At 60.9% G+C, this 115,343-nt stretch carries 106 protein-coding genes, 3 pseudogenes, 1 riboswitch and 1 other annotated feature (1 of these 111 running past the window's edge); of the genes and pseudogenes, 69 read left to right on the top strand and 40 right to left on the bottom strand.

Going from position 1 to position 115,343, the window contains the following annotated elements:
• The 3 genes from C6W55_RS07630 to C6W55_RS07620 form a co-directional block, all read left to right on the top strand.
• Positions 1 to 4,583, top strand: partial view of an InlB B-repeat-containing protein gene (locus tag C6W55_RS07630; protein ID WP_286892179.1) — the 3' portion only. 3,115 nt of this gene lie to the left of the window's left edge; only the last 4,583 of its 7,698 coding nucleotides appear in the window; the start codon falls outside the window, past its left edge; the stop codon is at positions 4,581 to 4,583.
• Positions 4,584 to 4,794: 211 nt separating this feature from the next.
• A complete protein-coding gene (locus C6W55_RS07625) occupies positions 4,795 to 8,586 on the top strand; it encodes a hypothetical protein (RefSeq protein WP_286892178.1) in 3,792 nt (1,263 codons plus the stop codon).
• 74 nt (positions 8,587 to 8,660) lie between these two features.
• A complete protein-coding gene (locus C6W55_RS07620) occupies positions 8,661 to 9,323 on the top strand; it encodes a hypothetical protein (protein ID WP_286892177.1) in 663 nt (220 codons plus the stop codon).
• Here C6W55_RS07620 and C6W55_RS07615 read toward each other — a convergent pair.
• From C6W55_RS07615 to C6W55_RS07605, 3 genes are all read right to left on the bottom strand, one after another.
• The gene (locus C6W55_RS07615) at positions 9,310 to 9,495 is read right to left on the bottom strand and encodes a hypothetical protein (RefSeq protein ID WP_286892176.1); all 186 of its coding nucleotides are present in this window, start codon (positions 9,493 to 9,495) and stop codon (positions 9,310 to 9,312) included. The two genes, C6W55_RS07620 and C6W55_RS07615, sit on opposite strands and share 14 nt — an antisense overlap.
• A 10-nt stretch (positions 9,496 to 9,505) precedes the next feature.
• Positions 9,506 to 10,474 carry a hypothetical protein gene (locus C6W55_RS07610; protein WP_286892175.1) on the bottom strand — a complete coding sequence of 323 codons (969 nt, stop codon included), beginning with the start codon at positions 10,472 to 10,474 and terminating at the stop codon, positions 9,506 to 9,508.
• Positions 10,475 to 10,622: 148 nt separating this feature from the next.
• The gene (locus tag C6W55_RS07605) at positions 10,623 to 11,066 is read right to left on the bottom strand and encodes an NUDIX domain-containing protein (RefSeq protein ID WP_286892174.1); all 444 of its coding nucleotides are present in this window, start codon (positions 11,064 to 11,066) and stop codon (positions 10,623 to 10,625) included.
• A gap of 155 nt (positions 11,067 to 11,221) precedes the next feature.
• Here C6W55_RS07605 and C6W55_RS07600 point away from each other — a divergent pair, with 155 nt between their 5' ends.
• Entirely contained in the window at positions 11,222 to 11,398 is a 177-nt protein-coding gene (locus C6W55_RS07600) for a hypothetical protein (RefSeq protein ID WP_286892173.1), read from the top strand.
• Positions 11,399 to 11,541: 143 nt separating this feature from the next.
• Here C6W55_RS07600 and C6W55_RS07595 read toward each other — a convergent pair whose 3' ends face one another.
• Complete coding sequence (locus C6W55_RS07595) at positions 11,542 to 12,285, bottom strand: class I SAM-dependent methyltransferase (RefSeq protein ID WP_286892171.1); 744 nt, start codon at positions 12,283 to 12,285, stop codon at positions 11,542 to 11,544.
• 455 nt (positions 12,286 to 12,740) lie between these two features.
• On the opposite strand from C6W55_RS07595, the gene C6W55_RS07590 reads away from it, so the two are divergent.
• From C6W55_RS07590 to C6W55_RS07520, 15 genes are all read left to right on the top strand, one after another.
• Positions 12,741 to 13,166 (top strand): MarR family winged helix-turn-helix transcriptional regulator, encoded by a 426-nt coding sequence (locus C6W55_RS07590; protein ID WP_286892169.1) that lies wholly within the window; start codon positions 12,741 to 12,743, stop codon positions 13,164 to 13,166.
• Positions 13,167 to 13,196: 30 nt separating this feature from the next.
• The gene (locus C6W55_RS07585) at positions 13,197 to 14,981 is read left to right on the top strand and encodes an ABC transporter ATP-binding protein (protein ID WP_286892167.1); all 1,785 of its coding nucleotides are present in this window, start codon (positions 13,197 to 13,199) and stop codon (positions 14,979 to 14,981) included.
• Complete coding sequence (locus tag C6W55_RS07580; RefSeq protein ID WP_483316353.1) at positions 14,965 to 16,818, top strand: ABC transporter ATP-binding protein; 1,854 nt, start codon at positions 14,965 to 14,967, stop codon at positions 16,816 to 16,818. The genes C6W55_RS07585 and C6W55_RS07580 overlap by 17 nt, the downstream gene beginning before the upstream one ends.
• Before the next feature lie 367 nt (positions 16,819 to 17,185).
• Positions 17,186 to 17,278, top strand: a riboswitch (cyclic di-GMP riboswitch).
• A gap of 134 nt (positions 17,279 to 17,412) precedes the next feature.
• Positions 17,413 to 19,554, top strand: coding sequence for a chemotaxis protein CheA (locus tag C6W55_RS07575; RefSeq protein ID WP_286892166.1), 2,142 nt, complete (start codon positions 17,413 to 17,415; stop codon positions 19,552 to 19,554).
• The gene (locus tag C6W55_RS07570; RefSeq protein WP_286892165.1) at positions 19,520 to 20,011 is read left to right on the top strand and encodes a chemotaxis protein CheW; all 492 of its coding nucleotides are present in this window, start codon (positions 19,520 to 19,522) and stop codon (positions 20,009 to 20,011) included. Before C6W55_RS07575 ends, C6W55_RS07570 begins: the two co-directional genes overlap by 35 nt.
• A 22-nt stretch (positions 20,012 to 20,033) precedes the next feature.
• Positions 20,034 to 21,722 (top strand): methyl-accepting chemotaxis protein, encoded by a 1,689-nt coding sequence (locus tag C6W55_RS07565; RefSeq protein ID WP_286892164.1) that lies wholly within the window; start codon positions 20,034 to 20,036, stop codon positions 21,720 to 21,722.
• A gap of 52 nt (positions 21,723 to 21,774) precedes the next feature.
• Positions 21,775 to 22,587, top strand: a complete 813-nt coding sequence (locus C6W55_RS07560) for a CheR family methyltransferase (RefSeq protein WP_286892163.1) — start codon at positions 21,775 to 21,777, stop codon at positions 22,585 to 22,587.
• 23 nt (positions 22,588 to 22,610) lie between these two features.
• The gene (locus tag C6W55_RS07555) at positions 22,611 to 23,663 is read left to right on the top strand and encodes a protein-glutamate methylesterase/protein-glutamine glutaminase (RefSeq protein ID WP_286892162.1); all 1,053 of its coding nucleotides are present in this window, start codon (positions 22,611 to 22,613) and stop codon (positions 23,661 to 23,663) included.
• 174 nt (positions 23,664 to 23,837) lie between these two features.
• Positions 23,838 to 24,608: an alpha-helical endospore appendage domain-containing protein gene (locus C6W55_RS07550; RefSeq protein WP_286892161.1), complete on the top strand. Its 771-nt coding sequence runs from the start codon at positions 23,838 to 23,840 to the stop codon at positions 24,606 to 24,608.
• A 43-nt stretch (positions 24,609 to 24,651) separates the two neighbouring features.
• On the top strand, positions 24,652 to 26,565 hold the full coding sequence (locus C6W55_RS07545) for a glycosyltransferase (RefSeq protein ID WP_286892160.1): 1,914 nt from the start codon (positions 24,652 to 24,654) through the stop codon (positions 26,563 to 26,565).
• Positions 26,566 to 26,679: 114 nt separating this feature from the next.
• Positions 26,680 to 26,988, top strand: a complete 309-nt coding sequence (locus C6W55_RS07540) for an alpha-helical endospore appendage domain-containing protein (RefSeq protein ID WP_286892159.1) — start codon at positions 26,680 to 26,682, stop codon at positions 26,986 to 26,988.
• Entirely contained in the window at positions 26,972 to 27,769 is a 798-nt protein-coding gene (locus tag C6W55_RS07535) for a hypothetical protein (RefSeq protein ID WP_286892158.1), read from the top strand. Before C6W55_RS07540 ends, C6W55_RS07535 begins: the two co-directional genes overlap by 17 nt.
• A gap of 159 nt (positions 27,770 to 27,928) precedes the next feature.
• On the top strand, positions 27,929 to 29,368 hold the full coding sequence (locus C6W55_RS07530; protein WP_286892157.1) for an exosporium glycoprotein BclB-related protein: 1,440 nt from the start codon (positions 27,929 to 27,931) through the stop codon (positions 29,366 to 29,368).
• 88 nt (positions 29,369 to 29,456) lie between these two features.
• Positions 29,457 to 30,596 carry a glycosyltransferase gene (locus C6W55_RS07525; protein WP_286892156.1) on the top strand — a complete coding sequence of 380 codons (1,140 nt, stop codon included), beginning with the start codon at positions 29,457 to 29,459 and terminating at the stop codon, positions 30,594 to 30,596.
• Complete coding sequence (locus C6W55_RS07520; RefSeq protein ID WP_286892155.1) at positions 30,559 to 31,662, top strand: glycosyltransferase; 1,104 nt, start codon at positions 30,559 to 30,561, stop codon at positions 31,660 to 31,662. Before C6W55_RS07525 ends, C6W55_RS07520 begins: the two co-directional genes overlap by 38 nt.
• 73 nt (positions 31,663 to 31,735) lie before the next feature.
• Here C6W55_RS07520 and C6W55_RS07515 read toward each other — a convergent pair whose 3' ends face one another.
• The 3 genes from C6W55_RS07515 to C6W55_RS07505 all read right to left on the bottom strand — a co-directional run bounded on the left by C6W55_RS07515 (position 31,736) and on the right by C6W55_RS07505 (position 33,688).
• Positions 31,736 to 32,098: a DUF3992 domain-containing protein gene (locus C6W55_RS07515; RefSeq protein ID WP_286892154.1), complete on the bottom strand. Its 363-nt coding sequence runs from the start codon at positions 32,096 to 32,098 to the stop codon at positions 31,736 to 31,738.
• A gap of 137 nt (positions 32,099 to 32,235) precedes the next feature.
• Complete coding sequence (locus C6W55_RS07510; protein WP_286892153.1) at positions 32,236 to 32,637, bottom strand: S-Ena type endospore appendage; 402 nt, start codon at positions 32,635 to 32,637, stop codon at positions 32,236 to 32,238.
• Positions 32,638 to 32,848: 211 nt separating this feature from the next.
• Positions 32,849 to 33,688 carry a hypothetical protein gene (locus C6W55_RS07505; RefSeq protein WP_286892152.1) on the bottom strand — a complete coding sequence of 280 codons (840 nt, stop codon included), beginning with the start codon at positions 33,686 to 33,688 and terminating at the stop codon, positions 32,849 to 32,851.
• Between the two features lie 214 nt (positions 33,689 to 33,902).
• Between C6W55_RS07505 and C6W55_RS07500 the strand changes: the two genes are divergently transcribed.
• Positions 33,903 to 38,069 (top strand): S-layer homology domain-containing protein, encoded by a 4,167-nt coding sequence (locus C6W55_RS07500; protein ID WP_286892151.1) that lies wholly within the window; start codon positions 33,903 to 33,905, stop codon positions 38,067 to 38,069.
• Positions 38,070 to 38,114: 45 nt separating this feature from the next.
• Here the strand turns inward: C6W55_RS07500 and C6W55_RS07495 are convergent, their stop codons facing one another.
• From C6W55_RS07495 to C6W55_RS07480, 4 genes are all read right to left on the bottom strand, one after another.
• Positions 38,115 to 38,831, bottom strand: a complete 717-nt coding sequence (locus C6W55_RS07495; protein ID WP_286892150.1) for a hypothetical protein — start codon at positions 38,829 to 38,831, stop codon at positions 38,115 to 38,117.
• Between the two features lie 233 nt (positions 38,832 to 39,064).
• Entirely contained in the window at positions 39,065 to 39,370 is a 306-nt protein-coding gene (locus C6W55_RS07490; RefSeq protein ID WP_286892149.1) for a helix-turn-helix domain-containing protein, read from the bottom strand.
• A 58-nt stretch (positions 39,371 to 39,428) separates the two neighbouring features.
• Positions 39,429 to 39,806, bottom strand: coding sequence for a hypothetical protein (locus tag C6W55_RS07485; RefSeq protein WP_286892148.1), 378 nt, complete (start codon positions 39,804 to 39,806; stop codon positions 39,429 to 39,431).
• Positions 39,807 to 39,822: 16 nt separating this feature from the next.
• Positions 39,823 to 40,065 (bottom strand): helix-turn-helix transcriptional regulator, encoded by a 243-nt coding sequence (locus tag C6W55_RS07480; protein ID WP_483316352.1) that lies wholly within the window; start codon positions 40,063 to 40,065, stop codon positions 39,823 to 39,825.
• Between the two features lie 162 nt (positions 40,066 to 40,227).
• On the opposite strand from C6W55_RS07480, the gene C6W55_RS07475 reads away from it, so the two are divergent.
• From C6W55_RS07475 to C6W55_RS07420, 12 genes and pseudogenes are all read left to right on the top strand, one after another.
• Positions 40,228 to 41,349: a response regulator gene (locus C6W55_RS07475; RefSeq protein WP_286892146.1), complete on the top strand. Its 1,122-nt coding sequence runs from the start codon at positions 40,228 to 40,230 to the stop codon at positions 41,347 to 41,349.
• Between the two features lie 7 nt (positions 41,350 to 41,356).
• A pseudogene (locus C6W55_RS07470) lies at positions 41,357 to 43,726 on the top strand (hybrid sensor histidine kinase/response regulator); the annotation flags it as partial.
• A 27-nt stretch (positions 43,727 to 43,753) separates the two neighbouring features.
• Positions 43,754 to 44,410: a sensor histidine kinase gene (locus C6W55_RS07465; RefSeq protein ID WP_286892228.1), complete on the top strand. Its 657-nt coding sequence runs from the start codon at positions 43,754 to 43,756 to the stop codon at positions 44,408 to 44,410.
• A 448-nt stretch (positions 44,411 to 44,858) separates the two neighbouring features.
• Positions 44,859 to 45,491: a glycoside hydrolase family 11 protein gene (locus tag C6W55_RS07460; protein ID WP_286892145.1), complete on the top strand. Its 633-nt coding sequence runs from the start codon at positions 44,859 to 44,861 to the stop codon at positions 45,489 to 45,491.
• Positions 45,492 to 45,621: 130 nt separating this feature from the next.
• Positions 45,622 to 46,461, top strand: coding sequence for a formylglycine-generating enzyme family protein (locus C6W55_RS07455; protein ID WP_483316355.1), 840 nt, complete (start codon positions 45,622 to 45,624; stop codon positions 46,459 to 46,461).
• Between the two features lie 25 nt (positions 46,462 to 46,486).
• A complete protein-coding gene (locus tag C6W55_RS07450; protein WP_286892143.1) occupies positions 46,487 to 47,122 on the top strand; it encodes a glycoside hydrolase family 11 protein in 636 nt (211 codons plus the stop codon).
• Positions 47,123 to 47,578: 456 nt separating this feature from the next.
• A complete protein-coding gene (locus tag C6W55_RS07445; RefSeq protein WP_286892142.1) occupies positions 47,579 to 48,322 on the top strand; it encodes an MFS transporter in 744 nt (247 codons plus the stop codon).
• Positions 48,323 to 48,376: 54 nt separating this feature from the next.
• Positions 48,377 to 48,763 carry an MFS transporter gene (locus C6W55_RS07440; RefSeq protein WP_286892141.1) on the top strand — a complete coding sequence of 129 codons (387 nt, stop codon included), beginning with the start codon at positions 48,377 to 48,379 and terminating at the stop codon, positions 48,761 to 48,763.
• A gap of 220 nt (positions 48,764 to 48,983) precedes the next feature.
• A complete protein-coding gene (locus tag C6W55_RS07435; protein WP_286892140.1) occupies positions 48,984 to 51,113 on the top strand; it encodes a sensor domain-containing protein in 2,130 nt (709 codons plus the stop codon).
• A gap of 171 nt (positions 51,114 to 51,284) precedes the next feature.
• Positions 51,285 to 51,854 carry a DUF4256 domain-containing protein gene (locus tag C6W55_RS07430; protein ID WP_286892139.1) on the top strand — a complete coding sequence of 190 codons (570 nt, stop codon included), beginning with the start codon at positions 51,285 to 51,287 and terminating at the stop codon, positions 51,852 to 51,854.
• Positions 51,855 to 51,960: 106 nt separating this feature from the next.
• Positions 51,961 to 52,656, top strand: coding sequence for an AzlC family ABC transporter permease (locus C6W55_RS07425; RefSeq protein ID WP_286892138.1), 696 nt, complete (start codon positions 51,961 to 51,963; stop codon positions 52,654 to 52,656).
• Positions 52,653 to 52,976 carry an AzlD domain-containing protein gene (locus C6W55_RS07420; RefSeq protein ID WP_286892137.1) on the top strand — a complete coding sequence of 108 codons (324 nt, stop codon included), beginning with the start codon at positions 52,653 to 52,655 and terminating at the stop codon, positions 52,974 to 52,976. Before C6W55_RS07425 ends, C6W55_RS07420 begins: the two co-directional genes overlap by 4 nt.
• A 91-nt stretch (positions 52,977 to 53,067) precedes the next feature.
• On the opposite strand, the gene C6W55_RS07415 is transcribed toward C6W55_RS07420, so the two are convergent.
• The 6 genes from C6W55_RS07415 to C6W55_RS07390 form a co-directional block, all read right to left on the bottom strand.
• Positions 53,068 to 53,511, bottom strand: a complete 444-nt coding sequence (locus C6W55_RS07415) for a MarR family winged helix-turn-helix transcriptional regulator (RefSeq protein ID WP_286892135.1) — start codon at positions 53,509 to 53,511, stop codon at positions 53,068 to 53,070.
• Positions 53,512 to 53,646: 135 nt separating this feature from the next.
• Positions 53,647 to 54,459 (bottom strand): alpha/beta fold hydrolase, encoded by an 813-nt coding sequence (locus C6W55_RS07410; protein WP_286892227.1) that lies wholly within the window; start codon positions 54,457 to 54,459, stop codon positions 53,647 to 53,649.
• 162 nt (positions 54,460 to 54,621) lie between these two features.
• The gene (locus C6W55_RS07405; protein ID WP_286892133.1) at positions 54,622 to 55,551 is read right to left on the bottom strand and encodes a MetQ/NlpA family ABC transporter substrate-binding protein; all 930 of its coding nucleotides are present in this window, start codon (positions 55,549 to 55,551) and stop codon (positions 54,622 to 54,624) included.
• 27 nt (positions 55,552 to 55,578) lie between these two features.
• Positions 55,579 to 56,247, bottom strand: coding sequence for a methionine ABC transporter permease (locus tag C6W55_RS07400; RefSeq protein ID WP_286892132.1), 669 nt, complete (start codon positions 56,245 to 56,247; stop codon positions 55,579 to 55,581).
• A complete protein-coding gene (locus tag C6W55_RS07395; protein WP_483316354.1) occupies positions 56,237 to 57,247 on the bottom strand; it encodes a methionine ABC transporter ATP-binding protein in 1,011 nt (336 codons plus the stop codon). Before C6W55_RS07395 ends, C6W55_RS07400 begins: the two co-directional genes overlap by 11 nt.
• A 200-nt stretch (positions 57,248 to 57,447) precedes the next feature.
• Entirely contained in the window at positions 57,448 to 58,353 is a 906-nt protein-coding gene (locus C6W55_RS07390; RefSeq protein WP_286892130.1) for an aldo/keto reductase, read from the bottom strand.
• Positions 58,354 to 58,681: 328 nt separating this feature from the next.
• On the opposite strand from C6W55_RS07390, the gene C6W55_RS07385 reads away from it, so the two are divergent.
• Together C6W55_RS07385 and C6W55_RS07380 are read left to right on the top strand one after the other, a co-directional pair.
• Positions 58,682 to 59,374 (top strand): response regulator transcription factor, encoded by a 693-nt coding sequence (locus C6W55_RS07385; RefSeq protein WP_286892129.1) that lies wholly within the window; start codon positions 58,682 to 58,684, stop codon positions 59,372 to 59,374.
• Positions 59,352 to 61,457, top strand: a complete 2,106-nt coding sequence (locus C6W55_RS07380; protein ID WP_286892128.1) for a sensor histidine kinase — start codon at positions 59,352 to 59,354, stop codon at positions 61,455 to 61,457. The genes C6W55_RS07385 and C6W55_RS07380 overlap by 23 nt, the downstream gene beginning before the upstream one ends.
• Before the next feature lie 98 nt (positions 61,458 to 61,555).
• Here the strand turns inward: C6W55_RS07380 and C6W55_RS07375 are convergent, their stop codons facing one another.
• The gene (locus tag C6W55_RS07375; protein ID WP_286892127.1) at positions 61,556 to 62,536 is read right to left on the bottom strand and encodes a glycoside hydrolase family 43 protein; all 981 of its coding nucleotides are present in this window, start codon (positions 62,534 to 62,536) and stop codon (positions 61,556 to 61,558) included.
• A 194-nt stretch (positions 62,537 to 62,730) separates the two neighbouring features.
• Here C6W55_RS07375 and C6W55_RS07370 point away from each other — a divergent pair, with 194 nt between their 5' ends.
• A complete protein-coding gene (locus C6W55_RS07370; RefSeq protein WP_286892126.1) occupies positions 62,731 to 63,075 on the top strand; it encodes a hypothetical protein in 345 nt (114 codons plus the stop codon).
• Here C6W55_RS07370 and C6W55_RS07365 read toward each other — a convergent pair.
• Positions 63,036 to 63,602, bottom strand: coding sequence for a hypothetical protein (locus tag C6W55_RS07365; RefSeq protein ID WP_286892125.1), 567 nt, complete (start codon positions 63,600 to 63,602; stop codon positions 63,036 to 63,038). The two genes, C6W55_RS07370 and C6W55_RS07365, sit on opposite strands and share 40 nt — an antisense overlap.
• Before the next feature lie 140 nt (positions 63,603 to 63,742).
• Between C6W55_RS07365 and C6W55_RS07360 the strand changes: the two genes are divergently transcribed.
• The 3 genes from C6W55_RS07360 to C6W55_RS07350 are packed head-to-tail and all read left to right on the top strand — an operon-like array spanning position 63,743 to position 66,908.
• Positions 63,743 to 64,108, top strand: coding sequence for a hypothetical protein (locus C6W55_RS07360; RefSeq protein ID WP_286892124.1), 366 nt, complete (start codon positions 63,743 to 63,745; stop codon positions 64,106 to 64,108).
• Positions 64,109 to 64,165: 57 nt separating this feature from the next.
• On the top strand, positions 64,166 to 64,492 hold the full coding sequence (locus C6W55_RS07355; protein WP_286892123.1) for a nucleoside triphosphate pyrophosphohydrolase: 327 nt from the start codon (positions 64,166 to 64,168) through the stop codon (positions 64,490 to 64,492).
• On the top strand, positions 64,476 to 66,908 hold the full coding sequence (locus C6W55_RS07350) for a DEAD/DEAH box helicase family protein (protein ID WP_286892122.1): 2,433 nt from the start codon (positions 64,476 to 64,478) through the stop codon (positions 66,906 to 66,908). The genes C6W55_RS07355 and C6W55_RS07350 overlap by 17 nt, the downstream gene beginning before the upstream one ends.
• A gap of 1 nt (position 66,909) precedes the next feature.
• Here the strand turns inward: C6W55_RS07350 and C6W55_RS07345 are convergent, their stop codons facing one another.
• Positions 66,910 to 67,314: a (deoxy)nucleoside triphosphate pyrophosphohydrolase gene (locus tag C6W55_RS07345; RefSeq protein ID WP_286892121.1), complete on the bottom strand. Its 405-nt coding sequence runs from the start codon at positions 67,312 to 67,314 to the stop codon at positions 66,910 to 66,912.
• Positions 67,315 to 67,387: 73 nt separating this feature from the next.
• A complete protein-coding gene (locus C6W55_RS07340) occupies positions 67,388 to 67,651 on the bottom strand; it encodes a hypothetical protein (RefSeq protein WP_213484695.1) in 264 nt (87 codons plus the stop codon).
• 180 nt (positions 67,652 to 67,831) lie between these two features.
• On the opposite strand from C6W55_RS07340, the gene C6W55_RS07335 reads away from it, so the two are divergent.
• Positions 67,832 to 68,515, top strand: coding sequence for an ATP-binding cassette domain-containing protein (locus C6W55_RS07335; RefSeq protein WP_015253770.1), 684 nt, complete (start codon positions 67,832 to 67,834; stop codon positions 68,513 to 68,515).
• A gap of 4 nt (positions 68,516 to 68,519) precedes the next feature.
• Positions 68,520 to 69,089 (top strand): hypothetical protein, encoded by a 570-nt coding sequence (locus C6W55_RS07330; protein WP_286892120.1) that lies wholly within the window; start codon positions 68,520 to 68,522, stop codon positions 69,087 to 69,089.
• A gap of 286 nt (positions 69,090 to 69,375) precedes the next feature.
• Here the strand turns inward: C6W55_RS07330 and C6W55_RS07325 are convergent, their stop codons facing one another.
• The 3 genes from C6W55_RS07325 to C6W55_RS07315 form a co-directional block, all read right to left on the bottom strand.
• Positions 69,376 to 69,834, bottom strand: a complete 459-nt coding sequence (locus tag C6W55_RS07325; protein WP_015253774.1) for a DinB family protein — start codon at positions 69,832 to 69,834, stop codon at positions 69,376 to 69,378.
• Between the two features lie 40 nt (positions 69,835 to 69,874).
• Positions 69,875 to 71,551, bottom strand: coding sequence for an NAD(P)H-hydrate dehydratase (locus C6W55_RS07320; RefSeq protein WP_286892119.1), 1,677 nt, complete (start codon positions 71,549 to 71,551; stop codon positions 69,875 to 69,877).
• 366 nt (positions 71,552 to 71,917) lie between these two features.
• The gene (locus C6W55_RS07315; protein WP_286892118.1) at positions 71,918 to 72,637 is read right to left on the bottom strand and encodes a type II toxin-antitoxin system Phd/YefM family antitoxin; all 720 of its coding nucleotides are present in this window, start codon (positions 72,635 to 72,637) and stop codon (positions 71,918 to 71,920) included.
• A 274-nt stretch (positions 72,638 to 72,911) separates the two neighbouring features.
• Here C6W55_RS07315 and htpG point away from each other — a divergent pair, with 274 nt between their 5' ends.
• The 5 genes from htpG to fliB all read left to right on the top strand — a co-directional run bounded on the left by htpG (position 72,912) and on the right by fliB (position 79,772).
• Positions 72,912 to 74,795, top strand: a complete 1,884-nt coding sequence (gene htpG / locus C6W55_RS07310; protein ID WP_286892117.1) for a molecular chaperone HtpG — start codon at positions 72,912 to 72,914, stop codon at positions 74,793 to 74,795.
• Positions 74,796 to 74,905: 110 nt separating this feature from the next.
• A complete protein-coding gene (locus tag C6W55_RS07305) occupies positions 74,906 to 75,871 on the top strand; it encodes a glycoside hydrolase family 113 (protein ID WP_015253778.1) in 966 nt (321 codons plus the stop codon).
• A 175-nt stretch (positions 75,872 to 76,046) separates the two neighbouring features.
• Positions 76,047 to 77,177, top strand: a complete 1,131-nt coding sequence (locus tag C6W55_RS07300; protein WP_286892116.1) for an MFS transporter — start codon at positions 76,047 to 76,049, stop codon at positions 77,175 to 77,177.
• 151 nt (positions 77,178 to 77,328) lie between these two features.
• Positions 77,329 to 78,549: an N-acetylmuramoyl-L-alanine amidase family protein gene (locus C6W55_RS07295; protein ID WP_286892115.1), complete on the top strand. Its 1,221-nt coding sequence runs from the start codon at positions 77,329 to 77,331 to the stop codon at positions 78,547 to 78,549.
• Positions 78,546 to 79,772: a flagellin lysine-N-methylase gene (gene fliB / locus C6W55_RS07290; RefSeq protein ID WP_286892114.1), complete on the top strand. Its 1,227-nt coding sequence runs from the start codon at positions 78,546 to 78,548 to the stop codon at positions 79,770 to 79,772. The genes C6W55_RS07295 and fliB overlap by 4 nt, the downstream gene beginning before the upstream one ends.
• A 75-nt stretch (positions 79,773 to 79,847) precedes the next feature.
• Here the strand turns inward: fliB and C6W55_RS07285 are convergent, their stop codons facing one another.
• The gene (locus tag C6W55_RS07285) at positions 79,848 to 82,301 is read right to left on the bottom strand and encodes a beta-propeller domain-containing protein (protein ID WP_286892113.1); all 2,454 of its coding nucleotides are present in this window, start codon (positions 82,299 to 82,301) and stop codon (positions 79,848 to 79,850) included.
• A 246-nt stretch (positions 82,302 to 82,547) separates the two neighbouring features.
• Here C6W55_RS07285 and C6W55_RS07280 point away from each other — a divergent pair, with 246 nt between their 5' ends.
• Both C6W55_RS07280 and C6W55_RS07275 read left to right on the top strand, forming a co-directional pair.
• A complete protein-coding gene (locus tag C6W55_RS07280) occupies positions 82,548 to 82,703 on the top strand; it encodes a hypothetical protein (RefSeq protein ID WP_157373517.1) in 156 nt (51 codons plus the stop codon).
• 157 nt (positions 82,704 to 82,860) lie between these two features.
• Entirely contained in the window at positions 82,861 to 83,424 is a 564-nt protein-coding gene (locus tag C6W55_RS07275; RefSeq protein ID WP_286892112.1) for a ribonuclease H-like YkuK family protein, read from the top strand.
• A 78-nt stretch (positions 83,425 to 83,502) separates the two neighbouring features.
• On the opposite strand, the gene C6W55_RS07270 is transcribed toward C6W55_RS07275, so the two are convergent.
• The 3 genes from C6W55_RS07270 to C6W55_RS07260 form a co-directional block, all read right to left on the bottom strand.
• Positions 83,503 to 83,844: a hypothetical protein gene (locus tag C6W55_RS07270; RefSeq protein ID WP_286892110.1), complete on the bottom strand. Its 342-nt coding sequence runs from the start codon at positions 83,842 to 83,844 to the stop codon at positions 83,503 to 83,505.
• A gap of 105 nt (positions 83,845 to 83,949) precedes the next feature.
• Positions 83,950 to 84,426 (bottom strand): bactofilin family protein, encoded by a 477-nt coding sequence (locus C6W55_RS07265; RefSeq protein ID WP_286892109.1) that lies wholly within the window; start codon positions 84,424 to 84,426, stop codon positions 83,950 to 83,952.
• The gene (locus C6W55_RS07260) at positions 84,426 to 85,454 is read right to left on the bottom strand and encodes a M23 family metallopeptidase (RefSeq protein ID WP_286892107.1); all 1,029 of its coding nucleotides are present in this window, start codon (positions 85,452 to 85,454) and stop codon (positions 84,426 to 84,428) included. Before C6W55_RS07260 ends, C6W55_RS07265 begins: the two co-directional genes overlap by 1 nt.
• A 226-nt stretch (positions 85,455 to 85,680) precedes the next feature.
• Between C6W55_RS07260 and C6W55_RS07255 the strand changes: the two genes are divergently transcribed.
• Both C6W55_RS07255 and C6W55_RS07250 read left to right on the top strand, forming a co-directional pair.
• Positions 85,681 to 86,577: an aldo/keto reductase gene (locus C6W55_RS07255; RefSeq protein ID WP_213486662.1), complete on the top strand. Its 897-nt coding sequence runs from the start codon at positions 85,681 to 85,683 to the stop codon at positions 86,575 to 86,577.
• Between the two features lie 158 nt (positions 86,578 to 86,735).
• A complete protein-coding gene (locus C6W55_RS07250; protein WP_286892106.1) occupies positions 86,736 to 87,434 on the top strand; it encodes a 3D domain-containing protein in 699 nt (232 codons plus the stop codon).
• Here C6W55_RS07250 and C6W55_RS07245 read toward each other — a convergent pair.
• Entirely contained in the window at positions 87,422 to 88,096 is a 675-nt protein-coding gene (locus C6W55_RS07245) for a polysaccharide deacetylase family protein (RefSeq protein WP_286892105.1), read from the bottom strand. The two genes, C6W55_RS07250 and C6W55_RS07245, sit on opposite strands and share 13 nt — an antisense overlap.
• A gap of 322 nt (positions 88,097 to 88,418) precedes the next feature.
• Positions 88,419 to 89,678, bottom strand: coding sequence for a methyl-accepting chemotaxis protein (locus tag C6W55_RS07240; protein WP_015253790.1), 1,260 nt, complete (start codon positions 89,676 to 89,678; stop codon positions 88,419 to 88,421).
• Positions 89,679 to 89,883: 205 nt separating this feature from the next.
• Between C6W55_RS07240 and C6W55_RS07235 the strand changes: the two genes are divergently transcribed.
• A complete protein-coding gene (locus tag C6W55_RS07235) occupies positions 89,884 to 90,288 on the top strand; it encodes an O-methyltransferase (protein ID WP_286892103.1) in 405 nt (134 codons plus the stop codon).
• A gap of 103 nt (positions 90,289 to 90,391) precedes the next feature.
• Here the strand turns inward: C6W55_RS07235 and C6W55_RS07230 are convergent, their stop codons facing one another.
• Positions 90,392 to 90,616: an alpha/beta-type small acid-soluble spore protein gene (locus C6W55_RS07230; RefSeq protein WP_015253792.1), complete on the bottom strand. Its 225-nt coding sequence runs from the start codon at positions 90,614 to 90,616 to the stop codon at positions 90,392 to 90,394.
• A gap of 78 nt (positions 90,617 to 90,694) precedes the next feature.
• Positions 90,695 to 91,105 (bottom strand): hypothetical protein, encoded by a 411-nt coding sequence (locus C6W55_RS07225; protein WP_286892101.1) that lies wholly within the window; start codon positions 91,103 to 91,105, stop codon positions 90,695 to 90,697.
• 145 nt (positions 91,106 to 91,250) lie between these two features.
• Positions 91,251 to 91,491 (top strand) — a binding site (T-box leader).
• 40 nt (positions 91,492 to 91,531) lie between these two features.
• Here C6W55_RS07225 and trpS point away from each other — a divergent pair.
• Positions 91,532 to 92,518 carry a tryptophan--tRNA ligase gene (gene trpS, locus C6W55_RS07220; RefSeq protein WP_015253794.1) on the top strand — a complete coding sequence of 329 codons (987 nt, stop codon included), beginning with the start codon at positions 91,532 to 91,534 and terminating at the stop codon, positions 92,516 to 92,518.
• A gap of 54 nt (positions 92,519 to 92,572) precedes the next feature.
• On the opposite strand, the gene C6W55_RS07215 is transcribed toward trpS, so the two are convergent.
• Complete coding sequence (locus C6W55_RS07215; RefSeq protein ID WP_015253795.1) at positions 92,573 to 92,743, bottom strand: DUF5325 family protein; 171 nt, start codon at positions 92,741 to 92,743, stop codon at positions 92,573 to 92,575.
• A 127-nt stretch (positions 92,744 to 92,870) separates the two neighbouring features.
• Here C6W55_RS07215 and C6W55_RS07210 point away from each other — a divergent pair, with 127 nt between their 5' ends.
• Both C6W55_RS07210 and C6W55_RS07205 read left to right on the top strand, forming a co-directional pair.
• Entirely contained in the window at positions 92,871 to 93,095 is a 225-nt protein-coding gene (locus C6W55_RS07210; protein ID WP_015253796.1) for an alpha/beta-type small acid-soluble spore protein, read from the top strand.
• Positions 93,096 to 93,223: 128 nt separating this feature from the next.
• Entirely contained in the window at positions 93,224 to 93,493 is a 270-nt protein-coding gene (locus tag C6W55_RS07205; protein WP_015253797.1) for a hypothetical protein, read from the top strand.
• On the opposite strand, the gene gerQ is transcribed toward C6W55_RS07205, so the two are convergent.
• Together gerQ and C6W55_RS07195 are read right to left on the bottom strand one after the other, a co-directional pair.
• Positions 93,466 to 94,077: a spore coat protein GerQ gene (gene gerQ, locus C6W55_RS07200; protein ID WP_015253798.1), complete on the bottom strand. Its 612-nt coding sequence runs from the start codon at positions 94,075 to 94,077 to the stop codon at positions 93,466 to 93,468. The two genes, C6W55_RS07205 and gerQ, sit on opposite strands and share 28 nt — an antisense overlap.
• 27 nt (positions 94,078 to 94,104) lie before the next feature.
• Positions 94,105 to 94,527, bottom strand: a complete 423-nt coding sequence (locus C6W55_RS07195) for a cell wall hydrolase (RefSeq protein WP_041854149.1) — start codon at positions 94,525 to 94,527, stop codon at positions 94,105 to 94,107.
• A gap of 240 nt (positions 94,528 to 94,767) precedes the next feature.
• On the opposite strand from C6W55_RS07195, the gene cyoE reads away from it, so the two are divergent.
• The 3 genes from cyoE (at position 94,768) to C6W55_RS07180 (ending at position 97,271) form a co-directional block, all read left to right on the top strand.
• Entirely contained in the window at positions 94,768 to 95,640 is an 873-nt protein-coding gene (cyoE, locus tag C6W55_RS07190) for a heme o synthase (protein WP_015253800.1), read from the top strand.
• Between the two features lie 24 nt (positions 95,641 to 95,664).
• The gene (locus C6W55_RS07185) at positions 95,665 to 96,273 is read left to right on the top strand and encodes an SCO family protein (protein ID WP_015253801.1); all 609 of its coding nucleotides are present in this window, start codon (positions 95,665 to 95,667) and stop codon (positions 96,271 to 96,273) included.
• Between the two features lie 74 nt (positions 96,274 to 96,347).
• The gene (locus tag C6W55_RS07180) at positions 96,348 to 97,271 is read left to right on the top strand and encodes an AEC family transporter (protein WP_286892099.1); all 924 of its coding nucleotides are present in this window, start codon (positions 96,348 to 96,350) and stop codon (positions 97,269 to 97,271) included.
• 13 nt (positions 97,272 to 97,284) lie between these two features.
• Here C6W55_RS07180 and C6W55_RS07175 read toward each other — a convergent pair whose 3' ends face one another.
• The 3 genes and pseudogenes from C6W55_RS07175 to C6W55_RS07165 all read right to left on the bottom strand — a co-directional run.
• Positions 97,285 to 97,542 (bottom strand): DUF6194 family protein, encoded by a 258-nt coding sequence (locus tag C6W55_RS07175; RefSeq protein ID WP_052835824.1) that lies wholly within the window; start codon positions 97,540 to 97,542, stop codon positions 97,285 to 97,287.
• A gap of 255 nt (positions 97,543 to 97,797) precedes the next feature.
• Positions 97,798 to 98,127, bottom strand: coding sequence for an EamA family transporter (locus C6W55_RS07170; protein ID WP_232427743.1), 330 nt, complete (start codon positions 98,125 to 98,127; stop codon positions 97,798 to 97,800).
• A gap of 146 nt (positions 98,128 to 98,273) precedes the next feature.
• Positions 98,274 to 98,405: pseudogene (locus C6W55_RS07165) on the bottom strand (EamA family transporter); the annotation flags it as partial.
• A 256-nt stretch (positions 98,406 to 98,661) separates the two neighbouring features.
• On the opposite strand from C6W55_RS07165, the pseudogene C6W55_RS18075 reads away from it, so the two are divergent.
• The 3 genes and pseudogenes from C6W55_RS18075 to C6W55_RS18065 form a co-directional block, all read left to right on the top strand.
• Positions 98,662 to 98,772: pseudogene (locus C6W55_RS18075) on the top strand (hypothetical protein); the annotation flags it as partial.
• A 37-nt stretch (positions 98,773 to 98,809) separates the two neighbouring features.
• Entirely contained in the window at positions 98,810 to 99,427 is a 618-nt protein-coding gene (locus tag C6W55_RS18070) for an aminotransferase-like domain-containing protein (protein ID WP_353682020.1), read from the top strand.
• 1 nt (position 99,428) lies between these two features.
• Entirely contained in the window at positions 99,429 to 99,803 is a 375-nt protein-coding gene (locus C6W55_RS18065) for an aminotransferase class I/II-fold pyridoxal phosphate-dependent enzyme (RefSeq protein WP_353682017.1), read from the top strand.
• Between the two features lie 14 nt (positions 99,804 to 99,817).
• Here C6W55_RS18065 and C6W55_RS07155 read toward each other — a convergent pair whose 3' ends face one another.
• Complete coding sequence (locus C6W55_RS07155; protein ID WP_015253803.1) at positions 99,818 to 100,189, bottom strand: ribonuclease M5; 372 nt, start codon at positions 100,187 to 100,189, stop codon at positions 99,818 to 99,820.
• Positions 100,190 to 100,257: 68 nt separating this feature from the next.
• Positions 100,258 to 101,511, bottom strand: coding sequence for an MFS transporter (locus C6W55_RS07150; protein WP_015253804.1), 1,254 nt, complete (start codon positions 101,509 to 101,511; stop codon positions 100,258 to 100,260).
• A 607-nt stretch (positions 101,512 to 102,118) separates the two neighbouring features.
• On the opposite strand from C6W55_RS07150, the gene C6W55_RS07145 reads away from it, so the two are divergent.
• From C6W55_RS07145 to C6W55_RS07100, 10 genes are all read left to right on the top strand, one after another.
• Entirely contained in the window at positions 102,119 to 102,592 is a 474-nt protein-coding gene (locus C6W55_RS07145; protein WP_015253805.1) for a hypothetical protein, read from the top strand.
• A 24-nt stretch (positions 102,593 to 102,616) separates the two neighbouring features.
• A complete protein-coding gene (locus tag C6W55_RS07140; RefSeq protein WP_286892225.1) occupies positions 102,617 to 103,771 on the top strand; it encodes a transglutaminase domain-containing protein in 1,155 nt (384 codons plus the stop codon).
• A gap of 73 nt (positions 103,772 to 103,844) precedes the next feature.
• Complete coding sequence (locus tag C6W55_RS07135) at positions 103,845 to 106,436, top strand: peptidoglycan D,D-transpeptidase FtsI family protein (protein ID WP_353682014.1); 2,592 nt, start codon at positions 103,845 to 103,847, stop codon at positions 106,434 to 106,436.
• Positions 106,437 to 106,462: 26 nt separating this feature from the next.
• Positions 106,463 to 107,473, top strand: a complete 1,011-nt coding sequence (locus tag C6W55_RS07130; protein WP_015253808.1) for a substrate-binding domain-containing protein — start codon at positions 106,463 to 106,465, stop codon at positions 107,471 to 107,473.
• A 27-nt stretch (positions 107,474 to 107,500) separates the two neighbouring features.
• On the top strand, positions 107,501 to 109,360 hold the full coding sequence (locus C6W55_RS07125) for a cache domain-containing sensor histidine kinase (RefSeq protein WP_286892097.1): 1,860 nt from the start codon (positions 107,501 to 107,503) through the stop codon (positions 109,358 to 109,360).
• Complete coding sequence (locus C6W55_RS07120; RefSeq protein WP_286892095.1) at positions 109,357 to 110,583, top strand: response regulator; 1,227 nt, start codon at positions 109,357 to 109,359, stop codon at positions 110,581 to 110,583. The genes C6W55_RS07125 and C6W55_RS07120 overlap by 4 nt, the downstream gene beginning before the upstream one ends.
• 173 nt (positions 110,584 to 110,756) lie before the next feature.
• Positions 110,757 to 111,845: a multiple monosaccharide ABC transporter substrate-binding protein gene (chvE, locus tag C6W55_RS07115; protein ID WP_286892093.1), complete on the top strand. Its 1,089-nt coding sequence runs from the start codon at positions 110,757 to 110,759 to the stop codon at positions 111,843 to 111,845.
• Between the two features lie 103 nt (positions 111,846 to 111,948).
• Positions 111,949 to 113,499 (top strand): multiple monosaccharide ABC transporter ATP-binding protein, encoded by a 1,551-nt coding sequence (gene mmsA / locus C6W55_RS07110; RefSeq protein ID WP_015253812.1) that lies wholly within the window; start codon positions 111,949 to 111,951, stop codon positions 113,497 to 113,499.
• Positions 113,483 to 114,646: a multiple monosaccharide ABC transporter permease gene (gene mmsB / locus C6W55_RS07105; protein WP_015253813.1), complete on the top strand. Its 1,164-nt coding sequence runs from the start codon at positions 113,483 to 113,485 to the stop codon at positions 114,644 to 114,646. The genes mmsA and mmsB overlap by 17 nt, the downstream gene beginning before the upstream one ends.
• A gap of 384 nt (positions 114,647 to 115,030) precedes the next feature.
• Positions 115,031 to 115,343: UPF0236 family transposase-like protein (locus tag C6W55_RS07100; RefSeq protein ID WP_286892092.1), on the top strand; the 313-nt coding region annotated here is incomplete at its 3' end.

The following is a 115,343-nucleotide window of genomic DNA, read 5'->3' as shown; positions in this document are numbered from 1 at the left end:
ACACGCATTATGTGGATACGATATTCGGCGAAGTGCCTTACTGGTATTGCATCGACGATTATGTCGTCTCGGCCAGAGTCGATGCCTTCACTTACACCTATATCGATGTCCATGCGGAGATTTCGACGGTCGAGGCCGGCGACCTGGCCGATGTGCTGCTCAACTATGCTGACGCAGTAACCATGGGCAAAGCGGGGCAAGTCCTGAGCATTGCCAATGAGCTCCAGGCACTCATTGACGGTGTGGAGGATACCGAAATCGACTCGGAGAAACTGCGGGAACGCTACCGCGAAATGCTCGAGAACGAGACGGAATGGGTGACGATCCTCAAGAAGCAGCTTTTTGAGGCAAGCTTCAAAGTGCTCGGCGGGATCATTGAAGTGCAGCTCAGCGCAGATTTTGTCATCAGCGCCAATATGAACCTGACAGTCGGCGTGCAGTTTGACTACAGGACGGCAAGACGCTATTCGGCCACCATCTATTTGTGGGGAAGCCGGGACTCGCGCACGGATTCGGTCAGCCTGCCGGGCGATGAGGACTACAGTTTCAAGTTCTATGTCCTGGGTACGCTCGGATTGCGCGCGGGCGTGCAACTGGAGCTGAAAGCCGGACTCTTCAGCGTCGACATCAACAGCATCGGGATGGCTGCGGAGCCCGGAGCGTACGTGCAACTGTGGGGCTACTTCTATTATGAGGTGGAACGGGCAAGCGGGCAGAAGCAGACCCGGTCGTCCGGCGTCCTGTTCCTGGAGTTCGGCATGTATGCGGAAGTCAAGCTGGGAGCTGCATTGCTGGACTTCTCGGCCGAATTGCCGTTATTTGAGGACACATGGCCGCTGCTTACGGCGGGGGATGAGAACAGTGTGCTGGATTTCGCCTATGCACAGGATGAAGCGGGCGCATTCAACATGACCGGATCGGTTCAATCCGTCCCCATCCCGGGCTCGCTGCTGACGATGCTGGAGTTCAATGTGAAAAGCGGCGAAGAGACGAAGGTATGGTTCGACAAGGGTTGGTTCGACATCCAGGTGGACGATCCGAACTTCCGGATCAACCGCAACACGCTCGCCGTCGAGGTGGTGGACCCGAGCGTTCCGGTTTCCGAAGGGAATCTGGTCATCACCTGGATAGGCACGCCGCTTGTCTTCTCGAGCGAGCCGATTCAGCGCACAATCCCGATCCTCTGGCTCGCCCGGCAAGGGGACTACGTTCTGCAGCTTCATCCGCAGAACGGCGGGATGACCGCGGTGCACGCGCTGGCGTACAGAGCTCCGGTCTCGGTGACCGAACCGGTCCGTGCGGGCTATACCTTCGCCGGATGGTATACGGAACCTGACGGCGGTGAGGAAGTGACCGTTCCGGACACGATGCCGGCCGAGGATTTGACGCTGTACGCGCACTGGACGGCGAATCCGGATACGCCGTACACCGTTCAACATTACCTGGTTGATCCGAACAGGCGGGACGCATCCGTCCTGGACCATACGGAGACCCGATATGGCACGACGGATACGGAAATCCGGTTCACGTCGACGAAGTACGAGAATGACGATTACGGTCCGGCCTCGGTAAGCGGCATATCGATCAAGGGCGACGGCTCGACGGTCGTCAAGCTCGAATATTACCCGGCAAGCTTCACCATGACCTTTGATTGGGGTTATGCGGGGGCACCGAGAAGCTCCATCACGGAACCGTTCGGCAAAAATATTGCGAGCCGCATCCCGACTCCGACGCGGTCAGGGTATACGTTCGCCGGCTGGTCGCCGGAAGTGCCGGGCACAATGCCGAAGGACGATGTCACGTATACCGCGCAATGGACCGCCAATGAGGACACGCCATACCAGGTGGTGTACCTGCAGCAAAATATCGGAGGCAGCACCTATACGGCGGTGGATAAAGAATGGCATCGCGGCAAATCGGGCGATCCGGTGGACCTCACCAACGAAACGCCCAGAGACTATGCGGGCTTTACGTTCGATCCCGCAAGCTCCAGGTTGACTGCGAACATCGCAGGCGACGGGTCGACGGAACTGAAGCTGTACTACAAACGCAACACATACAAGTTGATCGTCCATTACAACGTTCCCGGCATGACGGACGTTGACCGCGATACGCCGTACGGCGCGTCGCTTCAGCAATATCTCGGCACGCCGGAACGGACGGGCTACACGTTCACCGGATGGTCGAATACGCCGCCGACGGTCATGCCGGATGAAGATGTCGAAATCACCGCACAGTGGCAGCTGAACGAATACACGGTGACCTTCGACACGAACGACGGCGGAGAAGTGCCGGAACAGTCTGTCGGCTATGACGGCAAGGTGCAGGAGCCGGCACCGCCGACGAAGAATGGATATGCGTTCGGCGGCTGGTATACGGACAGCAACCTGCAGACGAAATACAATTTCAACACACCGGTAACGAGAGATCTTGTGCTGTATGCAAAGTGGCTGAATCGCTATACGGTAACCTTCATGAGCGAAGGCAGCTCGCTTTCGGTCCAGACCGTGACGGAGGGTGAATACGCACAAGAGCCGGAAGAGCCGACGAAGGATGGTTATGTGTTCGGCGGCTGGCACAAGGACGCTGAACTGCAAGAACCGTTCAACTTCGCAACCGAAGAAGTGATCGGCGATCTGACGCTCTATGCGAAGTGGACGGAGGAAGTCGTAAGCAACTATACAGTCGGCTTCCGGACCGACGGCGGAACCGGGATCGATGATCAAACTGTCAGGGAGAATGGCTTGGTGTCGCGACCGGCCAACCCGGTGAAGGAACACTATACATTCGAAGGCTGGTACACGAACAGCAGTTTCCAGGGAGATCCTTATAACTTCAGCACGCCGGTCACAAGTAACTTCACGCTGTACGCGAAATGGTCAATCGAACAGTTTACGGTGACGTTCGTTACCAGTGTTGGAACCGTTAATCCTGTACAGGTGAACTACAACAGCGCGGTTCAAGAGCCTGCCGTACCCGCGTCGGAAGATTACGCCTTCGAAGCCTGGTATACGGACAGCAGCTATGCGAACCTGTACAACTTCGACACGCCGGTGACGGGAGATGTGACGCTGTATGCGAAATGGGTGCAGCAATTCACGGTCACGTTCGTGACGAACAGCAGCTCGACGGTTGCTCCGCAGAAGGTGAAGTTCGGGTCTGCGGCGGCAAGACCGGATCCCGCGCCCGTGAAGGACGGGTATATCCTGGCCGGCTGGTATACCGACAGCAGTCTGGACGATGTCTATCGCTATGAATTCACCGAAGCGGTCACGCAAGCGATCACCTTGTATGCGAAATGGACGCTGAACAGCTACACGGTCACGTTCATCAGCAACGGATCAACGGTGGACAGCCAGGTGGTGGCCCCCGGCGGCACAGCCGCAATGCCGAGATCGCCGGTCTGGAACGGCTATACGTTCGAGGGCTGGTATCTCGATCCGGCCGATGAGCAAGCGTTCGACTTTGCAACTGCGGTGACGGGAGATCTTGTGCTGCAAGCGAAGTGGAGCATGTCGCCATGGGAGTACGTCAGCGACCCGTTCTATTTGAATCCATACGGGGAGTATAATTATTTCTCGTACTTTGAGCTGGCACTTGACCAGCAGGGCACGCTCTATACGGGATACCTCGAGACGCCCTACAGTTACGTCAAGACATTTACCGGCGGCATGTGGGAGAATGTCGGAGACCTTACGCCGGATTCCATCGGCAACTATACGCATATTGATTTCACGCTGGGTCCGGACGGTACGCCTTACATCGCTTACTATACGGGCGACCCGTGGGATCCAGAGGATATGCAGTGGGTCTATATAGCCGCTTACGACAAAGCGAGCAACACCTGGACCAGCGAGCCGATCTATAACAAATTTATGCCGAGCAGTTACGGCAGCATCGCGGTGGACAGTCAGAACACGCCGTATCTCGTCCTGTCCGACTATCCGTATGATGATTTCATGACCGTGCACAAGAAAGTCGGCGGCGTCTCGGTGAAGTTGACCGACGGAGAACCGTTCGGGAAGTCGGATTACAACACCATCCCGAACATCGTGATCGGTCCCGGCGACATCCCGTATGTGCTTTATGTGCCGGAGGGCGCTCAAACGGTCAATGTGTTGAAATACGGAGGAAGCGGCTGGGAGACGGTCGGCAGCCCGATTCAGGCAACGGAGCGCATCCTGTACGCCGACTTCGCTTTCGATCCGGGCAACAACCGTTTCTATGCGGCCTATGTGGACGGCTCGAATATTTACCTTAAGTTCTTCAATGAATTCAGCGGCGAATGGGAGTCTGTCGGCACACCCATCCAGTCTCGGATCGATTGGCTGGTCTCCGGCATCGACCTGGCCATTGACAACGCCGGCGTTCCTTACATCGCGTATCATGATGGAACAAGAGGCGATCGGGCTACCGTGGTGAAATACACCGGCACATGGAATTACGTCGGCAATCCCGGATTGTCCAACGGAAAGATAAACGGCGTCAACCTTGCGATCGATCCGGCGACGAATGACGTCTACATTATCTATGTGGAAGCGACGGATCAGAGAAGCCTCGTCGTGAAAAAGTTCAGTTCGTAAAGCACAAGCGGCATGTAGCGGCAGCCTGCTCCCCGGAGCGGGCTGTTTGCCGTTTGGTGGGCAATAAAGAAGTTGCGGGTGACACTTCCAGGGCATGGCGATGTCCCGGAAGTGTTTATCTTGCACAGAACTTTGGTCGCATTGTTGCGAGGGTTCCGGCATGATGATTTTTTTGTAATCCACACCACCAAAAACGAGACCGGGCGCTGTGATGGCCGCCGGCAACATTGCCGACGACTTCGCAAGTCCGACGAACGTCCGGATGACGTTCAAGAAGAATGTCTTCAGCGTGGACTTGCGGGATGCGGCTTACTATCCCTACGATGAGTCCTTCTATGCCGCTGGCGACGGAGGGACGATGCTGGTCTCGGATGATGGCGTGGATTGGCAAGAGGTCACCAATGCCGACATCGCGGCGAGCGAGAACGTCATGTTTAAGGACATGTACAGCACGAATGACCTGATTGCGGTTGTCGGGGTCGACGAGAATACCGGCAGCAACTATGTGTTCCTGAAGCATGAAGGCGACGCGTTTGAACGGATTGAGCTGACGACGAGCGCAGTCCCTTACAGCCACCAGGTTAAGGCCGTTGCGATTTCGGACAGAACGATCTTTGTTACGACCGACACGCCGATCTATTATTACTCCTATGACGCCGGGGCAACCTGGGGCAGCGACGTCATCCACTCCGAAAGCACGGGTTCGAGCGCCATCGGGGTGGACGGGGACGGCAACATGGTCGTGTTCAACAACGGGCCCAGCAGTGTGTATGTGAGAGGCTTTGCATATGACCCTGGCGCGGGAAGCTGGAACAAAATGAATGTCAGCTCCGGCAGGTACGTGAGCAGCGAAGCCAAAGGGGTTTACCGCGAGGGCAGCAAATGGGTCGCTTACTACGGCAATGACAGCGCTGGCCAGATGTTGGAGTATACGGGCACGGCTTTCGAAACGACAACAACGGGCTACATAATTGAATCCGTATTTGTCGACGGCTCGTCTCCCAAGATCATGGTCGGCTGGACGAAGACGGCCGGAGCCGAGCAAATGATCATTCGCTCCGCGGACGATCCGGCAACCAATCCGCTGTATGAGCTGGGGAACGCCAACAAGGAAGCCTTCGTCGACTATGGACGATTGTACGGTGTTGCCGGCGGCGAAACGGACGGCAGCATGGTCTATGTTGCGGTCGGCTCGGGCGGCACGATCCTGAGAAGCACGGACGGCGCGGTTTTCGAACATGTGGAACAAGTTGTCGATACGAGCGCGGGCAGCAAGGTGAAACATATCGCATCCGGCAAGAACGGACATGCCGCCGTGATCACCGAAGACAATCGCCTCTATTATTCGATTGACGGCGGCCAAACCTGGACGTTCAAGCCCCAGGTCGGCATCGCGGGCGAAGTCGGCGGCATGCTGTTCTACGACGATAACGGCGATGATGTGCTCTACATCCTGACGAACGATCTGACCATGAACCTGGCGTATGCCCAGAAGGTGGAGTTCCCGGATGATTACGCGGGAGCCGTTATCCTGAACCCCTTCAGAGGAAAGGGCATCTCGACGAACCAATACGGCGCGGTGTTCTACGGCAACGACCCCTCGCCGACTGCTTACAATGCCGTGAAAATTTACAGCTACAAGTCGTCGGGACCGGGATCGCACAATGAATTCAACATTGTCCCGTCTTCGTTCAACGCGGCGTCTGTCAGGGGCGACTTCCAGCTCCTGCTGGATATTGAGGCGGACGGATCGGAGAAATACGCGTTCATCTCGAACAACCTTTACCTTGTATCGATGAACGATATCACCGATCTCAACAATCGTGCTTACAAAATCTACGACGTAAACGTAAACGGCAGCCTTGGAACCGACTACCATCCCTACATCGCATTGGCGGAAGGCAACGAACGTCAAGTCCTGATGAATGCCGGCGGTGAAGTGCGTGTATTCCGCGACGTTATCAAAGGTTCCGGCTACCAGTACCGGGATGAGCTGATCTACACGGGCAAGGTCAAGGGCGATTTGGCCGGCGCTCAGAGCGAAGTTGAGAAAGTGGTCTTCGCTAGCGGGGTTTTCGTCGCGCTGACCGGGGACGGCAATGTCTACACCTCGTACGACGGCATCCACTGGACCCTCAGGCTGGTCGTGTCCTGGCCGGATATCGCGGATATGTCCGCGACGGGGAACAGCCTGCTGTTCCTGAGGCAAACGGGGGACATCCAGAAGGTCAGGCTGTCCTATGATCCGTACGCCGCGGGCACGGTGGTCAAGTATCCGGAAATGATCGTCCACAAGCCGGATCGACCGACCGAAACGAGCGGATGGTTTGTTGATCTGGAGCCGGGTCAAAAAATCGTCCAGGTGGACCTGAACCAGGACGTTGATCCGACGGTTGTCGATGTCGGCATCGAATGGTATATCAAAGCATCGGACGACAGCACGTGGGCGCCGATTGCAGATATGACAGACGAATATGAGCTCGATCTGGCGGATCTCGATGCGGGACTCCATGATATCCGCGTAGAAGTGACCTACCGCGATGCGAGCAAAACGGATCAGCCGGAGAATACCCGGGTCGAAGCGTTCCGTTACGGCATCCGGAAGTCCATCGTGGATGTAACCGCCACGTACTCGGCTACGGAGTTCGAGATAGAAGAAGGCGGGCCGGCTTATCCGATCACCGTGACGATCAAGAATACGGGAGAAAAGCCGATCAACGGACTTTCGATCACAGCGAGCGACACGAGCATTCTCAATGTCGTCTCGAACTTCCCGTCGACCCTGAATGTGAACAGCGAGGTCACGGCGTATATCCAGCCGAAGTCTGGGCTTGCGAAAGGCACCCATACCGCGGTCGTCATGATCAGCGATACAGACGGAAAAATCTCGAAGTACCAGATCATCACGGTCAATGTAGCGAACGATCAACTGGATGCCAGTGTCGACAAGACCAGTCTGACGCTGCCGCACAATGCCGGGTTCCAAGACGCAAAGGTTGAGTTGACGCTGGAGAATACCGGCAACCGTACGCTGTATCCATCTGTCACCCTGTCTGACAATGCGAACTTTGAATTGTCCGGCGTTCCGGCAACCCTTCTGCCGGGAGTGAGCGTAACAGCGTACATTATTCCGACTGTCCGGCTGCAGCCTGACACGGTCTATCATTACACCGTCACGGTGAACTCCGATGCGGGAACGTTCACCGAAGATATCTCGATCGAAGTGGAAGCCGAACCGCAGTATGATTTGAAACTTGTCGAGCAGCGAAACGATGTGAAGCTCGCGGAAGGCTACACAAATGCGTCCGACGGCGAACTGCGCTTCTTGATCGAAAATTATTATGACCAATCCAATAAATCAATCGGTGATATCTCTCCCTTTTTCTACACCAGCACTTCATGGACAGCCGGGGATAGTTTGACTTATTATTCAACCGTTTATGGTCAAAAAGAATGGTGGTTCAAAGTAACGGGACAAAACAGAAGCGTCGATATTGAAACTGTTCCTTATGGTCCGGAGACAGACACGTATCTTGAACTTTACGATGCCAATTTAAGACTGCTTAGGTATGATGATGACAGCGGCGGTGGCAATTATTCGCGAATTAGTTCATATTATATGGGAAGCGGAACTTACTATATCAAGGTTCGAAGCTACAATGGTACCAGTCCGGTTTATTGCGGCATTTATCTTTCCGCGGCAACTCCGCAAACGATTACGACGCTCGGTTATCCCAATGGCGGAACTTCATACAATTACTTTATTACGGGTGATGGCCGGCCAACAAGCTTTGAAACTTTGCCTTACGGTACATTAACTGACACGGTGTTGGAGTTATACAATTCAAACGGTCAATTGATAGCATCTGATGATGACTATGGGACAGGAGCTTATTCTCTTATCTCCAAAGTTGTGCTGAACCCCGGTCAAGTCTATCGATTGCACGTTCGGAACTATTACGTGAACAGCCCTGTTTATTGTCAGGTTATTATGATAAGATAACGGGGAGGGAACATGCCAAGTATTTTTGGTATGTTCCCTTTTTCCACAAGTTTTAACGAGAGATGGGAATGTTCATGAATAATACTTTGAAAGCGGCATTGATTGTTTTGATAATGGCAATGGCAATGATTTCCGCCTGCGGTCAGAAAAGAGCCGGGGAGATCGCCATGGACCGGCCGGATTATGACAAGGAAACGCCTTCGACGGCCCAAGAACCGCCGGTAAACGTTGAGGAGTCTCCAACGAAAGCGGATGAATCGCTGGCAACGCAACCGCCGTTTGTTGTGCCCGAAGGATATCAAATGGTGGAGGCGAACGCATTTACAGTTGCCGTTCCGGTCGACTGGCGTATTGAGAAGGGTTATTTCCAAGACTTTTTCTATTTCCTGCTGAACGACAAGAAAATCGGGGAGACCGAGATACTGGGTTGGTTCGATGCCGAAACATGGAAAGATTTTAAACCCAATCATTCGGAGCAGACGGATTTTCGGCAACGCGATGATTTGTTGGCAATTCAGAACGGAGAAGTCCATCTTTACAGCATCCGGTTGATTCATACGAAACCGGCCGCGGAACTGGACCCGGATTGGCGGTACGACGAAACACGCTGGTATGTGACGGTTAAGGAAAGCGGCCTCTCATACGGCTTTCTTTTCAGCAGCGAGGATGTAGCGGAAAGTGTAATGGAAACCATCCTGTCGTCTTTTCGGCTGAACGGAGCAATCAACGGGTTTTAATCTTTCGCATTACGGCCAACGCGCCGGAGATCCAGGGTTCGGTCAGCGGGTTCGCAATGGCGTGCTCGGCGATTCTGACGCCGATCCTGTTCGTGCCGATTGATTGGTGGCGGTTGTAGAAAGCGCCGGGCGAATGCCCGACGCTGTTTGATTTGATTACCACCGCCGGCACGCGGTCCGGATTACTCCACTTTCGTCATGCCGGTCAGCGCTTCTTTCCAGGGATATACGGTCCCTTCCCCCGGACCTTCGGGTTGGCCGGCCTTGACTTCAAAGTCAAGCGAGAAACGATCGAGCTCGGCGCGCTCGTCTTTTTTGATCCAATTCCTTTCATCCGAGAGAAAAACCTGAGCAGTATAATCATCATCACCGGACTTTCGGTAGAGACGCAGATTGCCCTTGATTTCTAAAACGGCATCCGCCGGCGTAAACGATTCGTCCGCGGGGATGTCCCCGTTGGGCTTCAGCGACACCGTGGCCGTTATATCCGTTATGGCGATTTGGGGGATGAATCTCCCGTCCATGTAATCGCCCAATGCGCCCACAGCGCCGGACAAATTCAGGTCGGGGATCGTCACTTCGATCCGTTGGCGGTTGTCGAACGCGTAGCCGACCCAGGTGCCCGGAAGCTTCGCGAACACTTCCGCCGCCAGCTTCTTGTAATCGTCGGGCAGCGGTTCATAGAATTCAGCCGATCCGCCGCCGTCCGGATTTTCAGCCTGATTCCCGTCCCCGGCGTCTTTGTCCGAAGACCCCTTCCGGCCCGCGCCGCCTTCCCTTGCGAACGTCACAATCACTTCTCCATAATCCCACTCCATCCGATCCCCGTTGATCACGTAATCGACCATCGTGTCCGGCGCGCCGTTTCCCGTACGCATCCGGAGCTTGCCTTTTTCCGGGAAATCGTATTCGATGCTGATGCCGTTCGCATGGGCGAGGCCTTTCTTCATGAACTCGATGGCGGAACCGATCGGGAAATTGACTTTGACGGACTGTTCGCGTATCCGCTGTTGAAAATAATTGCTTGTCTGTACTTTGTCCCGCACTTCCACAATGACCCAGCGGCCCAAAATTTCGTTGTTGCCGGATTTGGAGCAGGCGGCAATGACCGTTGCGGCAAGCAGCAAAATCAGCACAGCGATTTTTTTCAAGATGATTCCTCCGAATGAATGATTTCGATAGAAGGGTGTTAATGTGTAGCGTATTCAATCCTGCCTGCCGTGACAAGGTTTTTCCATGTCATAATTGGATGGAACAGGATAATCTGGAAGCGAAGTCGGCACTGGGAGAGATGCGTTTTTATTTCACGATGACCTTGCCGGTCCGCCGGTACGCCTTCAAATCCTCGATCGTCTCGATGTAGAGCGCAGGGACGTCCTCCGGCAGATCGTCCGGATCGAAGAACGCGGCATCGACGGTTTCGGGCGTCTGGCGGACAAGTTCGCCCGACCTCCGGGTCACGGCGAAGACGAACGCGAGCATCTGAGAGTCGCAGCCCCACGACCGGTAGGAGTACCGCTCCGGATCGGAATAGACCGCGACGAGCTCCGCCTCCTCGACTTCGAGACCGGTCTCTTCCCGCATCTCCCGATTCAGGGCGTCCAGCACCGACTCGTCCAGCTCCATCGCGCCGGCGGGCATGACCCAGCGCCCGTTGTCCGCCCGCCGGACGAGCAGCACGTTTCCTTCCCCATCCAAAATGATCCCCCTGCACGCCACGTTGATCAGCTTCGCGTCGCCCATCGCCTGCCGAGGTACGATTCATGCCAGCTCAATTGGCCCATCGTCGCAACCTCCTTTTTCCGGAACGGACCGGAAGCTTGCTTTGTATATCATCTGTCGGAGGTCGCGCGCCATCATGGATCAATCGTCCGTTATTCGACTTAAGCCGACCGTGGGTGGGGGAGTCGAACCAGCGGTATCATTTTCTGACGGATCGGTATGTTCATCTGAAGAATCGGCTGCACGAGATTCCGAACCGGCTTGAAGTGCGGCTTGCGCCCGACGGGCGGGTGCTCGTGAACGGTCTGGCGATGGTCGATGATCTGGAGAGCCTGTTCCGGAATTTGCTGTAGACGCAAGGTTTGAAGGCGAATGGTCAAGGGGCTTGTGTTCCGGTCGATTCGTATATAGAGAAACGGTCCGTTGACGTTACGGTTGCCGAACAAGACGAAGGATACCCGATGGCCGGGTATCCTTCTTTCTCATTTTCGCGCGGTCACGGTTTCCGGGCCGTGAGGATGAAGCGCTCCATGTTCGTCCGGATGCCTTTTTCCGTCCGGTTCTCCCGGATGAACCGCTCAAGGATCTCGAAATGCTCTTCCTTCTGCCCGAAGTCGTGCAGGGTGGGCGTATGCTTCAACAGAAAAATGAGATCCGCCGGCGACTGATAGTACTCGATGATGGTGAACTCGATCACATCAATGTCGCGGAAACCCGCTTCCTTCAATTCACGGACGTACCGGTCCCGCAAAGCGCCGGGCTTTCCGATCTTCCTGCCGAACGCCTGCTTGATGTTCAGCTTGTCGCCCTCGCTGACCTGCTGCGTCAGGAACCGGCCGCCCGGGACGAGCACCCGTGCGGCTTCTTTGGCGTCGAACTCCGACTGCCTGCACGAGACGACATGGAAGAAACCTTCGGGGAATTCCAGCCGCTCCGCCTCCATCTTGAGAAAGCGGACATTCGGCGCGCCGCTCGCGGCGGCGTTTCGGAGCGCCGCCTCCACCATTTCGGCATCCTGGTCGATGCCGACGAGCAGCAGCACGTCATTCGCCAGCGGCAGCACCTTCTCCCCTCCGCCGGTGCCGATGTCGAGCAGCAGGTCCGTTTTCCTGCACGTCTTCCGGACTTCCTCGTAGAAATCCGGGCCGCGGCCCTCCGTCACGCAGTTTACGCGGCTGAAATCCCATCCGCTCAGCTCGCCGATCTGCTCGTAAAGCGCTTTGTAATCTGACGCATTCATGTTCGTTTCTCCTTCCGTTGGGAAAACGTCATGCGATTCCCGCCATCCGACGTTCAAACCCTCACATCTCCAAAAGGGCAGACTTCTCCCTTGGCGGCCGGCACGCGTGTTGACCCGGCCCGGGAGACTAAATAGTTCGGACCATGCGGAACGACATCCGTTTCACCCCGTCGGAAAGAGATCGCCTCCATTATAGGAAGCGGAATGTCGGTTTTTCAAGGCATCGAGCCCGGCGAAAGGAGGGAAAGTTTGATTTTAGCGAATTTTGGCTGCGGACGATCGACAGTTTATTGCTTGGGCAATAATCTGTCAGGGGTCAACCTTCCGCGCGGAAGATGATATTGACCGCTTCCGCTCCCGAGTTGACCTCCGGCCGCCGCCGGCGGTACAATAGCTTATACTAAAAGCTTTTATTGTAAGATATTTATGCCTGCGCGCGGGGAGGAGGACCGTTCATGGATTATCGCCGGCTGGTCGAAGAGTTGTTCGAGTCCATGCGCCGCTCGAGGCGTCCCCCGTTTCCCGAGGAGCCGAGGGGCATCACCCACGGCGAACTGGGCATTCTGATGTATCTGACGCACCGTCGGGACGGCGTCTCGGCGGGCGAGCTCAGCCGGTGGCTGCGGATTACGACCGGCCGCGTGGCCGCCGCTCTGAAGAGCCTGGAGCGCAAGCGATTCATCGAGCGGAGGCGGGATGAGGCCGACAGGCGGCGGGTGCTCGTGCACGTGACCGAAGAAGGCAGAGCTTTCGCGCTCGGCCGGCATGAAGAGGCGAAGCGCGGCATGGAACGGCTGCTGCGCAGGCTGGGGGAGCGCGACGCTCGGGAATTCGTCCGCATCCTCAAGCGGATTCATGAGATGGCACCCGAGGAAGATTGAAATGGACACGCTGACGAAGGGGAGGATGCGATGCTCAGGATATTCAGGTATCTGCGCCGGACGGAATGGCTTTATCTCGCGATCGCGGTCGTCTTCATCGTGGCGTCGGTGTGGCTGGATCTGAAGCTGCCCGGCTACATGTCGAAGGTCACCGTGCTCGTCCAGTCCGAAGGCTCCAACATGGGCGAGATCGTGCTGAACGGCGCGTACATGCTGCTGTGCGCGATCGGCGGCATGGCGTGCGCGATGGTGGTCGGCTATTTCGCGGCGAGGGTGGCGGCCGGCCTGTCCATGCGCCTCAGGAGCGCGCTGTTCGACAAGACGATGTCGTTCTCCATGTCGGAGGTCAACCGATTCTCGATCGCGAGCCTCATCACCCGGACGACCAACGACATCAACCAGGTGCAGATCCTGATCGCGATGGGGCTGCAGGTGCTGGTGCGGGCGCCGATCATGGCCGTCTGGGCCGTGGTCAAAATTTCCGGCAAGAACTGGGAGTGGACGGCGGCGACCGGCGTGGCGGTACTGGTGCTGGTCATCATGTTGGCCGCAGTAACCTCGGTCACGCTGCCCCGGTTCCGGAAGATTCAGGCGCTCACCGACAACCTGAACCGCGTGACGCGCGAGAATCTGACGGGCATCCGCGTTGTGCGCGCCTATAACGCGGAGAGCTACCAGACGGGGAAGTTCGAGAAGGCGAACGAAGATCTGACGAACGTCAACCTGACCGCGTTCCGTACGCTGGCCATCATGTTCCCGGGAATGGGCTTCATCATGTCGGGCATGTCGCTGTCCATCTACTGGATCGGCGCCTACGTAATCCAGGCGGCCCGGATGGAGGATCGGATCTTCCTGTTCTCCGACATGGTCGTGTTCTCGTCCTACGCGATGCAGGTCATCTTCTCCTTCATGATGCTCAGTATGGTCTTCGTCATGCTGCCACGCGCGGCGGTGGCCGCCAGGCGGATTCTCGAGGTGCTGGACACCGAAGTGAGCATCGAAGACGGCGCCGAGACCGAAGGCAAGCCCGGAGCCGAAGGGGAAATCGAATTCCGGAACGTCAGTTTCAAATACCCGGACGCCGCCGACTATGTGCTCCGCGATATCAGCTTCACCGCCCGCAAGGGAGAGACGGTGGCGTTCATCGGCGCGACGGGCAGCGGCAAGACGACGCTCGTCAACCTGATCCCGCGATTCTACGACGCTACCGAGGGCGAAGTGCTGGTAGCCGGCCGCAACGTCAAGGAATATACGCTCGAAGCGCTGCGCTACCGTATCGGCTACGTGTCGCAACGGGCGGTGTTGTTCAGCGGAACGGTCAGTTCCAACGTGGCGTACGGCCGGAGAGACGGAGTCGGCGATGACGCTCAAGATGAGACGGCTGCCGTAAGACGGGCGATTGAAATCGCGCAAAGCCGGGATTTCGTCGAGAAGATGGAAGGGCAGTATGAAGGCAAGGTCGCGCAGGGCGGCAATAACCTGTCCGGTGGGCAGAAGCAGCGGCTGTCCATCGCGCGGGCCATCTTCCGCAAGCCCGAAATTCTCATCTTCGACGATTCGTTCTCCGCGCTCGACTATCGGACGGACCGCGCGCTCCGCGAAGCGCTCGCGCGGGAGACGAAGGGGACGACCGTGCTCATCGTCGCGCAGCGCATCGGTACGATCCGGAACGCCGACAAGATCATCGTCATCGATGAGGGACGGGTCGTCGGCATCGGTACGCATGACGAATTGATGGAGAACTGCCCGACCTACCAGGAGATCGCCTATTCGCAGCTGTCGAAGGAGGAATTGGCCCATGAGCGGCAGGCGTGAATACAACATCGGCGACAACGACCGGCGGCCGCGCAGGCCCGGAGGACCGCACGGCGGGCCGTTCGGCATGATGCCGGGCGGCAAGCCGAAGGATTTCCGCGGCGCGGTGCGCAAATTGTTCGGTTATATCGGCCAATATCTGCCGGGCATCATCGTCGCGCTCGTCCTCGGGTTCTTCGGCGCCGTATTCAACATCATCGGCCCCGACAAGCTGAGCGAGATCACCGACATCATCGCGGCCGGCATGATGACCGGCATCGACATCGACGCGGTTGCCCGGGTGGGCACCTTCCTCGCGGTGCTGTACGTGCTGTCCCTGCTGTTCAACTACATCCAGGGGTTCATCATGGCGACCGTGACGCAGCGCGTGTCAAGGCGGCTCCGGAGCGACATCTCGCGCAAAATCAACCGCCTGCCGCTGTCTTACTTCAACCGGAACTCCACCGGCGACGTGCTCAGCCGCGTCACGAACGACGTCGATCTGATCGGCCAGATGATGAACAACAGCATCGGCTCGTTCATCAACGCGATCACCACTTTCGTCGGCGCGCTCGTCATGATGTTTTACACGAACTGGATCATGGCGCTCTCGGCCATCCTGTCCACGTTCATCGGCTTCTTCCTCATGTCGCGCATCATGGGCGTGTCGCAGAAGCATTTCGCGGCCGTGCAGCAGCATACCGGCAGGGTGAACGGGTACGTGGAGGAAATGTTCGCCGGCCACACCGTCGTGAAAGCCTACAACGGCGAGCGGGAGGCGCGGCGGAAATTCAACGAGATCAATGAGCAGCTCTACACGAGCGCCTGGAAATCACAGTTTCTGTCCGGCCTGATGATGCCGCTCATGGGCTTCGTCGGCAACTTCGGCTACGTTGTCGTCTGCATCGTCGGCGCGCTGCTCGCCACGAACGGCCACACGAGCTTCGGCACGATCGTCGCGTTCATGGTGTACATCCGGCTCTTCACCAACCCGCTGCAGCAGTTCGCCCAGATCGGCACGAGCCTGCAGTCGGCTGCCGCAGCGGCCGAGCGTGTATTCGAGTTCCTCGGGGAAGAGGAAATGTCGGACGAGAGCGGCAAGACGGCCCGGCTTGACAACGTCCGTGGCGACGTCGAGTTCCGCCATGTGCGCTTCGGTTACGAGGGTACGGACAAGATCGTCATCAAGGATTTCTCCGCGCACGCGAAGGCCGGCCAGAAGATCGCGATCGTCGGACCGACCGGGGCGGGCAAGACGACGCTCGTCAACCTGCTCATGCGCTTCAACGAGATGAACAGCGGCGACATCCTGATCGACGGCGTGTCGATCAAGGATCTGACGCGGGAGAACGTGCACAGCCTGTTCTGCATGGTGCTGCAGGATACGTGGCTGTTCGAGGGGACGATCCGCGAGAACATCGTCTATGCCAAGCAGGGCGTGACCGACGAAGAGGTCGAGCGGGCCTGCCGGGCCGTCGGACTGCATCACTTCATCCGCAGCCTGCCGAACGGCTACGACACCGTGCTGGACGACAAGGTGAATCTGTCCGCGGGACAGAAGCAGCTGATCACGATCGCGCGCGCAATGGTCGAGAATGCGCCGATGCTCATCCTCGACGAAGCGACCAGTTCGGTCGACACGCGCACGGAAGTCCAAATTCAGGAGGCGATGGACAAATTGATGGCCGGTCGCACCTCCTTCGTCATCGCCCACCGGCTGTCCACCATCCGCAACGCCGACCTGATCCTGTTCATGAAGGACGGCGACATCGTCGAGAGCGGGACGCACGAGGAGCTGCTCGCGAAGAACGGCCATTATGCGGAGCTGTACAACAGCCAGTTCGAGCAGGTGTCCTAGAAAAAACATGAAAATCTGCGGAAGAAGAACGCCCCGGCGGCGTTCTTCTTTTTTCTTGTCATCGCGGGATGCGGGCGCCTTGCCGTCGAAGGGCTGTGCGCGTTTTACCAGACCGAAGCAAACATCGGAAACAAAGACCCGTGAACGGATAACGGAAGGTACGGTCATGAAAGCGGATTGTAATTATAGTGCAAAAGCATTATAACGACGCTGTAATACAGATGAATTATGGCATGAAATTTTTACTAATTTGACTTGTAATTTTTTATAATCGTCAGTAAAATAGGTTTTAGAGAATAATAATATTCAGAATATGGGTTTATCACTTCAAATTGTAAATATTTACGCATGGTGGATAATTGAATAGCATGATTAAGGGCAAAACTGTCGAAAGGCAGTGACGCAAAGCCATGGGTCTAAGGTTCAATGTCCGTTGAACTATGATCGCCAGGTTGCCGGCCGTCAGGCCGTAAGTTGCTCGCTTACAGTCATGTTGCACGCTTTTTGGCGTGTTCGCGCGAAGCCCTTGAGTCATGTCCGTGTCTGGAGGGCTTTTTTGCGTTCAGATATTCACTGCACACGGGGAGAGGTAGGATGAGTGACCAGCGCGGGGATCCGATTTTCGAAGCGTATTTGACGGAGGCCACACAGCTTGTCGACCAACTCGAGGAATTGATTCTCGCTTGCGAGCACGACGGCGAGTTCACGGAAGAGGCGATCCACGAAATTTTCCGCATCATGCATACGATCAAGGGTTCCTCTTCCATGATGCAGTACCACAATATCGCCGCCCTTGCGCATGCACTGGAAGATCTTTTCTCGTATTTGCGGGACAACCCTTCCCGGCCGGCGGACTGGTCCGAACTGTCCGACCTGATGCTGGAGGGGGTGGATTTCACCAAGGTGGAGCTGCACAAGCTCCGGAACGGCGAGCCCGCCGACGGGGAGGCCTCGAGCGTGATCGGCAAGGTGGACTGGCTGCTGGAGACGCTCAGCCGCGGGTCTGGCGGTACGGACGGCGGGGCGGAAGCCGGCGCGGAAGGATACGGCGGTCTGCGTCAATACGAGGCCAGGCTGTACTTCACGGACGACTGCGAGATGGCGAACATCCGGGCGTACCAGGCGTTCTTCAAGATCAAGGATTGGCTGACGGATTTTCATCACGTGCCGGAAAATCTGCTGAACGATCCCGAAGCCGACGCCGTGATCCGGGATCACGGTTTCCGGTTGCACATGACGACGGACCGGGACTACAAAGAGCTGTATGTCGAGCTCTCGAGCATCAGCTACCTGAAGGAGCTGGAGTTGCGGGAAATCCCCGCGGAGGAAGGTGCGGACGGGGAGCGGGAAGAGGCGCTTCTTCCGGACGGAAGGGAGCGGGAGCCGGATGCGGAGCAACCGGAAGCGCGTCCGGCATCGGATGAACCCGCGGTCAGGGACGATGGCGGCGCTCCGCAGACCGGCAATACCGCCCGCCAGCCGAACCGGGAAGTCCGCCATCCGGCCGCCGCGCATCAGGGCACGACGATCCATGTGAGCGTGGACAAGCTGGACGAGCTGATGGATCTGGTCGGAGAGCTGGTGATCGCGGAAGCGATGGTCACGCAGAATCCGGAGATCGTCGGGCTGAATCTGGAGCAATTCCAGAAGGCGGCCAGACATCTGCAGAAGATTACGAAGGAAATCCAGGACAAGGTCATGGAGATCCGGATGGTTCCGCTGGCCACCACGTTCCAGCGCATGAACCGCATCGTCCGCGACATGAGCCGCAAGCTCGGGAAGAACGTGACGCTGCGGCTGGTCGGCGAAGAGACGGAAGTGGACAAGAACATCATCGAGCACATCACGGACCCGCTGATGCACCTCGTCCGGAACGCGGTCGACCACGGACTGGAAACCGCCGAAGAGCGCGCGGAGGCGGGCAAGCCGGAGACGGGGGTGATTACGCTCGAGGCGCTGAACAACGGCGGCGAAGTGCTGATTCTGGTGCGGGACGACGGCCGCGGCCTGAACCGGGAGAAGATTCTCCAGAAGGCGAAGGCGGCCGGACTGCTCTACAGGCCGGAAGAGGACATGTCCGACAAGGAAATCTTCCAGTTGATCTTCCTGCCGGGCTTCTCGACCAAGGAGGAGATCACGGAGTACAGCGGCCGGGGCGTCGGCATGGATGTGGTTCAGCAGAACATCGCCGAAGTGGGCGGAACGATCACCGTCGACAGCCGGACCGGCGAAGGCACGGTGTTCACGATCAAGATTCCGCTGACGCTCGCGATCATCGACGGCATGAACGCCCGGGTGGGCGACGCGCTGTACACGATCCCGACGACGGCGATCCGGGAGTCGTTCAAGGCGCAGGCCGGCGACATCATCTCCGATCCCGACGGCAACGAGATGATCATGGTCCGTGGGGAATGCTACCCGATTCTGCGCGTGGACAGGCTATTCCGCGTCGCCGGCGGCAGGCCGAATATCCCGGACGGCGTGCTGATGATGGTGGAGCAGGACGGACGCGGCCTCTGCCTGTTCGTCGATGAGCTGGTCGGCCAGCAGCAGGTGGTCGTCAAGGCGCTGCCCCCGTACATCCGGAAGCTGAACCGGGTGAGGGGCATTTCCGGCTGTACGCTGCTGGGTGACGGAAGCATCAGCCTCATTCTGGACATCCAGGGGCTGTTCAACCTAAAGCATGAAGGAGAGAGTGAACATGTCGGACACCGTGGCGAGCCAGACGGTTCTTGAGGAAGAAGATTCGCAGAAGGACAAGTATCTGACGTTCGTCGTGGACGGAGATGCCTACGGGATCGAGATCCGCCATGTCACGGAGATCATCGGCTTGCAGAAGATTACGCCCGTTCCGGACATGCCCGAATTCGTGCGCGGCATCATCAATCTGCGCGGCAAGATCATTCCGGTCATGGACATGCGGGTGCGATTCAACAAGCCTTTCCGGGAATACATGGAGCGGACGTGCATCATCGTGGTCGACATTCACGACCTGTCGATCGGCCTGATCGTCGACAGCGTTGCCGAGGTCGTCAACATCCCCGCCGCCGCGGTCGCGGCTCCGCCGGATCTGACCCGTCGCGGCAACCGGTTCATCATGGGCATCGGCCAGGCGGCCGGCGAAGTCAAGCTGCTGCTCGATTGCGAGAAATTGCTGACCGACGAAGAGACGGAACAACTGCTCAACAATTGACGGATACGGGAGCGGATGGAACATGAAATGGTTCAACAACCTGAGAATCGCGACGAAACTGATTTCGGCGTTTGTCATTGTCGCTTTGATTGCGGGCGTTCTCGGCGTATTCGGCATCTACAACATGGAGAATGTGGACACGGAATATGCGGCGATGTACGAGGACTACGGCATTTCGCTCGGCAATCTGGGCTCCGCCGGCATGGATTTCAATGCGGGCCGCGTGAAAGTGGCCAACATCCTGCTGGTCGACGACCGGGCGACGAAGGAGCGGCTGGCCGCCGAAATCGAAGAGCTGGACGCCGCGATCAAGCACGATTTCGAGGAATTCCGGGCGTCCATTCGCAAGGAAGAAACGATGCGGCAGTTCGAATCGCTGCTGCAGTCGTTCGAGAACTACAAAACGACGCGAAACCGGGTCATCGAATTGTCGCTGTCCGGCCAGAACGACCAGGCGATCGCCCTCATGACGACGGAAGGTGAGGAAATCGCCAACGCCACCAACTCCGCGATCAATGACATGTTCGAACAACGGAAGACGAACGGCAAAAACCAGGCCGCAGCGCTTGCAGCCCAAACCGACACCACGAAAGTGACCATGATCGTGACCGTCGTCATCCTGTTCATCGTGTCCATCCTGTTCGGGGTCGTGGTCTCGCGCATGATCAGCAAGCCTGTGGGCAAGCTGGTGGAAGCCGCCGACCGGATCGCCGACGGCGATCTGGACGTGAACGTCGACATCGAGAGCAAGGACGAGATCGGACAGCTCGCGGACGCGTTCCGGAAAATGAGCGACAACCTCAACGAGATCATGAGCAACATCCAGACCGCGTCCGACCAGGTCGCCGCCGGCGCGAGACAGATTTCCGAGCTCTCCGTCTCGCTGTCGCAGGGCGCGACCGAGCAGGCCAGCTCCGTGGAGCAGCTTACGGCATCGATCGAGGAGATCTCCTCGCAGACCCAGCAGAACGCGGATTCGTCGAACCAGGCCAACGAGCTGGCCGAAGCCGCCAAGCGGAACGCGCTGAACGGCAACACGCAGATGAAAGAAATGCTGAACGCGATGGACGAGATCAACCTGGCATCCCAGAACATCTCCAAGATCATCAAGGTGATCGACGAGATCGCGTTCCAGACGAACATTCTCGCGCTCAACGCCGCGGTGGAGGCGGCCAGGGCCGGACAGCACGGCAAAGGCTTCGCCGTCGTGGCGGAGGAAGTCCGCAATCTGGCGGCGCGTTCCGCCAACGCGGCGAAGGAGACGACCGAGCTCATCGAAGGCTCGATCCGGAAGGCGGACACCGGTACGAAGATCGCGCAGGAAACCGCGAACGCGCTGCAGCAGATCGTCGACGACGTGTCCAAGGTCGCCGCGCTGGTCGACAGCATCGCGACGGCGTCCAACGAACAGGCGATCGGCATCAACCAGATCAATCAGGGCATCATGCAGGTGTCGCAGGTCGTGCAGCAGACTTCGGCGAACCTCGAGGAAGGTGCCGCGACGAGCGAGGAGCTGTCCGCGCAAGCCAACCTGCTGAACGACCAGGTGAGACGGTTCAAGCTGCGCAGGGTTCATGGCGGATACCCGCAATCCGTGAATGACCGGCAAGCCGCGGCGGTTTCGCAGGACGCCATGCCGGAGCCGGTCGCGAAGGTTCGTCACACGAAGATCGCGCTCAGCGACCATGAGTTCGGCAAATATTCGTCATGAGCGGGGAGAGAGCCATCCGGCTCTCTTTTCCGTTGCGGAGCGGGGCGATGTCATGATCGGAATTACGGAGAAGGAGTTCGAGCGCCTGGCCGCTTATGTCAAGCAGAGTTTCGGCCTTCATCTGGGCAAGGAGAAGAAGATGCTCGTGCTGGGAAGGCTCGGCCGCGTCCTGCAGACGCTGAACATGAAGAGCTTCACCGACTATCTGGACTACGTGACGGCCGACCGCACCGGCCAGGCCGCCGTGACGCTGATCAACCGTCTGACGACCAACCATACGTTTTTCATGCGTGAAGCCGATCATTTCGATTATTTCCGGGACAGGGTGCTGCCCGAGATCATGCCCCGGCTGAAAGACAAGGATCTTCGGGTGTGGAGCGCCGGCTGCTCCACGGGAGAAGAACCGTATACGCTGGCGATGCTGATCGATGAGTATCTGGACAGCGCCCGGACGGGATGGGATACGACGCTCCTTGCCACCGACATCTCGGAGCATGTGATCCGGCAGGCCGTCCGCGGCGTCTATCCCGCCGAGTCCGTCGAGCTTCTGCCGAAGCGGTGGCGTCTCTCCTACTTCGTCCCGCACGGGACGGATCAGTACGCGGTGACCGGCCGGATCCGGAAGGAAGTGGTGTTCCGCCGCTTCAACCTGATGGACCCGTTCCCCTTCCGCAGGCGTTTTCATGTCATCTTCTGCCGGAATGTGATGATCTACTTTGATGAGCATACGCGCAGGCAGTTGATTCGCAAATTTTACGACAGTCTGGTGCCGGGGGGTTACCTGTTCATCGGCCATTCGGAGACGATCAACCGGTTCGAATCGCCGTTCAAGTACGTGAAACCGTCGGTTTACCGCAAGGAATGAGGAAAGGGGCTGTCCGACCGCCCATGCAGAAGACGATCAGGGTGCTCGTCGTCGATGACTCCGCGGTGTTCCGCCAATTGCTCGCGGCAGGCCTCGCGGCCGTGCCCGGCATCGGCGTTGTCGCCACGGCGGCCGATCCCTACGAAGCGAGAGACCGGATTCTGGCGTACCATCCGGACGTGATGGTCTGCGATGTCCACATGCCGAAGATGAACGGCATCGAGTTCCTGCGGAAATTGCTGCCGCAATATCCGCTGCCGGTCATCGTGATGAGCGCCGTCAGCTCGACCGTATTCGACGCGATGAACGCCGGCGCGGTCGACTTCATCCCGAAGCCCGATGCCGGGCCGGGGCGGGTGGAGCGGTTCGTGGAAGAGCTGGCCGAGAAGATCCGGGTTGCGTCCCGGGCCAAAATCGTGCGGTCCGGCGGTCCGATGTCCGGCGAAGCCGTTCCGGGCGCGGCGCGCGCGATGAAGCCGCCGACCGGCGCCGGCGCAAATCCCGTCAGGCCGGCGCCGAAGCTTATTGCCATCGGCGCGTCCACCGGAGGGACCGAGGCGATCTACACGCTGCTCAAGGCGCTGCCGGTCGACGTGCCCGGCATCGTCATCGTCCAGCATATCCCCGGGAAGTTCTCGCGCATGTTCGCCGAACGGCTGAACCGTTCGCTGGCGTTCGAGGTGAAGGAAGCGAAGACCGGCGACCGGGTGGAGAGCGGCACCGTGCTGATCGCGCCGGGCGAGCGGCACATGCGGGTGAAGCGGTCGGGCGACCGGTTCACGGTGGAGGTCTTTGACGGGGAGAAGGTGAACCGGCATTGCCCCTCGATCGACGTCCTGTTCGAATCGGTGGCGCGGGAGGCGGGCAGCCGTTCGATCGGCGTCATCCTGACGGGCATGGGGTACGACGGGGCGAAAGGATTGCTCGCCATGCGCCGCAAGGGTGCCCGGACGGTCGGCCAGGATGAGGCATCCTCCGTCGTGTACGGCATGCCGAAGGTCGCCCACGAGCTCGGCGCGGTGGAGAAGCAATGCTCCCTGTATGCCATGCCGCGCGTCATCGAGGGGATGCTGTGAACGCAAAGGCGGAAACGAAACCAGGGCCGGTCGGGACTGTCGTCCCGGCCGGCCTTGCGCGTTTTCCGGCCTTCGGCGTCTTGCAGAGCGCAGGGCATCGGTGAGGAAGTCTAAGACGGGAACTCGGACAATACAGTATACCATCGGCAAGATTTCGCGAGAGGGGTGAAACGCATGTCGGCCCCGAACATTCCGAACATTACGCCCGTCATCTCGATCGACCGCGACGATGCGATCAATCTGCTGCTGTCGTCCATCGCCCTGGAGGAGCTGGGCCTCAGCCATATCCTCAACGCGGAGGGCGAGAAAATCCAGTATATGCTCGGCAGGCTGCCGGGGACGTCGCCGCCTGCTCCTCCGACCATCGATCAGATGCTGGCAATGAACGAGTCGGTCAGGCAGACGCTCAATACCGCCATGAAAAACGAGATGCACCTCTATTCGAAACTGGAGACGGTTCTCGGGCTGCTGAACGCGGACAGGGCGGGTACCGGAACGAAATCCGGCCAGGGAACGGCGGGGACGAACGCATCCGCGCATCCCGCATGGACCGCCACGCACGCGTTCGCCGCCAGCACGTCCAACCAGACCGTGGAGATCGACAGCGCCGGAACGGCGATCCGTTTCCCGGACAACCAGGTGCTCAGCGGCGTGATGAAGAACGCCGCGAACACGGTGTTCACCGTGCCTGCGACCGGCCACTACCTCGTCACCTGGATGGTGAACATCGGGCTGGCCGCTTCGGATTTCATCGCGCTGACGATCAACAATGTGATCTACGCGCCCGCCATGCTCACGAGCTCGGACAACACCGGCTACACGAGCACCGTCATCGTACCGCTCGCGTCGGGCAGCAATCTGTCGGTCAAAATCTTCGGCCCCGGCCGCACGACCAGCTTGTTTGACGGAGCGGGGGCGACACTGACCATCGTCCGAGTCAAATGACGCGTCGGGAGCCCGGTCGCCACGGGAGGGGAGCGGCAGAGCCATGAAGATTCTCATTGCCAGTCCGGTACAGCAGAAGCCCGAAATTTTGCGGATGTTCCTCTATACGGTGCAGCACGTGCGAAAGCCGGATGATTGCGAAGTGCACTACCATTTTGTCGACGACAACGAGCGGGAAGAATCGTCGGCGATCCTCCGGCAATTCCAGGCGTCGCAGCCGAACGTGAAAATCAGCCGGTACGGCCAGCACATGCGGTACGTCGTTGACGAGTCCACCCACTACTGGACGGAGGACAACATGGAGCGGGTGGGCCGGATGAAGGACGAGATCATCCGGGAAGCGATCAGGGAAGGCTTCGATTACGTCTGGTTCATCGATTCCGATCTGCTGGTGCATCCGGATTCGCTGATCCATCTCCTGCAGGCGGACAAGGACATCATCAGTTGCATTTTCTGGACGAAATGGCGGGAAGACGACGTGCCGATGCCCCAGGTGTGGCAATCGGACCAGTACAGCATGGTGCGGGCGAGAAGTCCGGCGCGGTCGGACAAGGCGCGGCAGGCTGCGGAGGCCGAAGCTTTTCTCGAGAAGTTGAAGAAGCCCGGCATCCATGAGGTCGGCGGGCTGGGGGCGTGCACGCTCGTCAGCCGGTCCGCCCTGACCCGGGGCGTCCGGTTCGAGTATATTCCCAATCTCTCGATGCCGGGGGAAGACCGCCACTTCTGCATCCGCGCGGCGGTGCTCGGTTTCCGGCTGTACGTGGATACGCGGACGCCGGCGTATCATCTGTACCGCTCGGCGGATCTCGAAGGGGGATACCGGTTCATCGAGACCCACTACCAGGCCGACCTGCGGCGGACCCGCGTCAGCCTGTGCATCGTCGTGAAGGATGACGAAGACAACCTCGACCGGTGCCTCCGTTCGGCGGAGGGCATCGCGGACGAGATCATCGTGGTGGATGCGGGCGGGGGCGGCCGCACGGCGGAGGTCGCCGCCGCGCATGGGGCCCGCGTGTTCCGCTTCGATTGGAACGACGACTGGTCCGCCGCGCGCAATGACGCCTTCGCACAGGCGACGATGGACTACATCCTGTGGCTGGATGCGGACGATGTGATCGAGCGGGAGGACCGGTTCAAACTGCTCGAGCTGCTCAAACAGATTCCGCCGGACGTCGACAGCGTGCTCATGGACCATCATCTCGTCTGGCAGGAGAACGGCCGGCCGCTGCTCAGCCGCAAGCGTCACCGGCTGGTCCGCCGCGCTTGCGGCTTCCGCTGGGAAGGCGCCGGTCATGAGCGGCTGCAGGTCACGGGGAAGACGCTGCGCTCGGATATCGGCATTTCGCGGCGGGCATCGAAGGATGCGGACGACCGAAGGCTGGAACTGTACGCGCGGCTGCTGGAGAAGGGAGCCGATCTCGGTCCGCGCGATCTTCTCGGGTATGCGATCGGGCTGGCGGATCACGGCCGGCACGATGAGGCGATTCCCTGGTTCGAGAAATTTCTGGCCGCGGATCAGGGATCGCCGGATGAGCGGGCCGAGGCGCACATGCGGCTGGCGGCCTGTTACGGCGCCGCGGGCGACAGGAAGAAGCAGCAGCGGATGCTGCTGGACCTGTTCTCCCTGATGATGCCGCCTCCCGAGGCGCTGTGCCAGCTCGGCACGTCGTTCCTCGAGGAGGGGAAGCACCGCCAGGCCGTCTTCTGGTTTGAGGCGGCCGTGCGATACCGGGAGGAAGAGCCGGACGCCGGCGGATGGATCGATCACCCGTCCCGGACCTGGCTGCCGCATCTCCAGCTCAGTGTCTGTTACGATCGCCTCGGGGACATCGACAAGGCGCACGCCTGCAACGAAGAGGCGGCGAAGTACAGGCCCGATCACCCAAGCGTCCTCTACAATCGCGCTTATTTCCACAAGGTGTTGGGCGAAAAAGCGGGGACCCGGGGACCGGCGTGAAGGCGCGACCGGACAATCGGGGCATATTTGTACAGGACGCCTCATACTTTGGAACTGATCCTGCTGTCCAATCGGCGTGCAGGACGAAAATAACCAACCATGGAGGCGGCGTCCATGTCACTCCCGACAGTCCCCGATATCAACCCGCACATTACGCTCACCAGGGAAGAAGTCTACCATCTGTTGCTGGCGTCCGTCGCAATGGAGGAGATCGGTCTGGCGAACATCCTGAGCGCCGAGGGTGAGAAGATCCGGCAGGTTCTCGTCTCCGAAGAAGGCTGTCTGGAGGCGCTGCTGATGATCGGCAAGTCGGTCGACCACATTCTGCGCAGCGTGATGAAGAATCAGCTTCTTCTGCTGTGCAAACTTGAAGACATTCTCGGCATGGACGAGGATCCGGGCTATGATGGAAATACGGAGTGACCACCTGTTCGGGATGGCATTGCCCGATGACCGGGACCGCTTTCTCCAGCTTTGCGAATCGTATGCCGCGACGGGCATGGTATACGCGAACCTGCTGGAAGCGTTCGCCGACGGCATGATCCGCTGGATGGAGCGCTCGTTCCGCGAGGATGGGGACCGTTCCGGCATCGGGCCGGACGGAATGCCGGAGCTGCTGGGCCGCGCCGGTTGGATCGGTGAACTGAACGCGCTGCTGGCCATCCTGGTCGCGAAACACCACCGGATTTTGCACCGGTTGTCAGAACGCACCATGGGTCCGGAGCTGGCCCGAACGATGGAGCTGGCGACATCCACCCTCTGGAGCAGCGGAAACCAATGGGGCGTCGCGCTTTGCCGACTGCTCCGCCGGCTCCACCTCCTGATGCAATCGGGCGCATGCGGCGACGCGCGCGTGAAATGGTACGGCTTCGCGTCCTTCGTGGCGCTGCAGCAGCTTCACGAACTTCTGATCCATGCGCGGCGCTGGCGGGTGCTGTGCCGGGCGCTCCTTCCGGACATGCCGGATTTGTCCCGCCCGGCGGCGCTGGAACGCGAACTGGAGCGGCTGGAGAGGGCGTGGCTGGCGGCACGGTATTGCGGGAAGTGGGAACGGAGAGCGAACCTTCGCCAGATCGGGCTGCTGCAGCATTGGCTTGCCGGCCTGCGGGATTTCCGGATCAGCAGGTACGCGTTCGTGCGGCGGCAAATCCGCTATCCCCGGCCGTGGCTGAACAAGATGATCCGAACGGGCATTCCGGGATAAGCCGACGTTGTTCGGCTTTTTTTCATGGGGCAAAAATTCCCTGCGGGGGCAGGCGTCTGCCCGCACCAACCGGCACCTTGCGGATATACATAAATAGACTGTTGAACCTTTCTGTCGCGTTTCACGGTCGAGATTTCCGGTTTCGGGAGGTGTCTGTTGGTGTCTCAGGCGAATCTGCCCAACATTACGCCAACGATCTCGATCTCTCGGGATGATGCCATCTCCTTGCTCATTTCCGCCATCGCCATGCAAGAGCTGGGGCTCAGTCATATCATCAACACCGAAGGCGAGAAGCTGCAATACGCCCTGGGGACGCTGCCCGGCGTCACGCCGCCGGAAGTGACGATCGAGAACATTCTGGCGATGAACAACAGCGTCAACTCCACCTTGCGCGAGATTGTCAGGAAGGAGTTTTTTCTCGCGGGGGCGCTGGAGACGGCCCTGACTTCGCCGACCATGGTCGGTCCGACCGGTCCGACCGGCCCGACGGGGCCTGCCGGCGGCCCGACGGGCCCGACCGGCCCGACGGGTGCGACGGGGGATACGGGCCCGACCGGACCGACAGGCGATCCGGGGCCGGAAGGGCCGATTGGTCCGGCGGGTGCAACGGGGCCGACGGGGCCTACGGGACCGACCGGTCCGACCGGACCGACGGGGGATACGGGCCCGACCGGACCGACGGGTGCCGGTTTCGAGGGGATCGTCATCTTCGACCCCGATGAAGCGCCGGGGTACCCCGTAGGTCAGGTCGTCGTCTATGAGGGAAGCACCTACATCGTCGTCTCGGCGCCGCCGGTCGGAACGCCGGATACTTCGCCGGATTATCTGCTGATCGCGGCTGCCGGCGCCACAGGTCCGACGGGACCCACGGGTCCGACCGGTCCGACGGGGGATACCGGTCCCACGGGGCCGACGGGCCCGACCGGCCCGACCGGGGATACGGGCCCGACAGGACCGACCGGCCCGACAGGCGATGCGGGACCGGAAGGGCCGATTGGTCCGACGGGACCGACAGGCGATACCGGTCCGACGGGGCCGACGGGCGATACCGGCCCGACCGGACCTACGGGATCGGATGGCTTGGCGGGGACGAGCGCGCTTGTCCCGCTTGCCTCCGGGGCGCCCGTCGCGTTGACGGGATTGATCGGCAATCTTGTCGGCACCACGGCGCTTGTCGGATTCGGCTCGAGCTTTGCCGGCGTATCGCTGGTCGGCGGCAACATCAGCCTGATCGGCGGGGCCGGAGTGGCGACGAACTACGCGTTCCAGATGCCGCAGGACGGCGTGATCACGTCGCTGACCGCTTTCTTCAGCGTCACCGCCGCACTTTCGCTGCTGGACGACATTGACCTGACGATGCAGATCTACGCGTCCCAATCGCCGCTCAGCAACATTTTCTCGCCGATCCCCGGCGCGTCGGTGACCGCCGTCCTGCCCGGCATCCTGAGCATCGGGGATACGGCGACCGTTAACGCGACCGGCCTGAATATCCCGGTCTCCGCGCAGACCCGATTGCTCGCTGTCTTCTCCGCGACCTCGGGGCTGGCCGTCACCCTCGCCGGATACTGCAGCGGCGGCATCGGCATCGCCCTGACGTAAGTCCGGCCCATCATCCCGGCTTCCCGGAAGGCATGCTCCGTTCCGGAGAAGCCCCTTTCTACATAACGAATCGGAGGTCGAAGCGGGCGTGACCCGAAAGCCCCGTTTGTCGCTATGCATGATCGTGCGCGACGAAGCGAAATGGATCGCAGCGTGCCTGGACAGCGTCCGGGACGTGGCGGACGAGATGATCGTGGTGGACACGGGGTCCCGCGATTCGACGCCGGAACTGGCCGAGCGGTGCGGGGCCAAAGTCTATGAACGCGCATGGAACGATGATTTTGCGGAAGCGCGGAATTACAGCCTCGAACGGGCGTCCGGAGACTGGATTCTGTGGCTGGATGCGGACGAACGGCTGGATCCGGATGGCCGTCAGGCGGTCCGGGACATCCTCGGGACGGACAAATGGCTGGCGTCGCTTACGGTCGTGAACTATTACGGCGGCGATCCGCCGGACCCGTCCCGTTCCAATCGCCTGGCGCAGCACCGGCTGTTCCGGAACTCGCCGAAACTGCGCTTCCGGAACGCCATCCATGAGCAGCTCATGCGCATTCCGGAGTTCTCCGCGGATGCGATCGTGCATCTTCCCGCCGTCATCCACCATTACGGCTACATGGACGATCCCGTCCGGGAAAAAAGCAAGTCCGTCCGCAACCTGCGTCTGATCAGCCGGTCGATGCAGCGCGAGCCGGACTACGATCCCTGGCTGGACTATCACGCGGCCGGCGAATTGTACCGGCTGGGCCGGCTCGACGAGGCGCTGGACTTCGTGCAGCGCGCCATCCTGCGCTTCCTGGAGCGGCGGAAGCTGCCCCCTTCGCTGCTGTACAGGCTCAAATACGCCGCGCTCATCGAAGCGGGCCGGTACGGAGAAGCCGCGCGCGGCATCGACGCGGCCATCCGGCTCCATCCCGATTATGTGGATCTGCACCTGTACAAAGGCATCATCCTGCTGCATCTGGACAGGGCGGACGAGGCGCTGCCGGTGTTCCGCCATTGCCTGCGGCTGGGCGACGGCGGTACGGCGCATTTGACTTGCCACGGCTCGGGCAGTTTCATGGCCTGGTACCACATCGGGCGCTGCCTTCGGCGGCTGGGCAGGCACGGTGAAGCCCGGGAAGCGTTCGCGAAGGCGCTGGAGCTCAGGCCGGATTATCCGGAAGCTTTGCGGGAAATGGAGGGTTGTGGCGTTGATCGCGATCAGCCTGTGCATGATCGTCCGGGATGAGGAAGCGGTGCTGGGCAGATGTCTGGATTCCGTCGCCCCCCATGTGGACGAAATCGTCATTGTCGATACCGGATCGACGGATCGCACGAAGGCGATCGCCCGGGAGTACGGCGCCGCGGTATACGACTTCGTCTGGATCGACGATTTCGCCGCGGCGCGGAATTTCGCGTTCTCCAAGGCGACCCGGGACTACATTCTGTGGCTGGACGCCGACGACATGCTGCTGCCGGAAGACGGCAGGCGGCTGGCCGAACTGAAGCGGACGCTCGATCCCGTGTACAACACGGTCACGATGCCGTACATCCTCGCGGTGGACGAATCCGGAAAGCCGACCTTCTCCCTGCGGCGCAACCGGCTGGTGAAGCGGGCCTGCAACTTCAAATGGATCGGTCCCGTGCATGAATATCTCGAAGTGAGCGGTCCCGTTTTCCACAGCGACGTCTGCGTCACGCATGCCAAGCAGAAAGCCTACACGGACCGGAATCTTCGCATTTACCGTGCGCGTCAGGCGAAGGGGGAGGCCTTTTCTCCGCGGGACCTCTATTATTTTGCCAACGAGCTGAGAGACCACGGGCACTACGAGGAAGCTTGCGAATACTATGAGCGGTTTCTGGACACGGGCCGGGGCTGGGTGGAGGACAACATTCAGGCTTGTCTGAAGCTGGCGGATTGCTACCGGCAACGGAAGGACGACCGGAAGGAATTTCAGGCGCTGTGCCGCAGTTTCCTCCATGACCGCCCCCGCGGCGAATGCTGCTACCGGCTGGGCGAATATTTCCTGGACCGCGGCAAGGTGGATCAGGCGATTTTCTGGTTTCAGATGGCCACCCGGCTGCCTGTCCCCGAGGACGCGATGGGCATGCGCAATCCGGCGATGACGACGTGGATGCCCCACCTGCAGCTCGCCGTATGCTATTCCCGGCTGGGAAAACACGAGCTGGGCCTCCTCCACAACGAGAAGGCCGCGTCGTACGTGCCGAACCATCCGAGCGTCTTGCACAACCGGAAATTTTACGCGCGCGTTCTGCGTGAAAACACGAACGGTCGAGCGGGACAGCCGTCCTGATCGACCGTATTTTTTGCGTCGGATTGAACCGGGTCAACAGGGGGAAACGATGCCGGAATGACCGATGAGCCGTTCAAATCGCGTACCGGGGCGTGATGCAGAATTCGCCCTGGTACGTGCCGGCCGTGGCGGGCAGCGTGAGCTGGATGGTGGAGAACCGGCGATAGGTGAAGGACGTACTCGTACCCGGAGCCAGCGTCGTGGTGCTCAACGTGCCACCCGCTGCATCCAGGACCGTAAGGGTAATGTCGGCCGGTCCGACATCGTACTGCACATACCCGGAGCCGTAAATGTTCTGGCTGACATTGTTGTTGTATACGACGATGTCGAGTGCGGCATCATCCACCGTGCCGTTCCAGGGTGTGCAGACTTTGTCCTGCACGTATTTCTTGTCCGGGCAGCAGCTCATCGCCATCTCATTTCCGCAGCATCCCATGCATTCATCCCTCCAGCGCAAACATTACTTCAATATAGTGCTGCAAATGCCCGAACGGCCTGGTCAAATGCCGGGAAGACACGATCCCATTTTGCCGGCAGGACTCCGACCGTCCGCCATGCGCCGGCATCTCCGGTTCAACCGTTGACGGTGACGGCGTATTTCCCTTCCGCGAAGGTCGCGGGTCCGGCGCCCGGCACCGTCACCCGGAGCCTCCTGATCCGATGCCCCAGATAATTGACGGTGTTGCCCGGCGCGACGTCCATTTCCAGCAGTTCGTCGGCTTCGATCAGCAGGCGGATCGGTTCCGTGTTCTCCGGCCGTGCGTACACGGTGGCCTGCACCGCCGAAACCCGCAGCGAAGCGTCCCGCTCCCAGATCAGCACGCCGGGGGTGTCGCCGGTGATGAGAATGTTGCCGCAGCAGGTCTGGGTAAAGGCCGAATTGGCCGTGTTCGGAGGCGTGCTGTTTCCTCCGTTTGCCGGGTCGGGAGGATCGCCGGGAGCGTGATGATGGCGGTACGGCGGGATGAACGGCATCGGCGGCGTCCGTGCCCGGCCGCCGCGCCGTCTTCTCCGGCGACAGCGGCCGCGGCGGCGCGCACATTTTCTCCGCTTGCGTGTGCAGACGGAGCATCGGCACAGCAGACAAGGCCGGCAGCGAATGTTGAAGCCCATGGCGGACCACCACTTCGACGGATGTCTGCTTTATTGAATGTCGGAGGCCGCCGGCATGTGAATCCACGCGTATTCAGGCGATGCGATGGACGGACCAGAAGATGCCGTTGGCCCCGCTGTTGCCGAGCTGCAGCGTCACGGTGGCCCCGGTCGAGTTGTAGAACAGGATGATCGTGTCGCCCGCGTTGAGCAGGAGATCACCGGCAAGCGTGACGCAGCCGTTGCCCAGCAGTCCGCGAAGCGTGACGATCGCGCTGATGTTCAGCACCGGCAGCAGGCCGGTGATCAGATCTTCGGTCGAGGGAGACGTGCGCTGCACCGCAAAATACGGATTGATGCCGGGGCCGAGGGAGATCGACACCGCCACCGTGGTGACATAGTTGATGGTTGCCGAGATCGCGTACCGTCCCGTGGAAGGAACGGTAAACACGCCGGTGGCGGCGTTGAAATTCGGGTGGCCGTACCAGGGGGCGGTGACTGTCCAGCCGGTGAGTGTACCCGACGCGTTGAGGGACAGCGCCGGAATCATGGCCGAGAATCCCTCCGTCGCGAAGACGGGACCGGTGTCCCCGGTGGGGCCGGTAGGGCCCGTGGCGCCGGTCGGGCCTGTCGCGCCAGTGGGCCCTGTCGGTCCGGCCGGCCCCGTATCTCCCGTCGGCCCGGTCGGGCCTGTCGCACCCGTCGGTCCCGTATCCCCGGTCGGACCCGTGGCGCCGGCGGGGCCGATCTCTCCGGCGGGTCCCGTTGGTCCCGTATCCCCCGTCGGTCCGGTCGGTCCCGTGGCGCCGGTCGGTCCGGTCGGTCCGGTCGGTCCCGTCGGACCGGTTCTCAGCCGCGGACTGCAGCAAGCCAGTGGATATCCTTCTTCCGGATGGCCGCATCCGCATCCGGGATAACCGCATCTGCCGGACATCACGCCCCCTCCCTTCGCCGGTCCATTCTCTTTATTGGATGCTGCGGGCATGCAAGATGCTTGTACGAATATCCGGATATCCGGTGCATTCGCTTCCGGCGGAACGGAAGCCGTCAGCCGCCGTCCGTCCTCGCTTAAGGTTTTATTAATGTGCCGTTTCGTATAATCCGGGGAAGATACAGCATTGTCGATATTTGGAGGTGCGGCGCGAACCATGGGCGACCGATTGACGAGGAGATGGCTGCGGGGACGGGTGAACCTGTCGCTCGCGATCCTGCTGGCCTTCGGCGGAATGTTTCAACTGTTGCAGCCGGCGGGGGCGGGGATCGCATCCGCGGCGGATTCCGGGACGATCATCCATGTGACGGTAACCGGAGGCGTATACGCGAGGGACGGGAAGTCCTGGGAGACGGCTTTTCGCGGTGACGAGCTTCAACAAGCGATCGACGGCGCTCCGGCAGGATCGCAGGTTTGGGTCGCGGAGGGGACGTATTATCCCACGCAGGAAACGGGCGGCACGGGCGACCGCTACCGCGCGTTCCGGATGAAGAACGGCGTCGCCATCTACGGCGGGTTCCCGGCCAACCCGGATCCGGATACGGGCATGGATGACCGGAACTGGACGAATTACCCGACGATCCTGAGCGGCGATACGGGCATGAATGACATTCCGGGAGACTTCGGCAACAACCGGAACGACAATGTCTATCATGTGATCCGCAATACCGCGGATCTCGCGCTTGACAACACCGCCATTCTGGACGGCTTTACGATCAAGGGCGGGGATGCGAGATATGGAGACGGAAAAGGCGGAGGCATCCTCAACGAGTCCGGCAGACCGAAGCTGCGCAATCTGCTGGTTACGGACAACGCCGGGAATCTGGGCGGCGGCATGTACGACATGGGTGGTCCGGAGCTGGAAAATGCCACGATCAGAGGGAACAAATCCGAAGCTGCAGGCGGCGGGCTATATATCAATATCGACTTGACCGATCCTGCAACCCCAACCGCCAAGATGACCCTGTCGAATGTTGTGCTGGAAAGCAACTCGTCGCCCATGGGCGGAGGATTGTATGTTCAGAGCGGTACTGTGGAAATGCAAAATTCGACTCTGCAGGGAAATACGACAACACAAGGCGGCGGCGGGTTCTACAGCGCAGGGTCGGTCATCATCAGGGACTCCGTCATCAAGGACAACACCGCCACCGCTTCCGGCGGGCTCGGCGGCGGGATATACCATGTCGGATCGATACCCGGGGCCGTCCTCGAGCTGACGCGCGTGACGGTGGAAGGCAACAGCTCCGGCTTGAGGGCCGGCGGGATGGTCACCGCCAACACGACAACGCTGAAAGACGTCACCATCAAAGGAAATCACACGGGTTCTGTCGCCGGCGGGATGATGATAGGCGCGGGTACCGTGACGCTTCAGAATGTATCGTTTGACGGAAATACCTCGGATCAACACGCCGGTGGATTGTGGATTGCGGGCGGCTCGATAAAGCTGCAGGATGTTTCTTTCACGGGTAACATCGCCCAAGAGAACGGCGGCGGAATCTACGCCGCGGCAGCCGCGTCTCTGGTCAACGTGACATTCGCCGGCAACCAGGCCAAATACGGCGGCGGGTTCTACAATGTAGGCGGCAACTCGACGCTGACCAATGTGCTCATCAGCGGGAACAAGGCGACCGAATCGGGCGGCGGATTCGTCCTGCTCGGCGGCAATCCGACCCTGACGAATGTGACGATCGGCGGGAACTCGGCGGCAGTCGGCGGCGGCATGTACGCCCAGGATTCCGGAAACGGCGTTGCGGCCGTTCGCAACAGCATCATCCGGGGCAATGGCGCGTCTGACGGCAAGAATGTGTCGGGTTCAAGCTCGAAGTTCCTCTTCGCGCACAGTCTGATCGAAGGTTCAGGCGGCAGCGGGGAGGATTGGAACGCCTCGATCGGAACGGACAACGACGGCAACATCGACGCCGATCCCCTGTTCAGGAATCCCGTGAAGGCAGACGATGCGCCGACCACGGCCGGCGACTATCGGGTGGCGGAGACGTCCCCGGCGGTCGACGCGGGAAGCGACAGCGCATTTCAGGCCGGGGCGACGCCGGACCTGTCGGCGGTCACCACCGACCTTGCGGGCGGGCCGCGCAAACGGTATGGCGCGGTCGACATGGGCGCCTACGAATTTGTCGACGAGACCGCTCCGGCCATCACCGGGAAGACGCCCGTCAGCGGCGGGAAGAACGTGGCGGTGGACGTGAAACTGGAGCTGACATTCAGCGAGCCGGTAAGTGCGGTCGCGGGCAAGAAGATCCGGGTCCGGAAATCGGACGACACGCTCGCGGCCGACGTGGATGCGGGCGCCGCGGCGGTGAACGGTGCGGCGGCATCCATCACGCTGCCGTCCGAACTCGCATTCGGCACGGACTATTATGTCACGATCGACCAGGGTGCGTTCGTCGACCGGGCGGGCAATGAGCTCGCGGCCATTGCGGACAGAACAGCCTGGACGTTCTCGACGGTGCCCGCGACTGAAGTGAAGCTTGAAGCGACGGCGGGCAATCGGACAGTCGACCTGGTCTGGAACGCGATTCCCGAGGCGGACGCCTACGAAATCTACCGGCGGGAGGCGGGGGGCTCATACGGGCATACACCGATCGCCACCTTGACCGCAACGGCGTTCACGGCGGAAGGGTTGACGAACGGCACCACGTATTCCTTCAAAATCCGGGCGATGAAAGGCGGCAGCGAAGTCACCGTATCGAACGAGGCGGAAGCGACGCCGATGACCGTTCCGGGTGCTCCGACGAACGTCGCGGCGTCCGCGGGAGACGGGCAGGCGACCGTAACCTTCATGGCTCCTGCCGAAAGCGGCGGCAGCCCGATCACGGAATATGTGGTCACCGCTTCACCGGGCGGCAAGACGGCATCCGGCACATCCGGTCCGATCACCGTCACAGGCCTGACGAACGGCACGAGCTACACCTTCACGGTGAAGGCGGTCAACAAGGTTGGCGCCGGGGAAGCTTCGGCGCCGTCGAACGCGGTCGTGCCGCGGAAATCCGGCGGCGGCAATCCGTCTCCTTCACAGCCGTCGAATCCCGAGCCATCCGGCCCACCGACCGGCAATACCGGCACCACCGGCGTGTATGTGCTGGTGAACGGCAAGGCCGAAAGCGCGGGGACCGCCACGACCGGGACGCGGAACGGCCGGACCGTGACCACCATCACCCTCGACGAATCCCGGCTGGAAGAGCGGCTCGCGGCGGAAGGTCCGGGAACCAGGGTCACCATTCCGGTCGGCACCGGGTCGGAGATCGCCGTCGGGGAACTGAACGGGCAAATGGTCAAGGCGATGGAAGACCATGAAGCCGTTCTGGAGATCCGGACGGACCGCGCCGTCTATACGCTGCCTGCCGGACAGATCCATATCGGCGCCATCGCCGGCCGGATCGGATCGGAGGTCGCCCTGCAAGACATCAAGATGCAGATCGAGATCGCCGAACCTTCGGCGGAATCGATCCGGCTGGTGGAGAACGCCGCGGCTGACGGATCGTTCACGCCGGTCGTCCCGCCGATCGAATTCACGGTCCGGGCCGTGCATGAAGATTCGGTAATTGAAGTCGCGACGTTCACCGCCTACGTGGAGCGGATGATCGCGATCCCGGACGGGGCGGATCCGGAGCGCATCACGACCGCCGTCGCCGTCGACCCGGACGGCGCCGTGCGGCACGTGCCGACCAGGGTCGAACGGATCGACGGGCGCTATTACGCGATCGTAAGCAGCCTGACGAACAGCACGTACACCGTCGTCTGGCATCCGGTGGAATTCGCCGATGTTGCGGGCCACTGGGCGCGAGATGCGGTCAACGACATGGGATCGCGGATGGTGATCGGGGGAGTCGGGGGCAACCTGTACGAACCCGAACGGGAGGTGACGCGCGCGGAATTCGCGGCGATCATCATCCGGGCGCTGGGGCTGAAGCCGGAGGAAGGCAAGGCGCCGTTCGCGGATGTGCACGAATCCGACTGGTACAACGGCGCCGTCCTGACCGCCCGTGCCTACGGGCTGATCGACGGATATGCGGATGGCACGTTCCGACCGGACGAGAAGGTGACACGCGAGCAGGCGATGACCATCCTGTCGCGGGCCATGGCCGTCACGGGGCTGAAGCAGCCGTCTTCGGCGGACGATCCGCTTTCCCGGTTCGCCGACGCCGCCGATGTGTCGGCATGGGCGCGAAGCGGGGTTGCGGACGCCTTGCGGGGCGGCATCGCAACCGGCAGATCCGGCGGAACGCTGGCGCCGCAAGACGGGTTGACGAGAGCGGAAGCCGCGGCGCTCGCTCAACGGTTGCTGCGGAATGCGGGGCTTATCTAGCAAGACGGAAAGGCGGGACCCTCGGGTCCCGCCTTTTCTCATGAATCAGGGAATCAGGCAGCCGACGATGATGCCCGCGTCAACCGCCAGATAGATGCCCAGGCAAGCCGCACAACCGGCCGGCCCCGTCAGCGAGCAGACAGCCGTGCAGGTCGCAAGCGCGGATGCGACGAGCGGTCCGTTCGCTCCGAACTGCTGGAGACATTCCGCCACATCCTCCCAGTAGCCGAAAGGCCTGATCATGCCGCCGTCACGGTCCGGTTGCGACGCATCTACCGACGCCGCACCGATCAACGCCCCGTTGCTGTAGATGTTGATGTCGAGCGCGTTTTCTTCTTCATCAATAATGACTTCGTGAGCCTGGACGATGGTTTTGTCACCCGAGAAGGCGAAAGTGATGCCGCTGAGCGGCATATAGTGGCCGGCCGATTCCCGGAACGGAATGAATACATAGTACGCTTTCAGGTTCGTCGCTTCATCGTCGAAGGCAACTCCCCTGATCTTGTCAAAATCAAAGTTGTCCCGCGATTCGACGGTTGTGATTTCGCCCTCATCCCATTGCCGGAGAATGACGGATTTCAGTTGCGCAAATTCGTCGTCGGAAAGATCGATCGCAAGATCGTGATAGTAGGCGATCATTTCCGCAAATTGCTCCGCCCCGGAAGAAGGCGAATGCGAGGAATGCGCACTGCCTGTACCGTCGGCAACGGTGATGACACAGAAAATCGACGAGAGCAGCAAAAGCCAAATTTTTTTCATCATTCATCTCCTCCTTTTGATCCGGTAAGATTGGAATCGGAAATATGTCCAACGGCTGATGCTTCGGTCTTCCACCTCCCATAAAACGCTTTCATTTCAGGTATAGCATATCCATTGCGAACATGCGCTTTAAGAATGTTAATCATTTCGCCGCTTTTCGACACTATCGACGATCTTTCTCCATGCGGACGACAAAAAAAGACACCGGGCCGGGACCGGCCGGTGCGTGAGACTGCTCACTCCGTCATCATGTAGCCTCTGTTGCGAACGCAAATGATTTTCAGGTTGTCATCCAATTTTTTTCTGAGCCTGGTGATATAAACGTACAGTTCGCGCCTGGTTACGGTGGAGCTCCATTTCCAGGCGAAATCGATCAGTTTGTCGAAAGACACGATCCGGTTCCGGTTCATGGTGAGACAGTACAGAATTCTGAATTCGATCTTCGAAAGCGACAGGATGATTCCGTCTTTGATCAAGGTTTCGTATTGCACATCCAGATGCAGCCGGTCATTCAATTTGAGGTTTTCCGCGATTCCGACCATTCGGCATACCACCCCACGGGAGGGTTGTGTTCTCGCCATGAACCATGCGGCCCATGCCTCAATGCTTCCGCGCCAGGATGATCCATGACACGAACAGGGTGGAGCTGATGAGCGACAGCAAAATGAGAATGGACTGTTTGGCGTTGATCTCGACATAACCGAGATGGGTCAAAAGCCACAGAACGCCACAGTAAACGAACGCCAGGACGGAGGTGTAGAAGGCGCCTTTCTGACGGATGTACCGGATCCGTTCGTCCTTGCGCCGCAGATGGGGAGCCAGGTACGCCATCGCGAAGCTGATGATCGCCAGGCTGGCGACGACAAAGAAGTTTTCGTAGTTCCTGGCGCCGCCGGCCAACATCGGAACCAGTGTCGCAAAGCCGCCAAGCACCAGCCAGCCGAAGCCGATGAGAATCAGCAGGTTTCGGGATAACATGATCGAGCTCCTTTCTTTATTCGTCGATAATGAAAATGTCTTCCACCGTGGTTTGGAAGATGCGGGCGATTCTGATGGCGAGCGGAAGCGACGGATTGTACTTGCCCTTCTCGATCGAAATGATGGTTTGCCGCGTCACGTCAAGCATCTCGGCCAGTTTGTCCTGGGACAGGTTGTGTTTTTTTCGGTACTCCGGAAGTCTGTTCTTCACATGCCCCACCTCGGAAGTTCGTCGCGTCACGCCGAGCGTTTCAATCATGATTATAATGTAAAGCAGTCTTTACGTAAAGGTCGCTTTACATAAACGGGCGCGGGCCGTAAGGGTTTATTCCGCAAAATTCGACATACTTCAAGGAATTGGCGCTTTGCCGTGGAATACATAGACAGGACTTGTGCCGCAAACATCAAAGGAGACTGATTCATGATCCGGGTGCTGCTCGTCGACGATGAAGAAGACGCGCTCAATCTGATGGAGATTCTGCTGAAACAGATCGGAGATGTCGAGGTGATCGGCAAATACGCGAATGCGCTGAGGGCGCTCGAATCGCTGGACACGGCGTCCGTGGATGCCGTTTTCCTGGACAACCAGATGCCGGGCATGACCGGCATGGAGGCGGCGAGGCGAATCCGGGAGAAACTGCCCCGCATCCCGATCGTGTTCACGACGGCGTATCCGGAATACGCGGTCGAAGCCTTCGAAGTGCGATCGACGGATTATCTGCTCAAGCTGATCACGCTGAGCCGGCTGCAGCAGACGGTGGCACGCCTCCGGGAAGCCGCGTCCCCTTCCCGTTCCGGAGAACGGCTGCGCCCTTCCATCCGCTGCATGGGCGGATTCGCGATCGGGATGCCGGAGGAAGATGGCCTGCCCCTCTCCTGGAAAATCAACAAGGAGAAAGAAGTATGCGCTTTCCTGATCCATCACGAAGGAAAGCCCGCCGATACCGAGCTGATCGTGGAAGCGATCTGGCCGGGGCACGACGTGAAGAAGGCGAAAACGTATCTGTACACCTGCCTGTCCTACCTGCGCAGGACGCTGCAGGAGCACGGCGTTCCACTGGCCGTGGAGAAGGTTGCGAGCGGTTTCGCGATCCGGATGAACGGCGCGGAGTCCGATGCGGCGGTCTTCGAGAGGCTGCTGGACGCCATGCTGGCGAAGGATGAGCCGGACAGGCGTTTGTACGACGAGGCCAACCGGCTGTACCAGGGCGAATACATGGAAGGCTGCGATTATGGCTGGGCCGCGGCCAGACAGGAAGCGATCAACGCGAAATATATCCGGTCGCTGCGCACGATGCACCGCCAGTTTCTCGGGCGGGGGGAATTGCCGCTCGCGGCGGACTGCCTGCGGCGCGTGCTTGCGATTGCGCCGGAATCCGAGGCGGACGGCCGCGAACTCATCCGGCTGAACCTGGAGACGGGGGACCGGCACGAGGCGCTGAACGTCTATCGCCGGCTGGAAGAGGCCGTCCGCGGACAGCTCGGGCTCGAGCTGGAAGAAGAGACGATCCGGTTGCGCGATCAAATGGGCTGGTTCGGATGAGCGGACGATGAAGACAAAACTTGCGGCGATGGCGGTTACGCTGGTCATTGTGGCGGCGACGTACGGGTTTTATTTTGCGCTTTTTTCGCCGGGTGGAGAAGAGACGCCGAAGGCGGAGAACGGGCTGCTCGATCTGACGGGATGGCGATTCGCGGACGCGGGCGCCGTTCCGCTGGACGGGGAGTGGGCGTTTTATCCGGGAGAACTCCTCGCGCCGGATGAACCCGGGAGCGATCCGGCGCCTGAACGGATCGAAGTGCCCGGTTCGTGGTCGGGCAAGATGCCGACATTCGGGCAGGCGACCTACCGGCTGCGGGTCCGGGTGGATGACGGCGGTTCGGTGTACGGGCTGAAAACGTCGTCGATCCAGATGGCTGGCCGGATCATCGTGAACGGCGAGGTGATCGGCGGCAGCGGCCATCCGGAAGGCTTGCGGAGCGCGGATGCGGTGAATCGCCCGTTTGTCGCCTGGTTCACGCTGCAGCCGGGCTGGAACGAGATTGTCGTGCAGGTCGCCAACCGTCATTTTCCGGCCAGCGGCGGCATCAATGAGTCGATCTGGCTGGGAGACGCCGAATCGATTGCCGCTCTGCGGGAGAAGGCGCTCACGCATGACTGGGTGGCCGTGACGGCGTTTCTCATCATGGGGCTCTATTTCATCGGGCTGTTCACGCAGCGCAAGGACGACCGCTCCCTGATCGTGTTCGGGTTGATGTGCCTGTGCGTCGCCATCTTCACCGCAACGCGCGGCGAGCGGGTGCTGTTCGGCGTGTTCGGCGATCTGCCGTTCTGGTTGTTCCTCCGCATCCAGATGATGTCGGCGATCGGCGCAGGTACCGGTTTTCTCCTGTACGTGTATACGGCGTTTCGTCCGCACGTTTCGCGTTGGCTCGTCCGGATCGGGCTGGCGGCCGGGACGGTGCTCATGGTCTGGGCAATCGGCTTCATCCCCCGGTTCGCGACGGATCTTTTCCGCCAGATGGTCACGGTGTACGCCACCTTCCCGATGCTGTACGCCGTCTACGTGTTCGTGCTGGCGTCATTCCGCAGGGCGGAGGGCAGTCTGTATCTGGTCGTGGCGGCCGTCGCGCTGAACATGTACGCGCTGGTGCAAAATCTGAACGTCTATTTCGGGGTGCCGGTCCACTCGGCGCCGCCTTTCGAACCGTTCGTGCTGCTGCTCATGCTGGCGCTGCTCATGTCGCTGCGCTTCTCGAACGCGTTCCGGAAGATCGGGGAGCTGAGCGTCCGGCTGCTGAAGGCGGACAAGCTGAAGGACGAGTTTCTGGCGAGAACATCCCATGAGTTCAAGTCGCCGCTGCACGGCATCATGCATATTTCGAGGTCGATGCTTGACAGCGCGTCGCAGCCGCCGACCGCCGAACAGCGGGAGAAATTGCAGCTCATCACGGGCATCGCCGACCGGCTGACGCGGCTGGTGTACGACATTCTGGACTTCTCGAAGCTGAAGCAGGGCGAGCTGGCCCTCGACCTTCGGGCGGTCGATGTGCGGTCGGCCGTCGGCATGCAGATCCGCGTCTATTCGTACCTGTGTGAAGGCCGCAACATCCGGCTCGAGAACCGCGTGCCGGAACAGCTTCCGCTCGCGCTTGCCGATGAGAGCCGGTTCGGCCAGATCATCGGCAATCTGCTCGACAACGCGATCAAGCATACGGAGAACGGCAGCATCGTCGTCTCCGCGGTCGAGCAGGGCGGCATGATCGAGGTGTCGGTCGAAGATACGGGCGAAGGCATTGATCCGGAACATCTCCCGCACCTGTTCGAGGCGTTCCGGACGTTCGACGACACGACGGAACAGCGGGGATTCGGGCTCGGGTTGTCGATCGTGAGGCAGTTGGTCGAACTGCAGGGCGGCGCGATCACGGTCGACACGGCGAAGGGCGCCGGCACGACGTTTACGTTCACGCTGCCGGTTGCACCCCGCGGAGTGAAGAAGGACACGGTTGCCGTTTCGCGCGAGGTTGCGGTCATGACGCAGGAGTATGCGTTCGAGACACCTTTTTTGCTGGATCAGCGGGGAAAGCACACGATTCTGATCGTGGACGATTCCTTCCTGAATCTGAAAGTGCTGATGGACGCACTGGAGCCGACGGGCTGCAACGTCATCGCCGTCAAGAACGGCCAAGAGGCGCTCGAGCAGCTCGCCAGGCCGAACCGGATCGACCTCGTCGTGCTCGACCTGATGATGCCGGGGCTGTCGGGCTATGAAGTGTGCCAGGAGATCCGCAGGACGTGAACGCTGCCCGAGCTGCCCGTGCTCATGGTGACGGCGGCGATCGGTCCGCAGGACAAGGTGGCGGCGTTCGAGGCGGGTGCGAACGATTTCCTGCCGAAGCCGTTCGATCTGGCGGAGCTGAAGGCGCGGGTCGGCAGCCTGCTGGCGATGAAAGAGTCGCTCGCCAAGGCGGTCGATCTGGAAGTGGCGTTTCTGCAGTCGCAGATCAAGCCGCATTTTCTGTACAATGTGCTGAACAGCATCGTCGCTTCGAGCTATACGGACGCGGAACGCTCGCGCAGGTTGACGACGGATCTGGCCGACTATCTGCGCGGAAGTTTCCGGTTCAGCAACGCGGACCACCGGATCACGTTCGAGGAGGAGTTCAGCCTGATCCGGACGTATGTCGAGATCGAGAAGGCGCGTTTCAAGGACCGGCTGCGGTTCGAAGCGGACATCGCGGAAGGGATGCTTTCGGTCAGCATTCCGCCGCTGCTGATCCAGCCGCTCGTCGAAAACGCGATCCGGCACGGGATCGGCGGCCGGGTGGAAGGCGGGATGGTCCGGCTGTCGGCGTACGAGGCGGATGGCGAGTACCGGTTCGTGATCGAAGACGACGGCGTCGGCATGGCAGGCGTGACGGGGAACGGGCGGCCGGACGGGCAGTCCGGGCAGTCCGCCGTCGGCTTGGATGGCCGCCAGGGCGTAGGCCTGCTGAACATCAACAAGCGGCTGAAGTACGCGTACGGCACGGAACTGCTGATGGAAAGCGAGCCCGGCCGCGGCACGAAGGTAACGGTGCGGATTCCCGCGCATGTGGCGTGAAGCGGGTAGCTCGGGTGGTCCGCGTGGAGGGGGTTGGCGCGGGGTGGCCCCCGCCCTGCCGTCATTAACGGCACAGTATGCCGTTAATGGCCCCGCCACCGGCCCGCGAGCGGCAAATAACGGCACGAAATGCCGTTATTCGCCGCATCATGACCGCCCCTCCGACAAATGCACATGACGGCTCCCGCAAAACGCGGAACAGCCGGTTGCCGGGCATGGAAGTCCGGCAACCGGCTGTTCATTTTTCTCACCGGAAGAAAAAATTGTTAAATTCATGGGGGCATGTCCTTTAATTTCTCACATTGAGCAGAATGCGCTTACATTCTATAATCTCCCTGCAAAGGAGGTGACTGTAAATGCAAGCGCCATATGACACCGGGTAAACCTTGGTCTGTCGGTAAGCGCTAACAATTCGCATCAAAACCATTATGTTCAGGAGGGATCGATAATGTTCAAGAAAAAGAAACTGATGGCGGTGCTGGTGGCCGTGGCGATGGTATCCGCATTGTTCGCCGTAAATGGCGCCAGCGCGAACACGTACTGGCAATATTGGACGGACGGCATCGGGTATGTGAACGCGACGAACGGACAAGGCGGCAACTACAGCGTAAGCTGGAGCAACAGCGGCAACTTCGTCATCGGCAAAGGCTGGCAATACGGTGCGCACAACCGCGTCGTCAACTACAACGCCGGCGCATGGCAGCCGAACGGCAACGCGTATCTGACGCTGTACGGCTGGACGCGCAACCCGCTCATCGAATACTACGTCGTCGACAGCTGGGGCAGCTACCGCCCGACCGGCGACTACCGGGGCAGCGTGTACAGCGACGGCGCATGGTATGACCTCTATCACAGCTGGCGCTACAACGCACCGTCCATCGACGGTACGCAAACGTTCCAACAATACTGGAGCGTTCGTCAACAGAAGCGCCCGACGGGCAGCAACGTCTCTATCACGTTCGAAAACCACGTGAACGCATGGGGCGCTGCAGGCATGCCGATGGGCAGCAACTGGTCGTATCAAGTGCTCGCAACCGAAGGCTACTACAGCAGCGGATATTCCAACGTCACGGTGTGGTGATGAACGGGCCGGCCGGCCGCACAGCCGGCCGGTCTTCCATTTGTCGCCGGGCCGAAGCGGATTCTGATCGTGCGAAGGGGGCCGTATCGTGAGAAGAAAGAAAACGTTTGTCTGCGCGGCTTTTGTTCTGATGGCTGCGGCTGTGGCGGTCGGCGGATGTGCGAGCGGACAGGTGAGCCGGGCGGCTCAGACGGACGAAGGACATAAGACGGGTCAAATGGTACTGGTCGAAGGGGGGACATTCAAGCACAAAAGGTCCAACTACTCCGACGGGGAGATTACCATCCGGGACTTCTACATCGGCAAATACGAAGTGACCCAGCGGGAATGGACGGCCGTGATGGGAAGCAATCCGTCCAGATTCAGGGGGGACAATCTCCCGGTCGATTCGGTCAGTTGGTACGAGGCCATCGAATACTGCAACCGCAGGAGCCTGATGGAAGGGCTCGAGCCGTACTACAACATCGACAAGAGTCAAGCGGACCCGGACAACAAGAGCGAGATCGATCCGCACAAATGGATCGTGACGATCAACGAAGGCGCGAACGGCTACCGGCTGCCGACGGAACTGGAGTGGGAATACGCCGCGAGCGGCGGCCAGAAGAGCAAGGGCTTCAAATACAGCGGGGGCAACAAGCCGGACGACGTGTCCTGGAACTGGCGCAACGCCGGAAGCAAATACCTGAAAGGCGGCTGGAGCTGGCAGTCCATCGAGAACAACGAGAACCGCACCCGGCCTGTCGGAAAGAAAAAGGCGAACGAGCTCGGGATCCACGACATGTCGGGCAACGTCAGAGAATGGTGCTGGGACTGGTACGAGGATGAGATCGTGGAATCGGGCATGTTCCGTGTGGTGCGGGGTGGCGGATGGCTGGGCGACGTCCACACCCTCGAGATTGTGTTCCGGGGCATGTTCGAGGCGAGCGGCGTCGGTCCCGACCAGGGATTCCGCGTCGCGCGCAACGCCTGATTCTTCCTGAAAGGGGAGCGGCGGCATGAAGGGAAGAAAATATCTGTTGACGCTGGCTGCCATGGTGACGGCGGCCTCCCTGTTCGCGGTGAGTGCGGGCGCGAACGCCATTCTGAACTGGTATTTCTGGACGGACGGCAACGGAAATGTGAACGCCGTCAATGGTCCGGGCGGCCAATACAGCGTCAATTGGAGCGGGAACGGTCTGTTCATTGCGGGCAAAGGCTGGCTTCAAGGATCGCCGGACCGGATCATCCACTATACCGCGAATGATTTTCAGACGGACGGCAACGCTTTTCTGATGGTGTACGGGTGGACGAGAAATCCGCTTGTCGAATACCGCGTCGTCGACAACTGGGGGAATTGGCGACCCGTCACCGCCGACTACCGGGGGTCCGTCTACAGCGACGGGGCCTGGTACGATCTGTATCACGCCTGGCGGTACAATGCGCCGTCTCCCGACGGCACGCAGACATTCCGGCAATACTGGAGCGTTCGCCAGACGAAGCGGCCGATCGGTTCGAGATCCGCGGTTACGCTCGAAGCGCATGTGAAGGCGTGGGACAACGCCGGTATGTCCCCGGGAAGCAGATGGGCGCACCAGATTCTGGCCGTCGAAGGGGGCAGCGGCACGGGACAGGCAAGCATCACCGTCTGGTAACAAAACCGGAACGGTGGACGCTGCCGCCCGTGTCTTTGCTGAATGGCGATGAGAAGATTCCGGCCCGCAAGTTTTCCACCGGAGACAAACTCCGCAACCTGGCGGACGAAAAGCAAACGGTTCAGACAACGGGAGCGTGATCCGGCACGTTCCCGTTGTCGTTTTCGCGACGGACCGGCGTCACGAAACCCGTGAACACCGGATCAGGCCGCGGTTGATGCCCGCCCGCCTGACGATGCTTTGGCGGTTATCGCGTCAAGATTCCGTGCCCGTCGATGAACGCGAGACAGGCTTCGGGGATGGCTTGTCTCGTTTTACCTTTGCGGCGGTCACACGGGGGCCGGGGCATATGTTTTTTCCGAATATCGTCCAATTGAATTTCCGCGAAAAGTTCCGATATGATGATTACGTTGACCATTCAACCAATACAGCATCGATTTGCAGAAAGGCCGGACCATGATGAACCAGAAATATTTGCGCAAAACCGGACTCGTCATCCTCATCTCCGTCCTGTCGATGATTCCGCCCCTTGCCACCGACATGTACATGCCCTCCCTGCCGGAGCTGACGGATTACTTCGATACGACCTCCTCGCTCACCAGTTTCTCGATGTCGATCTTCTTCATCTTCATGGCCGTCGGGATGCTCATCCTCGGTCCCGTAAGCGACAAATACGGCCGCAAGCCGATCCTGCTGCTCAGCGTGGCGACCACGATGGCGTTCAGCGCCCTGTGCGCGTGGGCGCCGACCATCGGTGTATTCTTGCTGGTGCGGGCCATTCAGGCGTTCGGCGCGGGCGGGATGGTCACGATCGCCACGGCGATGATCCGCGACAGCTTCGAAGGCAAGGCGATGTCGCAGATCATCTCGATCACCCAGGTGCTGACCCTGCTGGCCCCGATGGGCGCGCCCATCCTCGGCGCACTCATCATCCAATATGCGAACTGGAAAATGACGTTCATCACCCTGGCGGTTCTGATGACCGTGACGCTGATCGCCGTGCTGCTGCTGCAGGAGACGCTGCCGAAGGATCGCCGGAATGCGGGTAACCTTCTCCACTCGATCATGGGGCTGACGCGTGCGGTCCGGAACCGGCGGTTCACGGCGCTCCTGCTTGCCGGCGGGCTTCTGACTTCGCCGTTCATGGCCTATCTGGGCGTCGCTTCCTACATATATATTGTAGGATTCGGCATTTCGTAAACGTCGTTCAGCCTGTTCTTCGCCACGAACTCCGCGTTCAGCATCGTCGGACCGATGCTCTACATGCGCATCGGGCCGCGTCCCATCCGGAAGGTGTTCGCCGCGGGCTATGCCGTTGTGCTGCTCTCGGCCGTGCTCATGCTCACGATCGGCCATTTCAGTCCGGTCGCGTTCCTGCTCACGTTCATTCCGTTCGTCATGCTGTCGAGCTATTTCCGCCCGTTCATCTCCGACCGGCTGCTGTCGATGCAGAAGGAAGACATCGGCGCCGCTTCGGCTGCGATGAACTTCGGCTTCACCGTGCTCGGCAGCGTCGGGATGATGACGGGTTCGCTGGAGTGGGGCAATTACATCAACGGTCTCGGCTTCACGATGTTGATTTTCCTGGCGGTCTCGCTGCTCATCACGGTCTATGCGATGCGGACAAAAATCATGGAGTGACGCCACCGAAAGTTGTATAATAAAAGAATCGATTATTCGACATGATTCGGGTTTTAGCCCATGGCATCACCGTCAAAACAGGCCATACAGAACCTTGTTCAGGAACTGTTCAGACCAAAGGATCTATACTGGGTAAGTGTCGGGTAATGCGCAGTCTGTCGGATACCCGCGCTCGCATTCCGTCGTTGAAGGCCTGCCAGGCCCTGGAGGAGAACATTTCATGCGGCTCGAACATCTCCTGGAACAACTCGAACAGATCCAAATGTCTGACGAACAGAGGCGGACCCTGAGGCAGCTTGTCGACATCTGTCGGGTGCTGGATGACTCCGTCATCGTGGCCATTACGGATGCGCAGGGCGTCATCACCGAGGTCAACGACAAGTTCGTGGAGATTTCCCGATACAGCCGCGACGAACTGATCGGCAACACGCACCGGATCGTCAATTCCGGCTACCATCCCCGTTCGTTCTTCGAGGACTTGTGGAACACGATCCGTTCGGGCCGGGTATGGACCGGCGAGATCCGGAACCGTGCGAAGGACGGGTCGACATACTGGGTGAACACCACGATCGTCCCTTTCCTGGACGAGTCCGGCAAGCCGTACCAGTACATCTCCATCCGCACCGACATCACCGAGCGTGTCCGGATGGAGAAGGAGTTGCACCAGGCGCTCGAAAATGATTTTCAGCGGATCATCCGGCAATTGGCGAACCTGATGTTCAAGATCCGGACGGACGATGAAGGCAAGTTGCGGTTCGTCCTGGCCGAAGGCATGATGGCCGAGGAGCTTTCGTTCACGACGGAGAAGGTGCGGGATCGCGAGATCCGCGAACTGTTCCCGCCAGGAACGTCGGACGTGATGGAGAGGATGGCCCGGTCCGCCCAGGAAGGCAGGCATGTCCAGTTCGAGTTGAACGTCTGGAGCCGGAGTTTTCTGATCCATCTGTCACCCATCGTGCGGGACCGCGAAGTCAGGGAACTCGTCGGCACCGCGATCGACATCAGCGAGCGGCACAGGGCCGAAGCGAAAATGAAGTACATGGCCTACCACGACCCGCTGACCTCCCTGCCGAACCGCGTCATGTTCATGGACCAGGTCGAGAGCCTGATCGCAAGCGACCGGACGAGCGGCACGCCGTTCACGGTCATGTTCCTCGATCTGGACGGATTCAAAAACATCAACGATACGCTCGGACATGCGGCGGGTGACGAACTGCTCCGGCTGGTCGGCAGCCGCCTCATCCGCTTCGCGGGTACCCATGACATCGCTTCCAGATTCGGAGGCGATGAATTTGCCGTTCTGCTGCCCGGGATGGATGAACAGGGCGCGCGCGAGAGCGCAAAACGGCTTCTGGAGATGCTCGGACAGCCGTACGTCGTCAACAATCTCGAAATTTATGTCTACCCGAGCATCGGCATCAGTCTGTATCCCCGGGACGGCGACACGGCCGACACGCTGATCAAGCACGCGGACGCCGCGATGTACCATGCCAAGGGGATGGGCAAGCACAATTTCCAATTTTTCGATCCCGGCATGATCGAGAACCGGTTGCGGAAGCTGCGGTTCGAATCCGCCCTGCGCAAGGCGGTCGAGAAAGGGCGGTTTCTGTTGCATTATCAGCCGCAGATCGATATGGAACGGAACCGGATCATCGGGATCGAAGCGCTCATCCGGTGGGATCATCCGGAATCCGGCCTGCTTCCGCCGGCCGACTTCATTCCGGCCGCGGAGGAGAACGGGCTGATCATTCCGATCGGAAGATGGGTGCTGCGGGAGGCCTGCAGGCAGAACAAGGCATGGCAGGATGCCGGGTACGAGCCCGTTCCCGTGGCCGTCAACATCTCGGCGCGCCAGTTCATGGCCGTCGGTTTCACCGATACGGTCCGCTCGGTCCTGGAGGAGACGGGGCTTGATCCGCGGTATCTGGAACTGGAGATTACGGAGAACATGATTTCGGACGTCCGGTCCGTGAAGGAGATCGTCGCCGAGCTCGGGGAGATCGGCGTGACGGTCAGCATCGACGATTTCGGTTCCGGGTTCAGTTCCCTGCGGCTGCTCAGCGAGCTGCCGATCCACAAGCTGAAGATCGACAGGACGTTCTTCCGGGATCTGGACGAGCGGAACAAGTCGCTGGTGCGGGCGATGATCACGCTCGCCCGCAATCTCGGTCTGGAAGTGCTCGCCGAAGGCGTGGAGACCGACGAGCAACTGGAGTTCCTGAAGTTGCTGGAATGCGCATGGGTGCAGGGCAACCGTTACTGCGAGCCGATGGAGCCGGATAAAATCGAATCGCTGCTGCAGGGAGGCGGAACGTACGGGCTTCCCGCGGCGAACGGGAGGGGATGGTAGCCCGGAGACGGCCTTGCCATCCCTTTTCCTTGACGGCGCGAACCTTCCCGGCCATAATGGATGGAACAGGGCGTGAATCCGGACATGCCGCATCATGAGACCGGACCGTTCGGGGAAACATCAGACGGGATGCGGCTTGGCGGAGATGGATAACGGAAAGGAGTGGCGTCCATGACCGAATCCGTTAGGGAGCTGGCCCCAGAAGAGCTGAGGGCACTGCTTGAAACGCTGAAAGCCCGTTTCGCCAAACACCCCGGCCGCCATGAAGGCATCACGTGGGACGAAGTTTCGGCCCGGCTGGAAGCCGCCGATCCCGGCAAGCTGTGGTCGCTTCGCGAGATGGAACGGACCGGCGGCGAACCGGATGTCACGGGCCGCGATCCGGAGACGGGCGAGCTGCTGTTCGTCGATTGCTCGGCCGAAAGCCCGAAGGGCCGCCGAAGCGTCTGCTACGACCCGGAGGCGCTGGCATCGCGGAAAGAACACAAGCCGGCGGACAGCGCGGAGGGCATGGCCGAAGCGATGGGCATCGAGTTGCTGACCGAAGAGCAGTACCGTTCGCTGCAGGAGCTCGGGGAATTCGACCGGAAGACGTCGAGCTGGATCCGAACGCCCGAGAAGATCCGCAAGCTCGGCGGCGCGCTGTTCTGCGACCGGCGCTACGACACGGTGTTCGTCTATCACAACGGTGCCGAATCCTATTACGCCGCGAGGGGATTCCGCGGGTTGCTCAGGGTCTAGCGGGAAGCGGAAAGGTTGAATATCGGCGAAGATGGAGGCGCATACGCGGTCTCCAATTTTTTTCATTGGACTGATATCGGTTTTTATTCTGCAGGGGTGGGACTTCATGAACAGCGAGACGACATTGTCATTCCGGCAGGGCGTGACCGATTGCGTGCCGACGCTTCTCGGGTATCTGTCGATCGGTTTCGCGGCCGGGGTCATCGAGGCGACGGCGGGCATGAGTCTTCTGGAGATCGGGCTGCTGTCGCTGTTTCTCTATGCCGGATCGGCGCAGTTCATCACGGCGGGCATGGTGATGGCGGGGGCGCCGGTCGCGTCCATCGTGGTCACCGTCTTCTTCGTCAACCTAAGGCATCTGCTGCTGAGCGCCGCGCTCGCGCCGAACTTCGCGACGTATTCGCCGCTTAGAAATTTTCTGATCGGGGCGCAACTGACCGACGAGACGTTCGGAGTGGCCGCGGGCAAGTTGAACGGCGGCGAGCGGCACGCGGACCGGTGGATGTTCGGGTTGAACGTGACGGCCCATGCCAACTGGATCATCGCCAACCTGCTCGGCGCGCTGATCGGCGGGTGGATCGCGGATCCGGAACGGTACGGGCTGCACTACGCGCTGCCGGCCATGTTCATCGGGCTGGCGGCCATGATCGTGACGCAGCGCAAACAATACAAGCGCGATCTGCTCGTGATCGCCTGCGCGGCCGGCGGTTTCGCGCTGGCGTTCATCTGGCTGCCGGGCCATGTCGCCGTCATGGCGGGCGCGGTGCTGGCAGCGATCGCAGGGGCGGTGACGGAGCGATGAGCGTGAGCCGCGAATTTCTGTGGATTCTGATCGGAACGGCTGCCGTGACCCTGATTCCGCGGACGCTGCCGCTTGTTCTCATCAGCCGGATGAAGCTGCCGGATTATGTCATGAAATTTTTGAAGCATGTGCCGCTGGCGGTGATGACGGCGCTGGTGGCGCAGTCCGTGCTGACCGAGGGCGAGGAATGGATGTCGCCGGACAATTCGGACTGGCTCGCGTTCTTCCCGACGCTGGCCGTCGCGCTGTTGACCCGCAGCCTGCTGCTGACGGTGGTCACCGGCGTCGTCTCCGCCGCGCTGCTCGCCTGGCTTTTCTGACGCGGAGACCGCGGATTGGCATCGGACCGGGGGAGAGCATGCGCATGGGGAAGATGGCCATCGGGGTCGAATGCTCGACACGGCCAGACGCTCAGGGCTGACCGAAGATGTTCACCAGTTTGACGAGCAGCGCTTTGAGCGCCGCGAATTCTTCTCCGGTCATGCCCTGCTTCACCCGCTCTTCCACGGCGACGGCGAAATGCTGCGTTTCCTCGGCAAGCTTCTTTCCCGCATCCGTCAGGAAAATCTGTTTCGACCGGCCGTCCTCGGGACTGCTCCGGCGCACGATCAATCCCCTGCTCTCCAGTCCGTTCATCAGGCTGGTGACGCTCGGCCGCTCGATCATCAGAATCTGCTCGAGCTGCGAAGGGGTGATGCCGGGATAATGGAGGATGACGCCGAGGGCGCTCCATTGCGTATGCGTCAGGCCGACGGGACGCAACATCTGCTCGATCTCCCGGCGGAGCGTAATGTATCCCGTCTTCACGAGCCGGCCGATCGGCCCCTGATCCCATTGCCATTCCGGTTGCGGCATGTCCATAGCCTCCGAATCGCGCGCGTCTCCGTTCGCGCATATGGTTAGAATTCTAACCATAGCATGGCCGAAACGGACGGGGAAGTCAAGGCGCCGGACGCCGCGTCCCGTCGGCCGCCGGGCCGGGATCGGCCGTCACCCCGCGAACTCCGCAATCAGCCGGTTGAACTCCTCCCGCTCTTCCCAGAACAGACCGTGGCCGCTGTAGGTGAAGGGCACGAGTCGGGATTGCGGGATGCGCGCATGCAGTTCCTGCGCGTTGGCGAACGGCACCACCTGGTCGTGGATGCCGTGGGTGATCAGCGTGGGAACGGTGATGGCGGCAAGATCGCCGTACAGATTCGTATCCCGGAGCAGGCGGATCATCGCCGCCGTGGACCAGCCCGCCGCCTGCAGTCCGAGGCCGATGAACCATTCCCGGAACGGCTCGGTCGCGTAGCGGAAGAAGAAGCTGTCCGCCACGTGCCGCATCAGGTTCGGCCGGTCGCCGCTGTTTACGGCCAGGAACCGTTCCGCCGTCTCCGGCGTGAAGGAGGTCGGCGCCGCCGCGGCGATCAGGACGAGCTTCGCCACGCCGTGTTCCTTGTGCCGTGCCATGTAATGGATCGAGATTGCGCCGCCCGCCGAATGGCCGGCCAGCACGACGTTCTGCAGTTGTTTCTGGTCGAACACCGCGCGGATGTCGTCCGCCAGCCGGTCGAAGTTGTACCCGTCGTACGGTTTGTCCGATTGGCCGAAGCCGCGCCAGTCGATGCCGATGACGCGGTACCCCAGGGCGGGCAGCGCGTCGAATTGATACTCGAACTGCTTGTGGCTCAGCGGCCAGCCGTGGATGAACACGATCGTTCTGGCGCCGCCGGGATTCAAATCTTCGACGTACAGCCGGACGCCGGGTTCCACCGTGATATATTCGCCCATTTTCCATTCCCTCCGAACCGAAGTCTCCATCACTTCAGCATACTCGCCGGGAAAGGGGAAAATGCCCGTTCATCCGGGAACCGTTTTGTCCTGTCCGAAAGCTTCGGCTGGGGCGGGACGTCCGGTCGTCGTGCGTGCCAAAAAAGAAAAAGCCCCGGTTCGCCGGGGCTTTGGCGGTTCTGCTTACGCCTGTCAGAATGCGGGCACGACCGCGCCTTCGTACTTCTCCTCGATGAACTGCTTCACTTCGGGCGAGTTGAGCGCGGCGGCCAGCTTCCGGATGGCTTCGTCATCCCGGTTGTCCGGGCGTGCCGTCAGAATGTTGACGTAGGGCGAATCGCTGTCTTCGATGAACAGCGCGTCCCGCGTCGGCACCAGACCGGCCTCGAGGGCGTAGTTGGTGTTGATGACGGCCGCATCGACATCCGGCAGCACGCGGGGAAGCGTGGCCGCTTCCAGTTCGATGAATTCGAGCTTCTTCGGATTGTCCGTGATGTCCTGGACGGTCGCGAGAATGCCGACGCCTTCCTTGAGCGTGATCAGATTGTGCTTCGCCAGCAGCGCCAGCGCGCGGCCGCCGTTGGTGGCATCGTTCGGGATGGCGATTTTCGCGCCATCTTTCAGTTCGTCGATGGAAGCGATTTTCCCGGAGTAGGCACCGATCGGTTCGATGTGCACGCCCGTCACTTTCACGAGATCGTACCCTTTCTCCGCGTTGAACTCTTCGAGATACGGGATGTGCTGGAAGTAGTTCGCGTCAAGCTGCTTTTCGTACAACTGCACGTTCGGCTGCACGTAATCGTTGAACACGACAATTTCCAGATTGACGCCTTCCGCCGCCAGCTTGTCCTTCACGAACTCCAGAATCGTCGCGTGCGGTTCGGGGGTGGCACCCACTTTGATCGTGACCGGTTCGGCGGCCGGCGCCTCGTTCCCTCCGGCGGAAGCGTTGTTGGTCGCGGAGGAATCGCCGGACGAAGGGGTCGCGGATTCGGCGGCGTTCGTGCCGGAATTCGCTCCGGTATCGGCTCCTCCGTCGCCGTTCGCGTTCGAACCTCCTCCGCATGCGGACAGCAGTACCAGTGCGGCAACCAACAGCATGAGACCGAATGATTTCTTCATGTTCTCTCCACTCCCTGTTTGCTTTGTCTAATCTATTTGGTTCCTGGACAGCCGTCTGACGAGCCGATCGCCGAACGACTGCAGAAGCTGCACCAGGATAACCAGCAGCACGACGGTTACCAGCATGACGTCGGGCCGGAACCGTTGGTAACCGTAGCGGATGGCCAGGTCCCCCAGACCGCCGCCGCCGATGACGCCGGACATGGCCGTGTATGAAACCAGATTGACGGCGGTCACCGTCACGCCCGCGATCAGCCCGGTGCGGGCCTCGCGGAGCAGCACGCGGCGGATGATGGTCAGGCGTGGCGTCCCCATCGCCTCGGCCGCCTCGATCACCCCGCGGTCGACTTCGCGCAGCGCAATCTCGGTCAATCTGGCGAAGAACGGCGCCGCCGCGATGACGAGCGGGGGAATGGCTCCCTTGACGCCGATCGAGGTGCCGACAAGCCAGCGGGTGAGCGGCATGACGTAGATCAGCATGATGATGAACGGCACCGACCGGGTGACGTTGACGATCAGCGACAGCAGCCGGTGCACCCAGATCTGCTGCCAGAACTGGCCGGGGGACGTGAGGAAGACCAGCACGCCGATCACAAGGCCGATCGGCACGGACAGCGCGAGCGACGCCCCGAGCATGACGAGCGTCTCGCGCGTCGCCTGCCAGATGAGCGGCCAGGGAATCTCATCAAACGTCATCGGACGTCTCCACCTCCCAGCCCTGCTCCCGGAGCCTTCCGATCACGGCATCCTTCTCCCCGGGCGGGCCGGTCAACCTGAGCGTCAGCCGGCCGTAGGGAACGTCGCGAATGCGGGAGACGTTGCCGTGGAGGATGACGAACCGGACGGATGTGCCGCGCACCGCTTCGGAGAGCGCCGGTCTGTCCGCGCTTTCGCCGGAATAGAGCACCCGGACGATCGTCCCGCCGTCCCCGCCGCCGGACAAGTCTTCGCCTTCCCAATCTTCCGTCTGCCGCAGCAGCTCGCGCGTTGCCGGGTGCCGTGGCCGCAGCAGCAGGTCGGGCGTCGCACCCGACTCCACGATCCGTCCCCGGTTCATGACCGCCACCCGGTCGCAGACGGAGCGGACCACCTCGATCTCGTGGGTGACGAGCAGGATGGTGACGCCCAGTTGGCGGTTGATGTCCTTCAGCAGCGCCAGCACGGATCGGGTCGTCTCCTGGTCGAGCGCCGAGGTCGCTTCGTCGCAGAGCAGCACGTCGGGTCTGGCGGCCAGCGCCCGCGCGATGCCGACACGCTGCTTCTGCCCGCCCGAGAGCTGGGACGGGTACTTGTCCGCGTGGCCGGCCATGCCGACGAGTTCGAGCAGCTCGTCCGCCCTGCGCCGGATTTCGTTCCGGGGCAGTCCTTCCAGGCGGAGCGGGAACGCGACGTTGTCGCGGGCCGTCAAGGTCGCGAGCAGGTTGAAGTGCTGGAACACCATGCCGATCTTCCGCCGCCGGGTCTGCAGCTCGCGCGTATTCAGGCGGGTGAGCTCGACGCCGCCGACGGTGACGGTGCCCGAGTCCGGCCTCGCCAGCAGGTTGACGCATCGGAGCAGGGTGCTTTTGCCGGCGCCGGACTGCCCGATGATGCCGAAGATTTCCCCCTTCTTCACGCTCAGCGTGACATGATCAATGACGGTGACGGCGTTGTTACCGGTCCCGTAGGTTTTGCACAGGTTGTCCAGAATGATCAGGCCGATCCCTCCCACCGCAACCGCACGGTTGTCCAAATATACAATATCGCATTGGATTAGTCGGATATAAATAACAGTATATAAACCTTTCCATCCTTGTCAACAGGACGAGCAAAAAAAGGGAAATCCCGGTTTCCCGGGATTTCCCTGTTCACGACATGTTCCTTGTCCGCCTCCGGTCTGCCCGTCAGCCGTCGCCCTCACCGATGCAGTTCGTAACGGTTCGCCCGGGTGACGGCACGGATCGCGGCGAGCTCTTCTTCGGTCAGCGGCGGGGCGGATGCGGCCGACAGGTTGAGCCGGAGCTGCTCCAGGCTGCTCGCGCCCGGAATGACCGTCGCCACCGCCGGATCGGCGAGCGCGTAGCGGATGGCCGTCTGCACGAGCGTGCGGCCTCCGCACAGTTCCAGCAGCCGGCGCCGCACTTCCGGCAGTTCCTCCCGGCTGTAGTCGAGGTAATCCCGCTCCGCCTTCGCCGCTCCGCCTTCCGTCAGGATGCCGCCCGCCAGCGGCCCGCGCGCGATCAGGCCGATGCCGCGGCTTTCGATCAGCCGCAGCGTCTCCTCCTCGGGCCGCCGGTCGAGCATGCTGTACTGGCTCATGAGGCTGACGATGTTCGAACGGCGCGCGTATTCGCGGATCACGTTCGGACGGATGGACGAGATGCCGTAATACCGGATGAGTCCTTCCCGTTTCAACGCTTCGAAGGCTTCGATCGTCTCGTCGATCGGATCGTCGATCGTGCCCCCGTGCAACTGGTACAGATCGATATAGTCCGTTCCCAGCCGGCGCAGGCTGTCGTGAACCGCCTGCTTGATGTACGCCTTCGAAGGATCCCAGACCCAGCCTTCGCGCCCCGGAATGCGCCGGTTGCCGACCTTCGTTGCCACGATCACCTCGCTCCGCCTGCCCCGGATCGCGATCCCGACCAGTTCCTCGTTGCGCCCCGCGTCGTACAGATCGGCGGTATCGAGGAAGTTGACGCCGGCATCGAGCGCTTCATGGATGATCCGGACGGCCGCGGCTTCCTCCGTGCCGAGCGACATGCAACCGAGCCCGATTTCGCTTGCGTACAGATCCGATTGGCCAATCCTGTTCTTCTTCATTCCGTTCCGTCTGCCTCCCGCCAAAAAAAGTTCGTCCTTCTCCCATCATACATGATCATACACGGACGCGCGGCCATCCGAAACCCGTAAACCCGCAAAATGTTGCGGCGGGAGCGCCGCAATGATCCGGCGTCGGCAGGGCGTTCTTGCGGCCGCGGAAGGAACAGGGAGGCGGGAAGTCGAATGATTGGGAAACGCCGGTCCCGTTCAGGCAGGATAGAACCGGATCTTAAGAAATTCTTCATCTTTACCCTTGCCGTTTCACAAAAAATGCTTTCTATAATGGATGGCGTAATCGGCCGATTACAGGGAGGAAGAGGGTTCGGACATGGGCGCACACACGGTGCTCGTCGTCGACGACGACAAGGAAATCCGCGAGGCGATCGGCATCTATCTCCGCAACGAGGGGCTCAACGTGCTGGAAGCCGGAGACGGCCTCGAAGCGCTCGGACTGCTCGAGCGGCATGAAGTCCATCTGATCATCCTGGATGTCATGATGCCGAAGCTCGACGGGATCGGCGCGACGTTCCGGATTCGGGAGAACCGGAACATCCCGATCCTGATGCTGAGCGCCAAGAACGAGGATGCGGACAAAGTGCTCGGCCTGCAGGTCGGCGCCGACGACTACGTGACGAAGCCGTTCAATCCGCTGGAGCTGATCGCGCGGGTGAAGTCATTGCTCCGGCGGTACATGACGCTCGGCATGTACGAGGGCGGCGGCCGCGTCATTCAGTTGAGTGGTCTCACCCTCGATCCGGATGCGAAGGAAGTCCGGCTGAACGGCGAGCCGGTGCGGCTGACGCCGATCGAGTACGGCATCGTGGAATTGCTCATGACGCATGCGGGGCGCGTGTTCTCCATCAATGAGATTTACGAGCGCGTATGGAAGGAGCCCGGCTTCCGCCCGGAAAACACAGTGGCCGTCCACATCCGGAAAATTCGGGAGAAAATCGAGATCGATCCGAAAAATCCGCGCTATCTGAAGGTGGTATGGGGACTTGGGTACAAGATGGAGAAATAGGCTGGCGGCCATAGCGGCGGTGCTCTTTTTGACCATCGGCGTGAACGGGGTGCTGGCCGGCCTCGTCGATTTCGGACGGTACAGCGGCAAGCCGTTCATCGAAGCGACCGGCATCGACCGGGAACTCGGACTGTTCGTCCAGTATCTGTCGTTCTTCGAACTCGCGCCGATCACGTTCGAAGAAGCGCGCAAGCAGATCGAGGTCGGCCGGGAATACATTGAATGGTACAAGCGCACGAATGACCATGCGGAGAAAAGCGACGAGGAAATCCGGCAGATGCTTGCGGAAGAGAAAGAAGACAATTTGCGCCGGTATTTCGAGGAACTGAACAACCTGCGCGCCGATTACAATCGGTACCGGGAACGGTACGCCTTCCATTTCGTCGAGACGGGGACGGGCCGGGTCTATACGAATCTGGAAGCGGAGCTGGAAACTTACGGAAGCGAGGAGAAGGCGCAGGCGGAGATGCTGTTCGTGCTCCGTTATCCCGACCGGGTGGATGGCAGACTGTCGGTCTATGAACTGCCGTATGTCCTGCCGTACCGGGAAGAGTTGGTGAAGGCGGCGGCCGTCCGGCCGGTGAAGCAATTTGGTGGATGGATCGGCGTGCCGAAGTCGGACGCCTTCATGGCGCAATACGAAGATTACCGGCGGCACCGCGGATATACGTTCGGCATGCTGGGGACGGGCGTCGTCCTCCTGGCGCTGCTGCTTGTCGCCGTGAGATTCCGGCAGATACGGGGGGTCGTCCTGCCGGAGGGCGGCGAGTCCGCCGTGCAGAAGATCTGGCGGAACACACCGGTCGATGTTCGGGTGGTGCTGCTGCTGCTCACGGCCATCGCCGCGTTCAACCTGCACGGAGAGGCGATTCTGCCTTACGACCGCCTGGATGAGAACGATCTGGCCATCCTGATCGGGGCGACCGTCTGGAAACTGGTGGTGCTTATCGTCGTGACGGCGGCGCTTGCCATTCAGCTCCGGTTCGCGCAGCGGTCGCTGAAGGAGCCCGAATCGCTCGGCGTTGCGTGGCAAAAGTCGTTGGCGATGCGGCTGTACGGCATCGCTCGCGACGCGTTCCTGAACCTGCGGGTCGGTGTGCAGGTAACGCTGGTGTTCCTCGCGATGTTCGGCCTCGGGTTCGCGACACTCCCCGCCTTTGCCTTGTTCGTGCAAGAACAGTCGATACTGTGGGTGCTGCCGATTCCGGCGGTCACGGCCGCCATCCTGTTTTACGCGCTGCGCCAGGCCGGTTATCTGAACCGGCTGCTCGCCGCCGCCCGGGACCATGCGGTCGGCCGGACCGTGAACGATGTTCCGGTGAAGGGCCGGTCGGTCATGGCGGAACTGGCGGACCATTGGAACAAGATGAGGCGAAGCGCCGAAGCGTCGCGGGCAAGCGAGGCGAGAAGCGAGCGGTTCAAGACGGAGCTGATCACGAACGTCAGCCACGATCTGCGCACGCCTCTCACGTCGGTCATCTCGTATGTGGATCTGCTGAAAAATCCCGATTTGTCGGAGGAAGAGCGGGCATCGTACATCGCGATCATCGATCAGAAGAGCAAGCGGCTGAAGGCGCTGATCGACGACCTGTTCGAAGCGACCAAAATGGCGAGCGGCAGCGTGGAGCTGAACCGTGAGCGGATCGATCTGGCCCAGCTCATCGAACAGGCGCTGGCCGAGTCCGGGGCGAAGGACGGGGCGACGGGCATCGAGTTCCGTGTCAAGCTGCCGAAGTATCCGGTCATCGCCTTCGTCGACGGGCAGAAAATGTGGCGCGTCTTCGACAATCTCATCTCGAACATCATCCGCTATTCGCTGGAAGGCACCCGGGCCTACATCGCGCTCGAACGCGCGGACGGCAAGGCGGAGATCGCGTTCAAGAACGTCGCGAAATACGAACTCGGCGACAACGTCGACGAGCTGCTCGAACGGTTCAAGCGGGGAGATGCTTCGCGGCATACCGAAGGCTCGGGGCTGGGTCTCGCGATCGCGAAGTCGATCGTCGATCTGCACGGCGGGACGTTCGAGTTGGAAGTGGACGGCGATCTGTTCAAAGTGAAGGTGCTGCTGCCGGAGGCGTGAGGACGGAATGTGGCGGCTGGCATTGAAAAAGGGACAGGCTTGGCGGCCGGGAGTGACCCGGCGATCAGCCTGTCCTTTTTTTTATCATTTATAAGGGCTTACGCGTACGGGTCGATCGTCACAATCGTGCCGTCCGGGTTGTAGTGCAGCTCCGTATATTTGACGCAGCGCAGATGGTTGACGCCGCCGGAGAGCGAGGCGTCGTGGTAGAACAGATACCATTTGCCCTGGAACTCGACGATCGAATGGTGCGTCGTCCAGCCGATGACCGGCGTCAGGATGACGCCCTTGTACGTGAACGGCCCGTACGGGTTGTCGCCGATGGCGTACACGAGCTTGTGCGTCGTGCCCGTCGAGTACGACAGGTAGTACTTGCCGTTGTATTTGTGCATCCACGGCCCTTCGAAATAGCGCCGGTCCTCGTCGCCCGCCTTGATCGGCTCGCCGTTCTCGTCGAGAATCTGAATCTCGCGCGGCGTTTCCGCGAAGGTCAGCATGTCACCGCTCAGCCGGGCGACGCGCGGTCCGAGCGCGGGCGCATCCGGTGCGGGCTCCCTGCCTTCCGGATTGAACGTTCCCGTCTGCCATTTCTCGAGCTGGCCGCCCCACAGGCCGCCGAAGTACATGTACGCTTCGCCGTCGTCGTCGACGAGCACGGCCGGGTCGATGCTGAAGCTGCCGGGAATGTAGTTCGGCTCGGGCTTGAACGGACCCGCGGGCTTGTCGCTCACCGCGACGCCGATCCGGAAATTTCCTTCATGGTCGCGCGCGGGGAAATAGAGGTAGTACTTGCCGTTCTTGAACGCGGCGTCCGGCGCCCACATCTGCTTGCTCGCCCACGGTACGTCGCGCACGTGCAGCGCTTCGCCATGGTCGATGACCGGCGAGTCCAGATCATCCATGGAGAGCACGTGGTAGTCTTCCATCTGGTACTGGTCGCCGTTGTCGTTCGTCGGCCCGTCATGCTCGAGGTCATGGGACGGATAAATGTACAGCTTGCCCTCGAAAACATGCGCCGAAGGATCCGCCGTGTAAATATGTCTGACGAGCGGTTCTTTCGGTTGCGGAATGTTCGACATGATGATCCCCTTTCGGTCCAGACATTGGCTCTTCTTGTCCATTATAGCAGGTTGAACCGCTTTCACAAGGGATCGAATTTTAGGTTTTCCCCGCCAAATTAAAGGTTTTCGGAGCGGACCGGACGTCAAATTGACATCCGGATTCCGGATTTGGTTGAATCGGAATAAGCGATATGCGAGGAGGCGGGCCGAACATGATGCATGACCGCGTCAGCACCGGCATCAGGGGAATCGACGACGTCGTCGACGGGCTGAGGCTCGGCGACAACGTCGTGTGGCAAGTCGACGAGATCGGGCAATACGGGAGACTGGCCGCGCGGTTCGCCGGGCAGGCGAAGCGGGACGGACGGAAACTGATCTACGTCCGTTTCGGCAGCCACGAGCCGCTGTTTGCGCCGGATTCGGACACCGTCATCATCGAGCTCAGGGCCGACCGGGGATTCGAACGCTTCGCCGCGTCCGTCCACCGGCTGATCGAGAAGGAAGGTCGGCGGGCGTTCTATGTGTTCGATTGCCTGACCGATGGCATTCCGACCTGATGATCGGCAACTTCTTCCGCGTCACCTGTCCCTGCCTGTATGAACTCAAAACCGTGGCCTGCTTCGCCATCATCCGAAATGCCCAGACGTTCGCGACGATCGCGGGCACCCGCGAGACGACGCAGCTGCTGATCGACGTGTACCGGGTCGGCGGCAGCGAGATGCGGCTGCTCCGGATGCTCGCCGGCCGCGAAGCGCGCCTGCTGAAGCTGTGCGGCCGCTACTTTGCGCTCGCGGACGTCCTCCGGGTCGCGGAGCGCCAGATCGGCAGCGGCTTCATCGGCGGCAAGAGCGTCGGCATGCTGCTCGCCCGGCGCATTCTGGAGGCGGCGGGAGATGCTGGCGCAGCTCGCCGCCGTGTACGAATACCCCGTCGACATCGAGTTCACGGTCAACTTCACGGCGGACGGAGCGTACCGCGTCAACCTGCTGCAATGCCTGCCGCTGCAGACGCGCGGCCTCGGGCGGCCGGTCGAACTGCCCGAGCCGTCGGACGATTGTTTCTTCGCGTCCCGCGGCGGCTTCATGGGCGGCAACGTCCGGCTGCCGATCGACCATGTCGTCTTCGTGCGGCCGGACCGCTATCTCGCGCTGCCCGAGCAGGGCAAGTACGCGGCCGAGCGGCTGATCGGCCGGATCAACAAGGTGTTAAAATGGCAGGCAGACGATGCTGATCGGACCGGGACGGTGGGGGACGACGACGCCGTCGCTCGGGGTGCCGGTCCATTTTGCGGAGCTGTGCCATATGACGGTGCTCTGCGAAGCGGCGCCCAAGGAATCCGGCATCGCGCCCGAGCTGTCGTACGGCAGCCATTTCTTCCTCGATCTCGTGGAAGCGGGTATCTTCTACGCCGCGCTGTCGCCCGGAGAGAAGGATGTGATCTGGCATCCGGAGCGCATGCTCGATTTGCCCAATGCGCTGAGTGAACTGGTGCCGGACGCGTCGCCGCTTGACGAAGTCGTCCACATGGCGCGGACGGACGGGATGGAGATTTTCGCGGACATCGGGTCGCAACGGGTGGTGTGCAGGTAGGGGGCAGGTCCTGAACTATGATATAATAAAACAAGAATTCTAAGACCAGGTGATATTGTGCCAATCTACAACAAACTTGTCCGCGACAAAATTCCGCAGGTGATCGCGGCATCTGGGCTGGGATGTCGTACCCGCATCCTCTCCGACGACGAATATCGCAAGGAATTGAATATCAAGCTTCGGGAAGAAATCGAGGAGTATTTCCGGGCCGGCAACTCGCAGGATGCCCTGGAAGAACTGGCGGATCTGCTCGAGCTCATCCGGGCGCTTGCGCGTGTGCATGGCGCCGATTGGGAACAGCTTGAAGCGCTGCGGGCAAGGAAAGCGGAAGCCCGGGGCGGATTTGAGGAACGGGTGTTTCTGATCGATGTCGACGACCGTTAACGTCAAGCTGATTACTGAAAATCTCGCGGACGAACTGATCAACGCCATTCGGCATGCGAGCGGCATTTACATTATGACATCGTTCGTCATGCTGTCCGGCGTCAGGCTGTTGGCCCCTCATCTGAAACAGGCGCTGGAGCGCGGCGCCGAGGTGAAGGTGTTAGCAGGGGACTACCTGTTCGTCACGCAGCCGGAAGGCTTGAAAGCGCTTATAGAAATAGATGGGCGATTGGAGGCGCGCCTGTGGCGCAGCGCCGGCGCGTCTTTCCACCCGAAAGCTTATCTTTTCGATTATGACCGCGGCGAGGGGCTGCTGATCGTCGGTTCCTCCAATTTTTCGTTTTCCGCCATGCGGATGGGCATCGAGTGGAATCTTGCGATGAATGCGCAGGCGGAGCCGTACACGTTTCAGGTTGCTCTGGACAAATTCATGCGCAGCTTCTACCATGAATCGACAATACCGCTGACTCCCGGGACCATCGCGCAATATGAAGAAGAGTATAAACGTTACTTCCGCAAAAATCCCGAACTGATTCAAAAAATCATTGAAATGGAAGAAGCGGAGTATCGTCAGGATAACGATGCGGGCGCGGCAAGCGATGCCCGGTCAACGGAGACGGCGGAAGCCGTTCTTCCCAGGCCGGTGCAAGAAGAAGCGCTGTACGAGCTTGAACGCACCATGGAAGAGGGCTACGACAAGGCGATGGTCGTCATGGCAACGGGGCTCGGGAAAACCTGGCTTGCCGGCTTCTTCGCGCGGAAGTTTCGCAGCGTGTTGTTTGTCGCGCATCGGGAAGAGATTTTGCTGCAGGCGCAGCAGACGTTTCAGCGGATTATGCCGGAACGCACGACGGGTCTCTACTACGGCCAGGTGAAGGAAAGCGATGCGGAACTTCTGTTCGCTTCCATCTATACACTCGGCATGAGGAAACACCGCGAATCCTTTGCACCGGATCGCTTTGATCTGATCATCGTGGACGAATTTCACCATGCGGCGGCGGCGTCGTACCAGTCGCTGATTTCCCATTTCTCACCGCGATTTCTGCTCGGCATAACCGCCACGCCTGACCGGATGGATGGCAAAGACGTCTATGCGCTGTGTGACGGCAATGTCGCCTATCAGATTCATTTCATTGAAGCAATCCGCCGCGGGTGGTTGTCGCCGTTCCAATATTATGGCGTGTACGATGAAACGGACTATACGAAGATCCGTTGGCTGGGAACGCGCTACGACGAGGAACAGCTTGCCGCCGTTCAGTTGCGGGAACAGTATGCGGCTAAAATTTACGAGGCGTGGACCCGGCACAAACAGACGAGAACGATCGGGTTTTGTTCCTCGATCCGCCAGGCAGACTTTCTGACGCAATATTTCCGCAGCAAAGGCGCTTCGGCGGTGAGCTTGCATTCGGGAACGATCGGCATTACGCGCCAGGAGGCTATTCAAAGGTTGACGGCCGGCGAACTGGACATTATTTTCACCGTTGACCTGTTCAATGAAGGCGTGGACATCCCGGCGGTCGACACGCTGCTGTTTGTGAGGCCGACCGAATCGCTCACGGTGTTCACCCAGCAGGTCGGGCGCGGGCTGCGTGTTGCGGAAGGCAAGACCCATTGCACGATCATTGATCTGATCGGCAACTATCGGAATGCGGATGTCAAGCTGCGGCTGTTCACGGATCGTCGGGGTGAAGGAGAGCGGTACGAGAAGACAGAGAATTTGATCGCGGCCATTCCGGACAATTGCAGTATCCGGTTGGAGACGGAAGTCATCAACCTGCTCGATGAACTCGGACGGAAGAAGCTGCCCCATCGGGAGCGGCTGCTGCAGGCTTTCATGGATTTGAAGAACGAACTGGGCCGGATTCCGACTTATTTGGAGCTTCATCTCCAAGGCAGGGCCAACAGCTGGGAATATCGCAACGAATTCGGTTCTTACGTCGGTTTTCTGCATTGGGCGGAACAGCTATCCGAAGCAGAGGCCGAGGTCTATCATCGATACGAAGCGTGGCTCCGGGACGTCGAGAAGACAACGATGACCAAGAGCTACAAAATGGTCGTGCTCTTGCATATGCTCGAACGCGGCGAAGACCGCTGGATCGAACCGGTGACGCCGGAAGAGGTTGCGCCGTTCTTCCACCGCTATCTCACGGAGAAAGAATACCGGAAGCGAATTGATTTCTCCGACAAGGAATCGCGGAGACTGTGGGAGTATGACGAGAAGAAGGTCAGCCGGCTGATCGCCGAAATGCCGATGACGAAATGGAGTTCGGCAAGGGGCAGCATGACGGCGTTCGAGAATAACGTCTTCTCACTGAAGATCGACCCCGCCCCGGAAGAAAAGCGGGTGCTGCACAAGTGGACGAGAGAGATTTGCCTGTACCGGCTGCACCTGCATTTTGAGCGGAGAGACAAGTGACTCATTCCGCCAAGTGGTTGTCCGCAAGCAGCGCCCGCACGGTCGGGATGTCGGCCGGCGCCCAGTCCAGGGAGGCCATTTCGGAGAGGGGGAGCCAGACCAGTTGCGCGTGTTCTTTCGGCGCCGGGGCTCCCTCTATGATTTTGGCCTTGTACGTGATGAGTCTTACCACCAGATTCGGGTATGGATGGGTCACATCGGCAATCCGCTCATGGACTTCGATCAGGCAGTCCAGTTCTTCCCGGATCTCCCGGACCAGGCATTGTTCCGGCGATTCGCCCGGCTCGATCTTGCCGCCGGGGAACTCCCACAATCCGGGCAGCGACATCGACGGGGACCTTTGCGCGCACAGGATTTCGTTTTTCTCATTGAAAATGACGGCGCCTGCAACGTCTACCTTTTTCATCGGGTTGCTCCTGATGCTGGAAAGGGATTCATACGACGATCATAACCGCATCGCACATGCCGTTTCAACCGCTTCACGCCATCGCCGTGACCGCCCCTTCCGGATTCAACAGGCAGACCGTGTTCTCGCAGCGGCAGGAGGCCAGTCGCCGCGCCAGCTCTTTGACGGATACCTCCGGGCTGATCAAAATCTTCACATTCCGGAACGTGCACTGCTCGAGTTCATACCCCTCCGACCGGATCATGATGACGCAGTCTTCAAATGCACACCGGACGAAAGCAAACCCGTCCAACCCGATCGTCTCGTGCGTAAACGGCTGGTCCTGAATGAGCTCCATCGCAATCGCTCCTGTTCGGGTGTAGTCGAGTTATGATCTTAGCATGTCCGGCGCGCAATGACTGTCGGATCGGGGCTGGCCCAAGGCAGCGATTTGCCGACAGGAAAGTGACAAATCTTTGTTCTGTTGGTATGCTGTTTCCAACGAGACAGGCCAATCGATGTTGGATCGGGAGGAACCATGGAAGTCTTGATCGAACTGCGGAATGTCGGAAAATGGTATGCGGCGGGGAGGCCGGTCGTGCAGCAGATCGACCTCGCCGTTTATCGCGGACAAGGTCTGGCGATCCGCGGCCGCAACGGCTCGGGCAAGACGACTTTGCTGAAACTGATTGCGGGCATCACCCGGCCGTCCGCCGGCGCAGTCCGCCGCGCCCCGGGACTGACCGTCGGCTATGCGCCGGAGCGCTTCCCCCGGGTCCGCTTCCGGGCGGAGGAATATTTGACCCATCTGGGCCGCATCCGGCGCATTCCGAAGCCGGAGCTTGAGCGGCGCATTCAGGAACTGATGGATCTGTTCCAAATGCATGCCGCCGGACCGATCACGCACTTCTCGAAAGGCATGACGCAGAAAGTCAACCTGATGCAGGCGGTGCTCGCCCGTCCCGACGTGCTCGTTCTGGACGAGCCGCTGTCCGGACTGGATGCCGATTCGCAGGCGGATTTCGCCCGGCTGCTTGTGAAGTTCAAGCAGGAGGGAGCGGCCATCGTCATGACGGGCCACGAGCCGGGATTCGAGAACGCGTGGGCCGACCGGTCGATGGTCATCGAGCATGGGAGACTCAAGGCGATGCCGAAAGATACGGGGACGTCCTCCGGGGAAGAGCCGTCGGCGTGGATCTCCGATCAGTGGGGGGTCAATTAGGCTGATGCTGCATCTGGTACGGTTCTTGCTGCTGTTTTACATGCGGTCGTATCGCTATTTACCTCCGCTGCTCGTCTTCTTGCTCGGCCTGATGATGCTCTATGTTTATCCAACCAAGCAAGCCATGCCGACCTACGCGGCTTCGGCCGTTCTGGTCTACTTCATTTCCGCCTGGATTGCCGCCACCTTCATGGGCGCGATCCACGGAGCGGAGGAGCATGTCGCCGCCGTCCATGCGGGAAATGTTCGGATGTATCTGGTCGGCAAGACGCTGGCGATTTTCGCGTGCAGCTTCCTGGTATGTCTTGCGGCCATGATCTACCCGGTGGCGGCAGATCGGTTCACGAACGGGGTAAGCGCCGGCGAGTGGCTGACCGCATGGCTCGCGCATCTTGAACTGTCGTTGCTTGGAGGACTGGCGGCTTTGATTCTGAATCGGACGGTTATCCGGAACGGGAGCATGGCGATCTTTTGGTTGCTGCTGGTCTTGATGGTGTCCATTGTGAGATCGGGAGCGGATTTGCTCCGCTGTTCATCCTGCTTCCGCCCGCGGCACCGGTCATCGATTGGCTGATGAACGGGGATGCGCTTGCAAGCGGCGGGAGCGTCATGGTCTGGATCGGTCCGCTTGTGTATGGCGCCGTGCTTTACGTCATCTATCTGCGCATGGCGGAAAGACGAATGTGAAACATGCGAAGCCTGTCGGAAAAAACACCGGCAGGCTTCTTCTTGACAGGTGTTGAGGGGCGCACGATGGAGATGAAAACGGTGCTGATGACGGAACGTCCGGGGCGCTGGCAAGCGGAGGTCTCCGACGCCGCGGCTCGCTTCGGTGACCGGAGCCCGTTGTCCGCGTACCTTTACGTTTCGCGTACGAACATGATGTAGTCGACGTTGATCGGCTCAAGGCCCGCGCCGCGCAGCAGTTGGTTGATCTGCCCGCGGTGGTATTGGCCGTGCAGGGCGACGTGCAGCAGAATGTCGCGCACCTTGCTGCGGAAGGTGACGCCGGACTGGTTCCGGTATTCGAGCACCGCATCCAGCGCGGCGTCGTCGAGCGCGGACAGGAAGCGTCCGAAATCCGCATGGAGCGCTTCGATCCGTTCCCGCATCCCGACGAGGCTGTCCGGCGATGTCCAGATCGGCAGATGCGAGCTGTCGCCGCCTTCGAGCCGGGTCAGCCAGACCCGTTCGGCGTTCAGGATATGATCGAACAGACGGATGGCGGCGGCAGGCGGATGGCCCGCTGCCTCAAGCGTCGCGAGCAGACGCTTGTCGGCCCAATACACCTGATCAAACAGAGCGCGGATGCTGCGCATGGACAGGCCTCCTTCGGGATCGGGAATCCAAGGGTTCAAGTTATAGATATTCAATGATGTCGCCGGCCAGCAGCGACGCCTGGGACGGACGGGCGGCGGCGGCGCGGTCGCCGGCCGCGCCGTGCAGCCAGACGCCGAAGGCGGCGGCGGTGCCCGGCGGCATGCCCTGGGCGAGCAGGCTGCCGATGACGCCCGCGAGCACGTCGCCGCTGCCGCCGGTCGCCATGCCGGGATTGCCGGTCGTATTCACATACACCGTGCCGTCCGGCAGGGCGGTGACGGTGGCGGCGCCTTTCAGCACGAGCACGACGCCGCGGCGCGTCGCGTAATCGCGGGCGATGCCGATCCGGTCGCGCTGCACTTCGGCGGTGCTCGTGCGGACAAGGCGCGCCATCTCGCCGGGATGCGGCGTCAGGACGGCCGGGCTGTCCGCCGGCCGTCTCGGCCACGCGGCGAAGTCGTCCGCGTCCGCGAGCATGTTCAGCGCGTCGGCGTCGAGCACGAGCGGCACGGCGCGCCCGGCGCCGGTGCCGCCCGCGGCTCCGCAGGCCGCGTCCCAGACGCGCCGCAGCCAGGCGGCGTCGCCGGCGAATCGGCCGAGCCCCGGCCCGAGCACGAGCGCGTCCGTGCCGGCCAGCTCGGCCTTGAGCGCCTCCGGGGCGACGGCGGACCAGTCGCCCCGGCCGCCGTCTTCGAGCGGCGCCAGCATCGCCTCGGGCGCGCGGCCGGTCACCGCGGCCGCCAGGCTCGCGGGCAGCGCCCACGCCGCGAGCCCGCAGCCCGCGCGCAGCGCGGCCCGCACGCACAAGAGGCCGGCCCCGGCCATGCGCGGCGATCCCGCCGCGACGAGGACGCGGCCGTAGGTGCCCTTGTGCGTGTCCGCGCGCCTCGGCCGCGCGGGGTCGACGCCGAGCCGGCTGCACACGGCAGCCTCATCGAGGCGGAACACGCGGACGCCATGCGCGTCCGCCAGCCGGGCGGGAATGCCGATCGGCGCCGCCGTGACGGCGCCGGCGTATTCCGCGCCCGGATACAGCGCGAGCCCGCGCTTCATGAACGCGAGCGCGACCGTGCGGGCGGCGCGGATGCAGGGCTCGTGCACGGCGCCGGTGTCGGCGTCGAGCCCGCTCGGGATGTCCGCCGCCAGAATCGGCAGCCCGCTCGCGTTCGCCTCGCGGATCAGCGAGGCGTACGGCTCGCGCGGCGCACCGCGCGAGCCCGTCCCGAGCAGCGCGTCGATCACGCCGTCGAAGCTGCGCCAATCGACGGCGCCCGGCGCGTAGACGGACGCCGGGATGCCCAGCCTCGCGGCTGCGTCGCGCTGCAGGGCGGCGTCGCCGGTCAGCCGCTCGGGCGGCTCGGCGTACAGAATCGACGCTTCCGCGCCCATCTCGAGCAGATGGCGCGCCGCGGCGATGCCGTCGCCGCCGTTGTTGCCCTTGCCCGCGAGCACGAGCCATCGCAGCGGCCTGCCGGACGCTGCGCCGTATCCGCCGCAGCCGGACCGCGCACTGCCGCCGCCCGCGGCCAGACGGCTTCCGCCCGCAGGCTTCCCGCCTCCGCCATTCGCTTCTCCGTACCATTCCGCCCCGAGTTCCATTGCCGCCTCCGCCACCGCGCGGGCGGCATTCTCCATCAGCACCGCCGCAGGCAGGCCGATCTGCTCGATGACGTAACGATCGAGCGCGCGCATTTCCTCCGCCGTGACGAGATGCATCGGGATGCTCCTTTCCATTTCAACGCAATGACGGACGCGCCGTTCGGAGAGGACGGCGCAAGCTTTCAGCTTGACTGTAGCGCAGATGACCGGCGGATGGCAAGCCGGGATCAGCACGCTTCATATTCTAACGGAACCACAAGTCGTTATTCTGCGGAAATCGCGCTTTCCGAAAATTTAACGGAATACAGAGACTTTATTTGGCCGAACCGGACGAATATTGTGCCGTGTCGGACGGAATAAGGCCGCTCCGTTCCGTTGGCTTGCCGAAACCCCATGCGGATTCACAAATAACGGCTGTTCGTTCCGTTGCAGGCCTGGCATCCCGCTTTCTGAGCAACCCCGGCAGCTCGCCGGACCGCCATGCTACTCCCCGAACAGCTCCGCCAGCGCCACGCGCAATCCGTCGAAAGCCGCCGACCGCACCTCGTCATCTTTGCGGAACACCGAATAATCCGCAATCCCGCCTTGATCGAAAACAAAAACCGTGACGGTCTGTTTGCCGGGATCGACGACCCAATACTCCCGCACGCCGCACACCATGTACAGTTCCGTCTTCTTGGTGAGGTCTTTGCCGGACGTCGACGGAGACAGCACTTCGACGACGAGCGCAGGCACCCCGTGATATTTGCCCTGCGCGTCGATGTTCTCCCGGTCGCAGATCACGAGAATGTCCGGCTGCACGACGCAGATGTTGTCCTCCGCCTTCTTCAGCGTGACGTCGAAAGGCGAGGTGAGCGGCGTGCAAGGTTTGCCTTTGAACCAGTGGTTGAATCGGACCAGCAGCTCGCTCACCACCTTCTGATGCGCATACGACGGCGAGGCCAGATTGTACAGCAAGCCGTCGATCAATTCATACCGCTGCTCCGATTGTTCGACCAGCGCCAAATATTCCTCGTACGTCACCCACTCACTCTTCGAGCGGTAAGGATACGCTGTCTCGCGAACCATGGAATCGGAAGGCTCGATCCGCACCAGTCTGGCCGCGTCCCGGCCGTTCTTCGTCACGATGATTTCTTCGCCCGCCTCGGCAAATTTCAGATAGCGGCCGAAGTTGTTCTGCAGTTCCGTGGAAGGCACCCGCATATCGACACCCCTCCGAATCGCCAATGTTTTCTATATGATACCCGGAAAATTAGCTAACATCAATATAGAATTAGCCAATATCATTCTTGTCACCCCGCGTTGACACTCCGAAAACAAGTATGATATATAGAAATTGGCACTCTCGAGATTAGAGTGCTAACACCTTGCATCAAACGGCATTCCCGCACGGTACGCCATGGTTTCGGCTCTGGCGCCGAAGTCTTGCGGGAGGCTGTTTCATTTTTTACACCATGATCGGAAAGGGGAATGGTGCATGGCGGTGAAACAGGAGTTCCAGGCCGAATCGAAACGATTGCTGGAACTGATGATCAATGCTATCTACACCCAGCGGGAAATCTTCCTCCGGGAGCTGATCTCCAACGCCAGCGACGCGATCGACAAGATCTACTACAAGGCGCTCACGGATGACAGCCTGACGTTCAACAAGGACGACTACTATATCAAAATCGTGCCGGACAAGGCGAACCGGACGCTGACGATCTCCGACACGGGCATCGGCATGACCGAGGAAGAGCTGGTGAACAATCTCGGCGTCATCGCGAAGAGCGGCTCGCTCGCGTTCAAGCAGCAGTTCGAGGCGAAGGACGGCCACAATATCATCGGCCAGTTCGGCGTCGGCTTCTACTCCGCGTTCATGGTCGCGGAGACGGTGACCGTCATCAGCCGGGCGCTCGGCAGCGACAAGGCGTTCAAGTGGGAATCGTCCGGCGCGGACGGCTTCACGGTCGAGCCCTGGGAGAAAGACAAGGTCGGCACCGACATCATCCTGAAAATCAAGGCGAACACCGACGAGGACAACTACGACGAGTTCCTTGAAGAGTACCGGCTGCGGCAAATCATCAAAAAGTATTCCGACTTCATCCGCTATCCGATCAAGATGGACGTCACCCGCACGCGGAAGAAGGAAGGCACGGAGAACGAATACGAGGAATACAAGACCGAAGAGACGATCAACAGCATGGTGCCGATCTGGCGCCGGAACAAGAGCGAGCTGAAGCCCGAGGACTACGAAAACTTCTATTTTGAAAAACATTACGGCTTCGACAAACCGCTCACGTATCTGCACATCAGCGCGGACGGCGCCGTCGTCTACAACGCGATTCTGTTCATTCCGGAGCAGGCGCCCTTCGACTATTACACGAAGGAATACGAGAAAGGCCTTGAGCTGTACTCGAGCGGCGTGCTCATCATGAACAAGTGCCCGGATCTGCTGCCCGACCATTTCAGCTTCGTCAAGGGGATGGTCGAGTCCGAGGATCTGTCGCTGAACATTTCCAGGGAAATGCTCCAGCATGACCGCCAGCTCAAGCAGATCGCGAAGAATATCCGGAACCGGATCAAGAGCCATCTGCTGTCTCTGCTGAAGGACGACCGGGAGAAATATGAGAAGTTCTTCGCCGCGTTCGGCCGCCAGCTCAAATTCGGCGTCTACAACGAATTCGGCGCGAACCGGGAAGACCTGCAGGATCTGCTGATGTTCCGCTCGTCGAAGGAGAAGAAGCTCGTCACGCTGGATGAATATGTGTCGCGCATGCCCGAGGATCAGAAATACATCTACTATGCGACGGGCGAATCGGTCGAGCGGATCGACAAGCTGCCGCAGGCGGAGCTCGTGCTGGGCAAAGGATACGAGCTGCTGTACCTGACGGAAGACATCGACGAGTTCGCGGTCAAGGTGCTTCAGAAATACAAGGACAAGGAGTTCCGCTCCATCTCCGGCGGCGATCTCGGCATCGAGCCGGATGAACAGGACAAGCCGTCCGACGCGGAAGCGAAGGAGCAGCAGGAGCTGTTCAAGGCGATGAAGGAAGTGCTTGGCGACAAGGTGAAGGACGTCCGGGCGTCGAAGCGGCTGAAGTCCCATCCGGTCTGCCTGACCGCGGAAGGCGAGCTGTCGATCGAGATGGAGAAGGTGCTGCGCCAGACGCCGCACGGCAAGGACGTGCGGGCGGACAAGGTGCTCGAGATCAACACAGGCCACAACGTGTACGAGTCGCTGAAGCGCGCCCATGCCGCCGGCGGAGACACGCTGCGGCGCTACACGAATCTGCTGTACAACCAGGCGCTTCTGATTGAGGGCTTGCCGGTTGAAGATCCGGTCGCCTTCGCGAACGACATCTGCGAACTGATGGTGTGAAGCGGATGGCGGTCTGCTGCGCATCGTGCGCACGCAAATGATGTTCCCGAACGCCCGCGCCCGTGATATATTAGCTTTGTTACATTACGACATTAGCGGGGAGCGGGCGGATGGAACGGTTGTTCATGAAAGGCATGACCTGGGGATGGGGAGGAAAGCGCGGCGATTACCGGACGGAAGAGGCGGCCGATTCGCTGCGGAAGCTGAAGGAACACGGCTGCGACTGGGTGGCGCTGTCGTTCTGGACCTGGCAGGAGAATGTGCATGCGACGCAGATCACGTTCGACTACGGCTACACGGTGACCGACCGCGACATCGCGCACGCCGTGGGCGAGGCGAAGAAGCTCGGCCTGAAGGTGCTGCTGAAACCGGTCGTCAACTCGAAGGACCGCATCTGGCGCGCGCATATCGGGTTTCCGCACACGCCGGAAGCGGCCGTGTATTGGGACCGATGGTTCGAATCCTACACGAATTTTCTGGTTCACTATGCGGAACTCGCGGAAGAGCTCGGCTGCGACATGTTCTGCGTCGGCTGCGAGATGATCGGCACCGAGCCGCAGACGGAGCGATGGATGAAGACGATCGCCCGCGTGCGCGAAGTGTACAGCGGACCCCTCATCTATAACGCGAATCACGGCAAGGAAGAAGGCGTCGAGTGGTTTGACCAGGTCGACCTGATCGGCACGAGCGCCTACTACCCGGTCGGCGGTCCGGGCGCAACGGAAGCGGACATGATCGGGAAGTGGCTGCCGGTGCGCGACAAGATGGAGCGGCTGCACCGGAAGTTCGGCAAGCCCGTCGTGTTCGTCGAGATCGGCTGCCGGAGCGCGCGCGGCTGCTCGGCGATGCCCTGGGATTTCATGCACCGGGATTTGCCGTTCGACGAGGACGAGCAGGCGAATTTCTACAGCTCGGCGCTCAAGGTGTTCAGCGATCAGCCGTGGTTCTCCGGATTTTTCTGGTGGGACTGGAGCGTGCGCCTGTATCCGACCCACGAAGCGAAGCGCAATGTCGGGTTCGACATCTACGGCAAGCGGGCGGGTCAGGTGCTTGCGGAGTGGTACAAGTCGCGTTGACCCGACCGCCGGGTGAAGCGGCCGATGCGCTGCAGACGGGAGACGATTCTCCCGTTTTTTTCTTTGCGTTTTTCGGCCGAAATATCAAATGGCTGACTATTTCTATCAATCCGGCTGTGATACGATAGAGCTTGTGTGCGTCAAGGTTCGTCAGCTTTCGGGAGGCCTTTTGGACATGTTTCGCATCTCGTTGTTCATGTTTATCGTATTCGGCATGTTCGGCGTCGTCAGCTTCTATCTGACGCCTTATCTTTTGCACAAGGGGTTCGAAGCGGGCCAGATCGGCACGATCATGGCCGTCGGCGCCCTGGTCTCGATCGTCTCGCAGCCTTTCTGGGCATATATCAGCGACAAAAAGAAAACGGTCAAACGCATCCTGTTCCTGCTGCTCATCAGTTGTCTGATCGCCAGCACCGGTCTGTTCGCCATGGAGCATCTGCTGCTCATCATCGTGATGTACGCGTGCTACATGTTCTTCAGCAGCCCGATCGGGCCGCTCGCCGAAGCGCTCAGCCTCTCCTACGCGCAGGAACATCGCCGGGAGTTCGGGCGCATGCGCGTCTGGGGCGAAATCGGCGTCGGCGTGTCGGCGCTTTCGGTCGGATATCTCGTCAAAGCGGTCGGCATCGACAAGCTGTGGATCATTTTTCTGTCGTGCGGCGTCATCGCCGTCATGGCGGCGCTGCAACTGCGCGAATCGAAGGTGACGCCGGCGCCGGTCAATCTGAAGGCGCTCGGCAAGCTGTTCATGCAGCGGCGTCTGCTGTGGCTGCTGCTCATCGTGCTCATCGTCGGCATTCCGCACAGGATGAACGATTCGATGCTGTCGCTTTACCTGAAGGAGCTTGAGGCGCCGGAATCGATCATCGGCATCGCGTGGTTCTTCGGCACGATGAGCACCATACCGGCCATGATGTTCGCGGGCCGGCTGTTCCGCAGATGGAACGCCATCGGCATCATGACCATCGCGGCGGTCATCTATTCAATCCGCTGGTTCATCTACAGCGCGACGGACAGCGCGGCCGTCCTGATCGCCGCCCAGGTGCTGCACGGCGCGACGTTCCCGCTGTTCTTCCTGGCGACCATTCATTATATGATGACGATTGTGCCCGCCGAGCTGCGGGCGACCGGACAGTCGGCGTTCGCGGTCACCTTCGCCGGTCTGGGCGGCCTTGTCGGCAACGCCGCCGGCGGCTACGCCATCCAGCTGTTCGGCGCGGGCCACGCATACGCCATCGGCGGCGCGCTGGCGCTGATCGGAGCGGCCGCGCTGGTCGGCACCTATCTCTACAATCGGCGGTTGTAGTCCGAAGCGGGCGGAACCGGGGCAGCCGGGAAACCGCCCGCTCCGGCCGCGGCCGCCGACTTTTATTCTATTTCTATCGGAATGATGGCGGAATTTGGAGGCGGACTGCTATAATAGAGCTATCATTTTGTCGACTGATGGCGGGGTGTCCATGATCAGAGTGTTTCTTGTTGCGGCGGCCTGCTGCCTTATAGCCGTTCTCGGGCTGCCGGCGGATGCGGCGCCTGGCGCGGAATCTCCGGCATCGGCAAACTCCGCGTCCGCGGCGGTATCCCGTTACACGGTGACGGCGGATATTCTCAACGTGCGCGGCGAGCCGTCGCTCACCGCGCCGGTGATCGGAAAGCTCAAGCAGGGCGCGGTGGTGGAGAAGCTTGAAGAATCGGGCGAATGGTTCCGGGTCCGGGCGGGCGAACTGACCGGATGGGCGCATTCGGACTATCTGCAGCCGGCGGATGACGGCACCGTCACCGGGCCGGATGAGGACGGGTTGACGGACGCCGCGCCGCCCCCGTCCAATCCGAAGGCGATCGGCCGGGGCATCCGCGGCACAGCGTCCCGGAAGCCGGTGGAGACCGAGACGGCGGATAACGCCGTGCGCACCGGCCATGTGCTGGGCGATGCCGTGCGGGTCCGGACGGGGCCGGGGACCGACTACGAGATCGAAGGCCATCTGAACCGGGGCGACCGGGTGTCGGTGATCGCGAGCGAAGGCGAGTGGTACCGCATCGAGACGGAGAGCGGACTGGCCGGCTGGATCGCGGCCGCCTACATCGGATTTCGGACGGACGGCGATTCGGCCGGCGATGCGCTGCGGGGACGGGTCATCGTCGTCGATCCCGGACACGGGGGGAACGATTCCGGCACGATCGGCACCACCTACGGTACATACGAGAAGACGCTGAACCTGTCCACCGCGCTTCTGCTGAAGCGGGAGCTGGAGCTTCGCGGCGCCGTTGTCGTCATGACGCGGGCGGCGGACGAAGAGAAGCCGTCCCTGCAGGAGCGGGTCGAGATCGCCGCACGGTCCGGCGGCGATGCGTTCGTCAGCATCCACTACAACTCGGCCGAGACGAAGGCTTCGGGCATTCTGACATTCTACTACAGCGCCGGGAAGGACAAGCCGCTGGCCGCCGCGATCGAGCATCGGCTGGCCGAAGGCGGGCTCGGTCTCGACAGCAACGGCATCTCGTTCGGCAATTTCCATGTCGTGCGCGAGAACAGCCTGCCGGCCGTGCTTCTCGAGCTCGGTTTTCTGACGAATGAGCGGGACGAAGGGCTGGCGCGGACGGAAAGCTACCAGCTCGCGGCGGCGCGGGCGATTGCGCAGGGGCTGGAGGATTACTTCGCATCGCAAGAGGAGAGGTCATGAAGACACGGTATGAAATGCCGCGCTACATGGAGCGGTTCCGGTGCATCGGGCCGGCCTGCGAAGACACATGCTGCGCGTGGTGGGGCATCAGTGTCGACCGGCGGGCGTATGACCGGTATCGCGCCATCGAGGACGAGCATGAGCGCCGGCGCATTCTGTCGAAGCTCAATTTGAAGACGGAAGGCACCGACCGCGATTACGCGTCGTTCGAGCTGAATCCCGCAACCGGCCATTGCGCCATGCTCGGGGACGACGGACTGTGCACGATCCAGGCGAAGCACGGCGAAGCGATGCTCAGCGCGACCTGCGCCACTTATCCGCGCAAGGTGAACGCCGAAGGCGGCACGCTCGAAATTTCGGCGGCGCTCTCCTGCCCGGAAGCGGCCCGGCTTGCGCTGCTCCATGAAGACGCCTGCGAATTCGTCACCTCGGACGACGTGCACACGCCGAACCTGAGCGTGAACCGTCCGCCGTCCACGGCGCGGCATATGCCGCATGCGGCGGTGATCCGCGGCGCGATCATCCGCATGCTGAAAATGCGGCGCTACGCCTTCCCGCATCGGCTCATCCTGCTCGGCCTCATGTGCGAGGAGCTGGATCGCCTCGCCGCGGTCGGCGATCCGGAGGCGATTCCGGCGTTCCTTGCCGATTTCGAAGCCGAGGCGGCGGGCGGGCTCGCCGACAACCCGGATCTGCGCGAGTACGCCGCCTTCCCGCGCGACACGGCGTTCCAGATCCGGATGTTGAACGGCTATCTGATGCGCCGGCTGGAAGGGACGATCTGGAACCGCCGCTACGAACGGTGCGTCGCCGAGTATGTGCGCGGCATGACGCAGCGCGGCGAAGCCGCGGATCAGGTCGTCCGTCATTACGAGGAGACGTTCGCCGCGCATGTGGCGCCGTTCATCGCGCGCTACGGCCATTTCTTCGAGAATTATGCGGTCAATCAGGTGTACGGCACGTTTCTGCCGGGTCTGAGGAGCGGTCAGCGCATCGGCACGCTGTACCGGACGCTTGCCGTCGATTTCGCGATGATCAAGCTGCATCTCACCGGCATCGCCGCGCATCGCGGGGAGCTGACGCCGGAGACGGCCGTCGAACTGGTCCAATGCTACACGAAGAACTATGAATTCGTCTCCAGCTACCGCGTCGATTTCCTGCTCGAGCTGGCGGCCGAGGGCCGCGATTCGTTCGAGGACATTGTGCTGCTGATTACGAACTGACGAACAGGGCTGCGTTCCGAATGCCGCGATGGCCGCGCATCCGGATTGCAGCCCTGTTGTCATGTTGCGGGGATTTCAGCGCATGATGCGGATCGGATCAGCCGGGTAGGCGATGGCTTCGGGCGGTTTCGGCTCGGGATAGCGGAGCGTTCCGCGTTCCGCCAGCGTATCCGTCGCGCTTGCTTTCAGCATCGCATCGGACAGGGTGTACAGCGTATCGCCGGCGTACAGAATCCGCCGCACCGCTTTCGTATAGTCGTATCCGTATTGCCCGGATTTCAGCAGATCTTGTTCGGACAGATGCGTGATCCGTCCCTTGAGCCTGAACCCGTTCTCCGGATCGATCTGATAGACATAGGCGCCCTGCCAGGTGAATTCGCCGTGCAGCGGGATGTCGTAGCCGTCCCGCTGCGCCCCCTCTTTCACCTCCGCCAGATCGACCGGGAACGCCATCAGCCCTCTTTCGCGGTCGAACAGCAGCGCTTTGTGGTCTTGCAGCAACTCCGAGTGGGTGCCGCGGTCGCCGATCACTTCCTTGAACTTCTCGATCGGCTTCGACACGTCGGTCACATCGAACAGCGACAGCTTCATCCCGAGATAGTAGGCGATCGGTTCGCCGCGGCCGTCGCGCGGCGCAATCTCGATCGTCTCCTTGCCGAACCCGATCAGATGGTTTTCGTCATAGGGGTGGAGATAGTCGCTGTAGCCCGGGATTTTCAACTGGCCGAGCACGGCCGGCTGCTTCGGATCGGACAGATCGATCGCGAACAGCGGGTCGACGTTGCGGAACGTGACCATGTATGCGCGGCTGCCCATGAAGCGCACGGAATAGATGCGTTCGCCCGGCGCGAGATCCTCGAGGCGGCCGACCGTCCTCAGCCATTCGTCGAGCACATACAGATTGTTCTTCGAAATATTATCGCCTTCCGCCCACATATGGCCCGAAGTCGTCGCGATCCGGAAATGGCCGCCGTATTCGTCCATGGAGAACTGGTTCAGCACATGACCGGGCACGCTGCCCTGGCCGGCATAGATTGCGGAGCCGCCGTCCAGCCGGAATTTGTACAGATCCGTCTGCAGTTTCGGCTGAACGGACCGGTTCGGGGCGCCGGAGCTATCCGTCGGCCAGTCGTGCTTCGCAACCGCAATGTACAGATTCTCCGCCGATGCGTAGACCGTGCCGGCAGAACCGAGATAGGCCGATACCTGCATGGGCGCGCCGGAAACGTCCAGATCGACCGCGCCGATGAGCAGCGTGCCGCTCTCCGGCGAGTCCGGGAAATAGTGAATCCGGTTCAGCGGAATGCTCTTCGGTTCATCCGAACCGGCGGTGTCCCGCCATACCGGTTCGAAGTCCTGCGGCCGCAGTTCCGTCTCGGGATCAAGAAGCGGATAGACAGGGTTGTACTTGTTCGCCACCAGATATAATGCGCTGCCGACCATGCGGGAGGTGACATAGCGGCCCTCGATTTCCAGTTCACGCACCAGGACGGGCGCGCCGCTGCCATCCAGCTCATAGACCCTGGCCGCGGTGAACGACAGATCCTGAATCGGCGGCCAGATCATGATCTCCTTGGATTTCGCGTCGAGATCCCGCTGCGTTTCGTAGGCCGGGTCCGACTGCGCCTCGTTCTGCCGGTACGCCGTTCCGATGACGACCAGCCTGCCGCCGGAGACATACAGCTCCTGCGGACGGAACCGGTGCTTGTCGTCGGCGTAGTCCAGTACGGCGGCCAGCCGCGGCGATTCGGGATTCCGGATATCGGCGATCAGGACGCGGCCCCCGCTGAGCTGATAGATGAACCGGCCGTCCGTTTTCGCCCAATCCGCCTCATCGACGCCTTCAACCTGCACATTCGTCTTCGAATAGTCGGCACCCGCATAGCCGGCACCCGCGGACGGGGATGCGCCGCTTGAGGCATCGGCGGAGCCTTTTTGATCGACTACGGCCGCGATTCTTGCATCCCCGAGCACGGCCATCGCCGTGGGAAACCGGATAATCGACGTCCCGGCCTCCGCCAGCAGTTCGCGCAGCTTCTCCAGCGAACCGACGACCGGCAGCTCGGGTGTGCGCCCGATGTGCGCGGTATTCGAGCCGGCTTCCCAGACGACGGATTCGCCGAACGCTTCGGCGACGGCGCGCAGCGGCGCCATCGCGGTGCCGCTTCGCCATGCCGGCGCCGCGGGCAGTTCCGTTTCGACGCCGTTCACGATCATGATCTTCGATCCGATCGTCAGTTCCGCCGTCCGGTCGCCTTTGACGAGCATGATGCTGCGCTTTCCGTTCAGCTCCATCCGGACGTCGACGTCCGCGCCCAGCAGTTCCGCGACCGGCCCGACCGGTGCCAGGAGAATGCCGTCCGAGAAGACCGGCGCGGGGTCGAGTTTGAGCGGCACGCCGCCCGCCATGACGCGGAGCGCGGGCCGATCCGGCGGATCGGCCGGTTGGCCGATGGCATGCGGCACCGCGGTCAAGGTCAGTGCAAGCGCTGCCACTATCGCCGGAAGAACGTTGCGTCTTCTGTTCATTTGCCGTTCACCCATCCTTCCCGAATACGAAATGACTCCCCGTTGCGGCAAGTGTTGTTTGTCTATACGGACGCAAGCAAAAACGGAAATGTTGCAGAAATTTGGCAGCATCGGTCCGCACAGGACGCCGGAATGAAGGGAAAACGGCCTTTAATCGCAGATCTCCGTTTGCAATAAGTCTTGTTCCACCGGCGATTCTGACGGATAATAAAAGACAAAGCGCAGGATCGAAGGAGGTGCAGGGGCTTGAATGCGAACGTAACCTACGCCGCGAAGCCGCAGGACCGGCCGTACACATCGTCACGTTCCAGCAGGCGCAGGCGGCTTCTCCGTTCCCTCAAGCGACTGATCCGGCATCCCCGTCCGGCCTTCGCCGAACGCAGGCTGCCGGGCCGATCCTGATGCTGCGGCGCCGTTCAAACGGCGGATCATGGAAGGCAGCATGCGCCAAAATCGGTTATACTGAAGAAGACGGGACGTACGAATCCCGCCATATCCAATAATATTCGCAGCTTCTCCGCACCAGCGTTCCCGAGACTCACAAGGCGGTGGTAGTCCGATGACACGAGTACCGCGCAAGCCGCTGCAAGATGAGCTTGTGTTCCAGAACGTTTCCGAGTGCGGCTTGTCCCTCGACGACGTGCAGGCGCGCATTCTGTCCTTCATGGCGAAAGATCCGAAGGCGGTGTATCATTTCATCGTCGGCACGGACAGCCAGGTTTACCGCGGAAGCACGAAGTTCGTAACCGGCATCATCATTCGCCGGGTCGGTCGCGGGGCGTGGGCATGCTATCGCCAGACGATCGTGCCGCGCGAACTGCGTTCGCTGAAGGAGAAGCTCTCTTACGAGACGATGCTGTCGCAGGAAGTGGCAAGTTATTTCATGGGGGATGCGCTGCGGAAAATGGAGGAAATCGTGCTCCCCTACATCTACAAGGGAGCCGCGCTTGAGCATTTCATCGACATCGACGCCGGGACGCACCCGACGCTCAACAAGACTTCGCGCTATGTGAAGGAAATGATTGACCGCGTCGAAGCGATGGGCGTCTATGCGGCGCGGGTGAAGCCCGAATCCTACGCGGCATCGTCGTATGCGAACCGCTACACGAAGAAGAGCGTGTGACGAGCGGGCCGTGCGGGAAGCCGCGGCGGCGGCTTGGTCCCGCCATGAACAACTCAGGACCGGATGCGCCTGCGGGCGCTACCGGTCCTGAGTTGTTTCGTCCGCTGTCCGGACGGCGCCGTTCAGCAGATCGGTGCCGTGAAACTCGTCGGGCGGGGAGACCGGATCGACCGGGCTGCCGGCCGAGACGGCGTCGGCGTCGGGAACGTCGGGGAACGGACCGTCGTTCGTGACGGCATCCGCCTCCGGCTCCGATTTGCCGCGGGATAACGTAATCCGCCGGGCTTCCCCCGGTTCCTCCGCGAACTCGCCGTCCGGATCGCCGAACGCGTCCAGAATGTCGAACACTTCGGCTTCAGGGAACATGCTGAGCAGCTTGTGTTCCGGATCAGGCGTGCGCCTGTCCTCCGATTGCCGCATGGCCATCGCCTCCGGTTGCGATGCAATCGAGCTGTCTCCGGGAAAGCAGAGACCCGATTAGTATCGACCGGAAATCATGGCGTTATGCGGCCGGGATGGACTTCATCAGCCGGTGCGCTTCTCCTGGCGCTGCTGCTCCTGCGCGCGGGACTGATCCTGCCGCTTCTCTCCGTCCGGCTTCTGGGCGGCTTTTTTCTCCCCGTCCCGGCCTTGCTCGGATGCCGCGCCGGCAGCGGGCATCATCCGGCTGTTGCCTTCGTAGCGGGCGCCCTCGTTGATCTCAAGCAGGGCAGTGAGAATATCGCCGGTCAGCGTGCCCTTCGGCTTGATCGTCAGTTTCTCGGTTGCCTGCACGTTTCCCGTCACGGTTCCGGCGATGACGATGTTGCGCGCCGTGATGTCCGCTTCGACGACGCCTGTCTCGCCGATCGAGACATCGCCTTTGCTGTGCACGCTGCCGGTCACGCGACCCTCGATGCGAATGCTGCCGTCCGACTCAAGCCGGCCTTCGAACGCGCTGCCCGGTCCGATATAGGTGTCCGTCGCGGCGGAATCGGACCTCGACTTGCCTGATTTGAACATTACGAATTCTCCTCCTTGAACAGCTGCAGGTAAGGCAGCGGATCGACGGCCTGGCCGTCTTTCCAGATCTCGAAATGCAGATGCGGGCCGGTGCTCCGTCCGGACGAGCCGAGCAGGCCGATTTTCTCGCCCTGTTCGACCTTCTGGCCGGCGCCGGCCAGCCGTTTGCGCAAATGCATATAAACGCTCTTATAACCCGATTCATGCTCGATGATGATATAATGGCCGCGCGATCGGTTATAGTCCGATTCAATTACGGTGCCTCCGCCGGCGGCGTAGACCGGTTCGCCGGAATTTCCGCCAAGATCGATGCCGCTGTGCTGTGCAAGCCGCCGCGTGAACGGATCGGACCGAAGCCCGAATTCGGAAGTGATGCGGGTACTGTCCGTCGGCCATGCAATCGGCAGCATCCGCAGCTTGTCCAGCACGCGGTCCGCTTCTTCTTTCTTCGCGGCCAGGCGGGCGCGGAGCAGCTCTGCTTCATCTTTCAATGAAGTCATCAGGCTGACGCTTCCGTAACCTTCGGTTTCCGCCAGGCCGTCCTCGTCGACGGGATGGTTCTCGCCGCCCACACCGACGTCATAAGAGAGCGGCGTGACGGCCGTTTTCCTGCCGGCGGATGTGGAAGCAAGGCCGTTCGTCTCGCCCGGCAGCGCGATCTCCACGATGGCCTCAATCTCCGCTTCCAGCTTGTCGAGTTCTTCGAGCTTCTGCCTTACGGCGCCGGCTTCCTCGGTCAGCCGAAGCACTTCGGACTTGAGCAGGGCGATCGACTGTTCGCGGTCCGCGAGCGATGCTTCATAGGCGTCGGCGGATTCCGCCAGTTCTTTATGCAGCGCCTGAATACGGAGCGCATCTGCCGTACGCAGTGCCAGCAAGATGACCGCGCTTGCAACCAGCAAGCCGAAGGCAGCCGCGGCAAGCAGGAATGGCACAATCGTCAGACGCACTCTGCTGCTGGCGTCGGAATCTTCGGGGATGATGAGCAGGGTGTATCGTCTGCGAAACCATCCGGACAGCAGTCTCATGATTCACCTCCGACAATGGCTCAGACAGAATGTTAACATTCGACACCGGCGCGGAGATTCCTTCTTTTGCAGGAAAATAGTCCTAAGATGCGCCATGCTGTTTTTTTCTTCCCGAATTTTGCTCAAGCGTGTCCTGTTTTTGGTCAAAGCCGTCCTATATGCCCCGCGACGAAATGCGGTATAATGGGCGGGGTAAACTCATGCTGCGGCAAGGAGGGACTGACGCATGGAAATGCGCCGCTACGGCAATACCGATATGACGGTCAGCGTACTGGGGTTCGGAGGTGCGGAGATCGGATTCAGGGGCGCTTCGGTGTCCGAGGTTGAACGACTGCTCGGAAGCGCGCTGGATGCGGGTCTCAACGTCATCGATACGGCCGAATGCTACAAGACGAGCGAGGAATTGATCGGACAGGCCGTCTCGCACCGCCGGAGCGACTACTACCTGTTCACGAAATGCGGCCATACCGCCGGCCTGCCGGGCGAGCATTGGCAGCCGGAGGTGCTTGAGGCAAGCATTGACCGCAGCCTGAAGCGGCTCAAGACCGACTATGTCGATCTGATTCATCTGCACAGCTGCAGTCTCGAAGTGCTGAAGCAAGGCGACGTCATCGAAGTGCTCCGGCGGGCCAAGGAAAAGGGAAAAACCCGCTACATCGGATACAGCGGCGACTCCGACGCGGCGCTTTACGCCGTGCAGACCGGCGTGTTCGATTCGCTCATGACATCGGTGAACATCGCGGACCAGGAAGCCATCGACCTGACGCTTCCCGAAGCGCAGAAGCGGGGGATGGGCGTGATCGTGAAGCGGCCGGTTGCGAATGTCGCCTGGCGGACGGGCCAGCGGCCGGAGGACCCGTATGCGGTGCCTTATTGGGAGCGGCTTCAGGTGCTGGACTATGATTTTCTGAAAGGAGATTTCGACGAATCGGTCGGGATCGCGCTCCGGTTCGCGCTGTCGATTCCGGGCGTGCATACTGCGATCGTCGGCACGTCGAACCCGGACCGTTGGGCGCAGAACGCGAAGTTGCTCGAGAAGGGACCGCTGCCCGCCGAGCAGGTCGAAGCGATCCGGCGCGTCTGGCGGGAGCGCGCGGGCAAGGACTGGATCGGATTGGAGTAAGCGAAAAAGCCGGGCGTGCCCGGCTTTTCACGTATAGACGGATCCTGAAAGAATTCTCATAATCGCTTCCCGATGCGGGTTGGCGCGAATGTGGAAGGACTTTCCGCTTACATTGCGATTTGCCGCCGTGCTAACCTCGTGTTCGAGGAGGAATTGCGATGCAGAGGAAATTTCGGGAAATTCGCCGCGGTTCGGCCGCGCTGCTCGCTGCCGGTGTGCTGCTGGCCGGCGCGTCAGGCGCCGCGGACGCCGCGACCGTCTACACGGCGGGCGACGACGACACGTTCTGGAAACTTTCGAGAAAGTTCGGCGTGCCGCTGGACAAGCTCATGGCGGCAAACGCGAACATCGACCCGCTGAACATCTACAAGGGATTGAAATTGATCATACCGGATGCCGGGAACAAGAGTACGGTCTCCGGCGCGAAAGCGATGGCCGCATCCGGAACGACCGCGGCTGCCAAGTCCGCCGCGGCCGGTTCCGCATCCGAGGCGGTCTCCGCCTTCGCCGCAGGCAAAGCCGGAGAGACGCCGAAGACATACCGGAAAGCGATCCAGGTGAAAGCGACGGCCTATACGGCATCGGCCGAGGAGAACGGCAAGTGGGGAGCGGTGGATTACTTTGGCAATCCGCTGAGCCTCGGCACGGTCGCCGTCGATCCCGATGTCATTCCGCTCGGATCGAAGCTGTACATTACCGGCTATGACTATGACGGATTGCCGCAGGGCGGCATGTATGCGATCGCCAGGGATACCGGCGGCGCGATCAAGGGGAACCGAGTCGACATCTTCGTGCCGGACAGCCGCGCGAAGGCGATGAAGTTCGGCGTCCAGTATATTACGGTTTACGTTCTGTAGCCGCGCTGGCCGAGCAACTCGTCGAGCGTGTTCAGCCGGTAGCCTTGCTTTTTCAGCATGGCGATCAGCCGCGGCAGCGCGTTGATCGTGCCCGACAGATCCTGACCGCGGCCGCCGCCGGCATGCAGCAGAATGATGGCGCCGGGACGAAGCTGCTTCCGGACGTTCGCGAGGATCGTCCGGCTGGGGGTATTGCGCCAGTCGACGGCGTCCACATTCCAGTTCACCACGATATATCCGCGCCGCGCCGTCCAGTCCGTCTGCTTCGGCGAGATTTCGCCGTACGGCGGCCGGATGAAGCGCGGCTTCCTGCCGGTGATCGCAAGCAGCGTCTGGTCGGTGCGCCGGATCTCCCGTTCGAACCCGGCCGCCGTCTTGTTCGTCAGCAGCGCGTGCGTATCGGAGTGGTTGCCGATGAGGTGGCCTTCCCGCACGATCCGCCGGACAAGCTCCGGATGCGCACGGGCGCGGCTGCCGACGATAAAGAATGTCGCCCGGACGCGGTGCCGGGCGAGAATATCGAGAATTTGCGGCGTGAATCGGGGATCGGGCGCATCATCGAACGTCAGCGCGGCGGCTTTGGCATGAACCGGTCCATGGGTGACGAACGCGCCCGGATGCCGCTGTTCGAGCGCGGTCCAGGAATAGCGCGCTTTCTTCATGCGACGTTTTTTCCGGACTTTCCGCCCGGGCTTTTCCGAAAACGCATGTCCGATGACGGCGTCCGATTCATGACGAACGGCTTCCCCGGACGGCAATGCCGCCGTCCGCTCCGCTGCGCCGGGTCCGTTTCCGTGCCCGGGTGCCGGCGAATGCACGGGCTGCTGCAGACCATTCACCACGACCGATGCCGCAAGCATGACGGACAATAATTTCGGAAGATGAATAGCGTTCAAAAGCGATCCCTCCGCGGCGTGCTGCCATTAGCTTGCAGCAAAAGCGCCGGATTCATGCAAGGCGGCTGCGGAGGGATCGGACAGCATATCAAATTTTGAAAATCTGGATCGTGCGCTGCAGTTTCAGCACCGTCTGCTGCATTTGCTCGGCTTCGTCGACAACCGATTGCACCGCGGCCATCTGTTCGTTCATGGACGCGGACACCTGCTCGGTGCCGGCAGCCGACTGCTGGGTGATGGCGGAGATATTCTGGATCGAAGCCGCGATCTTGCGCGCGCTCTCCAGCATGGCGCCGCTTTCACGGGTAAAGGCTTCCATCTGTTCGGAGATGAACTCCACGCTCTTCACAATCTCGTTGAAGATTTCGTTGGACTGGCGGATCAATTCGTTCTGGTCGCGGACGATGCTCTCGTTCACCTTCATGTTGGCGATCGCGTTCTTGATTCCCTGTTCAATGCCGCGGACGAGGGTGAACACTTCCTTCGTCGACGCGCCGGCTTCTTCGGCGAGCTTGCGCACTTCTTGCGCGACGACGGCGAACCCGCGGCCGTGCTCGCCGGCGCGCGCCGCCTCGATCGAAGCGTTCAGGGAGAGCAGGTTCGTCTGATCCGCGATTTCCGAGATGGAGCGGGTAATCTTCGAAATGCCGTCCGCATGTTTCGCCAGTTCTTCGATCGTGCGGGAAACGGCTTCGGTCGCTTCCACATTGCGGCGCATGCCCTCGGTCTGATTCTCCACGGCCTGGCGGCCCTGACGGACCAGTTCCAGCGTATGGGCGGACCGTTCATTCATTTGCCGGGTCGAATCCGCGTAGTTGGCCACCTTGCTTTCAATCTCGCTGATCGACTCGCTCATCTGCGAGACGTCCTCCGAAATCTGGTTCGCGCCGGTGGCCAGTTCGCCCGCCGAAATGGTCACCTGCTCCATGACGGTTTTCAGTTGCTGGTTGCGTTCATAAATCGTGCGGCTTGCATCGGAAACAAGCCTCGTGATCGACGACGTCTCGCGCAAAATGTCGCGCAGCCGTTCGACCATGCTGTTGAAGGCCTGGGCGATGCTGGAAGTACCCGTGTCATCGTCGCCCGCAAGCCGGACGGTAAAATCGCCTTTCGCGATCTGGTATGCGGCCGTGCGCATCTCGTCCATCGAATTTGTAAGCGTTCTCTCAAATAGGGTTGCAAGAGGATAGACAGCGGCGCACAGTACAACGATCAGCAAAAGGGGCAGCAAAATTCCCTGGCCGCCGACCAGCGCTGCAACCAGCATGGCAAGAGAGAATGCTGCTGCAACCGCATAGCAGGCGATTAGGCATTTCGTCCGTATGGATTGCTTCATTAACCAGCTCATATTGCATTGCTCCCTTACTTGTGGAATTATGCCATATTATAACACCGAAGCCGAACCAGGTCTATCATTGTCGATTAATTTCATGGCAGGGACTATTGGTATGGGCAATCATTTTCAATATTGTCGCATAGTGTAAATTGTTGTATAATCTAGGCTGTAATCCCTATGGAAGGGTTATCATTACAAGGAAGAAAGGAGGACAATGATGAGATTGGAGGATATGCCCCTCGCCAGGCAGATCGACCATGTGTTCCGCCAGTTGGAGACGGAGCTGACCGATGCGGTGGCGGGAACGGTAACGATCCAGATCCGCAACAACATGATCGGAAAATACGGCGTCCGCCATCATCCGATCGAGTGCATCAACGGCCGTTTCCTCGAGAAAGAGCGGGGTTTGACCGTTCAGCAGGTGAACGAATTCCGGAGGATGGCCGTCGAATCGCTCCGGATGAAACGGAACTGGACCCACGGCGAGATCCTGTTCGATTTTGCCGTGCGGCGGAATCGGGAATGGACGGCGAGCGTCCAGTACGAGTCGAATTACAACACGGCGAACTGGATGTTCCGCTATCAGCCGAAGCCGTCGGAATCCTCGAATCAATTGGCTTAGACTGCAAGGCAGGAAGGGGCAGCTTTCGCATAAACAAAGAACGGGGTTTCCGCTGACGGATCGCCTGTCCGCGGGGAACCCCGTTCCATCTTTCGTTTCCGGATTATCTTGCGAATCGGCCGGCAAGTTGTTCTTCCGCGATTTGCACCAGCCGGCGGGTGATATAACCGCCGATTGCCCCGGTATCGCGCGTCGCCATGTAGCCGTAATACCCGTCCTGCGGGATCTGGATGCCGAGTTCTTGGGCAACTTCATATTTCAGCTGCTCAAGCGCGGCGCTTGCCTGCGGCACGACGAGCGTGTTGCTGCTCCGTTTGTTGGAAGGCATGTTGTTCACCTCCTTGGGCGGTCTTAGTATGGCTGCCCTGGGAGGAAATATACATAACCGGCACTTCTGTACTATCCGTCAGTCATCGGCCAGCCCCTTCAACTTATAGCTGTGTTCGCGCTTGCGCGCGCGTTCCGCCTGCTCTTCCGCCAGCATTTTGTCGATGTCACTTTTGAGCCGATAGGAGCATTTTGCGCACAGGTGACCTGTCCGGGAAGGTCCGCCGCACAGATCGCAGACGTCCGTCAGATTCGGGTGGGCGGCCAGGCTGATCTTCTTCTGCCGAATCCATTCCCGTACCTGCTTGATCGGAACGCCGGTTGCTTCCGCCGTCTGCTCGGTCGTCGCATGGCGGTTCTTCATCAGATACCGGTCGACCGCTTCGAACCGGCGGTCGTGAATTTCGGCACATTCATTGCACAGGTTCCGCAGGTTGACCTGAAACACTTTGCCGCACATCGCACAGTGGGCCACTTTCAACTCGGCCAATGTGATCCCGTCCCTCCGACAACTAGTCCTGCAGCCCTCATGCTATCACAGATCTGCCAAAGATGGAACGTGAAGGTCGAAATTCGTGCCTGCGGCCATCGCTGGCAGCCGCCTTGACTTTCGCATTGCAGCGGGTATAATGTTGCCAACGGCCATGACGGGAAAGAGTACGCCATGAACTGTCGATTGCAGAGAGCCGGTGGAAGGTGCAAACCGGCATCGCGGCTGGCGGAATGGGTCCCTGAGCCGGAAATCGGAAAGCGGCCGGATGCCGCCCATGGTTTCCCGGTTGCTCCCCGTTACGGAGCTGTGAGGCTTCGCCGTCGCTTGTCCGGCATGCGGCGTCGAAGCGAATAAGGGTGGCACCACGGTCCCTCGTCCCTTGCGGCGGGGGATTTTTATATTCAGGTCAAGGGGGAGATACGCATGGCAAGGGTGCTGTCGGGCATCCAGCCGAGCGGTCAGCTCACGCTCGGGAACTACATCGGCGCAATCCAGAACTTCGTGAAGCTGCAGGATGAGCACGAATGCTTCTATATGGTGGTCGACCTGCACGCGGTCACCTTGCCGCAGGACCCGGCCGCGCTGCGCGAGCAGACGGAATCGGTGGCGGCGCTGTACCTTGCGGCGGGCGTCGATCCGTCGCGTTCGTCGATTTTCATCCAGTCGCACGTGCCGGCGCACGCCGAGCTTGGCTGGCTCATGACGACGCTCGCGTATATGGGCGAGCTCGAGCGGATGACCCAGTTCAAAGAGAAGGCGGCCGGCAGGGAATCCGTGCCCGCCGGGCTGTTCGTCTATCCGACGCTGATGGCCGCGGATATTCTCGTGTACAACGCCGATCTGGTTCCGGTGGGGGACGACCAGAAGCAGCATCTGGAGCTGACCCGCGACCTGGCGGATCGGTTCAACGGGCGCTACGGGGAAACGTTCAAGCTGCCCGAGCCGTACATGCCGAAGGTCGGCGCGCGCATCATGTCGCTCGATGACGCGTCGAAGAAGATGAGCAAGAGCAATCCGAATCCGAACAGCTACATTGCGCTGCTCGACGAGCCGGACGTCGTCCGGAAGAAAATTTCACGCGCGGTTACCGACTCCGGCCGGGAAGTGAAATACGATCCCGCGAACAAGCCGGAAGTGAGCAACCTGATCAGCATCTTTGCGCATTGCGCCGGGCTGACGGTGGAAGAAGTCGAACGGCGGTTCGAAGGGCAGGGCTACGGTCCGTTCAAGAAAGAGCTGGCGGAATGCGTCGTGGCGGTGCTGGAGCCGCTGCAGGCGCGGTATCGGGAAATCCGCGGCTCCGGGGAGCTCGGCCGCGTGCTGAAGGAAGGCGCGGAACGGGCGGCGGAAATCGCGAACCGGACGGTCGCGCTGGCCAAAGAGCGGATGGGATTTCTGCCGCCGCGCTGACCGGATCGCCGGATGAAAAGGGCGGCGGCCGGCGGATCTCCGCCGGCCGCTCCGTCATTTGCGCTTGAGCGCTTTCGCCCGATAGATGAATCCGGCTCCGATGACGACGAACGTCAGGATGAAGAACAGGGCGGCCAACCACCCGTTGTGGCTGATGGCGACGCCCGTCGCCAGCATCAGAACGACGGCGGCGACAGCGAACAAGAGGGAAGCGGTTTTGGACATCTTCGTCTCTCCTTGGGCGGATTCGGGACTTGTGCATGGTCAAGCATAAGAAAACGGATGAGGTGCATAATAAGCTTGCAAGCTTGCATCAACACTACAGCTCAAGGGACGAAAGGAGACGACAACCATGGCAGGCCAAAACCGGAACAGCAACACGCTGGTCGTTCCGCAAGCCAGAGCGGCGCTGGAGCAAATCAAGTACGAAGCGGCTCAAGAGCTGGGCGTACAAATTCCACAAGACGGCTACTACGGCAACATGGCGACGCGTGACGCCGGTTCGCTCGGTGGCTACATCACGAAGCGCCTCGTACAGATCGCTGAACAACAATTGGCGGGCTCCCGTCAATTCTGAAGCATATGAAGCTGCAGAAGCCCGGATGAATCCGGGCTTCTTGCCGTCTCCTCCGCCGGTTGCTATGCTTACCATTGTACCGGGTTCGTCCCGCGGATTCAACTTGATCGGCGGATGGAGGGGAGTCAATGTATCGTTGTTTCGCGGAGTACCGGATTGCGGAGGAGAACCGTGAGCGTTATTTGGCCCTGATGGCATCCCTCAAGGCCTCGCATCCGGAGATGTATTTATATGAAGGAACGGATCAACCCGGCCTGTTCGTGGAGGTCTGGGAAGCCGGCACGAAGGAAGAAGCGGACGGCATCCGGGAGATGAGGCTGTCAGGCGATTCCCCCTGGTCTGCCGTGTCCCGTCTTGCTTCCGGCAATGTTCACGCCTGGGTGTTCAGATCCGTATAGTCCGTTTCTGTTTCGCGCGTCGTATTGAACGGTGTCTGCTGCGTGACGATGCCGCCCTGGAACGGGTATTCGTAGTTGATCGGCTCCTGGAACGTAATGTAGTCGAGGTTGACCATCAGCAGCAGGTACCGGGTGCCCGTCGACGGATCGCTCAGGATGATATGGTCGCGCCCGGCCGCCTCGACGATGCCGCGGAACACTTTCGCGTTCCATTGGCTGTTGTTCTCGAACGTCATGTACACGGTCGCCAATTTGCCGCGGTTGAGCCGGAGAATGTTCTCGACGTAGGACTCTTCCTGCGGGACCGTGACGATGTTGCCGCCCGTCGGCGTAATGCCGGCTCCGCTCGGCACGCCCGGAATGCCGCTTGCGGTCATGAACGGCGAAACGCCGGTCGTGTCGCTCGGCATGCCCGGAATGCCGCTTGCGGTCATGAACGGCGAAATGCCGGTCGTGTCGGTTGCAAAGGGCATCGCGGCATCGGGATAACCGGTCGGCCACCAGCCGGACGGGGACTGCACACTCGGCATGCCGGAAACGTAAGGCGTGCCGAAGTGGTACGCGTCATACGATTGAATGGACATGTTGGCTTTGTTTCCTCCTTCTTTCATTTAGTAGACGCCGGGACAATCGCTGACTGACGGCGCATAGAAGCAGTGACTTTTGAACCGTCCGCTGTGCGCCTGATTCCACCAGGATGCAGGACACTGATCCGTCGGACGGAAGAACCAGAGCGCGTTCGTCGCGGGATGCTGACGTTCGCCGTTTACGGCGCGTCTCGCAAGCCGGATCTCCTTGTCGCGCGCTCTCTGGTAGAAATAGCCTTTCGTCGTCGCTTCAAATCCGCCCGGGCGCTGGTAGACCATCTGCGGAATCGTGCGGATATTCCGAAAGTCCAGGCAGTTGCCCCGGACGCGGTTCACCCCGACATTGCCGACCATCAGCATGCCGAGCTCGCCTTCTCCTTCGGCTTCCGCGCGCATCAGACGTGCCAGCAACTTGATGTCCTCGGAGTTGGCTTTGATGACGGCCATCCGGTTCATCATCACTTCCTTCCACGGCATATCGTGCCTTCGCATGGGCGAATGCTGCATTATCCTATGGCGGCAAAAGCCCAAGTGTTCCGCCCGGTTCCCGTGAAAGTGTCAAATTGTTGAACCCGCAGGCGCGATGATTGTCAACAGCCAAGCATTTACGGTATGATAGGTAACGATTCCATGGGCCGGGAGCGTCAGGCCGCTCCAATATCGGCGCCTGAATTCGGGAGGCCCGACGTGCTGAAAGACCTGCTTAATCTGACGAAACCCGGGATCATTCGACTCAACCTGATCGCCGTATTCGGCGGTTTCTGGGTCGCATCGAAGTGGGATATCGACTGGCTGCTTCTCGTCTGGACGCTGCTCGGCACGACGCTGACGATCGCGTCGTCCTGCGTCCTCAACAACTATCTCGACCGCGATTGGGACATCAAGATGGAGCGCACGCGGAACCGGCCGCTGCCGTCCGGACGCCTGTCGCCGGCATTCGTGCTCGCTTTCGGCATCGCGCTCGGCGCCCTGGGCATCTCGATATTGTTCTTCCTGGTCGATCCGCTGTGCGGCTGGCTCGGTCTTCTCGGCATGTTCGTCTATATCGTTGTCTATACGCTCTGGCTCAAGCGCCATTCGACCTGGAGCACATCGGTCGGCGGCGTATCGGGTGCCATGCCGCCCGTGATCGGGTATTGCGCCGTGACGGAGCAGATCGACGCGGGCGCATGGCTGCTGTTCGCGCTTCTGTTCCTGTGGCAGCCGCCGCATTTCTGGTCGCTGGGCATCCGCCGCGTCGAGGAATACCGGGCGGCCGGTTTCCCGCTGCTGCCCGTCGTCAAGGGCGTCCGGCGGACGAAATGGCAGATGATCCCGTATGTCGTGCTGCTCATTCCGGCCGGCGTCCTGCTGTATGCGTTCGGGTACGCGGGGATCATTTTCCTCATCGTATCCGTGGTGTTCGGCGCGGTCTGGTGCTGGCATACGATCGCCGGTGTGCGCGCCCGGGACGACACCGCGTGGGCGAAACAGAATTTCATGTTGTCGGTGAACTACCTCATGGTCGTCTTCCTGGTCATGGTCGTCAATACGCAGGGCGACGGCGCCTGGCTGCCGTAATGATGCGAGAAGGGAGCGGTTTCCGTGGCTTTCGTCAATCGTTACAAATTCCCGTTGGCCGTCAGCGTGCTCGTATTGCTGATGGCAGGCTATTTGCTGTACACTTACGGACCCTGGAAGAAGGAAGAACTTCCGGTTATACTGGAAGTGCCGGATTTCACGCTGACGGATCTTGACGGAGAGCCGCTTTCCTTCTCCGAATCGGAAGGCAAGATCCGGCTCGTCTATTTCTTCTTCGCATCTTGTCCGGACGTCTGTCCGATCACGACGCGGGTCATGTCCTTCGTGCAGACCGAACTGCAGGAGCGGGGGCTCTTCGGGGACAAGGTGGAATTTCACTGGATCTCGATCGACCCGTACCGCGACACGCAGGAAGTGCTTGAGCAGTACGCCGACGGGTTCAAGGCGGATCGGTCGGGCTGGCATTTCCTGAGGGGAGAAGCGGAGGAAATCGTCAAGATCGCGAAGGGATTCAACCTTGGCGTGATCAACCCCGACCCCGACAATCTGGTGCATTCCGACATCATTTCGCTGGTGGATGAGCAGGGCCGGCTGCGCAGCTACATCCGCGGCGGCGGCGACGAGACGCTGACGCCCGAGAAAGTGCTGGAAGAGATCGACAAGTTGCTCTGATTTCCCTCTGATCCGACCGCAGAAGCCGGCTGCGCCTTTCCGCGCCGGCCGCCATGAATGGGGAAGATGACATCATGTCCATCCTGCTGCATATTTTGACAAACAACGTCATCCCGCTGTCCGCGATGATTGCCGTAGGCGTCGTCATGCAGCGGGCTTTTTCATTGGATATCCGGACGTTGTCCAAGCTGAATTTCTATGTCTTCTCGCCCGCGATCATGTTCCGCCTGCTCTATGACACGGAGATCTCGGCATCGATGTTCGGCAAGATCGTGCTGTTCGGGCTGCTGTTCATGGCGATCCAGTATGTCCTTGCCGATCTCGTCTGCCGGGCGCGGGGAGCGTCCGGCGGACGGCGGGCGGCGATGCGCAACAGCGTCATGTTCTACAACAGTGCGAACTACGGCATTCCGCTCAACCAGCTGGTGTTCGCCGGCAATCCGTACACGCTGTCCGTCCAGGTGCTCATTTCGATGCTGCAGAGCCTGACTCCCAATACATACGGCGTGTACGCGGTCAATGCGCACAAGGCGAATCTGCGGGAAATCGGGCGCGTCGTCCTGTCCCTGCCGATCATCTACGTCATCCCGCTCGCCTTGCTGCTGCGCGCCTTCGAGGTGCCGATCCCGCCGGTCCTGGAGGCGCCGATCGGGTATCTCGCGAACGCGTTCCTCGGCACGGCGCTGCTGACGCTCGGCGTGCAGCTCGGCAGCATGTCGTGGCGGATCGATCGCGCTCTCGCGGTCGATGTCGGGCTGTCCGCGCTGCTGCGGCTGGCCGTCGGACCGGTGCTCGCGTGGGGGCTGACGCTGCTCATGGGCTTCGACGGGCTGACGGCCGCGGCGCTCATCGTTTCGTCCGCCGTGCCGACATCGCTCAGCAGCGTGCTGCTGGCGGTCGAGTTCGACAATGAGAAGGAATTCGCCTCCCAGGCCGTCTTCTTCTCGACGCTGCTCAGCGTCATCTCCGTCACGATCGTCATCGCGCTGGTCATGTAGCGTAGAAGCGACCTTATCGGCCGTTTCCGCGCTGCAGCCGTTCCGCCGCGATCGAACGGGCTTCCATGATGAGCTCCTTCGTCTTTTCTACGTTATCTCCGGCGGGATTCAGGATGCATACAAAATATTGCTGCGCATAATGGGGATGCGGCATAAACACGTTCAGCTCCGTATAGTCGACGGCATCCGTCCGCTTGCCGGCCGTGATCTGTTCGAAAGTGGCTCGGCTCCAGTACGGTCCGGCGCTGTTCAAGGAGCGCGATGACTTCATTGCGGGGCAGCCATTCCATGAAGGCGACGCCGGCGGACAATTGCAGAATGTCCGGGCTGACAAGCGCTGCTTCAAGCAGCCGGAAGAACTCCGCTTTGCCCTGCTTCGTGACCGAGTACTTCTTGCGGGACGGACCGAGTTTCGCGCCGGCCCCGGATGCCGCGGTTTCGATCATCCCCTGCGATTCCAATTTGTCAAGCGCGTGATCGATCGACCCGGGCTTGACGTTGGTCCAGGTGTCAACCCGCCAAGTCGTCATGTCCTTCCCCACACCCCGGCGATCATCATGAACGAGCCGATGGGATGATATATCTCGGTCGACTCCCCGAGGATGAGCGCGCCGGCTGCAATGGATACGACCGTCGACAGGTTGGTGAACACGCCGGCTTTCGCCGCTTGCATTTGGAACAGCGCATAGTTCGCCGTAAACGCCGAGACCAGCGAGGACAGGATGCTGAGGTAGAGCACGGACACGATGAGACGGATATCGCCGAGCGGCGCAAGCAGTTCGTTCCACGTACCGTCAGAAGCATGTTGAACCCTGACACGGCGAGGAAAAATATGCAGCCGATGCCAAGCATCCACCAAGTCGGTTCCATGGGGCGGAACGATTTCAACAGCGAACGGGCCAGTACGCTGTATCCGGCGAACGCGGCGCACGATCCCGTCAGCAGCAGGAAGACGACGCCGGCTACGGACAAGCTGATGGAAATCCAATGCAATCCGCTCGCCGATTCCTTCAGGAAGACCGAAGCCAGAATCAGGATGAGCACCGGCGTAAAGGCGTTCAGCATGCCGGCTTCGGCCGAAGCGGCATGCTGAAGTCCGTACGTCTGAAACAGGAAAAAGCCGAGCGGGTACATGGTTGCGAGCAGCAGCAGCCTGTGCAGCGGTCTGCCTCGCACGTTCAATCGGATCTAGCCGAGCAGGGCCGGCAGCGACAGAACGGCGAACGACACGGAAAATCGCCAGGCCAGGATGTCCATTGGGGCGGCGGATTCCAGCGCGATTTTGACGAACAGGAACGAGAACCCGATGATGACGGCGCAATGCGAGATTTTGCCGACTGTATTGGTACAGTTGCTTCGTCTGTGCAGCTAAGCCGCAAGCACGAGGAGGATGGACGGCGTGAAGAAATATGCGCAAATCCTTGCCGATATGGAGCACAAAATCGCGAGCGGTCACTACCGCGCGGGGCAACGGGTACCTTCCGTCCGGGAGGCGGCGCAACGGTACGGGGTAAGTCCCGGCACCATCGTGAAGGCCTATGCCGAACTGGAGATGCGGCACGCCATTTATTCCATCCCCCCAGAGCGGCTACTACGTCTTCGATCAGGCCGGCGGCGGAACTCGCGGCGAGGAGCATGGCGTGATGGATTTCTCGTCGTCCTCACCGGATCCCGGCCTGTTTCCTCACCAGGATTTCCAGCATTGTCTGAACAAAGCGTTCGAGATCAACAGCCGGCAGCTGTTCACCTGCGGGGATTTGGCGGTGACGGACAATCTCAAACGGACGCTTGTAACCCGTCTGGCCGACAGCCAGTTGTTCGCCAAGGCGGAGCTCATCATGCTGACCACGGGCATCCAGCATGCGCCTGGCATACTGGCGCTTATGCCGTTCCCGAACGGCAGGACGGAAATATTGGTGGAACAACCGAGTTATAATCTTTTCCTGAGGTTTCTCGAAGCGGAGAGACTGCCGGTTTCCTGGATTGTGCGTACGTCCGGGGGGATCAATCTGGACGAACTGGAGTACGTGGCGGAGGATGACTACATGGCCGACCTGGGGGAAGTCAAAAGGTTCGAGCCGATCTACGCGCTTCGACACGTTCCGCCAATACAGCCGGTTCGCCGAAACGTCCGTGTTGTCCCAGGCGGTGCTTGACGTGTATATCAAGAATGGCATGGATGCGCGACATTGCCGCAGCATGTACAAGCATTACGCCGCCCGGAATCAGCGTTTGCACAAGGCGCTGCGGAAGCATGATCCCGAACATTGGATCGAGGCACCGTCGGCAAGCTCCGGGCTGTATACCCATTTCAGATTGCCACGGACGGTCAATCTGGAACGGCTGGTGCAGCGGCTTGCGGAACGAAATGTCGCGGTGACGGCGGGGAAACCGTATTATCTTGCGGACTGCAGAGACCGGGACAAGTTCCTTCGCATCAGCGTGTCCCGCGCCGATCCGAACCGCATCGAGGAAGGGATTCGGGCAATAGTCGAAGAAGTTGGACATTGCGCAGCAAGATCAGGAAGATGATGCGGCTAGAAACTTCACGGATCATGCTGCAGCAGCCGGGCGAGCTCATCATCCTCCGGACGGATGATGTAGTCTTCCAGCCCGGCTTTTTCCAATTGCTGAATAAGGTATTCGTCCGGCGTGCTCTCGACGCCGGGATACCCTTTGCGCGTGTAAATGTGTTCGGCGTCGGGAAAAGCGTCCCGCAAGATGCCGCGGATGCGTCTTCCCGAAGCGTCGTTGTCCGTGAAAATATACAGCTCCCGGTCGCCGACCTTCCGCACCAGCTGGTCGATCTGATGCGGCCCCGGCGTTCCGAAGGTGCACAGGATGTCGACTTCGCCGGCAAGCAGCCGCCGCAGCCGGGCTTTATCGTTTTTTCCTTCCACGATGATGACAATCTCCATGCAGCATCCCCTGCATCGTTCTGCTGCCATCCATTGTATCAATTTCCTGGGAAATGTCGAATTCGGCATCAGCCGATGCGTCCGGAAGCGGTGTGCAGGCGCCGAGGCCCGGCAAACGGGAGCAGGGCCACGCCGGTCATCAGCACCAGGAATGCGATGAAATAAGGGGAAATCGCGTCGCGGACATACCCGGCCGTGAGCGGACCGAGAAAAGCGCCGACGGAATAGGCGATGGACAGCACGGAGAACGTGCGGCCGTATTTCGCGCTGCCCGTCAGTTCGATAAGCAGCGTGGTCAGCGCGGGATAGATGATGCCCTTTGCCATGCCGATGATGAACAGCAGCGCGGTTAGCGGGACAAGGTCGCCGACGGCGGCGGTGAAATAGGAAAGCGCCAGAATGAGCGCGCCCGCCAGCGTCCGCCGGAACGAGGAATACCGGTTCAGGAACATCATGCTGAGCGTCACGAGGGAGCCGAGGCTGAGGACGGAGAACAGCAGGCCGGTCTGCATGATGCTGTGGTCGTGCATCGCGAGCAGCGGAAGTTCGAACGACAGGATGCCTTGCGCGCAGGACATCGCGATCGGCAGCACATAGACAAGCCAGGGCAGCGGCAGATCGTCGTCTGCGGCGACGGGCTGCGGCGTACCGGGCAGCAGCGCGCCGGCCTCCTTCGCCTTCGCCGGGAGCGCCGCAGCCGGATGGGCGGCCGCGCCATGTGCGCCCGGCGCGCCGGCATGGGGCGGGCCGGCCGTTCCGCCCGCCGCTGCGGTCGGGCGGATGTCGCGGATGAACAGGAGCGCGCACACCGCGGTGCCGATCAGCAGCCAGCCCAGCGCGAAGAAGGACAGCTCGAATCCGAGGCGGGCGACGAGCAGCGCGCCGGCGGCCGGGGAAACGACGGAGGCGAGCGTGTGAACGAGCCCGTTCCCGGCCATCAGTTTGCCCTGCAGGATGCGGTCGGCGCTGATCCGGGCGAGCAGCGCCATGCAGGCCGGCGACAGGAAGGCGAGGACGAAGCCGCTGATCGAGCGCAGCAACAGCAGGTGCCACGGGTCTTCCACCCGGGACTGAAGCAGCAGAATAATGCCTGCCGCCAACAGGCTCAGGACGATGAAAACGCGGCTGCCGAACCGGTCGACGCTCCATCCCGCGATCACGTTGCCGGGCAGATGGGTGATCGAATAGAGCCCCATCATCAGGCCGATGAAAGACGGAGCGGCACCGAGCGATACGGCGAACGGGGTCAGAATCGGATACTGCGCGTGCAGGTCGAAGATGGCGATGAACGAGAACAGATAAAGCCAGAAGGCGGTTCTCATGCGGTCACGCTCCGTTTCTTGCGTGTTGCGGGGTTCCTTCTGATCATACGCCCGGGCCGGACGAGTTATGTCTGTTTGTCCGGTAGCGCCGGGGACCGTAACGTGGGATGCACGCTACCGGAGGCGGGGAAGGGGTATGCCTGAGGCTGTGTCATGCGTGTTGCAGCGGGCCGAGAGGCTGTGCTCACGGGGCTGTTGCCTGTCCGGCCCCCCATCCGCTGGCGTGGACGCCCGGCAGCGCCTGCGTTATAATTGAGATCGGGCTGTCAATGAACGGCAGATACTCATCCTGCACCGTCTGCAACGGCACGGAATGCCGTTAACGGACCGATTGCCGTACCCGTTCAAGCATTAACGGCACAGAATGCCGTTATTTCACGCCGTTGGACGTACACTGCGGTCCTCCAACGCGTGCAACGGCACGTAGTGCCGTTATTGGGCTGGCTGCTATACTCTGGCAAGGTTTAACGGCACGGAATGCCGTTAATACACACCGTCTGACGTGTGCCGTTCAACAGGGACTGCAATCCGGAATCTTCGCGCGATCAATTTCCATAAACCATCATCCGTTTTCCATCGTCAGCTACATAATAAAGGGGGTACCGCGATGCTGGGCGAACTGTTCCAGGCCGATCTGGAGACATGGAAACAATTTCTGACCGATCGCTGGTATGTGCTGGTCATCGCGCTCATCGCACTGCTGATCGTCATCAAGATCGTCAAAACCGTCGTGAAATGGCTGCTTGTCGCCGTCATCGTGATCGGCGTGCTGCTGTACAGCGGATATTCGCTTGAAGATTTGCGCGTCGACAAGCTGAAAGAGCTTGGAGAGCAGATCACCGAGCAGGCCGCCGCGGCGCTGAAGCGTGAAGCGCTCGAAGCCATGGCGGGAGAAGCTTCGGACGCGGTCTACACGGCAAGCGAAGACGGCACGTTCACGGTGCAGACCTCAAGCCTCGTCATCAAAGGCAAGATTGGAGAAGACGAGGTGACGGTGACATATCACGGCGCGCCGCTCGGCCGATGGAAAGTGGACGAAACGATCTCGTCGCTCATCGACCAGGCGAAAGCCGCGGGCTGATCCGCGGCGGGGCGAAAGGGCGTGATGCGGGTGCATGCATCCGATTTTGCGGAGCCTGTCGCGGTTGCCGTTGCCATCATCATCGCCGTATCGCTCTGGCAAGGCATGAAACGAGGTGCGCCGGGTTCCGCGAAGCACCTCTTGTTGTTCTTGTGGGAGACGGTCTGCACGATCGCGTCGCTGGCGCTCGCCGTCCGGTTCGCGACGGCTTTCGGCCCGGTTGTCGAATCGCGTCTCATGGACGCGGATCTCAGGCCGCCCGCCGGTGAAATGGACAACTGGTCTTTGGCTTGGCACACGTTCATCACGGGTGTCAGGGATTTCTCGCTGCTTCGTTTCGGGCTGTTGTTCCTGATCGGCTATCTGGTCATCCGCCTGCTGCTGCGGCTGCTCGCCGCGGCCGCGCTGACGCTCGTCGCCGGCGCAGGCTCAAAAGCCGGCGCATTGCGGATGCGCGCCCCTGCAGCCGCCCCCGGCGGCGCGCTGAGCCGCGCGGCAGGCGCCGCGCTCGGCTTCGTGCACGGCGGCGGACGGGCGCTCGTGCTGATGGCGGCGCTGTTCGTCTATGTGTCGCTGCTGCCGAACGCGCCGCTCGCCGCCCGGATCGAATCGTCCCCGCTCTACCGGGAAGCGTCGGATCGTCTGCTCGAGCCGGTGGCGGGCGGCGTGATGGCGGAGCAGGGGCCGGTGCTGTCGCGGGCCGTCGAAGCGGAATTCCGGCGGATTCTGCTTCGACGGTACGAGATCATCGACCGTGACGTGCCGGACGACATCCGGGAAGCCGCGCTCCGCATTACCGCGGGAGCGAAGGATGACGAAGCGAAGGCGCGCGCCCTGTACGACTGGGTCGGGACGCGCATCGCCTATGACTGGGACAAAGCGGACGCCTATACCGAGCGCGGCGAGTGGCGGGAACAGACGCCGGAAGACACGTTCCGCACGCGGCGCGGCGTCTGCATCGACATCGCGCGCCTCTACGCCGTCATGGCGCGCAGCGCCGGCCTGGAAGCGCGGGTCGTCACCGGGCTCGGCGCGGACGGCCGCGGCGGTTTCGGGCCGCATGCCTGGAATGAAGTGCGGGCGGGCGAGCAATGGATACCGCTCGACGCCACCTGGGCAACGTCCGGCGACTGGTTCAATCCGCCGGATTTCGACCGTACCCATGTGCGGGAGACGTGACGGGAAGCGGAAATAACGGATGCGTGCGGCGGAATATTTTTGATCAGACGATGCGGAAAAGGGGGATGCGGTCGTGGCGAACGAACAACGGACGGAAGAAGAACAGCGAAGGCTGATCGCAAATCGGCGGCATTTCTCGTTCCGGCTCAATCTTTTCTTCTTCAGCACGTTCGTCCTGTTCAGCGTGCTCATCGTGCAGCTTGCGATTCTGCAGTTCGTGCGCGGACCGGAGCTGCGCGCCGAGCGGACGAGCAGCGGCAGCCGTACCGTGCAGATTCCGCCGATCCGCGGCAACATCTATGATGCGACCGGCCAGCCGATCGCGTACTCGGTGTCGACGCAGTCGCTGTATTTCACGATGGACCGTTCGATCAAGGAAGCCGAGGCCCGCAAGATCGCAGAAGAGCTGAACGAAGTGTTCACGCAATACGGCGATCCGAACGAAGCGATCACGATCGAGCAGATCATCGAGCGGATGGACATCAACTTCCGGCAGAACAACATGTACACGCCGCGCCTGATCAAATACAACCTGACGAAGCAGGAAATCGCGTACTTCTCGGAAAACAGCGCGAAATTTCCGAACATCAGCATCGTGGAAGACACGATCCGCCATTATGACGACGACACGGTGGCGGTGCAGCTCGTCGGCTACCTGAAAAACTTCGACTCGGCCGTCACATCCGCCGCGACGAAAGATTTCTACGAGCAGAAGAGACAGTCGACCGATCCGACGCTCCGCTATTTGAATGACGAGGACGTCGGCATGGACGGGCTCGAGCTGATGTATCAGGATGTGCTCAGGGGCCGGAACGGGGTCAAAACGTATCCGGTGAACAGCCACGGCGAGATCATTGGTGAACCGGTCATCACGAAGCCGGAGAAGGGCAGCGACCTGCATCTGACGATTCATCGCGATGTGCAGCTCGCGACGGAGAAGGCCATCCTGGATCATATCGAGTATCTGCGAAACGCGCCGAAGTCGAGCGGCGACCGGGCGGAGTACGCCCGCGCCGGCTACGCGGTCGCGATCGAGGTCGACACCGGCAAGGTGATCGCGATGGCGAGCATGCCGGACTACGACCCGAACGTCTGGAAAGGCGGTCAGATCAGCCCGTCCAACTACGAAGCAACGAAGACATTCCACAAGAACGGCGCGATCTCCCAGGCTTATCAGGACTGGGGTTCGCAGGAGGAAGCGAACAAGCACCCGTCCTCGCTCGTGCCGCTCGGTTCGACGCAGAAGCCGCTGACCGTGCTCATCGGGCTGGCGGAAGGGCTCATTACGCCGAAGACGACCTACAACGACACCGGCGTGTTCCAGTTCGGCCGCGAAGGGTACCGCGTCTCGATCCGCAACGCCGAGAAACGGGCATTCGGGCGGCTGACGCCATCGAAGGCGATCGAGAAGTCGTCGAACACGTTCATGGCGGAAATGATCGGCAATGCGCTGTACCGGCGCGACGGGCGCAAAGGCGTCGAGATCTGGGACAATTGGGTGAAGCAGTTCGGTCTCGGCGTGCTGACCGAGAGCGGATTGCCGGGCGAGTCCAAGGGCGTTATCGACTATTTCCACGAGGCGGAGAACGGCAGCCCGCAGTCGGCGCTGATTTACGCTTCTTTCGGCCAGCAGGGACGCTACACGACGCTGCAGCTCGCCCAGTATGCGGCGACGCTGGCGAACCGCGGCAAGCGGCTGAAGCCGCAGTTCGTGGAGCGGATCGTCGACGCCGACGGCCGGACGGTCGAGACGTTCCAGCCGGTCGTGCTGAACACGATCGATCTGCCGGACGAGTATTGGGATGTCATCATCAGCGGCATGAAATCGAACGTGCGGGGATTCGAAGGGTTCCCGTACGACTTCCGGCGCAAGACCGGGACCTCCGAGCAGCAGACGAGCGTCGGCATCATCGAGAACGCGGTGTTCATCGCGTTCGCCCCGGCCGACAAGCCGAAGCTGGCGGTCGCCGTCGTCGTGCCCGAAGGCGGATACGGCGGCCGGGGGGCCGCGCCGATCGCGCGGAAAATTTTCGACGCATACGATCATTACATCGGCTTGACCGGCGCGCCGAAGAAGAACACCCTTGTGACGCAGCAGTCCGATGCGGACGAAGGCCATGCGGACGGCAGCACGACATTGGATGAGACGCCGGCCGACCCGGATGGCACGCAGACGAATGCAGCCCGGCGGAGCGGCTCGCAGAGCGGCAAGCGGTCGGGCGGGAACGGCGGCGCGTCGCAAGGCGCAAGCGCAGGCGCGGGCGCGGGCGGCAACGCCGGCGCGAACGACACCGGTGCGGCGGCCGGCACGGGCTCGCAGGGAGCTGCCGGTGATGGAGGCGCAGCGGTTCCGGCTGACGCGTACGCCGGCGGCACAAACGGCGCCGGCGGTGCAAGCGGCACCGCGGGCACAGGCGGCACGGGAGCCGCTGCGGGCGGCGAATCGCAGGGCGGCGCCTCCGGCGATACCGGCGACACGGCCGGCCGATCCGGCGGAAGCACCGCGGACACGCTGCCGGCGGCGCCTCCCGAGCGCCGGGAGGAGCCGGCCGATTCCGGCGGCGGGACCGGCAGCGGAACGGACAACGCCGGAACGGGCAACGGCGGGACCGGCCAGGGCGGGGACGGCCCGGCGAACGCGGCGGGTCCGCAGGATGAAGGCTGACCTATGAATTAGGCGGGGGTCCGCGCATGAAGAAGATGCTGCTCCTCTATCTGGTGATCATCGGCGCTTATGTGCTGTATGCCCTGAACTTTTTCTACGGGAAAAGCCAGTCGGCCGGGGCCGGCGATTCCGCCGCCCTGGTCGGCAGCCTGGACGAGAAGTATGTGATGGTGACGTTCCAGTCCGGCATCGACTACTGGAAAAGCGTCATCAAAGGATTCGAAGACGCTGCGCAGGTGCTGGGTGTCTCGGTGGAGTACCGGGGCTCGACGCAATATGACGTGCGGGAGCAGGTGACCGTGCTGGAACAGGTGATCGCCCAGAAGCCGGCCGGCATCGCCCTTACCGTCATGAATCCGGAAGCGCTTACACCGTCGATTGACAAGGCGGTCGATGCCGGCATACCGGTCGTCCTGTTCGATTCCGGGGCGCCGGACAGCAAAGCCTATTCCCTGCTGGCCACGGACAATTACAACGCGGGCGTGACGGCCGCCCGGACAATGGCCCGGCTGATCGGCGGCAAAGGAGAGGTCGGCGTCGTAACCCTTCCCAACCAGCTCAACCATCAGGAGCGGACGAACGGCTTCCGCGACACGATCCGGTCCGAATATCCGGAGATGACGATCGTCGCCGTCGAGGACGGCAAAGGGGACCGCATCGTATCGCGGGACGCGGCGATCGCCATTCTCGATCAGTATCCGGACGTGAAGGGCATCTTCAACACCGACGCGGTCGGCGGGGTCGGCGTCGCGGACGCGGTCCGGCTGAGGCAGCGGCAGAATCAGGTGAAGATCGTCGCCTTCGACACCGACAAGGTGACGCTGGATATGGTGCGCCAGGGCGAGATCGACGCGACGCTGGCCCAGGGCACGTGGAACATGGGGTACTGGTCGCTGCTGTACCTGTTCCACCTCCACCACGGGCTGGTTACGCCGGACAGCGGGCAGACGGCGGACGCCTCCCCGCTTCCCGTCTATGTGGACACGGGGATTTCCGTCGTGACCCGGGAGAATGTCGACCATTATTACGTGAAATGACGGACGCCAGGGCGGCAGGTGGGAAGTGTGCGCAAATGGCTGGAAATCAACGACTGGCCGATCCGCTACAAGCTGATCGCCCATTTTCTGCTCATCGGCATCCTGCCGGCGGTCTGCCTCGGGCTGCTCATTCACTATTCAGTGGACCGCGTGCTGGAGCGGCAGACTACGGCAAACACGCTGCAGTTGATCGGCAAAGTGAACCGTTCCCTGGAGCATTATGCCGCAAGTCTCCAGAACATCACCTACATCGCCTCCGGCAATCCGGATGTGCGCCGTTTTCTGGACGGCACGGAAGGACAGGAAGCGAAGGTGAGCGACCGTTACGAGATCCGGCATTTCCTGCAGACGATCAGCACGCTGTACACGGAAGTCGCCGGCATCCTCATCGTAAACAGCGACGGCGAATCGATCAGCAACGAGCTGTACGCCAAAGAAGGCCACCGCCTGACCCTGGAGACGTGGTATGAAGAAGCGGTGAAGCGGGACGGCATTTTCACGATTGTCGGGCGTCCCGAGGGCCGGCATGTGACCAGCCACGTCAATTACCGGGACGACGAGGTGATATCGGTCGCCCGTGCGGTGCTCGACCCCGACTCCCAGCGCGTGCTCGGCGTCGTCCTCATCGACCTGAAACTGCGCGTGATCGCGGAAGAACTCAAAAATGTGCGCCTCGGCCGCAACGGCTACCTCATGGTCATCGACGACGAAGGAGACCCCGTCTATGTGCCGGCCAACCTCCCGGCCGTCGGCGTCTCGCCGGACTGGTTCACGGGAACATCCGGGTCGCTCTTCCGGGACACGGAAGCCGGAAGGATCCAATTCATCTATGTCAAATCGCCGTTCACCGGCTGGACGACCATCGGGGTGTTCCCGGTGCGCGAATCGATCCACGAGATGCGGGAAATCCAGTTTTACATCGTCAGCTTCGTGTTTCTCGTCTGCCTGTTCGGGATTACGGCCTCGTATTACCTGTCCCGCACGATTTCCCGGCCCATCGGGCAGCTCATCTCCTTCATGCACAAGGCGGAGTCGGGCGATCTGCTCACCCGGTTCATCAGCGAGCGGCATGACGAGATCGGCATGCTGGGCCGCAGTTTCAACCGGATGCTGTACCGGATCAACCGGCTCATCACGCTCATGGAGCACAAGGAACGGCAGAAGCGGGAAGCGGAGCTGCGCAGCCTGCAGGCGCATATCCGGCCGCATTTTCTGTACAACACGCTGGACACGATCCAGTGGATGGCGCGCAGCCAGGGAGCGGAGGCCGCGGCGGAAGTGGCGGAATCGCTCGCCAGACTGTTCCGGATCGGACTCAGCGGAGGCAAGGACCGGATTCCGCTGGCGGAAGAATTCGAGCATCTGGAGAGCTACCTGAAAATCCAGAAGGTCCGTTACCGGGACAAGCTGAATTACGCGATCCGCATGGAACCCGGTCTCGACCGGCATACGGTGCTGAAACTGATCCTGCAGCCGATCGTCGAAAACGCCATCTACCACGGCATCAAGGAACGGCGGGGACCCGGCACCATTGAAGTGGACGCTTTTGTCCGGGACGGCCAGCTCATCCTGCGGGTCAAAGACGACGGCGCGGGGATGGACGACGACCGGCTCGCGGAAGTGCGGCAGGCGCTGGACCGGGTCGGCCGCGAGCTTGATCCCGAGGAGCTGATGGCTGAAGCGGAGACCGCGGCGGCGGGCGGATCGATGGACAAGAACCGGGGTTTCGGATTAATCAATGTGCATGAACGTCTGAAGCTGACGTTCGGCGGCAGGTACGGCCTTACGATCGACAGCGTGCGGGGGGAAGGCACGACGGTGACCGTCGTCCATCCCGCGCTGCCGCCTGAGGCGCCGGACGACAGCCGGAAGGAGGTGCGGGCGTGAAGCGGCGCTGGAAGGTGCTGATTGCCGACGACGAAGCGATCATCCGTGAAGGCATCCGCGACGCGGTGGATTGGGAAGCGCTCGGGATGGAAGTATGCGCGGAGGCGGAAGACGGGGAAGAGGCGCTCCTGCTCGCGGAAGAGCGGGGGGCCGACGTCATGCTCGTCGACCTGAACATGCCGATCATGCACGGCCTGGAGCTCATCCGCCTGATCCGGGAGCGGCTCCCGTCGTGCCTGGTCGTCATCATTACCGGCCACGACGAGTTTGAATACGCCCGGGAAGCCATCCGGCTCGGCGTCCAGGAATATGTGCTCAAGCCGACCAACCCGGGGGAACTGACGCAGATCATGACGCGCGTGCGGGACCGGCTGGAGCGGGAGGCGAAACTGAGCGCCTACCTGGATGCGGCCGCCTTGCAAATCCGCAAGAACCTGCCCCTGCTCCGCGAGCGGTTCTGTCTGGAATGGATGGAAGGCGCGCTCAGCCGCGAAGAAATCGCGGAGCAGCTTCAGTTCCTGCAGCTTCCCGGCCATTCGCCCGAATCCGTCATGGCAATCCGCTGGCCGGAGCTCGACACGGGCCAGTCGCTGCGGAATGAGTCCGAACGCCAGCTGATGCTGTTCGCCATCGAGAACATGACCTCGGAACTGCTCGGGGAGACCGGGCATCTGATCTTCCGGGACGCCGCCGGCCTCATTCTGGTCGTGATCTGGGACGACGTGCCGCCGGAGCTGGCCAGTAAGATCGAGCAGGCGGTGCAGCACTATTTGAAATTGACCGTCCAGGTCCATCTCGAACCGGCGGGGCAGGATATCGTCGACGTCGGCGCGGCGCTCAGGCGCGCACGCTCCGCCGTCAGCCGGGAAGCCCGCCTGTCGCCGATCGTCCGGCGCGCCCGGGCGCTGATCCGGCAGCGGTATGCCGATCCGGAGTTGTCCCTGGAAGCGGCGGCCGCCGAGCTGCATGTGTCCCCCGTTTACCTCAGCCGCATCCTGAAACAGGAACTCGGTGCGTCGTTCGTCAGCCTCGTGACGATGATGCGCATGGAGAAGGCGACCCGCCTGCTGACCGGAACCGACCTGGCGATTCACGAGATCGCCGAAAGCGTCGGCTATGTCAGCCAGCATTACTTCAGCACCGCGTTCAAAAAAATGTTCGGCGTCTCCCCCAACCAATACCGGAAAGGCGAGACGGAAGCCGACGATGCGGACGGCGGCTGAGGCGGCGCATTCCGTACGTGAAGACTCCTTCGGGAGTTTTTTATTTTTTTCGAGCATTTTCTTTGTTGTTTTTTTGAAAAAACGGGTCGGATTATTGGAAAGACCTGCCGCCTTCCCCGCTGTACGATACGGTCGTACACCACACCACATCGGCAAAGGGAAGGGGTAGTCCAATGAAGAGAAGGTTCAGCGTGCTCATCGTTCTGCTGCTCGGCATGGCGCTCATGGCCGCCGGCTGCGGAGGCGGCGGTTCCGGCGGCAGCGGCGGCGGGGAGGCCGGATTCGTCGGCATCTCGATGCCGACGAAGTCGTCGGAGCGATGGGTGCACGACGGCAACAACATGAAAGCCGAATTCGAGAAACGGGGCTACAAGGTCGATCTGCAGTACGCGGAAGACATCGTCGAGAACCAGGTTTCGCAGATCGAGAACATGATCACGAAAGGCGTGGACGTGCTGGTCATCGCCGCGATTGACGGAGAGTCGCTGACGAACGTCCTCGACAAGGCGAACAGCGAAGGCGTCAAAGTCATCGCTTACGACCGGCTGATCCGCAAGTCCGAACATGTCAGCTACTACGCCACCTTCGACAACTTCAAGGTCGGCGTGCTGCAGGCGTCTTACATCGAGCAGGCGCTCGGGCTGAAGGACGGCAAGGGACCGTTCAACATCGAACTGTTCGCCGGCTCGCCCGACGACAACAACGCCTACTTCTTCTTCGACGGCGCCATGAGTGTGCTGCAGCCGTATATCGACGCCGGCCAACTGGTGGTGAGGAGCGGACAGACGAATTTTGATCAGGTGGCCACCCTCCGCTGGGACGGCGCGACGGCGCAGGCGAGAATGGACAACCTGCTCAGTGCCCACTACACGACCGAGCGCGTGGATGCGGTCCTGTCGCCGTATGACGGCATCAGCATCGGCATCATCTCGTCCCTGAAAGGCGTCGGATACGGTTCCGCAGACAAGCCGATGCCGGTCATCACGGGGCAGGATGCGGAGCTCGCGTCGGTCAAATCGATCATCGCCGGCGAGCAGACGTCCACCATATTCAAGGACACCCGCGAACTGGCGAAGAAGGCGGCGGAGATGGCGGAAGCGGTGCTCAAGGGCGAAGAGCCGGAAGTGAACGATACGACGACCTACGACAACGGGGTGAAAGTGGTGCCGTCGTACCTGCTCGAACCCGTCTCCGTCGACAAGTCCAACTACAAGGAAGTGTTGATCGACAGCGGCTATTACACGGAGGATCAATTGCAATAACCGCAACCGGTTGACTTTCGGAATTCCGGCAGGGAGCGATTTCGCGGCGGCCGTTACGGTGCGCGCCCGCGAAATCGTTTCCGCGAAGGAGAGAATCGGAACGATGACAGACATCCTGCTGGAAATGCGGGGCATCACGAAGACGTTTCCCGGCGTCAAGGCGCTCAGCAATGTCAACCTGAAGGTGCGGAAGGGCGAAATCCACGCGCTCATGGGCGAGAACGGCGCCGGGAAATCGACGCTCATGAAGGTGCTGAGCGGCATCTATCCGTACGGCACCTACGAAGGGGACGTGCTGTTCGAAGGCCGGCGTTGCCAGTTCCGGGACATCCGCGACAGCGAGCGGCTCGGCATTGTCATCATCCATCAGGAGCTGGCGCTCAGTCCGTATCTGTCGATCGCGGAGAACATTTTCCTCGGCAACGAGCGCTCCCGGGGCGGCGTCATCAACTGGGGCGAGACGATCGCACGCGCGCGGCAGCTGATGGACATGGTCGGGCTCTCGGAGTCGCCGAACACCCGCATCATGGATCTCGGGGTCGGCAAGCAGCAGCTTGTCGAAATCGCCAAGGCGCTCAGCAAGAACGTCAAGCTGCTCATTCTGGACGAGCCGACCGCCGCCCTCAACGAGCACGACAGCGAGAACCTGCTGCGGCTGCTTAAGACGTTCAAGGCGCGCGGGCTGACGTCGATTCTGATCTCCCACAAGCTGAACGAGATCGTCCAGGTGGCCGACGCCATCACGATCCTGCGGGACGGCGCGACGATCGAGACGCTCGACACCGCCCGGGACGAGATCACGGAAGACCGGATCATCAGGGGCATGGTCGGGCGCGACCTGAAGCATCGCTATCCGGAGCGGGTCCCGAACATCGGCGAGACGATTTTCGAGGTGCGGAATTGGAACGTGTACCATCCCCTCCAGCCGGACCGCCGGGTGATCGAGGATGTGAGCTTCCATATCCGCCGGGGCGAAGTGGTGGGCATCGCCGGCCTGATGGGCGCCGGCCGGACGGAGCTGGCGATGAGCCTGTTCGGCAAGGCGTACGGCAAGAAGATCAGCGGACAGATGCTGAAGAATGGCAAGCCGATCGACCTGCCCGACATTCCGGCCGCCATCCGGAACGGCATTGCCTATGTGACCGAAGACCGGAAAAATTACGGCCTTATTCTGATCCAGGACATCAAGCGCAACACCACCCTCGGGAAGCTGCGGAAGGTCTCCCGGCACGGTGTGATTGACGAGAGGCGGGAAATCGTGGAAGCGGAGGGCTTCCGGCAGCGGCTGAACATCAAGACGCCGAGCATCCTGCAGACCACGATGAACCTGAGCGGCGGCAACCAGCAGAAAGTCGTGCTCAGCAAGTGGATTTTCACCGACCCGGACGTGCTCATCCTGGACGAACCGACCCGCGGGATCGACGTCGGCGCGAAGTACGAAATCTATACGATCATCAATCAGCTCGCCGGCGAGGGGAAGGGCATCCTGCTCATCTCGTCGGAGCTGCCGGAGCTGCTCGGCATGTGCGACCGGATCTATGTCATGAGCGAGGGGCGCATGACCGGCGAGCTGACCCGGGCGGAAGCCACCCAGGAAAACATCATGCGGCTCATGGCGCGAATGGAGGGCGACATCCGTGCAAACGGTCATTAAACAGTTCAGGGCCAACATCCGGCAATACGGCATGCTGATCGCGCTTCTGCTCATCATGCTGCTGTTCCAGATTCTGACGGGCGGCATTCTGCTGAAGCCACTCAACGTGACGAACCTCATACTGCAGAACAGCTACATTCTGGTGCTGGCCATCGGCATGGTGCTCGTGATCATCAGCGGGCACATCGACCTGTCGGTCGGTTCCGTGGCGGCGTTCGTCGGCGCCGTGGCGGCCTTCATGATGGTCGAGCTGAACGTGCCGCTCGCCGCCGCGGTCGTCCTGTCGCTGCTGATGGGCGCGCTGATCGGGGCCTGGCAGGGTTTCTGGGTCGCCTACGTGCGGGTGCCGTCGTTCATCGTCACGCTGGCCGGCATGCTGATGTTTCGCGGGCTCACGATGCTGGTGCTCAAAGGGCAGTCCGTCGGGCCTTTTCCCGAAGCGTTCCGCGCTTTGAGCTCCGGATTCATCCCGGATTTTTCGGGCGGCGGCGGCCTGCATCTGCTCAGCCTCCTGATCGGCGCCCTGCTGTCGGCGCTGCTGATCGCGATCGGCTGGCGCAAGCGCCTGTCGGACATCCGGTACAATTTCGAGGTGCCGCCGCGGGGGTATTTTATCGCCCAGATGGTCATCCTGGCCGCGGCCCTCATGCTGTTCGTCTATGTGCTCGCCAGCTATGAAGGCATTCCGAACATCCTGATCGTGCTGCTCGTCCTCATCTTCCTCTATACTTTCGTCACGAACCGGACGGTCATCGGCCGGCACATCTACGCGATGGGCGGCAACGAGAAGGCGGCCATGCTGTCGGGCGTCAAGACGAAGCGGGTGTCGTTCTGGGTGTTCGTCAACATGGGCACGCTGGCGGCGCTGTCCGGCCTTATTTTCGCCGCCCGCCTGAACGCGGCCACGCCGAAGGCCGGCGTCAACTTCGAGCTCGACGCGATCGCGGCCTGCTTCATTGGCGGCGCCTCCATGTCCGGCGGCGTCGGCACCGTGGTCGGCGCAGTCATCGGCGGCCTTGTGATGGGCGTCATGAACAACGGCATGTCGATCCTCGGCGTGGGCATCGACTGGCAGCAGGCGATCAAGGGGCTGGTGCTGCTGCTCGCCGTCGCCTTCGACATCTACAACCGAAACAAGTCTTCTTGATTGCGTGGCAGACCTTCTCAGCGTTTGGGGGAGGTCTGTCGTCTTTTCTAACGGAACCTGGAGACGTTATTTCATCGAAATTGCGGCTGTTCGGACTGTAACGGAACTCAGCGCACTTATATGGACGTCGCGGACGAAGCTGGATCCATTTTTGCACGAATAAGGTCTTATGGTTCCGTTACGGCTCAGAAATGCGCTTAATTGGACAATTAGCGATTCTGAGTTCCGTTGGCAACCTCGCGTCAACCGCGGGACCGGTCTGGAGCGACGTTAGAGTAAAATTAGCGTTGGGGTAAAGATTGGAAAAAGCGGACATAGAAAGAGAGCCTCTCCTTTGGTAGAGTGGAATTTGGCAAAAAAACACCCTCAAAGGAGGAGGCTCCTATGCAGCACTTTACCACAGCCATTCCTGCAATGAAAGAGCTTGAAGAGTGGATGTTCAGAAAGATGCAAGACATGTTCGTCGACGCGATGAGAAGCACGCTGGAGATGTTGGATCAGATCATTTTGGAGCAAAGGGATCGAGAGCGGTATCGCGTCAAGGCTGAACGGGAGACCAGCGTGAATACGGTGTTTGGCAACATTCGCTTCAAGCGGAGATTGTACATGGATCGCCAAACCGGCAAACACGTGTACTTGCTCGACCAGCACATGCGATTTGAGGGGCGAGGAAAAGTCAGCCCGCATTTGTTGGAAA

Origin of the sequence: Thermobacillus sp. (genome assembly GCF_003390775.1) — a bacterium.
Taxonomy (GTDB): Bacteria; Bacillota; Bacilli; order Paenibacillales; family Paenibacillaceae; genus Thermobacillus; species Thermobacillus xylanilyticus.
This window is presented reverse-complemented; position numbering and strand designations above follow the sequence as displayed.

Coding starts and splice junctions, on each gene's coding strand:
- C6W55_RS07345 (WP_286892121.1), bottom strand. CDS start 67,314: ATGAAAAAGGTAGACGTTGCAGGCGCCGTCATTTTCAATGAGAAAAAC.
- chvE (WP_286892093.1), top strand. CDS start 110,757: ATGAAGAGAAGGTTCAGCGTGCTCATCGTTCTGCTGCTCGGCATGGCG.
- C6W55_RS07515 (WP_286892154.1), bottom strand. CDS start 32,098: ATGGGATGCTGCGGAAATGAGATGGCGATGAGCTGCTGCCCGGACAAG.
- C6W55_RS07205 (WP_015253797.1), top strand. CDS start 93,224: ATGTATCGTTGTTTCGCGGAGTACCGGATTGCGGAGGAGAACCGTGAG.
- C6W55_RS07545 (WP_286892160.1), top strand. CDS start 24,652: ATGAAGATTCTCATTGCCAGTCCGGTACAGCAGAAGCCCGAAATTTTG.
- C6W55_RS07390 (WP_286892130.1), bottom strand. CDS start 58,353: ATGAAGAAGAACAGGATTGGCCAATCGGATCTGTACGCAAGCGAAATC.
- C6W55_RS07445 (WP_286892142.1), top strand. CDS start 47,579: ATGATGAACCAGAAATATTTGCGCAAAACCGGACTCGTCATCCTCATC.
- C6W55_RS07410 (WP_286892227.1), bottom strand. CDS start 54,459: ATGGAGACTTCGGTTCGGAGGGAATGGAAAATGGGCGAATATATCACG.
- C6W55_RS07235 (WP_286892103.1), top strand. CDS start 89,884: ATGAGATTGGAGGATATGCCCCTCGCCAGGCAGATCGACCATGTGTTC.
- C6W55_RS07350 (WP_286892122.1), top strand. CDS start 64,476: ATGTCGACGACCGTTAACGTCAAGCTGATTACTGAAAATCTCGCGGAC.
- C6W55_RS07255 (WP_213486662.1), top strand. CDS start 85,681: ATGGAAATGCGCCGCTACGGCAATACCGATATGACGGTCAGCGTACTG.
- C6W55_RS07180 (WP_286892099.1), top strand. CDS start 96,348: ATGTCCATCCTGCTGCATATTTTGACAAACAACGTCATCCCGCTGTCC.
- C6W55_RS18070 (WP_353682020.1), top strand. CDS start 98,810: ATGCCGAACTGGAGATGCGGCACGCCATTTATTCCATCCCCCCAGAGC.
- C6W55_RS07315 (WP_286892118.1), bottom strand. CDS start 72,637: ATGCGGGTGCCTTCCACGGAACTGCAGAACAACTTCGGCCGCTATCTG.
- C6W55_RS07275 (WP_286892112.1), top strand. CDS start 82,861: ATGACACGAGTACCGCGCAAGCCGCTGCAAGATGAGCTTGTGTTCCAG.
- C6W55_RS07375 (WP_286892127.1), bottom strand. CDS start 62,536: ATGTCGAACATTCCGCAACCGAAAGAACCGCTCGTCAGACATATTTAC.
- C6W55_RS07150 (WP_015253804.1), bottom strand. CDS start 101,511: ATGAGAACCGCCTTCTGGCTTTATCTGTTCTCGTTCATCGCCATCTTC.
- trpS (WP_015253794.1), top strand. CDS start 91,532: ATGGCAAGGGTGCTGTCGGGCATCCAGCCGAGCGGTCAGCTCACGCTC.
- C6W55_RS07300 (WP_286892116.1), top strand. CDS start 76,047: ATGTTTCGCATCTCGTTGTTCATGTTTATCGTATTCGGCATGTTCGGC.
- C6W55_RS07605 (WP_286892174.1), bottom strand. CDS start 11,066: ATGGGCGACGCGAAGCTGATCAACGTGGCGTGCAGGGGGATCATTTTG.
- C6W55_RS07560 (WP_286892163.1), top strand. CDS start 21,775: ATGATCGGAATTACGGAGAAGGAGTTCGAGCGCCTGGCCGCTTATGTC.
- C6W55_RS07210 (WP_015253796.1), top strand. CDS start 92,871: ATGGCAGGCCAAAACCGGAACAGCAACACGCTGGTCGTTCCGCAAGCC.
- C6W55_RS07400 (WP_286892132.1), bottom strand. CDS start 56,247: ATGACGTTTGATGAGATTCCCTGGCCGCTCATCTGGCAGGCGACGCGC.
- C6W55_RS07455 (WP_483316355.1), top strand. CDS start 45,622: ATGGCTGCGGCTGTGGCGGTCGGCGGATGTGCGAGCGGACAGGTGAGC.
- C6W55_RS07570 (WP_286892165.1), top strand. CDS start 19,520: ATGTCGGACACCGTGGCGAGCCAGACGGTTCTTGAGGAAGAAGATTCG.
- C6W55_RS07450 (WP_286892143.1), top strand. CDS start 46,487: ATGAAGGGAAGAAAATATCTGTTGACGCTGGCTGCCATGGTGACGGCG.
- C6W55_RS07140 (WP_286892225.1), top strand. CDS start 102,617: ATGCGGGTGCATGCATCCGATTTTGCGGAGCCTGTCGCGGTTGCCGTT.
- C6W55_RS07480 (WP_483316352.1), bottom strand. CDS start 40,065: ATGATTGAAACGCTCGGCGTGACGCGACGAACTTCCGAGGTGGGGCAT.
- C6W55_RS07430 (WP_286892139.1), top strand. CDS start 51,285: ATGACCGAATCCGTTAGGGAGCTGGCCCCAGAAGAGCTGAGGGCACTG.
- C6W55_RS07305 (WP_015253778.1), top strand. CDS start 74,906: ATGGAACGGTTGTTCATGAAAGGCATGACCTGGGGATGGGGAGGAAAG.
- C6W55_RS07485 (WP_286892148.1), bottom strand. CDS start 39,806: ATGTTATCCCGAAACCTGCTGATTCTCATCGGCTTCGGCTGGCTGGTG.
- C6W55_RS07420 (WP_286892137.1), top strand. CDS start 52,653: ATGAGCGTGAGCCGCGAATTTCTGTGGATTCTGATCGGAACGGCTGCC.
- C6W55_RS07335 (WP_015253770.1), top strand. CDS start 67,832: ATGGAAGTCTTGATCGAACTGCGGAATGTCGGAAAATGGTATGCGGCG.
- C6W55_RS07575 (WP_286892166.1), top strand. CDS start 17,413: ATGAGTGACCAGCGCGGGGATCCGATTTTCGAAGCGTATTTGACGGAG.
- C6W55_RS07130 (WP_015253808.1), top strand. CDS start 106,463: ATGAAGAAGATGCTGCTCCTCTATCTGGTGATCATCGGCGCTTATGTG.
- C6W55_RS07510 (WP_286892153.1), bottom strand. CDS start 32,637: ATGCCGTTCATCCCGCCGTACCGCCATCATCACGCTCCCGGCGATCCT.
- C6W55_RS07215 (WP_015253795.1), bottom strand. CDS start 92,743: ATGTCCAAAACCGCTTCCCTCTTGTTCGCTGTCGCCGCCGTCGTTCTG.
- C6W55_RS07540 (WP_286892159.1), top strand. CDS start 26,680: ATGTCACTCCCGACAGTCCCCGATATCAACCCGCACATTACGCTCACC.
- C6W55_RS07250 (WP_286892106.1), top strand. CDS start 86,736: ATGCAGAGGAAATTTCGGGAAATTCGCCGCGGTTCGGCCGCGCTGCTC.
- C6W55_RS07565 (WP_286892164.1), top strand. CDS start 20,034: ATGAAATGGTTCAACAACCTGAGAATCGCGACGAAACTGATTTCGGCG.
- C6W55_RS07505 (WP_286892152.1), bottom strand. CDS start 33,688: ATGTCCGGCAGATGCGGTTATCCCGGATGCGGATGCGGCCATCCGGAA.
- C6W55_RS07585 (WP_286892167.1), top strand. CDS start 13,197: ATGCTCAGGATATTCAGGTATCTGCGCCGGACGGAATGGCTTTATCTC.
- C6W55_RS07240 (WP_015253790.1), bottom strand. CDS start 89,678: ATGAGCTGGTTAATGAAGCAATCCATACGGACGAAATGCCTAATCGCC.
- C6W55_RS07405 (WP_286892133.1), bottom strand. CDS start 55,551: ATGAAGAAATCATTCGGTCTCATGCTGTTGGTTGCCGCACTGGTACTG.
- C6W55_RS07490 (WP_286892149.1), bottom strand. CDS start 39,370: ATGGTCGGAATCGCGGAAAACCTCAAATTGAATGACCGGCTGCATCTG.
- C6W55_RS07320 (WP_286892119.1), bottom strand. CDS start 71,551: ATGCATCTCGTCACGGCGGAGGAAATGCGCGCGCTCGATCGTTACGTC.
- C6W55_RS07365 (WP_286892125.1), bottom strand. CDS start 63,602: ATGAAGCCGCCGCGGGACGCGAAGAAACAATCGTCCGACGGCTCGGGC.
- C6W55_RS07230 (WP_015253792.1), bottom strand. CDS start 90,616: ATGCCTTCCAACAAACGGAGCAGCAACACGCTCGTCGTGCCGCAGGCA.
- C6W55_RS07260 (WP_286892107.1), bottom strand. CDS start 85,454: ATGAGACTGCTGTCCGGATGGTTTCGCAGACGATACACCCTGCTCATC.
- C6W55_RS07535 (WP_286892158.1), top strand. CDS start 26,972: ATGGAAATACGGAGTGACCACCTGTTCGGGATGGCATTGCCCGATGAC.
- C6W55_RS07425 (WP_286892138.1), top strand. CDS start 51,961: ATGAACAGCGAGACGACATTGTCATTCCGGCAGGGCGTGACCGATTGC.
- C6W55_RS07460 (WP_286892145.1), top strand. CDS start 44,859: ATGTTCAAGAAAAAGAAACTGATGGCGGTGCTGGTGGCCGTGGCGATG.
- C6W55_RS07340 (WP_213484695.1), bottom strand. CDS start 67,651: ATGGAGCTCATTCAGGACCAGCCGTTTACGCACGAGACGATCGGGTTG.
- C6W55_RS07285 (WP_286892113.1), bottom strand. CDS start 82,301: ATGAACAGAAGACGCAACGTTCTTCCGGCGATAGTGGCAGCGCTTGCA.
- C6W55_RS07495 (WP_286892150.1), bottom strand. CDS start 38,831: ATGATGAAAAAAATTTGGCTTTTGCTGCTCTCGTCGATTTTCTGTGTC.
- C6W55_RS07330 (WP_286892120.1), top strand. CDS start 68,520: ATGCTGCATCTGGTACGGTTCTTGCTGCTGTTTTACATGCGGTCGTAT.
- C6W55_RS07415 (WP_286892135.1), bottom strand. CDS start 53,511: ATGCCGCAACCGGAATGGCAATGGGATCAGGGGCCGATCGGCCGGCTC.
- C6W55_RS07295 (WP_286892115.1), top strand. CDS start 77,329: ATGATCAGAGTGTTTCTTGTTGCGGCGGCCTGCTGCCTTATAGCCGTT.
- C6W55_RS07370 (WP_286892126.1), top strand. CDS start 62,731: ATGATGCATGACCGCGTCAGCACCGGCATCAGGGGAATCGACGACGTC.
- C6W55_RS07465 (WP_286892228.1), top strand. CDS start 43,754: ATGAAAGAGTCGCTCGCCAAGGCGGTCGATCTGGAAGTGGCGTTTCTG.
- C6W55_RS07580 (WP_483316353.1), top strand. CDS start 14,965: ATGAGCGGCAGGCGTGAATACAACATCGGCGACAACGACCGGCGGCCG.
- C6W55_RS07435 (WP_286892140.1), top strand. CDS start 48,984: ATGCGGCTCGAACATCTCCTGGAACAACTCGAACAGATCCAAATGTCT.
- C6W55_RS07555 (WP_286892162.1), top strand. CDS start 22,611: ATGCAGAAGACGATCAGGGTGCTCGTCGTCGATGACTCCGCGGTGTTC.
- C6W55_RS07475 (WP_286892146.1), top strand. CDS start 40,228: ATGATCCGGGTGCTGCTCGTCGACGATGAAGAAGACGCGCTCAATCTG.
- C6W55_RS07175 (WP_052835824.1), bottom strand. CDS start 97,542: ATGAAGTCATCGCGCTCCTTGAACAGCGCCGGACCGTACTGGAGCCGA.
- C6W55_RS07325 (WP_015253774.1), bottom strand. CDS start 69,834: ATGCGCAGCATCCGCGCTCTGTTTGATCAGGTGTATTGGGCCGACAAG.
- C6W55_RS07360 (WP_286892124.1), top strand. CDS start 63,743: ATGCTGATCGGACCGGGACGGTGGGGGACGACGACGCCGTCGCTCGGG.
- mmsA (WP_015253812.1), top strand. CDS start 111,949: ATGACAGACATCCTGCTGGAAATGCGGGGCATCACGAAGACGTTTCCC.
- C6W55_RS07145 (WP_015253805.1), top strand. CDS start 102,119: ATGCTGGGCGAACTGTTCCAGGCCGATCTGGAGACATGGAAACAATTT.
- C6W55_RS07550 (WP_286892161.1), top strand. CDS start 23,838: ATGTCGGCCCCGAACATTCCGAACATTACGCCCGTCATCTCGATCGAC.
- C6W55_RS07265 (WP_286892109.1), bottom strand. CDS start 84,426: ATGTTCAAATCAGGCAAGTCGAGGTCCGATTCCGCCGCGACGGACACC.
- C6W55_RS07385 (WP_286892129.1), top strand. CDS start 58,682: ATGGGCGCACACACGGTGCTCGTCGTCGACGACGACAAGGAAATCCGC.
- fliB (WP_286892114.1), top strand. CDS start 78,546: ATGAAGACACGGTATGAAATGCCGCGCTACATGGAGCGGTTCCGGTGC.
- C6W55_RS07440 (WP_286892141.1), top strand. CDS start 48,377: ATGCTCTACATGCGCATCGGGCCGCGTCCCATCCGGAAGGTGTTCGCC.
- C6W55_RS07245 (WP_286892105.1), bottom strand. CDS start 88,096: ATGAAGAAAGCGCGCTATTCCTGGACCGCGCTCGAACAGCGGCATCCG.
- gerQ (WP_015253798.1), bottom strand. CDS start 94,077: ATGTCCATTCAATCGTATGACGCGTACCACTTCGGCACGCCTTACGTT.
- C6W55_RS07625 (WP_286892178.1), top strand. CDS start 4,795: ATGGCCGCCGGCAACATTGCCGACGACTTCGCAAGTCCGACGAACGTC.
- C6W55_RS07500 (WP_286892151.1), top strand. CDS start 33,903: ATGGGCGACCGATTGACGAGGAGATGGCTGCGGGGACGGGTGAACCTG.
- C6W55_RS07195 (WP_041854149.1), bottom strand. CDS start 94,527: ATGGCCGTCATCAAAGCCAACTCCGAGGACATCAAGTTGCTGGCACGT.
- C6W55_RS07155 (WP_015253803.1), bottom strand. CDS start 100,189: ATGGAGATTGTCATCATCGTGGAAGGAAAAAACGATAAAGCCCGGCTG.
- C6W55_RS07590 (WP_286892169.1), top strand. CDS start 12,741: ATGGATTATCGCCGGCTGGTCGAAGAGTTGTTCGAGTCCATGCGCCGC.
- C6W55_RS07595 (WP_286892171.1), bottom strand. CDS start 12,285: ATGAATGCGTCAGATTACAAAGCGCTTTACGAGCAGATCGGCGAGCTG.
- htpG (WP_286892117.1), top strand. CDS start 72,912: ATGGCGGTGAAACAGGAGTTCCAGGCCGAATCGAAACGATTGCTGGAA.
- C6W55_RS07270 (WP_286892110.1), bottom strand. CDS start 83,844: ATGCGGCAATCGGAGGACAGGCGCACGCCTGATCCGGAACACAAGCTG.
- C6W55_RS07620 (WP_286892177.1), top strand. CDS start 8,661: ATGAATAATACTTTGAAAGCGGCATTGATTGTTTTGATAATGGCAATG.